At 63.5% G+C, this 114384-nt stretch carries 108 protein-coding genes and 1 riboswitch (2 of these 109 running past the window's edge); of the genes, 36 read left to right on the plus strand and 72 right to left on the minus strand.

Features of this window, described 5'->3' with window-relative positions; genetic code table 11:
- A protein-coding gene (locus PCJ21_RS15705) for a threonine aldolase family protein (protein WP_269932540.1) crosses the window boundary here: on the minus strand, window positions 1–671 show its 5' portion. It extends 382 nt beyond the left edge of the window; only the first 671 of its 1053 coding nucleotides appear in the window; the start codon lies at window positions 669–671; the stop codon falls past the left edge of the window.
- A 510-nt stretch (window positions 672–1181) separates the two neighbouring features.
- Here PCJ21_RS15705 and gltB point away from each other — a divergent pair.
- Both gltB and PCJ21_RS15715 read left to right on the plus strand, forming a co-directional pair.
- The gene (gene gltB / locus PCJ21_RS15710) at window positions 1182–5912 is read left to right on the plus strand and encodes a glutamate synthase large subunit (protein ID WP_269932356.1); all 4731 of its coding nucleotides are present in this window, start codon (window positions 1182–1184) and stop codon (window positions 5910–5912) included.
- Window positions 5913–6031: 119 nt separating this feature from the next.
- Window positions 6032–7486, plus strand: a complete 1455-nt coding sequence (locus PCJ21_RS15715; RefSeq protein WP_269932357.1) for a glutamate synthase subunit beta — start codon at window positions 6032–6034, stop codon at window positions 7484–7486.
- A 428-nt stretch (window positions 7487–7914) separates the two neighbouring features.
- Here PCJ21_RS15715 and PCJ21_RS15720 read toward each other — a convergent pair whose 3' ends face one another.
- Window positions 7915–9159, minus strand: a complete 1245-nt coding sequence (locus PCJ21_RS15720; protein ID WP_442866026.1) for an SGNH/GDSL hydrolase family protein — start codon at window positions 9157–9159, stop codon at window positions 7915–7917.
- A 16-nt stretch (window positions 9160–9175) separates the two neighbouring features.
- On the minus strand, window positions 9176–10402 hold the full coding sequence (locus tag PCJ21_RS15725; protein ID WP_269932358.1) for a lytic murein transglycosylase: 1227 nt from the start codon (window positions 10400–10402) through the stop codon (window positions 9176–9178).
- A gap of 246 nt (window positions 10403–10648) precedes the next feature.
- Between PCJ21_RS15725 and galU the strand changes: the two genes are divergently transcribed.
- Window positions 10649–11536 (plus strand): UTP--glucose-1-phosphate uridylyltransferase GalU, encoded by an 888-nt coding sequence (gene galU, locus PCJ21_RS15730; protein WP_269932359.1) that lies wholly within the window; start codon window positions 10649–10651, stop codon window positions 11534–11536.
- A gap of 58 nt (window positions 11537–11594) precedes the next feature.
- Window positions 11595–11774, plus strand: a riboswitch (cobalamin riboswitch).
- A gap of 48 nt (window positions 11775–11822) precedes the next feature.
- Window positions 11823–12545 carry a 5,6-dimethylbenzimidazole synthase gene (gene bluB / locus PCJ21_RS15735; protein ID WP_269932360.1) on the plus strand — a complete coding sequence of 241 codons (723 nt, stop codon included), beginning with the start codon at window positions 11823–11825 and terminating at the stop codon, window positions 12543–12545.
- On the opposite strand, the gene PCJ21_RS15740 is transcribed toward bluB, so the two are convergent.
- The gene (locus PCJ21_RS15740) at window positions 12542–14245 is read right to left on the minus strand and encodes an outer membrane beta-barrel protein (protein ID WP_333474402.1); all 1704 of its coding nucleotides are present in this window, start codon (window positions 14243–14245) and stop codon (window positions 12542–12544) included. The genes bluB and PCJ21_RS15740 overlap by 4 nt on opposite strands.
- A gap of 147 nt (window positions 14246–14392) precedes the next feature.
- Here PCJ21_RS15740 and PCJ21_RS15745 point away from each other — a divergent pair, with 147 nt between their 5' ends.
- Window positions 14393–15391: a KpsF/GutQ family sugar-phosphate isomerase gene (locus tag PCJ21_RS15745; protein WP_269932361.1), complete on the plus strand. Its 999-nt coding sequence runs from the start codon at window positions 14393–14395 to the stop codon at window positions 15389–15391.
- A 34-nt stretch (window positions 15392–15425) separates the two neighbouring features.
- Here PCJ21_RS15745 and PCJ21_RS15750 read toward each other — a convergent pair whose 3' ends face one another.
- The 12 genes from PCJ21_RS15750 to PCJ21_RS15805 form a co-directional block, all read right to left on the minus strand.
- Entirely contained in the window at window positions 15426–15890 is a 465-nt protein-coding gene (locus PCJ21_RS15750; RefSeq protein WP_269932362.1) for an NfeD family protein, read from the minus strand.
- A 23-nt stretch (window positions 15891–15913) separates the two neighbouring features.
- Window positions 15914–16864: an SPFH domain-containing protein gene (locus PCJ21_RS15755; RefSeq protein ID WP_269932363.1), complete on the minus strand. Its 951-nt coding sequence runs from the start codon at window positions 16862–16864 to the stop codon at window positions 15914–15916.
- 241 nt (window positions 16865–17105) lie between these two features.
- Window positions 17106–18170 (minus strand): ferrochelatase, encoded by a 1065-nt coding sequence (hemH, locus tag PCJ21_RS15760; protein WP_269932364.1) that lies wholly within the window; start codon window positions 18168–18170, stop codon window positions 17106–17108.
- A gap of 127 nt (window positions 18171–18297) precedes the next feature.
- Entirely contained in the window at window positions 18298–20169 is a 1872-nt protein-coding gene (locus PCJ21_RS15765) for a 5'-nucleotidase C-terminal domain-containing protein (RefSeq protein ID WP_269932365.1), read from the minus strand.
- A gap of 231 nt (window positions 20170–20400) precedes the next feature.
- A complete protein-coding gene (locus PCJ21_RS15770; RefSeq protein ID WP_269932366.1) occupies window positions 20401–20787 on the minus strand; it encodes a hypothetical protein in 387 nt (128 codons plus the stop codon).
- A 164-nt stretch (window positions 20788–20951) separates the two neighbouring features.
- Complete coding sequence (locus tag PCJ21_RS15775) at window positions 20952–22397, minus strand: homospermidine synthase (protein ID WP_269932367.1); 1446 nt, start codon at window positions 22395–22397, stop codon at window positions 20952–20954.
- Between the two features lie 140 nt (window positions 22398–22537).
- Complete coding sequence (locus tag PCJ21_RS15780) at window positions 22538–23455, minus strand: heme-dependent oxidative N-demethylase family protein (protein ID WP_269932368.1); 918 nt, start codon at window positions 23453–23455, stop codon at window positions 22538–22540.
- Window positions 23452–23748, minus strand: coding sequence for a type II toxin-antitoxin system RelE/ParE family toxin (locus tag PCJ21_RS15785; protein WP_269932369.1), 297 nt, complete (start codon window positions 23746–23748; stop codon window positions 23452–23454). The genes PCJ21_RS15780 and PCJ21_RS15785 overlap by 4 nt, the downstream gene beginning before the upstream one ends.
- The gene (locus PCJ21_RS15790; protein ID WP_269932543.1) at window positions 23745–24035 is read right to left on the minus strand and encodes a CopG family ribbon-helix-helix protein; all 291 of its coding nucleotides are present in this window, start codon (window positions 24033–24035) and stop codon (window positions 23745–23747) included. The genes PCJ21_RS15785 and PCJ21_RS15790 overlap by 4 nt, the downstream gene beginning before the upstream one ends.
- 65 nt (window positions 24036–24100) lie before the next feature.
- Complete coding sequence (locus PCJ21_RS15795; RefSeq protein ID WP_269932370.1) at window positions 24101–24772, minus strand: aminotransferase class IV family protein; 672 nt, start codon at window positions 24770–24772, stop codon at window positions 24101–24103.
- A complete protein-coding gene (locus tag PCJ21_RS15800; RefSeq protein WP_269932371.1) occupies window positions 24721–25875 on the minus strand; it encodes an aminodeoxychorismate synthase component I in 1155 nt (384 codons plus the stop codon). Before PCJ21_RS15800 ends, PCJ21_RS15795 begins: the two co-directional genes overlap by 52 nt.
- 26 nt (window positions 25876–25901) lie before the next feature.
- Window positions 25902–27710, minus strand: coding sequence for a M3 family oligoendopeptidase (locus PCJ21_RS15805; RefSeq protein WP_442866027.1), 1809 nt, complete (start codon window positions 27708–27710; stop codon window positions 25902–25904).
- 166 nt (window positions 27711–27876) lie between these two features.
- Between PCJ21_RS15805 and PCJ21_RS15810 the strand changes: the two genes are divergently transcribed.
- Both PCJ21_RS15810 and PCJ21_RS15815 read left to right on the plus strand, forming a co-directional pair.
- Window positions 27877–29385, plus strand: coding sequence for a sigma-54-dependent transcriptional regulator (locus PCJ21_RS15810; RefSeq protein ID WP_269932373.1), 1509 nt, complete (start codon window positions 27877–27879; stop codon window positions 29383–29385).
- Between the two features lie 356 nt (window positions 29386–29741).
- Window positions 29742–31451 carry a DUF882 domain-containing protein gene (locus tag PCJ21_RS15815; protein ID WP_269932544.1) on the plus strand — a complete coding sequence of 570 codons (1710 nt, stop codon included), beginning with the start codon at window positions 29742–29744 and terminating at the stop codon, window positions 31449–31451.
- A gap of 95 nt (window positions 31452–31546) precedes the next feature.
- Here the strand turns inward: PCJ21_RS15815 and PCJ21_RS15820 are convergent, their stop codons facing one another.
- Together PCJ21_RS15820 and PCJ21_RS15825 are read right to left on the minus strand one after the other, a co-directional pair.
- Complete coding sequence (locus tag PCJ21_RS15820) at window positions 31547–32188, minus strand: 2-dehydro-3-deoxy-phosphogluconate aldolase (RefSeq protein WP_269932374.1); 642 nt, start codon at window positions 32186–32188, stop codon at window positions 31547–31549.
- A gap of 97 nt (window positions 32189–32285) precedes the next feature.
- The gene (locus PCJ21_RS15825; RefSeq protein ID WP_269932375.1) at window positions 32286–33152 is read right to left on the minus strand and encodes an N-acetylmuramidase domain-containing protein; all 867 of its coding nucleotides are present in this window, start codon (window positions 33150–33152) and stop codon (window positions 32286–32288) included.
- Window positions 33153–33346: 194 nt separating this feature from the next.
- Between PCJ21_RS15825 and trhO the strand changes: the two genes are divergently transcribed.
- From trhO to PCJ21_RS15840, 3 genes are all read left to right on the plus strand, one after another.
- A complete protein-coding gene (trhO, locus tag PCJ21_RS15830; protein WP_269932376.1) occupies window positions 33347–34270 on the plus strand; it encodes an oxygen-dependent tRNA uridine(34) hydroxylase TrhO in 924 nt (307 codons plus the stop codon).
- Between the two features lie 98 nt (window positions 34271–34368).
- Window positions 34369–35133 carry a tellurite resistance TerB family protein gene (locus PCJ21_RS15835; RefSeq protein ID WP_269932377.1) on the plus strand — a complete coding sequence of 255 codons (765 nt, stop codon included), beginning with the start codon at window positions 34369–34371 and terminating at the stop codon, window positions 35131–35133.
- Between the two features lie 298 nt (window positions 35134–35431).
- Window positions 35432–36187: an SDR family oxidoreductase gene (locus PCJ21_RS15840; protein ID WP_269932378.1), complete on the plus strand. Its 756-nt coding sequence runs from the start codon at window positions 35432–35434 to the stop codon at window positions 36185–36187.
- A gap of 6 nt (window positions 36188–36193) precedes the next feature.
- Here PCJ21_RS15840 and PCJ21_RS15845 read toward each other — a convergent pair whose 3' ends face one another.
- Window positions 36194–37378, minus strand: a complete 1185-nt coding sequence (locus PCJ21_RS15845; RefSeq protein WP_269932379.1) for a pyridoxal phosphate-dependent aminotransferase — start codon at window positions 37376–37378, stop codon at window positions 36194–36196.
- Between the two features lie 83 nt (window positions 37379–37461).
- Here PCJ21_RS15845 and PCJ21_RS15850 point away from each other — a divergent pair, with 83 nt between their 5' ends.
- The gene (locus PCJ21_RS15850; protein WP_269932380.1) at window positions 37462–38145 is read left to right on the plus strand and encodes a GNAT family N-acetyltransferase; all 684 of its coding nucleotides are present in this window, start codon (window positions 37462–37464) and stop codon (window positions 38143–38145) included.
- 112 nt (window positions 38146–38257) lie between these two features.
- Window positions 38258–38464, plus strand: a complete 207-nt coding sequence (locus PCJ21_RS15855) for a hypothetical protein (protein ID WP_269932381.1) — start codon at window positions 38258–38260, stop codon at window positions 38462–38464.
- A gap of 27 nt (window positions 38465–38491) precedes the next feature.
- On the opposite strand, the gene PCJ21_RS15860 is transcribed toward PCJ21_RS15855, so the two are convergent.
- The 6 genes from PCJ21_RS15860 to PCJ21_RS15885 all read right to left on the minus strand — a co-directional run bounded on the left by PCJ21_RS15860 (window position 38492) and on the right by PCJ21_RS15885 (window position 44675).
- Complete coding sequence (locus PCJ21_RS15860) at window positions 38492–39553, minus strand: nickel/cobalt transporter (protein ID WP_269932382.1); 1062 nt, start codon at window positions 39551–39553, stop codon at window positions 38492–38494.
- A gap of 4 nt (window positions 39554–39557) precedes the next feature.
- Window positions 39558–40223 (minus strand): DUF1007 family protein, encoded by a 666-nt coding sequence (locus PCJ21_RS15865; protein ID WP_269932383.1) that lies wholly within the window; start codon window positions 40221–40223, stop codon window positions 39558–39560.
- Window positions 40224–40297: 74 nt separating this feature from the next.
- Window positions 40298–41206, minus strand: coding sequence for a LysR family transcriptional regulator (locus PCJ21_RS15870; protein WP_269932384.1), 909 nt, complete (start codon window positions 41204–41206; stop codon window positions 40298–40300).
- A gap of 246 nt (window positions 41207–41452) precedes the next feature.
- Entirely contained in the window at window positions 41453–42394 is a 942-nt protein-coding gene (locus PCJ21_RS15875; protein WP_269932385.1) for a class I SAM-dependent methyltransferase, read from the minus strand.
- 206 nt (window positions 42395–42600) lie between these two features.
- On the minus strand, window positions 42601–43326 hold the full coding sequence (locus PCJ21_RS15880; RefSeq protein ID WP_269932386.1) for a class I SAM-dependent methyltransferase: 726 nt from the start codon (window positions 43324–43326) through the stop codon (window positions 42601–42603).
- Window positions 43327–43481: 155 nt separating this feature from the next.
- Window positions 43482–44675 (minus strand): amidase, encoded by a 1194-nt coding sequence (locus PCJ21_RS15885; RefSeq protein ID WP_269932387.1) that lies wholly within the window; start codon window positions 44673–44675, stop codon window positions 43482–43484.
- Between the two features lie 547 nt (window positions 44676–45222).
- Here PCJ21_RS15885 and odc2 point away from each other — a divergent pair.
- Entirely contained in the window at window positions 45223–46356 is a 1134-nt protein-coding gene (odc2, locus tag PCJ21_RS15890) for an ornithine/lysine decarboxylase (RefSeq protein ID WP_269932388.1), read from the plus strand.
- 115 nt (window positions 46357–46471) lie between these two features.
- Window positions 46472–47038 (plus strand): GNAT family N-acetyltransferase, encoded by a 567-nt coding sequence (locus PCJ21_RS15895; RefSeq protein WP_269932389.1) that lies wholly within the window; start codon window positions 46472–46474, stop codon window positions 47036–47038.
- A 327-nt stretch (window positions 47039–47365) separates the two neighbouring features.
- Here the strand turns inward: PCJ21_RS15895 and PCJ21_RS15900 are convergent, their stop codons facing one another.
- From PCJ21_RS15900 to PCJ21_RS16100, 41 genes are all read right to left on the minus strand, one after another.
- The gene (locus PCJ21_RS15900; RefSeq protein ID WP_442866028.1) at window positions 47366–47650 is read right to left on the minus strand and encodes an SCP2 sterol-binding domain-containing protein; all 285 of its coding nucleotides are present in this window, start codon (window positions 47648–47650) and stop codon (window positions 47366–47368) included.
- Window positions 47651–47859: 209 nt separating this feature from the next.
- Window positions 47860–48399, minus strand: coding sequence for a hypothetical protein (locus PCJ21_RS15905; protein ID WP_269932390.1), 540 nt, complete (start codon window positions 48397–48399; stop codon window positions 47860–47862).
- On the minus strand, window positions 48396–48815 hold the full coding sequence (locus tag PCJ21_RS15910) for a hypothetical protein (protein ID WP_269932391.1): 420 nt from the start codon (window positions 48813–48815) through the stop codon (window positions 48396–48398). Before PCJ21_RS15910 ends, PCJ21_RS15905 begins: the two co-directional genes overlap by 4 nt.
- An 83-nt stretch (window positions 48816–48898) precedes the next feature.
- Complete coding sequence (locus PCJ21_RS15915) at window positions 48899–49381, minus strand: rod-binding protein (RefSeq protein WP_269932392.1); 483 nt, start codon at window positions 49379–49381, stop codon at window positions 48899–48901.
- A 61-nt stretch (window positions 49382–49442) separates the two neighbouring features.
- Entirely contained in the window at window positions 49443–49829 is a 387-nt protein-coding gene (locus tag PCJ21_RS15920) for a hypothetical protein (protein WP_269932393.1), read from the minus strand.
- Window positions 49830–49831: 2 nt separating this feature from the next.
- Window positions 49832–50584, minus strand: a complete 753-nt coding sequence (fliR, locus tag PCJ21_RS15925; protein WP_269932394.1) for a flagellar biosynthetic protein FliR — start codon at window positions 50582–50584, stop codon at window positions 49832–49834.
- Window positions 50581–52671, minus strand: a complete 2091-nt coding sequence (flhA, locus tag PCJ21_RS15930) for a flagellar biosynthesis protein FlhA (protein WP_269932395.1) — start codon at window positions 52669–52671, stop codon at window positions 50581–50583. The genes fliR and flhA overlap by 4 nt, the downstream gene beginning before the upstream one ends.
- 224 nt (window positions 52672–52895) lie before the next feature.
- Window positions 52896–54539: an MFS transporter gene (locus PCJ21_RS15935; protein WP_269932396.1), complete on the minus strand. Its 1644-nt coding sequence runs from the start codon at window positions 54537–54539 to the stop codon at window positions 52896–52898.
- Between the two features lie 150 nt (window positions 54540–54689).
- Entirely contained in the window at window positions 54690–54956 is a 267-nt protein-coding gene (gene fliQ / locus PCJ21_RS15940) for a flagellar biosynthesis protein FliQ (protein WP_269932397.1), read from the minus strand.
- Window positions 54953–55375: a flagellar hook assembly protein FlgD gene (gene flgD / locus PCJ21_RS15945; protein WP_269932398.1), complete on the minus strand. Its 423-nt coding sequence runs from the start codon at window positions 55373–55375 to the stop codon at window positions 54953–54955. The genes fliQ and flgD overlap by 4 nt, the downstream gene beginning before the upstream one ends.
- Window positions 55375–55815: a flagellar biosynthesis repressor FlbT gene (flbT, locus tag PCJ21_RS15950; protein WP_269932399.1), complete on the minus strand. Its 441-nt coding sequence runs from the start codon at window positions 55813–55815 to the stop codon at window positions 55375–55377. The genes flgD and flbT overlap by 1 nt, the downstream gene beginning before the upstream one ends.
- The gene (gene flaF / locus PCJ21_RS15955; RefSeq protein WP_269932400.1) at window positions 55812–56159 is read right to left on the minus strand and encodes a flagellar biosynthesis regulator FlaF; all 348 of its coding nucleotides are present in this window, start codon (window positions 56157–56159) and stop codon (window positions 55812–55814) included. Before flaF ends, flbT begins: the two co-directional genes overlap by 4 nt.
- 22 nt (window positions 56160–56181) lie before the next feature.
- Window positions 56182–57237: a flagellar hook-associated family protein gene (locus PCJ21_RS15960; RefSeq protein ID WP_269932401.1), complete on the minus strand. Its 1056-nt coding sequence runs from the start codon at window positions 57235–57237 to the stop codon at window positions 56182–56184.
- Window positions 57238–57241: 4 nt separating this feature from the next.
- Complete coding sequence (flgK, locus tag PCJ21_RS15965) at window positions 57242–58696, minus strand: flagellar hook-associated protein FlgK (protein ID WP_269932402.1); 1455 nt, start codon at window positions 58694–58696, stop codon at window positions 57242–57244.
- A 34-nt stretch (window positions 58697–58730) separates the two neighbouring features.
- On the minus strand, window positions 58731–59987 hold the full coding sequence (locus PCJ21_RS15970; RefSeq protein WP_269932403.1) for a flagellar hook protein FlgE: 1257 nt from the start codon (window positions 59985–59987) through the stop codon (window positions 58731–58733).
- 72 nt (window positions 59988–60059) lie between these two features.
- Complete coding sequence (locus PCJ21_RS15975) at window positions 60060–60728, minus strand: response regulator transcription factor (RefSeq protein WP_269932546.1); 669 nt, start codon at window positions 60726–60728, stop codon at window positions 60060–60062.
- Between the two features lie 214 nt (window positions 60729–60942).
- Window positions 60943–61494, minus strand: a complete 552-nt coding sequence (locus PCJ21_RS15980) for a transglycosylase SLT domain-containing protein (RefSeq protein WP_269932547.1) — start codon at window positions 61492–61494, stop codon at window positions 60943–60945.
- On the minus strand, window positions 61463–62749 hold the full coding sequence (locus PCJ21_RS15985; protein WP_269932404.1) for a flagellar hook-length control protein FliK: 1287 nt from the start codon (window positions 62747–62749) through the stop codon (window positions 61463–61465). Before PCJ21_RS15985 ends, PCJ21_RS15980 begins: the two co-directional genes overlap by 32 nt.
- Entirely contained in the window at window positions 62746–64116 is a 1371-nt protein-coding gene (locus tag PCJ21_RS15990; protein WP_269932405.1) for a chemotaxis protein MotC, read from the minus strand. The genes PCJ21_RS15985 and PCJ21_RS15990 overlap by 4 nt, the downstream gene beginning before the upstream one ends.
- Window positions 64113–65447: a MotB family protein gene (locus PCJ21_RS15995; RefSeq protein WP_269932406.1), complete on the minus strand. Its 1335-nt coding sequence runs from the start codon at window positions 65445–65447 to the stop codon at window positions 64113–64115. Before PCJ21_RS15995 ends, PCJ21_RS15990 begins: the two co-directional genes overlap by 4 nt.
- The gene (locus PCJ21_RS16000; protein ID WP_269932407.1) at window positions 65444–66070 is read right to left on the minus strand and encodes a hypothetical protein; all 627 of its coding nucleotides are present in this window, start codon (window positions 66068–66070) and stop codon (window positions 65444–65446) included. The genes PCJ21_RS15995 and PCJ21_RS16000 overlap by 4 nt, the downstream gene beginning before the upstream one ends.
- Window positions 66070–67704, minus strand: coding sequence for a flagellar basal-body MS-ring/collar protein FliF (gene fliF, locus PCJ21_RS16005; protein WP_269932408.1), 1635 nt, complete (start codon window positions 67702–67704; stop codon window positions 66070–66072). The genes PCJ21_RS16000 and fliF overlap by 1 nt, the downstream gene beginning before the upstream one ends.
- A gap of 122 nt (window positions 67705–67826) precedes the next feature.
- The gene (locus PCJ21_RS16010; protein WP_269932409.1) at window positions 67827–68855 is read right to left on the minus strand and encodes a flagellin N-terminal helical domain-containing protein; all 1029 of its coding nucleotides are present in this window, start codon (window positions 68853–68855) and stop codon (window positions 67827–67829) included.
- A 421-nt stretch (window positions 68856–69276) separates the two neighbouring features.
- Complete coding sequence (locus PCJ21_RS16015; RefSeq protein WP_269932410.1) at window positions 69277–70374, minus strand: flagellin N-terminal helical domain-containing protein; 1098 nt, start codon at window positions 70372–70374, stop codon at window positions 69277–69279.
- Between the two features lie 304 nt (window positions 70375–70678).
- Complete coding sequence (locus PCJ21_RS16020) at window positions 70679–71599, minus strand: flagellin N-terminal helical domain-containing protein (protein WP_269932411.1); 921 nt, start codon at window positions 71597–71599, stop codon at window positions 70679–70681.
- Window positions 71600–71898: 299 nt separating this feature from the next.
- Window positions 71899–72903: a flagellin N-terminal helical domain-containing protein gene (locus PCJ21_RS16025; RefSeq protein WP_269932412.1), complete on the minus strand. Its 1005-nt coding sequence runs from the start codon at window positions 72901–72903 to the stop codon at window positions 71899–71901.
- A gap of 280 nt (window positions 72904–73183) precedes the next feature.
- Window positions 73184–74170 carry a flagellin N-terminal helical domain-containing protein gene (locus tag PCJ21_RS16030; RefSeq protein WP_269932413.1) on the minus strand — a complete coding sequence of 329 codons (987 nt, stop codon included), beginning with the start codon at window positions 74168–74170 and terminating at the stop codon, window positions 73184–73186.
- Between the two features lie 299 nt (window positions 74171–74469).
- A complete protein-coding gene (fliP, locus tag PCJ21_RS16035) occupies window positions 74470–75201 on the minus strand; it encodes a flagellar type III secretion system pore protein FliP (protein ID WP_269932414.1) in 732 nt (243 codons plus the stop codon).
- The gene (locus PCJ21_RS16040) at window positions 75198–75701 is read right to left on the minus strand and encodes a flagellar basal body-associated FliL family protein (protein WP_269932415.1); all 504 of its coding nucleotides are present in this window, start codon (window positions 75699–75701) and stop codon (window positions 75198–75200) included. The genes fliP and PCJ21_RS16040 overlap by 4 nt, the downstream gene beginning before the upstream one ends.
- 10 nt (window positions 75702–75711) lie before the next feature.
- Window positions 75712–76416 (minus strand): flagellar basal body L-ring protein FlgH, encoded by a 705-nt coding sequence (gene flgH, locus PCJ21_RS16045; protein WP_269932416.1) that lies wholly within the window; start codon window positions 76414–76416, stop codon window positions 75712–75714.
- Window positions 76413–76994: a MotE family protein gene (locus PCJ21_RS16050; protein WP_269932417.1), complete on the minus strand. Its 582-nt coding sequence runs from the start codon at window positions 76992–76994 to the stop codon at window positions 76413–76415. The genes flgH and PCJ21_RS16050 overlap by 4 nt, the downstream gene beginning before the upstream one ends.
- Window positions 76995–77003: 9 nt before the next feature.
- Window positions 77004–78251 carry a flagellar basal body P-ring protein FlgI gene (locus PCJ21_RS16055; protein WP_269932418.1) on the minus strand — a complete coding sequence of 416 codons (1248 nt, stop codon included), beginning with the start codon at window positions 78249–78251 and terminating at the stop codon, window positions 77004–77006.
- Window positions 78248–78724 carry a flagellar basal body P-ring formation chaperone FlgA gene (flgA, locus tag PCJ21_RS16060; RefSeq protein ID WP_442866029.1) on the minus strand — a complete coding sequence of 159 codons (477 nt, stop codon included), beginning with the start codon at window positions 78722–78724 and terminating at the stop codon, window positions 78248–78250. Before flgA ends, PCJ21_RS16055 begins: the two co-directional genes overlap by 4 nt.
- 6 nt (window positions 78725–78730) lie before the next feature.
- Complete coding sequence (gene flgG / locus PCJ21_RS16065; protein WP_269932419.1) at window positions 78731–79519, minus strand: flagellar basal-body rod protein FlgG; 789 nt, start codon at window positions 79517–79519, stop codon at window positions 78731–78733.
- 9 nt (window positions 79520–79528) lie between these two features.
- On the minus strand, window positions 79529–79840 hold the full coding sequence (locus tag PCJ21_RS16070) for a flagellar hook-basal body complex protein FliE (RefSeq protein WP_269932420.1): 312 nt from the start codon (window positions 79838–79840) through the stop codon (window positions 79529–79531).
- Complete coding sequence (gene flgC, locus PCJ21_RS16075) at window positions 79840–80256, minus strand: flagellar basal body rod protein FlgC (protein ID WP_269932421.1); 417 nt, start codon at window positions 80254–80256, stop codon at window positions 79840–79842. The genes PCJ21_RS16070 and flgC overlap by 1 nt, the downstream gene beginning before the upstream one ends.
- Window positions 80257–80261: 5 nt before the next feature.
- Window positions 80262–80642 (minus strand): flagellar basal body rod protein FlgB, encoded by a 381-nt coding sequence (gene flgB / locus PCJ21_RS16080; protein ID WP_269932422.1) that lies wholly within the window; start codon window positions 80640–80642, stop codon window positions 80262–80264.
- Window positions 80643–80801: 159 nt separating this feature from the next.
- Entirely contained in the window at window positions 80802–81431 is a 630-nt protein-coding gene (locus PCJ21_RS16085) for a hypothetical protein (RefSeq protein ID WP_269932423.1), read from the minus strand.
- Entirely contained in the window at window positions 81415–82815 is a 1401-nt protein-coding gene (fliI, locus tag PCJ21_RS16090; protein WP_269932424.1) for a flagellar protein export ATPase FliI, read from the minus strand. Before fliI ends, PCJ21_RS16085 begins: the two co-directional genes overlap by 17 nt.
- 8 nt (window positions 82816–82823) lie before the next feature.
- Entirely contained in the window at window positions 82824–83546 is a 723-nt protein-coding gene (flgF, locus tag PCJ21_RS16095) for a flagellar basal-body rod protein FlgF (RefSeq protein WP_269932425.1), read from the minus strand.
- 6 nt (window positions 83547–83552) lie between these two features.
- Window positions 83553–84674, minus strand: coding sequence for a DUF1217 domain-containing protein (locus PCJ21_RS16100; protein WP_269932426.1), 1122 nt, complete (start codon window positions 84672–84674; stop codon window positions 83553–83555).
- Between the two features lie 154 nt (window positions 84675–84828).
- On the opposite strand from PCJ21_RS16100, the gene motA reads away from it, so the two are divergent.
- From motA to PCJ21_RS16130, 6 genes are read left to right on the plus strand one after another with little or no spacing between them, the layout of a single operon-like run.
- Entirely contained in the window at window positions 84829–85704 is an 876-nt protein-coding gene (gene motA, locus PCJ21_RS16105; protein WP_269932427.1) for a flagellar motor stator protein MotA, read from the plus strand.
- 36 nt (window positions 85705–85740) lie between these two features.
- On the plus strand, window positions 85741–86676 hold the full coding sequence (locus PCJ21_RS16110) for a FliM/FliN family flagellar motor switch protein (RefSeq protein ID WP_269932428.1): 936 nt from the start codon (window positions 85741–85743) through the stop codon (window positions 86674–86676).
- A gap of 48 nt (window positions 86677–86724) precedes the next feature.
- Window positions 86725–87123, plus strand: coding sequence for a flagellar motor switch protein FliN (fliN, locus tag PCJ21_RS16115; protein WP_269932429.1), 399 nt, complete (start codon window positions 86725–86727; stop codon window positions 87121–87123).
- Between the two features lie 42 nt (window positions 87124–87165).
- Window positions 87166–88182, plus strand: a complete 1017-nt coding sequence (locus PCJ21_RS16120; RefSeq protein ID WP_269932430.1) for a flagellar motor switch protein FliG — start codon at window positions 87166–87168, stop codon at window positions 88180–88182.
- 21 nt (window positions 88183–88203) lie between these two features.
- Window positions 88204–89277 (plus strand): flagellar biosynthesis protein FlhB, encoded by a 1074-nt coding sequence (gene flhB, locus PCJ21_RS16125; protein WP_269932431.1) that lies wholly within the window; start codon window positions 88204–88206, stop codon window positions 89275–89277.
- Complete coding sequence (locus PCJ21_RS16130; protein WP_269932432.1) at window positions 89274–89717, plus strand: hypothetical protein; 444 nt, start codon at window positions 89274–89276, stop codon at window positions 89715–89717. Before flhB ends, PCJ21_RS16130 begins: the two co-directional genes overlap by 4 nt.
- Here PCJ21_RS16130 and PCJ21_RS16135 read toward each other — a convergent pair whose 3' ends face one another.
- Window positions 89718–90452 (minus strand): helix-turn-helix transcriptional regulator, encoded by a 735-nt coding sequence (locus tag PCJ21_RS16135; RefSeq protein WP_269932433.1) that lies wholly within the window; start codon window positions 90450–90452, stop codon window positions 89718–89720.
- Window positions 90449–91150 carry a helix-turn-helix transcriptional regulator gene (locus PCJ21_RS16140; protein ID WP_269932434.1) on the minus strand — a complete coding sequence of 234 codons (702 nt, stop codon included), beginning with the start codon at window positions 91148–91150 and terminating at the stop codon, window positions 90449–90451. Before PCJ21_RS16140 ends, PCJ21_RS16135 begins: the two co-directional genes overlap by 4 nt.
- 409 nt (window positions 91151–91559) lie before the next feature.
- On the opposite strand from PCJ21_RS16140, the gene PCJ21_RS16145 reads away from it, so the two are divergent.
- A complete protein-coding gene (locus PCJ21_RS16145) occupies window positions 91560–92744 on the plus strand; it encodes a TMEM43 family protein (RefSeq protein ID WP_269932435.1) in 1185 nt (394 codons plus the stop codon).
- 4 nt (window positions 92745–92748) lie between these two features.
- Here the strand turns inward: PCJ21_RS16145 and PCJ21_RS16150 are convergent, their stop codons facing one another.
- A complete protein-coding gene (locus PCJ21_RS16150; protein ID WP_269932436.1) occupies window positions 92749–93780 on the minus strand; it encodes a histone deacetylase family protein in 1032 nt (343 codons plus the stop codon).
- Window positions 93777–94451 (minus strand): TetR/AcrR family transcriptional regulator, encoded by a 675-nt coding sequence (locus tag PCJ21_RS16155; protein WP_269932437.1) that lies wholly within the window; start codon window positions 94449–94451, stop codon window positions 93777–93779. Before PCJ21_RS16155 ends, PCJ21_RS16150 begins: the two co-directional genes overlap by 4 nt.
- Before the next feature lie 260 nt (window positions 94452–94711).
- On the opposite strand from PCJ21_RS16155, the gene PCJ21_RS16160 reads away from it, so the two are divergent.
- The 6 genes from PCJ21_RS16160 (at window position 94712) to PCJ21_RS16185 (ending at window position 101800) form a co-directional block, all read left to right on the plus strand.
- Entirely contained in the window at window positions 94712–96391 is a 1680-nt protein-coding gene (locus PCJ21_RS16160) for an amidohydrolase (RefSeq protein ID WP_269932438.1), read from the plus strand.
- 125 nt (window positions 96392–96516) lie between these two features.
- Complete coding sequence (locus PCJ21_RS16165; protein ID WP_269932439.1) at window positions 96517–97611, plus strand: ABC transporter ATP-binding protein; 1095 nt, start codon at window positions 96517–96519, stop codon at window positions 97609–97611.
- Window positions 97612–97614: 3 nt separating this feature from the next.
- On the plus strand, window positions 97615–98535 hold the full coding sequence (locus PCJ21_RS16170) for an ABC transporter permease (RefSeq protein ID WP_269932440.1): 921 nt from the start codon (window positions 97615–97617) through the stop codon (window positions 98533–98535).
- The gene (locus tag PCJ21_RS16175; protein ID WP_269932441.1) at window positions 98528–99328 is read left to right on the plus strand and encodes an ABC transporter permease; all 801 of its coding nucleotides are present in this window, start codon (window positions 98528–98530) and stop codon (window positions 99326–99328) included. Before PCJ21_RS16170 ends, PCJ21_RS16175 begins: the two co-directional genes overlap by 8 nt.
- 17 nt (window positions 99329–99345) lie before the next feature.
- Entirely contained in the window at window positions 99346–100380 is a 1035-nt protein-coding gene (locus PCJ21_RS16180; protein ID WP_269932442.1) for an ABC transporter substrate-binding protein, read from the plus strand.
- A gap of 241 nt (window positions 100381–100621) precedes the next feature.
- Window positions 100622–101800 carry a serine hydrolase domain-containing protein gene (locus PCJ21_RS16185; RefSeq protein ID WP_269932443.1) on the plus strand — a complete coding sequence of 393 codons (1179 nt, stop codon included), beginning with the start codon at window positions 100622–100624 and terminating at the stop codon, window positions 101798–101800.
- A 40-nt stretch (window positions 101801–101840) separates the two neighbouring features.
- Here PCJ21_RS16185 and PCJ21_RS16190 read toward each other — a convergent pair whose 3' ends face one another.
- Window positions 101841–102827 carry a LysR family transcriptional regulator gene (locus PCJ21_RS16190; RefSeq protein WP_269932444.1) on the minus strand — a complete coding sequence of 329 codons (987 nt, stop codon included), beginning with the start codon at window positions 102825–102827 and terminating at the stop codon, window positions 101841–101843.
- Between the two features lie 287 nt (window positions 102828–103114).
- Here PCJ21_RS16190 and chvE point away from each other — a divergent pair, with 287 nt between their 5' ends.
- From chvE to PCJ21_RS16215, 5 genes are all read left to right on the plus strand, one after another.
- Window positions 103115–104182, plus strand: coding sequence for a multiple monosaccharide ABC transporter substrate-binding protein (gene chvE / locus PCJ21_RS16195; protein ID WP_269932445.1), 1068 nt, complete (start codon window positions 103115–103117; stop codon window positions 104180–104182).
- A gap of 180 nt (window positions 104183–104362) precedes the next feature.
- Window positions 104363–105904: a multiple monosaccharide ABC transporter ATP-binding protein gene (mmsA, locus tag PCJ21_RS16200; protein WP_269932446.1), complete on the plus strand. Its 1542-nt coding sequence runs from the start codon at window positions 104363–104365 to the stop codon at window positions 105902–105904.
- A complete protein-coding gene (gene mmsB, locus PCJ21_RS16205) occupies window positions 105901–107157 on the plus strand; it encodes a multiple monosaccharide ABC transporter permease (protein ID WP_269932447.1) in 1257 nt (418 codons plus the stop codon). Before mmsA ends, mmsB begins: the two co-directional genes overlap by 4 nt.
- Before the next feature lie 159 nt (window positions 107158–107316).
- Complete coding sequence (gene araD1, locus PCJ21_RS16210; RefSeq protein WP_269932448.1) at window positions 107317–108312, plus strand: AraD1 family protein; 996 nt, start codon at window positions 107317–107319, stop codon at window positions 108310–108312.
- Window positions 108313–108321: 9 nt separating this feature from the next.
- Window positions 108322–109086: an SDR family NAD(P)-dependent oxidoreductase gene (locus PCJ21_RS16215; protein WP_269932449.1), complete on the plus strand. Its 765-nt coding sequence runs from the start codon at window positions 108322–108324 to the stop codon at window positions 109084–109086.
- 3 nt (window positions 109087–109089) lie between these two features.
- Here the strand turns inward: PCJ21_RS16215 and PCJ21_RS16220 are convergent, their stop codons facing one another.
- Window positions 109090–110109, minus strand: a complete 1020-nt coding sequence (locus PCJ21_RS16220; RefSeq protein ID WP_269932450.1) for an aldose epimerase family protein — start codon at window positions 110107–110109, stop codon at window positions 109090–109092.
- Between the two features lie 369 nt (window positions 110110–110478).
- On the opposite strand from PCJ21_RS16220, the gene PCJ21_RS16225 reads away from it, so the two are divergent.
- From PCJ21_RS16225 to PCJ21_RS16240, 4 genes are all read left to right on the plus strand, one after another.
- Entirely contained in the window at window positions 110479–111294 is an 816-nt protein-coding gene (locus PCJ21_RS16225) for a TIM barrel protein (protein ID WP_269932451.1), read from the plus strand.
- A 319-nt stretch (window positions 111295–111613) separates the two neighbouring features.
- A complete protein-coding gene (locus PCJ21_RS16230) occupies window positions 111614–112552 on the plus strand; it encodes a substrate-binding domain-containing protein (RefSeq protein WP_269932452.1) in 939 nt (312 codons plus the stop codon).
- A 95-nt stretch (window positions 112553–112647) separates the two neighbouring features.
- A complete protein-coding gene (locus tag PCJ21_RS16235) occupies window positions 112648–114186 on the plus strand; it encodes a sugar ABC transporter ATP-binding protein (protein WP_269932453.1) in 1539 nt (512 codons plus the stop codon).
- 28 nt (window positions 114187–114214) lie between these two features.
- Window positions 114215–114384, plus strand: the 5' end (the start) of a protein-coding gene (locus PCJ21_RS16240) for an ABC transporter permease (RefSeq protein WP_269932454.1). 874 nt of this gene lie beyond the right edge of the window; 170 of the gene's 1044 nt are visible here — the first part of the coding sequence; it begins with the start codon at window positions 114215–114217; the stop codon falls past the right edge of the window.

Raw genomic sequence — 114384 nt, forward strand, 5'->3', positions numbered from 1 at the left:
ATTTCCCTGGCGCGGTCGAGATCGAACATGACGATCGCTTCGGCACACCAGCAGCCGTTCTTGGTGCCGCCGAAGGAGACGATGTCGACGCCGCGCTTCCAGGTCATTTCGGCCGGCGTCGTGTCGAGCGACACCAGCGCATTGGCAAAGCGCGCGCCGTCCATGTGCAGTGGCAACGAATACTGGCTGGCGACGCCTGAAATCGCCTTGATCTCGTCCAGGCTGTAGACGGTGCCGACTTCCGTCGACTGGGTCAGCGAGATTGCCGAAGGCCGGCCGGCATGGACATTCTCCGATGCGAAGCGGTCCACGGTGCGTTCCAGGGCCTTCAGGTCCATGCGGCCGAGCGGTCCGTCGACCGGACATAGCCGCGACCCTTGCGAGAAATATTCCGGTGCGCCGCACTCGTCCTCGATGATGTGCGCCTCGCGATGGCCGAACGATATGCCGCCAGGTTTGCCGTAGGCCGCGAGCGCCAGTGAGTTGGCCGCGGTGCCCGTTGCGACGAAGAAAACGGCCACTTCGCGCTCGAATATCTCGCCGAAACGCTCGTAAGCCGCACGATCGAGGGCGCCATCTCCATAGCCGCGGCTGAAGCCAGCGGCGTTGGCCGAGAGACGCGCGGCGATCTTCGGGTGCGCGCCGGCCCAATTGTCAGATGCGAAGATCATGGTCATCAGTCCGTCTTGGGGCCATGGGCCGTCTTGGGGCTAAGGGAAGCTGCTGGGAGATAGAGCGGATTTGGTCCTGGCCAGCAAGTCCGGTGTCTGGAAATCGGTTGAGGCAGCGAAAAACCGGCTTTTGACCGCTTGTTCAAAAATTACGCCGCGCAGGCGGTTGTTGTAATTTTCTGTCCCGGATGATGCGGAAAGTTCGTGAATCGGTCTTGTGCGATTTCGAGAATTCTGTCATACGAAATTTAGGACAGCAGTGCTGTCTTATTTATCTGCCCAAAGCGGACCGGATTTGGCGTATGATAGCGTCACGTCCGTCTGCCGCCGCGAGCCAGGGTCAGATGTCGCGCCGGGTCATGCCCGGCCTTGTCTGCCCCGACTGGCGGTTCGGTGCCGGCCAACGGCACCGCGCCGCAAGCATATCGAAGCATATCTGAAGGTGCGCGGATCGGCATGTTGCCGTCCCAAATTGAACTGCCCAAAACGGGCCGGAATGGAGAAGAGACGATGACGGAGTTGACGCCATCTGTGACGACGGGTTTTGTGCCGGCCGCGCAGACGAAAGCGGCCAACAAGAAAACCGATCATCTCCGAACCACCACCGGCTATGCAGCGCATGGCCTTTATGATCCTCGCAACGAGCACGATGCCTGCGGTGTCGGCTTCATCGCCCAGATGAAGGGCGTCAAGTCGCACCAGATCGTCAAGGACGGGCTTTTCATGCTCGAGAACCTGACGCATCGCGGTGCGGTGGGTGCTGACCCGCTGGTCGGCGACGGCGCCGGCGTGCTGGTGCAGATTCCCGACACGTTGTTCCGCGAGGAATTGGCCAAGCAGGACATCGAACTGCCGGCACCCGGCCAGTATGGCGTCGGCCACTGGTTCATGCCGCAGGACGCGGCGATGCGCGACCACATCGACGAGATCATCCGCGAATCGGCGCAATCCGAGGGATTGCCGCTGATCGGCTTCCGTGACGTTCCGGTCGACAACGCGTCGCTGTCGAAGGCGCCGGAAATCGTCGCGGCCGAGCCCTACCACCGCCAGGTGTTCATCGGCCGTACCCCCGACATCGAGGATGACGAGGAGTACGAGGCCCGCCTCTATTTGCTGCGCAAGGTGATCTCCGGCCGCATCTATGCCGAGAACAACAACAAGGACATCGGCGCGTACTGCGTGTCGCTGTCGGCGCGCACCGTCGTCTACAAGGGCATGTTCCTGGCCAACCAGGTCGGCGCCTATTACAAGGACCTTTCCGATCCGCGCTTCGAAAGCGCGCTGATCCTCGTCCACCAGCGCTTCTCGACCAACACCTTCCCATCGTGGAAGCTCGCGCATCCATATCGTATGGTCGCCCACAACGGCGAGATCAACACGGTGCGCGGCAACAACAACTGGATGGCGGCGCGCCAGGCGTCGGTCGACAGCGAGCTGTTCGGCAACAACATCTCCAAGCTCTGGCCGATCTCCTATGAGGGGCAGTCGGACACGGCGTGCTTCGACAACGCGCTCGAGTTCCTGTTCCAGGGCGGCTACAAGCTGGCGCATGCCATGATGATGCTGATCCCGGAAGCGTGGGCCGGCAACAAGTCGATGGATGCCGACCGCAAGGCCTTCTACGAGTACCACGCAGCGCTGATGGAGCCTTGGGACGGCCCTGCCGCCGTGTGCTTCACCGACGGCCGCCAGATTGGTGCTACGCTCGACCGCAACGGCCTGCGTCCGGCCCGCTACATCGTCACCGACGACGATCGCGTGATCCTGGCCTCCGAAGCCGGCGTGCTGCCGGTCGACGAGAAGAGCATCGTCAAGAAGTGGCGCCTGCAGCCCGGCAAGATGCTGCTGATCGACCTGGTCAAGGGCCGCATCATCTCGGATGAGGAGATCAAGTCCGAGATCGCCACCAAGCACCCCTACAAGAAGTGGCTGGCCAACACCCAGCTCATCCTCGAGGAACTGAAGCCGGTCGAGCCGCGCGAACTGCGCAAGGACGTGTCCCTGCTCGATCGCCAGCAGGCCTTCGGCTACACGCAGGAAGACACCAAGCTGTTGATGTCGCCGATGGCCACGACCGGCCAGGAGGCGGTGGGTTCGATGGGCACCGACACGCCGATCTCGGCGATGTCGGACAAGACCAAGCTGCTCTACACCTATTTCAAGCAGAACTTTGCCCAGGTCACCAACCCGCCGATCGATCCGATCCGCGAGGAGCTGGTGATGAGCCTGGTGTCGTTCATCGGCCCGCGCCCGAACATCTTCGATCTCGTCGGGTCCTCGCGCCGCAAGCGGCTCGAGGTGCGCCAGCCGATCCTGACCAACGGCGACCTGGAGAAGATCCGTTCGATCGGCCATACCGAGGACCGGTTCGACACCAAGACGATCGACATCACCTACTCCGCGGCTGAAGGGGCTGCCGGCATGGCCGGCGCCATCGAGCGGCTGTGCGAGCGTGCGGAGGCCGCGGTCGCGGGCGGCTACAACATCATCATCCTGTCCGATCGCCAGATCGGGCCCGATCGCATCGACATCCCGACGCTGCTGGCGACGGCTGCCGTCCACCACCACCTCATCCGCAAGGGCCTGCGCACCTCGGTCGGCCTCGTGGTGGAATCGGGCGAGCCGCGCGAAGTGCACCACTTCTGCTGCCTGGCCGGATATGGCGCCGAGGCGATCAACCCGTATCTGGCCTTCGACACGCTGACCGACATGCACAAGCGGGGCGAGTTCCCGCCTGAAGTGGACGGTTCCGAAATCGTCGGCCGCTATATCAAGTCGATCGGCAAGGGCATCCTCAAGGTCATGTCCAAGATGGGCATCTCGACCTACCAGTCCTATTGCGGCGCGCAGATCTTCGACGCCATCGGCCTGAAGAGCGACTTCGTCGAGAAGTACTTCACCGGCACCGCGACCAACATCGAAGGCGTCGGCCTTGATGAGATCGCGGCTGAAACGGTGGAGCGCCATGCCTCCGCCTTCGGCGAGGACCCGGTGCTGCGCAACGCGCTCGACGTCGGCGGCGAGTACATGTACCGCATCCGGGGCGAAGCTCACATGTGGACGCCGGACGCGGTTGCCTCGCTGCAGCATGCCGTGCGCCAGGGATCGTGGTCGACCTTCAAGGAGTTCTCGGCCCAGATCGACAGCGAGACGGCGCGCGCCCAGCAGATCCGCGGCATGTTCCACATCAAGTCGGCGCAGGAGAGCGGCCGAAAGCCGGTCGCCCTCGACGACGTGATGCCGGCGGCCGAGATCGTCAAGCGCTTCTCGACCGGTGCGATGTCTTTCGGCTCGATCAGTCGCGAGGCGCACACCACGCTTGCGATTGCCATGAACAAGATCGGCGGCAAGTCGAACACGGGTGAGGGCGGCGAGGAGCCGGATCGCTATCTGCCGCTGCCCGATGGCTCGGTGAACCCCGAGCGTTCGGCGATCAAGCAGATCGCCTCTGGCCGTTTCGGCGTGACGACGGAGTATCTCGTCAACTCCGACATGATGCAGATCAAGGTGGCGCAGGGCGCAAAGCCCGGCGAGGGCGGCCAGCTGCCCGGCCACAAGGTCGATGCGACGATCGCCAAGACCCGTCATTCGACGCAAGGGGTGGGGCTGATCTCGCCGCCGCCGCACCATGACATCTACTCGATCGAGGATCTGGCGCAGCTGATCTACGACCTGAAGAACGTCAATCCGGCCGCCGACGTGTCGGTCAAGCTGGTGTCGGAAGTCGGTGTCGGCACAGTTGCGGCGGGCGTCGCCAAGGCGCGCGCCGACCACATCACGATCTCCGGCTACGACGGTGGCACCGGCGCTTCGCCGCTGACCTCGCTGAAGCATGCCGGCAGCCCGTGGGAGATGGGCCTCGCCGAGACGCACCAGACGCTGGTGCTGAACGGCCTGCGCTCGCGCGTTGCGCTGCAGGTCGACGGCGGCCTGCGCACCGGCCGCGACGTCGTCATCGGCGCGCTTTTGGGCGCCGACGAGTTCGGCTTCTCGACCGCGCCGCTGATCGCGGCGGGCTGCATCATGATGCGCAAATGCCATCTCAACACCTGCCCGGTGGGCGTCGCCACACAGGATCCGGTGCTGCGCAAGCGCTTCAAGGGCACGCCCGAGAACGTCATCAATTACTTCTTCTACGTGGCCGAAGAGGTGCGCGAGCTTTTGGCCAAGATGGGCTACACCCATATCGACCAGGTCATCGGCAACAGCGACCTGCTGGAGAAGCGCGAGCTGATCAACCACTGGAAGTCGCGCGGCCTGGACTTCTCCAAGGTGTTCTACAGACCGGATGCGCCCGCTTCGGCGACGCACTGGACCGAACGCCAGAAGCACCCGATCGACGACGTGCTCGACCGCAAGCTGATTGCGGAAGCCAAGCCCGCTCTCGAAGCGCGCCAGCCGGTGAAGATCGAGGCAACCATCCGCAACGTCGACCGCTCCGCCGGCGCGATGCTGTCGGGCGAAGTCGCCAAGCGCTTCAAGCACAAGGGCCTGCGCGAGGACACGATTTCGGTGAAGCTGACCGGCACGGCCGGGCAGTCCTTCGGCGCGTTCCTGGCGCGCGGCGTGTCGTTCGAGCTGGTCGGCGACGGCAACGACTATGTCGGCAAGGGCCTTTCGGGTGGCCGCATCGTCATCCGTCCGCCTGAGGATGCCAAGATCGTCGCTGAGGAGTCGATCATCGTCGGCAATACCGTGCTCTACGGTGCGACCGAAGGCGAATGCTACTTCCGCGGCGTGGCCGGCGAACGTTTCGCCGTCCGCAACTCGGGCGCGGTCACCGTCGTCGAAGGCGTGGGCGACCACGGCTGCGAGTACATGACGGGCGGCGTGGTGGTGGTCATCGGCAAGACGGGCCGCAACTTCGCGGCGGGCATGTCTGGTGGCGTCGCCTACGTGCTCGACGAGGAAGGCGATTTTGCCGAACGCTGTAACATGGCGATGGTCGAACTCGAGCCGGTCCCCGAAGAGGACGACATGCTGGAGAAGCTCCACCACCACGGTGGCGACATCGCCCACAAGGGCCGCGTCGACGTGTCGGGCGACATGACCCGCCACGACGAGGAGCGCCTGGTGCAGCTGATTTCGAACCACATGCACTACACCGGTTCGACCCGCGCCAAGCAGATCCTCGACGACTGGGCGAGCTACCGACCCAAATTCCGCAAGGTCATGCCGGTGGAGTACCGCCGCGCGCTGATCGAGATGGAGCGCATGCGGATGAACGTCGCGGCGGAATAGCCGCGGCCATCCGGCCGGCGCGGCGCCTGCAAGCGGGCGCCCGCCATCGCATGCTTCATTTGAAGTGGTGGAATTCTACGCCCGCGCCGAGCCGCCGGGCATGATTGACGAGAGTTACGATGGGCAAGGTTACAGGTTTTCTCGAAATCGACCGGCAGGTGCACAAGTACCAGCCGGCCTCCGATCGCATCCGGCATTTCCGCGAGTTCACGCTGCCGATGTCGGACAAGGAAGTGGAAAAGCAGGCCGCGCGCTGCATGGATTGCGGCATTCCGTTCTGCCATGGCCCGACCGGCTGCCCGGTCCACAACCAGATCCCCGACTGGAACGATCTGGTCTACAATGGCGACTGGGACAACGCGATCCGCAACCTGCACTCGACCAACAACTTTCCCGAGTTCACAGGCCGCATCTGCCCCGCGCCTTGCGAGGAAGCCTGCACGCTGAACCTCGAGGACATTCCGGTCGCGATCAAGACCGTCGAGCAGGCGATTGCCGAAAAGGCCTATGAGACCGGCTACGTCAGGCCCTATCCGCCGGAAACAAAGACCGGCAAGAAGGTTGCCATCATCGGCTCCGGCCCCGCCGGCATGGCGGCGGCGCAGCAACTCGGCCGCGCCGGGCATGACGTCCATGTCTATGAGCGCGAGAGCCGTCCGGGCGGCCTGCTGCGCTTCGGCATCCCTGATTTCAAGATGGAGAAGCACTATATCGACCGCCGCGTCGAACAGATGGCGGGCGAGGGCGTGAGCTTCCATTGCGGCGTCAATGTCGGCGTCGACAAGAAGGTCGAGGACCTGCTCGCCGAATATGACGCCGTGCTTTATTGCGGTGGCTCCGAGACGCCGCGCCCGGCCGGCATTCCCGGCAGCGACCTCCAGGGCGTCCACGACGCGATGCCCTATCTGGTCCAGCAGAACAAGCGCGTCGGCGGCGAAGACATCCAGTCGGTCGCCTGGCCATCCGAGGCGATCGTCGCAGGCGGACAGCACGTGGTCGTCGTCGGCGGTGGCGACACCGCTTCCGACTGTGTTGGCACCGCGTTCCGCCAGGGCGCCGTGCGGGTGACCCAGCTCGACATCCGCCCGCAGCCGCCGGAGAAGGAAAACAAGCTCGCGGTGTGGCCCTATTGGGCGACCAAGATGCGCACATCCTCGTCGCAGGCCGAGGGCGCGCAGCGGGAGTTCCAGGTGGCGACGCTCGAGTTCATCGGCGAAGAGGGCCAGCTGACCGGCGTGAAGTGCTGCGAAGTGGACGACAAGCGCAAGCCGATCCCGGGCACGGACTTCGTCATCCGCGCCGATCTCGCCTTCATCGCCATCGGCTTTGCCGGCCCGATCTCGGGCGGCGTGGTCAAGGAGCTGGAAGGCAAGCTCGACATCGCCACCGACAGCCGCCGCTCGAGCAATGTCACGGCCAACGATCTCGACTACAAGACCAACATCGACAGGCTCTACGTCGCCGGCGACATTCGCCGCGGCCAGTCGCTGGTCGTCTGGGCGATCCGCGAAGGTCGCCAGGCCGCTCGCGCCATCGACGAGGTGCTGATGGGATCGAGCGTCCTGCCACGCTGACGGTAAAGCGGGTGCATCCTTCGAGGCTCGCCCGCTGACGTCCTGCATGGCCCGGCAGATTTTGGGGGCTCGCACCTCAGGATAAGGACCGTTTGCGCAAACGGCCCTTATCCTGAGGTGCGGGTCCTTCGTCTTTCATCCATGTAAGTGCGTCCTTCGAGGCTCGCCCATCGACCTCCTCCATGGCTCGGCTTGATTGTGCAGGCTCGCACCTCAGGATGAGGACCCGTGGCGCAAGCGACTCCCATTTTGAGGTGTGAGCCTTTCATTTTGAAAGCGCGCCGCTTCATCTTAAAGAAGAAGCACCGCAGACATTGAGAGGGGGCCGCAAGCGCAAACAGTCCTCATCCTGAGGTGCGAGCCCCCATTGCGGTCCCGGACCTGGACCGAACCTCTGCGGGCGAGCCTCGAAGGACGCACAACCGATGTCAGCGCTTGATGGCGGTCGTGGTCTCGGAGGCTGCAGACGGAGGCAGCTTCTTGGGCGGCCACGAAAAATCGTCGATGCGACCGGCCGGAGCCTTGGGCGCGATGCCTTCGACCACCAGCTTCTCGCCTGGTGAATTGGGCTCGGTCTTCGCGGTCGTCGTCTGGGCGCCCATCAGCTCGGTGCCGCCGTCGAGTTCGGGATCCGACAGCGAGACCGGAACGGTGCGGTCGATGTTGACGGGCACGTTGAGCTCGCCGGGGGTCGCCTGCGGCAGGCTTGCGGGCACGACTGTCTCGGTGCCTTGCGGCCCGATGCCAAGCAGCTTGTTCAGCGGTTTTTCGGCATAGAAGGCAAGCTTGCGCTTTCCGGCCTTGGTGACGTTGATACCGTCGTCGGAGCGAAGCCGGACCGGCTGGCCGTTGATGTCGGGGCCGCTGGTGACGAAGGCGCCGCTCTCGTCGACGAAGCCGTCCCAGACATCGACGAATTCGCTGCCGGCAGTCTCCGTCGCGGCGCGATAGATGTCGTTGAAGGCTAGCATGTCGGTCGTCATCTTCGATGACTTGAAGGCGGGCATGCCGACCCAGAGGAACGGCACCTTGGCGTCGGCGATCGTCTTGGCCAGCTTTTCGGTGCGCGCGGTGTATTCCCTGGTCCAGGCCGGGCTCATCGACGGCTCGCGATTGTCGCCGACGCGCATCTGCTGGCGGTCGTTGGAGCCCATCATGATGATGACGGCGGCAGGCTTCTCCTGCTCGATCAGGATCTTGGCCTGCTCGGGCCAGTTGAAATAGTCTTCGCGGACAAAGCCCGAGGAGCCGCTGGTCTTGTCGACGATGCGCACCTTGGCGTTTTCTGCGAACACCGTGGTCAGGCCTTCCGCAATGCCGGCGCCGAGGAAGTCGCCAATGACCAGCACGACGCGCGCGTCCGGCAGCTTCTCGACCACAGGTATGGCAGGTTCGGCAGGCCTGGCGACATTGCCGATGGCGGCATTGGGCTTGCGCGGCTTCTTGCGCAGCTTGCGCGGCTTGGCCCTTGGCTCATCGAGAATGTAGGGATCGACGCGCGGTTCGCGGCGCGGCATGAACAGGTCGCGCAGCGACCAGCGCCGCAAGATGCCCTCCTGGGCCATTGCCGGGGAGGGCATGGTGCTCGCAATGGCGGTCAATGCGACCGCCGCCGCGACAAGCGGCATCATCAGGCGCAGTGCGACTTTGTTCGAACGACGCGACGATGCCAACCGCAACCTCCGATTGCTAATTACGCCTCAGCCATTTGAGCACTTCCATGCTCGGATGGCCGTCCTGCGTCAAGCCCAACTGGGCCTGGAATGTCTTGATTGCCGAGCGCGAACCCTCGCCAATCTTGCCATCGGCCTTGCCGTCGTAATAGCCATGCGCCGACAGCCGCTTCTGCAACTCCTGCTTTTCTTCGAAGCTGAGCTTGGTGAAGGGCCGCTTCCAGTCCTGCACCAGCCCGCCATATCCGGCGATCTCGTCGGCGAGCAGGCCGACGGCGAGGGCGTATTTGTCAGCGTTGTTGTAGCGCTTGATGACCTGGAAGTTCTTGGTCATCAGGAAGGCGGGGCCGCCACGGCCGTCTGGCACCTTTAGCGTGGCGACATCCGATCCGCGCTTGAACGACTTGCCATTGGCGCGTTCGACACCGAGCGAAGCCCACTTGTCGAGCGTGAGCGAGCCCGACGGGAATTTGCGGCCTTCCGGCAGCACGACCTCGTAGCCCCAGGTCTTGCCAGCCTGCCAACCATTCTTCCTGAGCAGGTTGGCAGCGGTTGCCAGCGCATCCGGCACCGAGTTCCAGATGTCGCGGCGGCCATTGCCATCCGCGTCTACGGCATAGGCCTGGTAGCTGGTCGGGATGAACTGGGTGTGACCCATCGCGCCGGCCCACGAACCCACGAGGTGGCTTTCGTCGATGTCGCCACGCTGCAGGATCTTGAGCGCGGCGATCAGCTGGGTCCGGGCAAACTTGGCGCGGCGCTGGTCGCCATAGGCGAGGGTTGCCAGCGAACGCACGACATTGCGCATCACCTTGTCGTTCTTGAGAATTTCGCCGTAGTTCGATTCCATCGACCAGATGGCGAGCAGGACATAGCGATCGACGCCGTAGCTGGCCTCGATGCGGTCGAGCCACGGCTTCCACTTGCGCGCCATCTCACGGCCGACCGCAATCGACTGGTCGTGCACGCGGTTGTCGAAATAATCCCAGACAGGGGCGGTAAATTCCGGCTGGAAGCGTGCCTTTTCAAGCACTTCCGGATCGGCTGAGGTTACGCCGCGAAAGGCGCGGTCGTAGGTCGAGCCGGAGATTCCGTTGTCGGCGGCAACCGAGCGGAAACTTGCGACCCAGCGCTGGAAACCGGCTTCGGCGGCCGCAGGGCCGGCCGGAAGCATAAGGGCGAGCGACAGGCCTGCGATTGCGGCTACGCTTGCCAGGCTTTGGGCGGTCTTGCGAAGGGGCATTCTTTCCTCCTTGGAGAGATCAGAAAGTCGATTCATCGCCGATGCCGGTTATCAATCAGTTTACCATAGACCCCCAGGGGAGTGAAAAGCGGTGTCTGGATTGTTCCCCGACTGGCCGAGACAATCAAGATCGCGTGATCACCGGTCTTGCCGCTGGACGCTAAATATGTGAACGCATTCCGTAATCATCAATTCGGGCATGACATTGTCGGCGCCCGATAGCCAGAATCATCGGACGACCGCGCAATGAAGAGAGTTCGCAAGGCAGTGTTTCCCGTCGCAGGCCTGGGCACCCGCTTTCTGCCGGCCACGAAGTCGATTCCCAAGGAAATGCTGACCGTGGTCGACCGCCCGGTCATCCAGTATGTCGTCGACGAGGCGCGCGAGGCAGGCATCGAGCATTTCATCTTCGTCACCGGTCGCAACAAGGCGGTGATCGAGGACCATTTCGACGTCCAGTTCGAGCTTTACGATACGCTCGCCCAGCGCGGCAAAGGCGAGCAGCTCGAGCGGCTGCAGAAGCTGCAGCCGGCACCGGGACAGACATCGTTCACGCGCCAGCAGGTGCCGCTCGGCCTTGGCCACGCGGTCTGGTGCGCGCGCGAACTGGTCGGCGACGAGCCGTTCGCCTTGCTGTTGCCGGACATGATCATGCAGTCCGAGAAGAGTTGCATGCGCGAGATGGTCGAACTCTACGCCGAGACGGGCAACAACATCATCGCCGTGCAGGAGTGCGATCCGGCGGAAGCGCACAAGTATGGCATAGTCGGCCAGGGCAAGTCGGTCCATACCGGCTTCGAAATCGAAGGCATGATCGAGAAGCCCAAGCAAGGCACTGCGCCGTCGAACCTCTACATCAATGGCCGCTACATCCTGCAGCCGGAAATCTTCGATATCCTGGCCAAGCAGGAGCGCGGCGCGGGTGACGAGATCCAGCTTACCGACGCGATGCTGAAGCTCGAGAAGAAGCAGTCCTTCTACGGCTACCACTATCGTGGCCGTACGTTCGATTGCGGTTCGCCGGAGGGCTTTGTCGAGGCCAATGTGGCGTTCGCCCTGTCGCGCTCGGACATCAACGAACGCATGGCCGATGTCATCGAAGGCCTGCTGCGGGAGATGAAGCCCGCCCGCTGATGTCGCCGGCGCGCCAGTTCGCGGCGCGCCGTGCTGTAGCCTTGAAGGCCGGCACGCTGTAGAAAGACGTCTGCCAGGTGCCCGCAGCGATGCGGGAGAATCGGGAACACGGTGCAAATCCGTGGCGTGCCCAACGCTGTATGAGGGACCGTATCGGCATAAGCCACTGCGATGAGCGGGAAGGCGCCGGTGCGGGTTGAACTCAAGCCAGAAGACCGGCCCGGCAGAAATGGTCCACCGCATGGTCAGGCGGAGGGACGCCGTTTCGATCGCAAGGGGACACGCGATGCCGGCTGCCAATGACACATGCACGCATGATTTTGCGCCTGAAGCCCAAGACGCGGTTTACCGCGCCATCTTCACGCGCCGCGACGTGCGCAGCCATTTTTTGCCTGACCCGATCGACGATGCCGTGTTGGCGCGGCTATTGATGGCGGCGCATCACGCGCCCTCGGTCGGTTTCATGCAACCGTGGAACTTCATCGTCATTCGCGATGGCGAACGGCGCGCGCAGGTGCGCAAGCTGTTCCTCGCCGCCCGCGAAATCGAACTGCCGCAAATTGCCGGGGAGCGGCAGGCGCTGTATCGCAAGCTCAAGCTCGAGGGCATCTGCGAAAGCCCGCTCAACCTCGTCGTCACCTGCGATCGCAGCCGCACGCAGACCTCCCCGCTGGGGCGCTGGCACAATCCCGAGATGGACTTGTTCAGCACTGTTTGCGCGGTTCAGAATTTCTGGCTGGCGGCGCGCGCCGAGGGGATCGGCGTCGGCTGGGTCAGCATTCTCGACAGGGAAGCGTTGAAACAATTGCTGGCCATTCCCGCGCATGTCGTCCCGGTGGCCTATCTTTGCGTCGGCCATGTCAGTGAATTCGCGCCCAAACCCGACCTCGAAAAGCATGGCTGGGGCCACCGCCTGCCATTGGGCGACCTGATCATGAGCGAAGTCTATGCGGGTTCGGGGGAGGAGGCCCTGAAGCGGCTTGCCACGGCCAACCCGGCTGCAGGCTAGCGCTGCACCTTCAGTCCCAGGAAAACGCTGTTGGTCTTGCTGTCGCGGTCGGGCAAGGTGCTGTCGAACGTCTCGTGGCGCAGCCTGCCGGTCAGGCCGGCGTAGCGGTTGAGCCACCAGGTCAGGCCTGCTTCGGCGCTGAGCCGCAACTCGTGATCGCTTGAGCTGGCATAGTCGCGCCAGCCGGCGCCTGCCGCGACGAAGCCGGTGAGATTGGCGCGTAGCTGGCGCTCGACGCTGAGGCGCCCGGTGTAGAGCACGGAGCCGCTGTCGCCGGGCGTGGTCGAACCTTCGACATAGGTTTCGCCGGTGAGGCCAATGATCGTGCCGCGCATCGGCGACCACTTGAGGTCGGCTGCGATGGTCGCGGCGGAAACCGGAGCGAGGCGGTCGTCGTCGAATTTCTCCGAGATCCAGCCGGCGGAGAGTTCGCCGCCGAATTTCTCGCCCATGTCGATCTCGACGCCGGCGCGCGCGCCGACGCGGTTTGACGAGCGTTCGAAACCGGCAGTGTCGAGCCGCAGTTCATAAATCCTGCGGCCGAACTCGACCTCGCCGAACGGGGTCAGCGCCGGCGATACTTCGTAGCCGGCGCGGAAGCGGCCGGTATAGAGCGTCGAGTTGCGGTCCTTCTGGGACAGCGTGCCGCCATCCGACAGGTCGGCATCGCCGTAGCTTTCCCTGACCGCCTCGCCGACGACGCCGAAGCGGAACTTGCCGACATCCTTTTCCAGCCCGAGTTCGCCTTCGACGGTCTGCAGGGTGGGGCGTTCGGCAGTGCCGGTGATGACCACCGGCGAACTGGCCGATTCCGGGCGCACATTGTAGCCGAGCCGGGCAATCGCGCGCAGGCTTTCGGCGAGATCGAGCTCAAGCCGCCCGTCAATGCCGCCGGTGACGTCCTGGATGTCCTGTCCTGAGACGGATTTGCGGAAGTTTCCGTAGGCGTCGATGGTCGCCGAATGGCTTTCCCAGTCGGACGCGGCGTTCAGGCGCAGCGAGGTTTCCGACAGAACCGCCGACTTGCCGTCACTGCTCGAATCGGCGTTCGAGGTGGCTTCCACGCCTTGCTCGAGCGTCGGTTTGAGGGTGAACGTACCAAAGCGAATGCCGGTCGGGGCGAAGGGGTTTTCTTCGGGCAAAGGCTGGCGGCCCTCGATGGCACGCTGGCGTGCGGCATCCGGACCATTTTCCGGCAGCGTCGCTGAATCCACAGTCCCCTGGCGAACGGTGCCGGTCGTCATGTCGTCGGCAGGCGTTTCCGCGCCTGGGCGGATGGCCGTCGCTGACGCGCGTGGCCGGGCCTGCGCCTTCCGCCTTTCCTCGGCGCGCTGGCGGGCGGTGGTAGGCGCAGTGGCGCGCATCGGCGCGGCGTCGCCAAAAGCGTCGTCCGCGTTCGGCGGTTCGCTGAAAAGGTCCGCGGTCGCAGCATCTTGGGCGGGCACTGCGCCCGGGCTGGCCGGTTCGTAGGTGGACTGGTCCCGTGCGGCAGCCTCCGCCGGCTGAGCTGCGGCCTGGCCCCTGCGCTTCAGCACAGATGTGCTCGCGTCGGTCTCGGCAACGGCGCCGCGAAGGCCCGCCTGCTGCGCATGCACGGGCAATGCGAACAACAGCGCCGCCGCGCTCGCCGTCGCCAGCAAGACGCAGATACGCGCACCCTCAAGGTGCCTTGTTCGCTCTCCCGAGATGCGCGCCATCATCACCACTGCTTCGCCGACGCAAGGCGCGTCGTGCTTAGCAACTGGTAAATGGCCATGGTTAATGGAGTGTTTAGCTGGGCGGCGGACAGGTCGCGGAACGGGGGATATTGATGGACAGGCGGCCTGCGAAGCGCTAACGCATGCGCCATGCACGCTGGATCTCTGAAAAAAGAGCCGGACGGGCAGGCGTCCATCGCCTCGGCCCTCCGCACCGTCACAACCGAGCAGGCCGGCATCGTGGCGCTGGTGGCAGCGCTCGAAGGCAGCCTTGCCGCACCGTTCGCCAAGGCTGTTTCGGTTCTGGGCCAGCTCAATGGCCGCGCCATCATCACAGGTGTCGGCAAGAGCGGGCATATCGGCAAGAAAATCGCCGCGACGTTCGCCTCGACCGGCACGCCCGCCTATTTCGTCCACCCCGCCGAAGCCATCCACGGCGACCTCGGCATGATCACCAAGGACGACGCAATCGTTGCGATTTCCTGGTCCGGCGAGACGGCCGAACTCAAGGGCATTGTCGGCTATTCGCGCCGCTTCTCGATCCCGCTGATCGCCATCACCGCAGGCGAGACGTCGGCGCTGGCGCGCCAGGCTGACGTGCTGCTGTCGCTGCCGCGCGCGCCGGAAGCCTGCCCGCACGGCCTGGCCCCGACGACATCGACCTTGCTGCAACTGGTCATCGGCGATGCGCTGGCCGTCGCGCTGCTTGAGGCGCGCGGCTTTACCGCCGACCACTTCCGCACCTTCCACCCCGGCGGCCAGCTCGGCGCGAGCTTGACGCCGGTCGGCGACCTCATGCACACGGGCGACGAGATGCCTGTCGTGCCGGTCGGCACCAAGATGCCGGAAGCGGTCCGGACGCTGTCCAAGAAACGCTTCGGCTGCGTCTGCGTCACGGATGCCGATGGCAAGCTTGCCGGCATCATCACCGACGGCGATCTTTCGCGCAATCTCGACCGCAATCTTGCCGAGACGCGCGTCGAAGAGATCATGACCGTGCGTCCCAAGACCGTCCCGCGCCACATGCTGGCCGGAGCGGCAATCGCCATGCTCAATGAAAACAACATCGGCGCGCTGATCGTCGTCGAAGGCGATCGCCCGGTCGGCCTCATCCACTTCCACGACCTGCTGAGGATCGGCGCCGCCTGAACGGCACCCTCGGGACCACAGGCTCAACGCCGGCTCAGACCGGCTCCACCCGCAGTTCCAGATCGGTGTCTCCGGCGGCGGTGACGCGGACCTGCGCGCCTGCCGGGAGGTCGGGGCCTGAAACGCGCCACATGGTGTCGCCGAGCTTGATGCGTCCTCGGCCTTCCTTGATCGGTTCGGTGAGCGTCGCCGTCCGGCCGATCATCTGGGCGCCGCGCTGGTTGAGCAGCGGCTGGTCGGACAGGCCTTCGCGGTCGCGCACGATCTTCTTTCCGACATAGGCGGAGACTAGCGCCAGCACCAGGAAGACCAGCACCTGGACCTGCCAGCTCCACAGCGCCACGTCCCACAACAGCAGCGATGCCGAGCCGACGATCAGCGCGGCAATGCCGATCCACAGCAGGAAAACGCCCGGCGCGAAGATCTCCAGCGTCAGCAGGACGAAGCCGAGCAGCATCCAGTTCCACGGGCCGAGTTCGGCGACGATGCTTGCGATCATTCGGGCGCTCCCATCAATGGCGCTCAGTTCTGTTCAGGCGGAATCCGCGGCGTGCGCGAGGCCTGGCGCTGCGCACCGCTGGTGCCTTCGGCGCGAAACACCTCCTTGGCGATCTCGCCGATGCCGCCCAAGGTGCCGATCAGCGACGACGCCTCCATCGGCATCAGCACGACCTTGCTGTTGGGGGCCGAGCCGATCTTGGCGAGCGCTTCGGTGTATTTCTGGGCAACGAAGTAGTTGATCGCCTGGACGTCGCCCTTGGCGATGGCTTCCGACACCACCTGGGTGGCGCGCGCCTCGGCCTCGGCGGCGCGCTCGCGCGCCTCCGCGTCGCGGAACGCCGCTTCGCGCCGGCCTTCGGCTTCCAGAACCTGCGACTGCTTCATGCCTTCGGCTTCGAGGATCTGGGCGCGCTTGTTGCGTTCCGCCATCATCTGGCGGCCCATCGACTCGATGAGGTTGGCAGGTGGGTTGATGTCCTTGATCTCGACGCGGGTGATCTTGATGCCCCATGGGTGGGCCGCTTCGTCGACGACGCGCAGCAGCCTCTCATTGATGGCGTCGCGATTGGAGAGCAACTCGTCGAGATCCATCGAGCCCATGACGGTGCGGATGTTGGTCATGGTCAGGTTGAGGATGGCGTTCTGCAGCCCGGCAACCTGGTAGGCGGCCTGCGGCGCGCTGAGCACCTGGTAGAAGGCGACTCCGTCGACGGCGACCATCGCGTTGTCCTTGGTGATGATCTCTTGCGTCGGTACGTCCAGCACCTGCTCCATCATGTTCATCTTGGCGCCGATGCGGTCGATGAACGGGATGATGAGGTTGAGCCCTGGCGTCAGGGTCCTGGTGTAGCGGCCAAAGCGTTCGACCGTATAGTTGTAGCCCTGAGGGACGGTCTTGATGCCTGCGAAGAGCAGCAGGAGCACAAGGACGACAAGTACCGGAATGACGATGTCGAAACCACTGAAGTCCATTGGGCGCTCCCCGAATTGATCGCGGCGATTCAGGTGCCGCATCGTATGCCGAAGAAGACTTAAGGGCGTTTCTGCCGCGTTACAATCGGGCGGCGGTGGTTTGTGCTGCGCCTGTTCGGCCCCGGCGTCGCCGTTTTGAGGCGCCAGCGCTTGAAAGCGTACAGGCCGGCATCGCTGTCGCTGACGGCAGATATCGCGGCGTTAACGATCTCGGCGATGCGCGCCGTCCGGGCCGTGTGCGTCAGGCCCAGCCCATCAGTTCGCGACGGGTGATCGCCTCGATCACCGCCATGCCTTCCGGGCTGTCGTTGAGGCAAGGGATATGGGCGAAGTTCTTGCCGCCGGCGTGATGGAAAATCTCGGCGTTTTCGCCGGCGATCTCCTCCAGCGTCTCGATGCAGTCGGCCGAGAAACCCGGGTTGACGATGGCGATGGACTTGACGCCCTCCTTGGCCAGCCGCTCGACAGTCTTGTCGGTGTAGGGCTGCAGCCATTCCTGCGCGCCGAAGCGCGACTGGAAGGTGGTCATCAGCTTCTTTTCGTCCATGCCGAGACGCTCGCGCAACAGCCGCGTCGTCTTCACGCAATGGCAGTGGTAGGGGTCGCCGCGCTCGAAGTAGGGCTTGGGGATGCCGTGGTAGGAGGCGAGGATGACCTCCGGCTCGAAATCGAGCTTGGCCAAATGCTGCTCGATCGAGCGCGCAAGTGCTTCGATATAGACCGGCTCGTCGTAGTAGGCGGGCACGGTGCGGACGGCAGGCATGGCGCGGATTTTCATTAGCGCGCGGAACAGCTGGTCGCTGGCAGTGGCGGTCGTCGTCGCCGAGAACTGCGGATAGAGCGGGAACATGACGATGCGGTCGCAACCTTGGGCGATCAGTTTCTGGACCACGCTTTCAGTCGAGGGATTGCCGTAGCGCATGCCCCAGTCGACGATGACGTCGGGCAGGTCCTTCAGCGCCTCGGAGAGTTTTTCGCCCTGGGCGCGCGTGTAGGTACGCAGCGGGGATTCGTCGCGCTCGGTGTTCCAGATCTTCTTGTAGTTCTCGCCCGATTTCTTCGGCCGCGTGTTGAGCACGATGCCGTAGAGGATCGGGTACCAGAGCGCCTTGGGCATTTCGATGACACGCGGATCCGAAAGAAACTCGCGCAGATACCGCCACATCGACTTGGCGTCGGTGCCGTCGGGCGTGCCGAGATTGACCAGGAGAACGCCGACCTTGCCCTTCTTGACCGCCGGATGACCACCCGGAAGGGGGCCGAGCGCCTTGGCGGATTTTTCGTCGATGGTCGTGGTCAGGTTCATTCGGTGTCTCCGTTATGCGGGATACCTAATTGAAAGGCGCGGGCGTTCAATGTCGCCTCTGGCCGCACCCGGACGACAAAGCCCGCCCGGCATGCCGGGCGGGCTTTGTCTGGGCCAAAGAGGCCTATCAGTTTGCCGACGGGATCGCCAGCGTCGAGCCTACGTGCAGGGTCTTGGCATGAGCCTCGGGATTTGCCTCGGCAATCGCCTTCCATCTGGTCGGGTCGCCGAGATAGGTCTTGGCGAGATCCCAGAAGGTGTCGCCGGCAGCGATGGTGTGCGTCTTTCCGCCGCCTGCCGGCGCTGCTGCAGGCGTGGCTTCAGCCGGCTTGGCCGGGGCGGCTTCCGCGGGTTTTGCCGGTTCGGCGGTCGGGGCTGCCGCAACGGTCGCGGCGATCTCGGTGATGCGGCCGTCGAGCTTCGGCGTGAACGGTCGGTTCTTGCCGAGATAGTCGGCGACCACCTGTTCAAGGCTCGGGCCGTAATCATAGGCGTTGGTCGCGTTCTCGGCGAACAGCTTGTAGCCGTCGCCGCCCTGGCGGACGTAGTTGTTTGTCGCCACGGTGTAGACCTTGGCCTCGTCGATCGGCTTCCAGGCCCCGCCATCCATCACCTCGACCGACTTGACGCGGCCGGCATTGGGCGCGACCGACTTGTCGAAGGAGTACTTCAGGCCGGCGACCTGCGGGAACTTGCCCTTGCCTTCCTCGATCTCGCTGACGCCGGCCTCGAGCGAGCCGACGATGTCCTTGCCGGAAAGCTGGAAGGTGGCGAGCGTGTTCTGGAACGGCAGGACCGTCAGGACTTCGCCCATGGTGACGACGCCCTGGTCGATGGAGGCGCGGATGCCGCCGCCGTTCTGGAAGACGATGGTGACGCCCTGGTCCTTGACCCGGTCGAGGATCGCGTCGGAGATCAGGTTGCCCATCTCGCATTCGCGCGCACGGCAGCTTTCGCGGCTGCCGTCGATGAGTGCTGACGTTTCCGACACCTCCTTGTTCTTCAGTTCCTCGATCGGCGCGCCGAGTTCCTTGATGCGGGCGAGCACCGCCTCGTCGGGCTTGATCGAGTTGTCGAGATAGATCGGGTCGCCCTTGGCTTCCTTGACCACGCCATTGTCGTCGAAGGTGACAGTGATTTCGCCGAGATACTTCGAGTACGACGCGGCCTGGGTGACCGGGACCTTGTAGCCCTCGGGGTTGTCGACCATCGTCGGGTACGGCCCTTCGGCCTTGGCGTCGGTGTTCGACAGAAGCGAATGCGAGTGGCCGCCGACGACGACGTCGACACCGGGAATCTTGGCGATCATTTCCTTGTCGCGCGGGTAGCCGACATGGGTCAGCGCGATGATCTTGTTGACGCCCTGCGCCTTCAGCTTCTCGACCTCGGCGGTGATGTTCTTGACGTCGTCCTCGATGGCGATGTTCGGGCCGGGCGAGGCGACCTCGGGCGTGTCGTTGGTGACAGCGCCGACGATGCCGATCTTCTGGCCGCCAACCTCGAGCACGAGCGACGGCTTGATGCGGTCGCCGACCTTGGACTGGGCGTTCGGATGGACGTTGGCCGAGAGCACCGGGAACTGGATCTTTTCCAGGAACGGCACCAGCGCGTCCTCGCCATCGTCGAACTCGTGGTTGCCCACGGTCATGGCGTCGAACTTCATCTGGTTGAGGAATTCGGCTTCGGTCGCGCCCTTGTAGGTGGTGTAGAACAGCGAGCCCTGGAAATTGTCGCCGCCATTGAGCAAGAGCACGTTCTGGCCTTCGAGCTTCTTGCGCTGGTCGGCGATCGCCGTGACGAGCCGCGCGGCGCCGCCGATGCATTCGCCCTTGGTCTCTTCCTCGGCCGAGCAGGTGGATTCGAACTTGTTGTTGCTTTCGATCCGGCTGTGCCAGTCGTTGATGTGCAGGATCGTCAAAGTGTAGTCAGCGAAAGACGGTGCGGCGGAATAGCCAAAGGCCGATGCCGACAAAGCCGCGATTGCAGCCAATCTCTTCATGTTGAACTCTCCCGAATGACCCCCGCGAGGCAATTGACGCCTTCGCTTGACCGGAATGTTACCCATTCCTTGGGGGCATGTTCACATTCCGATTTTTCGGATGCAAGGGAGAATCTGGAGCCGGCAGCCGACATACTTGGCGACGTGGCGCGGATGCGCTTGTCGGCTCGGCGGGCCGAGCGTTTCGCGGCCCGGAGCGTTGTGCCCGCCGGAGCGGGCACAAATGCCGCATCAGGCCGAACGGCGGGTCAGCGTGAACTGCTGACTGGTCGAGCTGGTGCAGTTCAGCTGGTTGGCCGAGATCAGCAGGCAGTTGAAGCTGATCGGCGACTGGCGGATCAGCGAGGTGCCGTTGATCTGGACCGAGTTGGCGCCGGTCATGACGTAGGTTCCGTCCGACAGTTTCTGGCCGGTGTCGGTCGCCACCGTCTGGAACGCACCTGATGTGAAGGTCGAGAGCCCGGTGCCCTTGGCGTCCAGCCATGCGCCTTCGACGCCTGATGGTGCCGGCCTTGCGCCGCCGCCCGAGGAGCCCCCGCCGCTGGTCGAGCAGCCGGCAATCGCGGCCGCGAGCAAGGCAAGCACTCCGGCCGAAGCAATTTTGCGCGAAGTCGTCATAGGTAATCCTCTCCTCAGTCCGCCCGTCTTCATTCGCCCGATTTGGCTTTGAAGGCAAGGCTCAGAACAAAATCCCGAAAAGCCGCAAAGCGGTTTTCGGGATCGTGTTGCAATAAGAAGATAGAACGCCATTCCGTTCCACAGGATGGCGTTCGGTTATGGCGTTAGCGCACCAGCACGTTGCGGAACTGCCACGGATCGTCCTTGTCGATGTCCTCTTCGAACAGTCCGGGACGGCCTTCCAGCGGCGTCCAGTCGGTGTAGTAGCCGTTGACCGGTCCGAGGTAAGGCAGCTGGACTTCGAGGCAACGCCTGTAGTCAGTCTCATCGGCTTCGACGATGCCGGCTTCGGGGTTCTCGAAGGCCCAGACCATGCCGGCGAGCACCGCCGACGACACCTGCAAGCCGGTGGCATTCTGGTACGGGGCCAGCTTGCGCGCCTGTTCGAGCGTCAGCTGCGAGCCGAACCAGTAGGCGTTCTTGTCGTGGCCGTATAGCAGCACGCCCAGCTCGTCCTTGCCGTCGACCAGTTCGTCCTCGTCGAGGACATGGTGCACCGGCTGCGGCTTGCCGGCCGCGCCGAACATCTCGTGCATCGACAGAACCGCATCGTTGCATGGATGGTAGGCGTAGTGGCAGGTCGGGCGGTATGTCACCTTGCCCTTCTTCGAGCGAACGGTGAAGAAGTCGGCGATGGAGATCGCCTCGTTGTGGGTGACCAGGAAGCCGTATTGCGCGCCAGGCGTCGGGCACCAGGTGCGAACGCGGGTGTTGGCGCCGGGCTGCTCGAGATAGATTGCACCCTTGTTGCCGTGCTTGAACTTCTTGGCGTTCTTGGGCTTCCACTTTTCGTGCGTGCCCCAGCCGAGCTCCGCCGGCTGCAGGCCTTCCGAAATGAAGCCTTCGACCGACCAGGTGTTCCAGAACACGTTCATCGGCTTGGGGTTCTTGGTGCGCTGGGTATCGCGTTCGGCGATGTGGATGCCCTTGACGCCTGCCTTCTTCATCAGCGCGGCCCAGCCTTCGCGGTCGTGCTGCGCCGGCTCCTCGAACTCGATGCCGAGATCCCTGGACAGGTTGACCAGCGCCTGCTTGACGAACCACGAGACCATGCCCGGGTTGGCGCCGCAGGTGGAAACCGCAGTCGTGCCGCCCGGATGCTTGCGGCGTTCGGCCAGAAGGGTCTCGCGCAGCGCATAATTGGTGCGCTCGTCGTTGCCGGCGTTGTTGTCGAAATAGAAGCCGAGCCATGGCTCGATGACCGTATCGACATAGAGCACCTCGAGCTTGCGGCAGAGGTGCATCAGATCGACCGAACCGGTGTCGACCGACAGGTTGACGCAGAAACCCTGGCCGTCTCCGTTGGTCAGGAGAGGCGTCAGAAGCTCCTTGTAATTGTCCTTGGTTACCGCCTCCTGGATGAATTTGATGCCACGCTCATCCGCGAGTTTTCGGTTCTCGTCGCTGGGATCGATAATCACCATGCGCGACTTGTCGAACTTGAAATGGCGTTCGATGAGGGGAAGGGTTCCACGACCGATCGAGCCGAAGCCGATCATCACGATTGGACCAGTAATCTCACCGTATACGGACCATTTTTCATTCGCCATTTTCTGGGGCACTCCTTCCATCACAGAAACAGCCGGGCCATTTTTGACCCGGCTTCAACCGCCAAACCATACATGCTTGTCCCAATAAAGCGAATCCGGCCTCCCAGATGATGTGGGATCTGGACGTTATGCCGCTATTGTTAGCCGGCGCGGGCGATCCCGTCGAGGAATGCGACCAGCCTGCCGCGGTCGGCCGCGAGGCCCTTGTAGTCGAGCTGATCTCGCTCGAGGCTCGTCAGTTGCTCGGCGAAGGAGGCGGCCAGCCGGACGCGATCCTCATGGCGGGCGAGAACCGTCAGCGGGTCGAGATAGATGCGGATGGTGAACAGGACGTCGCCGGACACGGGCAGCTTGCGCAGCGTCTGGCGCTCGACGCGGATGAAGGCATGGCCGGCGACATCGGCGCCGGGGAAGTTCGAATCCGCCGCAGCCGAGCGGGCAAGGCGCTGGCGGTCGGAGAGCGGATGATAGAGCTCGCCGTTGGCCTGGACCGACCAATTGAAGCGCTCGACCAGAACGGCCAGCTTGTCGAACATGCGGGCGATGAGTTCGGCCATTCGCGTGCCCGGACCGAAGCCGGGGACCGGGCCATGGATGTCGTGGATCGGCAGGCCGAACTTCTCCGTCAGCTTCCAGGACGAGGGGAAGCAGAGCGAACCGGCGGCGAGGCGCCAGCCGTTTTCGCCACGGCGCATCAGGATCAAATCTTCCTGGACCAGCCGCGAGGCCGCGATAAGCGGATAGTTGCCGGGATCGGCGACGTCGACCACCCTGCCGGTGTCGGCGATGATGCAGCGTCCACCCTCGAGCCGATAGATTTCGGGGTAGCGCTCGACCAGATGCGCGACCAGCAGGTCCAGAACCTCCTGCTGGGCCGCCCGCGTTTCGGGTTCGGCGACGAAGACCTTGTCCGGCAGTGCGGCGTAGAGCCGGTCCTTTTCGGTCAGGTAGGCCTCAAGGTGATCGTCGGATTCGATCCAGTCGCGCGCGTCGGCCTGTTTCAGGCCGACGGCGAAGGGTTTCGAAGTGCCGTCGTAGGGCGTGTGAACGGGGATCAATGCGCTGGCCAGTCGGGCGGCCTGTTGCGCCGCGTGTGATAGACCCGCAGCACCTCGATATTGCCGTTCTTGATGCGGTAGGGGATGAAGTAGGGCAGGCCGGGAACCGGGCATTCGCGGGTGACGGAGCCGCCAACTGTCGGCCGGCCGATTTCCGGCTGGGTTTCGATCTGCCGCAATGCCTGGATGAAACTATGGGCGAATTTGCGTGCCGCTTCCGGGTCATCCGCCGCGAGCGACGCCCTGATATCGGACAAGTAACGAACCGCACGGGGAAGGAGGAGTAGTGTCACGGGCGTCCGTTGGGCAAGATGTCTGCTTCAGGGGTGGGGAGCTCGCCGGCCGTTCCCCAGGATTCCAGCCAAGCGATGACCGAATTTCCGGACACAAACGACGCGGTGTCAGCCTCGCATTCGGCTTCGCGCACAGTCGCCAGATAGGCATGCTGGTCGCCGACATATGCAGCAACTGCTTCCTTGATGATGAAAGAGCGCGACCTGTTCGTCAGCTTTGCGTATTCGTCGACTTCGCTGCGAAGCTCATCAGGCAGCACGACAGAGAGTTTGGATTCGCCGGGCATGGTCAAGCTCTGCAAATTCAGCTGCTGATACGTCGGGAACGAATGTAGTCGACTATTTCGCCGAGTCAAACCGGGGCGTGGACAAGTATTGTCCTGATCAGGCCGCGCAGAGAATTGCCGACCCAGATCGCCTTGGCGAATTTGAGATCGGATGCCGGAATCTCGGCCTCTACTGCCTCGCCGCGGTCGATCAAGTCGCCGCGCAACACACCCGCGAGCAGGCCGCAGGAAAGCTGCGGCGTCCTGAGCGGGCCATCGCCGAAGTCGACGAAGACGCTGGTGATCGTGCCTTCGCAGACCGCTCCGCTCTCGTTGAGCAATATGACCTCGTCTGCCTGGTTGCTGGCAAATTCGCCGCGGGCCGCGTCGTAGGCCGCACGGTTGGTTGTCTTGTGGCGGAGGAGCCGGTTCGATGAATCCAGCCTGGTCTTGCCGATGCGCAGCGACCAGATGACGTCTGGCGGCAGCGGGACAAATGGCTGGACGGTGATGTCGGCATGGCCGTCCGGCGACAGCACAAGGCGGGTCCGCAACGCTGTGTCGCCGGCGACCGAACGCGCCAGCGCCTGCTCGATCGACATCTGGTCGAAGACGAAGCCAAGCGCCTGCGCCGACGCCTTGAGGCGCGCCAGGTGGCGGCCGTGGCGCAGGAAGCCGCCTTGCGGCTCCCAGCGCATGGTCTCGATCAACTGGAAGCCGGCACCGAGCCCGTCGCGAAACGCGCTTTCAGAAGACATTCCGCATACTCCGCCTCGGCCGTCGAATCGAACACCACGCCGCCGCCGACATTGTAGACCGCCTCGCCGTCAGGGAAGAGGGTCAGGGTGCGGATCGCCACGTTGAAGCGCATGGTGCCTGCAGGGGCGATCCAGCCAATGGCGCCGCAATAGACGTCACGCGGCGCGCCTTCGAGGTCGCGCAGGATTTCCATCGCCCTGATCTTGGGCGCCCCCGTTATCGAGCCGCACGGGAAGAGCGCGGCGAAGACGCGTTCGATGCTGAGGCCGGGCAGAAGCTTCGCCCTGACGGTGCTGACCATCTGGTGGACGGTCGGGTAGCTTTCGATGCGGAACAGCTCCGGCACGTCGAGCGAGCCGACCTCGCTGATCAGCGAGATGTCGTTGCGCAGGAGGTCGACGATCATGCGGTTTTCCGCCTGGTTCTTCTCGTCGTTGCGCAGGAATTCCCGGAGGGCTGCATCCTCTTCCGGCGTCTTGCCGCGCGGGGCCGTGCCTTTCATCGGATGGGTTTCGATCCAGCCCTCGCTGTCGATCTCGAAGAACAGTTCCGGCGAGCGCGACAGCACGACCGGCCCGCCGAGGGAAACGAGTGCGCCATACTTCACCGGCTGGCGCGCGATCAGCGCGTCGAAGGCGTCGAGCTGCGCTCCGGACCACTGCGCGTGGACCGGAAAGGTCAGGTTGGCCTGGTAGCAGTCGCCCTGGCGCAGATGCTGGTGCAGGCGCCGGAAGCGGCTCTCGTAGTCTGCCTCCGACCAGGTGGCGCGGGCGTCGAAGATCGGCCCATTGGTGGCCGGTTCGGGCGAGGGCTGGCGCATGCGGTCGGATGGCTGGTCGAAGACGCCAAGGCAGATCAGTGGCGACCTCCGGCCGTCGGGCAGCAGCGGCCGAAGCTTGGGTTCAAGCAGGTAGCCGGCCTCATAAGAGAAATAGCCGGCCAGCCATTTGCCCTGTTCATGCGCTTTCTGGACAGCTTTCAGCGCGGGGAAGAAATCGTCCGCATCATTTGCGACGATCACGTCGCTCGGTGCTTCGAACAGCACCTCGCGAGCGGCGGGATCGTCCCTGAACAGGACGAAGGGGGAGGAAATATCTGTCATGATGTCTGCGATGGCGACGCGCCGGCTCAGTCCAGCGCTTCGAGTTCGTCAATCAGGCTGCCGATGACAGCGAGACCCTTCTGCCAGAAGGCGGGGTCGGCGGCGTCGAGCCCGAATGGCTTCAGCAGTTCCCGGTGATGCTTGGTGCCGCCGGCGCGCAGCATCTCGAAATACTTGTCCTGGAAGCCGCGCTCGGCATTCTGGTAGACCGCATAGAGCGAATTCACCAGGCAGTCGCCGAAGGCGTAGGCATAGACGTAGAAGGGCGAATGGATGAAGTGCGGGATGTAGGCCCAGAACACTTCATACCCGTCGCGCAGCTTGATAGCCGGTCCAAGGCTTTCGGCCTGCACCTCAAGCCAGAACTGGCCGAGCTGGTCGGAGGTCAGTTCGCCGTTCTTGCGCTCGGAATGGACCTTGCGCTCGAATTCGTAGAAGGCGATCTGGCGCACGACCGTGTTGATCATGTCCTCGACCTTCTGCGCCAGCATCGCCTTGCGCTCGCGCTTGTCGGTGGTGCGCTCCAAGAGCGAGCGGAAGGTCAGCATTTCGCCGAACACGCTTGCCGTTTCCGCCAAGGTCAATGGCGTCGAGGCCATCAGCGGGCCCTGGCCGGCGGCCAGCACCTGATGCACGCCATGGCCAAGCTCGTGCGCAAGCGTCATCACATCGCGCGGCTTGCCCATGTAGTTGAGCAGCACGTAAGGGTGTGCCGACGGCACGGTCGGGTGTGCGAAGGCGCCTGGAGCCTTGCCGGGACGCACGGGCGCGTCGATCCAACGCTTGTCAAAGAACTTGCGGGCGATGTCTGCCATCTGCGGCGAGAAGTCGCCATAGGCGGTGAGCACCGTGTCCTTCGCTTCGCCCCAGCCGATGGTCGCCTGAGGCGTCTCGGGCAGCGGCGCATTGCGGTCCCAGTGGTTCATTACGTCCATGCCGAGCCACTTGGCCTTCATCTTGTAGTAGCGGTGCGACAGACGTGGATAGGCGTCGCGCACGGCCGCTGCCAGTGCATCGACGACCTCGCGCTCGACGCGGTTGGCGAGGTGGCGTGAATCGGCGATGTCCTGGAAACCGCGCCAGCGGTCGGAAATTTCCTTGTCCTTGGCCAGCGTGTTGGTGATCAGCGTGAAGGTGCGGATGTTCTTGCGGAACGTTGCCGCCAGTGCTTCCGACGCCGCCCGGCGCACGTCGCCATCGGGATCCTGAAGGCGGTTCAGCGCCGGCTCCAGCGTCAGTTCTTCGCCGCCGATCTCGAAACGAAGGTCGGTCATCGTCTCGTCGAAAAGGCGGTTCCAGGCGCCGCGCCCGGTGATCGACTTCTCGTGGAACAATTGCTCGACGCGGTCTTCGAGCTGGTAGGGCTTGTCCATGCGCAGATCGAGCACCCAAGGCCGATAGTGGCCGAAGGCGGGATCGGTGTCGAGCGCCTTGAAGATCAGCGCATCGTCGACGAGATTGAGTTCAAGCGCGAAAAACAACAGATGCGCGCTGGCGTCTGTCATCTTTTCCTGGATGTCGCCATAGAGCTTGGCGCGCTTGGGGTCCGACGTGTCGCCGGAGTAGACCAGCCCGGCATAGGAAACGATGCGCCCGACCAGCTCTTCCAGAGCCTCATAGGCCTGCATCGCCTCGCCGAGCTTGCCTGAAGCGCCGCGCTCGGCTTCGACAGCCAGCGTGCCCTTCCAGCGGGTCTCGAAGGCCACCGCATCGGCAGAGGCCTTTGCCATGTCGCGGGCGAGTTCCGGGGCGTCCATGCTGGCGTAGAGGTCGGTGAGGTCCCATTCGGGCAACTCGCCAAGTGCCGCCGATCCCTTGGCGGCAGTGGCTTGCATGTCTTGCCCGGAATTCCAACGCATCGCGCCTTACCTTTCCATTCCCTTCAGCCGGTTGTTCCAATCCTAAGGGATTCGTTCACCGGCTTTTTTGAAACCTTATTTAGAACCCTGTGCCAGGATGATCCACATCCAATCGGAACCAGCGGGCATATTGCGGACATTCATGGCAGGTTCGATTCTCATAGTCGATGACGATCCCGTGCAACGTCGCCTCGTCGACGCCGCGGTGACGAAATTCGGCCACACTGCGCTTGTCGCCGATGGCGGCGAGGCCGGGTTGAAGCTGCTCGAAGGACCGCGTGGCGGCGAAATCGGGGTCGTCATCCTCGACCTGCAGATGCCGGGACTCGACGGCATCGGCGTGCTCAAGGCGATGCGCGAGCGCGGGATCGACATTCCTGTCATCGTGCAGACGTCGCAGGGCGGCATCGACACCGTCGTTTCCGCCATGCGCAACGGCGCGTTCGACTTCGTGGTCAAGCCCGCTTCGCCAGACAAGCTTCAGGCTGCCATTGCCAACGCGTTGAAAGTCGAGGCGGTGGAGGACACGGTCCGGCGCTCGGCGCGGCGCGGCAACGGCCTGCTCAGCTTCCGCGACCTGATCACCAGAAGCTCTTCGATGGACCGGGTCATCCGGCTTGGCCAGAAGGCCGCGGCCTCGAACATTCCCATCCTGATCGAAGGCGAATCGGGCGTTGGCAAGGAACTCGTCGCCCGCGCCATCCAGGGCTCCGGCGACCGCCGGTCGAAGGCATTTGTCACGGTCAATTGCGGAGCCATTCCCGACAGCCTGGTCGAAAGCATCCTGTTTGGCCATGAAAAGGGATCGTTCACCGGCGCAACCGACAAGCACCCGGGCAAGTTCGTCGAAGCCAACAACGGCACGCTGTTTCTCGACGAGATTGGCGATCTGCCGCTCGACGTGCAGGTCAAGCTGTTGCGCGCGGTGCAGCAGGGCGAGGTCGACCCAGTCGGCGGACGCTCGACGGTCAAGGTCGACATCAGGCTGATTTCGGCGACGCACCGCAACCTTCTGCAGCAGGTCAAGGACGGCAAGTTCCGCGAAGACCTGTATTACCGCCTCAATGTCTACCCGATCTTCGTGCCGCCGCTCCGGGATCGCCGCGACGACATTCCCTTGCTCGTCGGACATTTCATCTCCCGTGTCGCGCCGGCGAGCCCACATGGCCGCATCCCGGCGATATCGGAGAATGCGCTGGCTTTGCTTCAGGCCTATGACTGGCCGGGCAACATTCGCCAGCTTGAAAACGCCATCTTCCGCGCTTGCGTCCTGTCGGATGGGGATGTGCTGAGCGAGGACGAGTTTCCGCAGATTCGCGCGCAGGTCGAGGGTGTGGTCGATCTTGGCGGGAACGCCGAGCCGGCAGTCGAGAAGCCGCAAGCGCCCAGACCGGAGCAGTCCGCCAGCGCCTTGTCTGCCAATGCCGAGCGGCCGCGCCCTGGAATGCTGCGTGCCCTCGACGAACGCGGCAACGTCAGGCCTCTGGCGGATGTCGAGTTCGAGATGATCCGGCTCGCCATCGAACATTATGACGGCCAGATGAGCGAGGTTGCCCGCCGGCTGGGAATCGGGCGCTCGACGCTGTATCGTAAGCTCAAGGAATACGGAATCGATCCCGATACAGGCCGTTCGGAACGCTTGGCGTCGTAGCGGTTTTAGTCGGACGAGGCAAAATTAGAGCTTGCGTGTCGCTTGCGGGTCGCATTGGATTGGGCCTGCATGTTAACCTTTGCAGCGCGTTTTTCGCCCTTTAAACCAGCGGTTTACCAAGAAAACGGGCGATTCCTTTTTGACAGGATATTGCCATGGTGTTACCGCATTTCGCCTTCAATAAGCAGTGATTAACCATTAGGATCGATAGTCGGACGCGAATCCGCAAGCGTGTCCGGGCTTCAAATCCGGGGACAGATGGCAGCCTAACAGGGCCTTTTGATTTGAACAGGATCGAGAACACCGAAGGGCGTCGCTCGAAATCGAATGTCTGGCAAAAGTGGCTGACTGCCGCGATGCTGAGCGTCGGTTTCCTGGCAGCTTCCCATGCTACAGCCTCCGCCGAGACGCGGACTCTCAAGCTCTATTACACCCACACGGGTGAGCGGGCCGAGATCACGTTCAAGCGCAACGGCAGATATGACGCTGCCGGGCTCAAGAAACTCAATCAATTCCTGCGTGACTGGCGACGCAACGAGCCGACCAAGATGGATCCGCGCCTGTTCGACGTGGTCTGGGAAGCTTACCGCTCGTCGGGCGCGCGCGACTATATCCACGTCGTCTCCGCCTATCGCTCGCCGGCGACCAATTCGATGTTGCGCAGCCGTTCGAGCGGCGTGGCGGAGAAAAGCACGCACATGCTCGGCAAGGCGATGGACTTCTTCATTCCCGGCGTGCCGTTGAAGAAGCTGCGCGACTCCGGCCTGCGCATCCAGGCCGGCGGCGTTGGCTACTATCCGCGCTCCGGCTCGCCCTTCGTCCACATGGACGTCGGCAATGTGCGCCACTGGCCGCGCATGAGCCGCAAGGAGCTGGTTGCGGTCTTTCCGTCCGGCAAGACCCTTCACGTGCCTAGCGACGGCAAGCCGTTGCCCGGTTTCGAACAGGCACTCGCCTCCTATCAGTCGCGCAAGAAGAGTGGCGACCTAGTCCTGGCAAGCGCATCGACTTCGTCGTCGTCCAAGCGAGGGGGATTGTTTGCCGCCCTGTTCGGCGGTGGTGCCGACGAGGAAGAGGATGCCGCTGAAATCGCGGTGGCGGCCGCTGCGCCCAAGGCCAAGCCAGTGCCAGCGGTCGCGGCTGCTCCGGAGCCAAAGCCGCTTCCCGGCATTGCCATTGTAGCGCCTGAAAACGCCCAGCGCGCCGAACTGCCGCAGGTGGCCGACGAGGCTCCCGTCGAGGAGACGCCGGAGACGATCCTTGCAGCGCTGCCGGCACGCAGTGTGCCGCTGCCCGATATCGCGCCGCGTCCGCAGGCTGAAATTGGTTCGGCGACGCCGGAAAACGTACCGTTTGGCACGGCTTCGGCTGCGCTTGCCGAAGGCGAGGCAAGTCCGGTCGAGCAGCAGATCGCAGCCAATGTTCCGTTGCCGACCTGGCGGCCCAACTATACACCGCCTGCCGAGCTCAAGCCGGCCGAGGGCGGCGTGCTGATGGCGCTTGCTTCGACCGACGACACACCGGCGCTCGCTGGCGATGCCAATGCCCCACTGCCGTCCGCCCGCCCGCAGGACATGACCGTCGAGGCCGCTCTCGCCGCCGCCAACGACATTCCGGCCGAGGACGAAGGCGCACAGGAAGGCTTTGAGGTTGCCGCGCTGGCAGGGCAGCCGGAGCCGCGTTCGGTGTTCAACGAGCCGGTGATGACGGCAGCTCCGGCGCCTGCGGCAAAGGCTGCGGCGGCCTCCGTCGCCGACCCTGCGGGTGCCGCCGTCAAGACGACGCGCAAGGCGTCGCGGCCGGTCGCCGAGGAGGCCAAGCCCGAGCCCAAGGCCGTCGTCGTCGCCGCCGCGCCCGATGCCGCGCGTTGGGCTTTGCGCAGCGGCGAGCAGGTGACGACGGTTACGACCAACACCAAGGCTCCCGGTTTCGCCTACAACATGGTGCGCACGGCACCGAGCGAGGTCTACACGGCCGGGTTCCAGCAGGGACAGGTTGCCGACGCACAGCATTTCACCGGCAGCGCGGTCAAGTTCCTTTCGGTGGCGCGCTTCGCAACGAACTGAGCGATCGATCGTCGATCAACAAGAAAAGCCGCGTCGGGTGACCGACGCGGCTTTTTGCATTGGGTGCTTTGCTTCCAGGGGGAGGGTGGCTACCCTCAGTTCTTGCGCAGCCTGTTTGCTTCGCCGGCGAGCGCCTCGATGCCGGCCCAGTCGCCTGCCTTGACCATATCGTCGGGCGCGACCCACGAGCCGCCGACGCAAACGACATTCGGCAGGCTGAGGTAGTCCCTGGCGTTCCCGGCCGAGATGCCGCCCGTAGGGCAGAACTTGACGCCGGCGATTGGCGACGCCAGCGCCTTGAGGAAGGGCACGCCACCAGCCTGCTCGGCGGGGAAGAACTTCAGGAAGTCGATGCCGGCTTCAAGCGCGCCCATGATCTCGCCCGGCGTGATGGTGCCCGGCAGCAGCGGCACGTCGCTGTTGGCGGCATGCCTGGCCAGCTCGCGCGTCAGGCCGGGGCTGACGATGAATGTCGAGCCGGCCTCGACCGCCTGGTCGAACTGTCGTGCGTTTAGGATGGTGCCCGCGCCGACAATGCAATCCTCGACTTCCGCAGCGACCCTGCGGATTGCCTCTAGCGCCTCGTCGGTGCGGAGCGTGATTTCGATGGCCTTGAGACCGCCGCGCGCCAGGGCGCGGGCGAGCGGCACCGCATCCGCGGCGCGTTCGATCTTCAGCACCGGGATGACCGGCTGGCCGTCCAGCAAGGTGAGCAGTTTTTGGGTTTTGCTGGTCATGGCAATCGCTCCAATGTCAATTTTCAACCGATTTAACAGACAGCGCTTACCGAGTCCACGAACCCGGCGGCGCAATGTTGCAGCTCAGGGCCGGGCACTAGGACCTGCCGAAAAGCCCGGTAAACCAACCCATCAGCGCCGACCACCAGCCGCTGGCCGGTCGCAACGCCTTGCGTAGCGCCGCCTGGGTACGGGGGCCGGCAATGCCGTCTGCCGCGAGGCCATATTCGGCCTGGAACTTCTGAACCGCCCTGGCGGTGCCGGGGCCGTATATGCCATCCGCGTCGACCGGATAGCCAAGCGCCAGCAAGGCCTCCTGCAGTTCGCCGACCAGTTCGCCGCGCGCGCCCACCTGCATCACGCGGTCGGAGGAGGAGGTGCCATCGACGTGCCGCTGATAGGCCTCGGCCAGCTTGATGTGGTAGGCGTTCTTGCGGAAGCCCGGCCCGTTGTAGCCGTGGCCGACGGCCTCCCAGTCGTGTCCGTTCAGCGCGTTGGCCAAACCTGCCTTGTCGATGTAGCGCGCCATCAGCCGGGCTTGGCCGGCAGCGCCCGAGCGCGCCTCGGCCACAAGGGCATCGACATTGTCGAAGCCAAGCCACAGCCAATGCGATCCCATGACCTGCCCAAGCCCCCAGGATGTCGACTCGTAGGCTGCCTGGTGATCAATCGCGGCGGCCCGCTCGATCATCTCCCAGCGCGCCGCCTGACTGCGCGGATTTGGGATAGCGCCCGTGTCGGGGGAGGCCAGCCCGCCGGCCCGCGCCATGTCCTGCTTGTGCCCGGAAAGCCGGCGGTCGAAATAGTGGCCTTCGAAGCGGATCAGCGGCTCGTTGCGGCCGTCGACCCTGGCAAACACCTGGCCGGCGCTCTCGATCTCGGCGATCGCCAGCAGCGCCGCCGGCTCGAGCCCGAACTCGCGCGCCGCCTTTTCGATCTCGACTGTCGTGTGTATGCTGAACATGCGTCTCGCGCTCCGATTGGTCGGTGCAATTGTCGTCCAACCATGCTGGAGGTGGAAAAATCTAGCACGCCTCGACGAAAAATTTCTGGACCAGGCTCCGAAGGCATTCTCGGCCAGATGGTCAACACATTGGATTTACATTGCTTTTGGCAGCGGATTGAAAAATGGCGGGCAAGGCGCTACGGGCTCACGCCATGACTCTTTCCACACCCAGCTTTCGTGTCGCCGCCCTCTACCGCTTCAGCCGGTTCGAGCAGTTCGAAGCCCTTCGCGCGCCGCTTGCCGACTTCTGCTGCAGCCGCGGCATCAAGGGTACGCTTCTGCTGGCCCGCGAAGGCATCAACGGCACCGTCGCCGGAACCAACGAGGTGATTGCCGAGCTCATCGCCTACATCGAGGCGATTCCCGCACTCGCAGGCCTGGAGCTGAAGTACAGCGCTGCAAGCGAAATGCCCTTCCACCGCATGAAGGTGCGTCTGAAGAGCGAGATCGTCACTATGGGTGTCGAGGGCATCGATCCGTTGAAAAGCGTCGGGGCCTATGTCGAGGCCGGCGACTGGAACGCGCTGATCTCCGATCCAGACACGATCCTCATCGACACCCGCAACGACTACGAGGTCTCGATCGGCACCTTCGCCGGCGCCATCGATCCGCAGACCAAGAGCTTCCGCGAATTCCCGGGTTGGGTCGAGGCGCATCGGGGCGAGATGGAAGGCAAGAAGGTCGCGATGTTCTGCACCGGCGGTATCCGCTGCGAGAAGGCGACAGCCTACGTCAAGTCGCTCGGCATCGACGAGGTGTTCCACCTCAAGGGCGGAATCCTCAAATATCTCGAAGACGTTCCGGCCGACCAGAGCATGTGGGAGGGCGAGTGCTTCGTGTTCGACGAGCGCGTCTCGGTTTCGCATGGCCTGGTCGAAGGCGAGGCGGAACTCTGCCGTGCCTGCCGTCATCCGCTGAAGCCGGAGGAACTGGCATCGCCGAAATTCCAGGCGGGCGTGTCGTGCCCGCATTGCTCCGAGGTGCGTAGCGAAGACGACCGCGCCCGCTATGCCGAGCGCCACCGGCAGGTCGAACTCGCCGAGCAACGCGGGGTGGGACCTCACATCGGCAGTTGAGCCGCCGGCCGCCGGCTATCGCCATTTTGGCCGCCGTCATTGTAATGTCGCGTTCGTCCGCCTACCTCACGGCGACCGACATACAACCGGAGGCACTGATGTTCGACCCCAAGAAGCTGCTCGACGATCTCCTGGGCTCCAAGATCCCTGGCACGGAATCCACCGTTCGTGACAAGGCGGGGCAGGCGACGCAACTCGCCAAGGACAACCCGCTGGCCGCCGGAGCACTGGTCGCCGTGCTGCTCGGCACCGGCACCGGACGCAAGGTCACCGGCTCGGCGCTGAAGATCGGCGGATTGGCAGCCATTGGCGGTCTCGCCTACAAGGCTTATCAGAACTACAAGGCCGGCAATGCGCCGGAGGCAACCGCGACCGCTCCGGACGCCGAACCGCAGCTTTTGCCGCCACCTGCCAATGACGCCTTCCACCCGCAGCAGGCGCCGCAGGGCGAGACCGAATTCGCGCTGACCCTGATCCGCGCCATGATCGCGGCAGCCAAGGCCGATGGGCACATCGACGACGAAGAGCGCAAGAAGATCGGCGACCGGCTGAGCCTTTCGGGTATCGGCCCCGAGGCCGAGCAGTTCGTGCGCTCGGAACTCGACGCGCCGCTCGATCTCGACGCCATCGTCGCCGCGGCCCAGACCGATGCGCAGAAGGTGGAACTCTACACTGCCTCGCGCCTGGCGATCGATCCCGATACGCGCGCCGAGCGCGGTTATCTCGACCTGCTGGCCGGCCGGCTGAAGCTGCCGGACGCACTGGTCGACCATGTCGAGGCGACCGTTTCGAGCGTCAAGGTGCCGATCGAGGCATCCGCCAATCCTGCCGCCACCAACCCCCAGGTCAATCCGCGCTGGTGAGGCGGCGGCGGGAGGGCGCGCAAGGCCGCTAAAAGGCCGATATTCGCGTTAAGGATTTGTTAACCGAGCAAGCGCATCATTTTCCTACTCGGATCGGCTCTCCTCCTCCCAAGCACGGTTCGATGAAAAACTGGGCGGTCGCCAATGACCGCCCTTTTTCTGTGTCTCTCCCGCACATCAACCGAACAGCTCTTCAAGCAAAAACCAATCTGGTCTTGCCTGGAGCGAGGTTCTAGACTGCAGGCGCTACCAAAGATCTGCCACCGGCGATCGGTTTTGCGCAGGGAGGAGCTTAATCATGTCGAGCAACAGGGTCGCAGTGGTTACCGGCGCCGGCAAGGGCATCGGCAAGGCGGTGGCGACAGCCTTGCTGCAGGATGGCTGGAACACTGTGTTTTGCGGGCGCAGCCGGGCCGCGCTGGACGGGGCAATTGCGGACGCGGGCAAGACCGACGCCAGGGCGTTGGCCGTGGTCTGCGACGTCACCAGGCCCGATCAGGTCGACGACATGTTCGAGACCATCACCGAAGCCTTCGGCCGGGTCGACCTGCTCTTCAACAATGCCGGCATGGGCTACAAGGCCTCGACCATCGATGAGATACCCGTCGAGGCGTGGAACGATGTCCTGGCGGTCAACCTGACCGGCACCTTCCTGTGCTCGCGCGCCGCGTTCGCCGCGATGCGCCGGCAAGAGCCGATGGGCGGCCGCATCATCAACAACGGCTCGGTTTCGGCGCACGCGCCGCGGCCGGGGTCGGTTCCCTACACGGCGACCAAGCACGCGATCACCGGCCTGACCAAGACGTTGGCGCTGGACGGCCGGCCGTTCGACATCGCCTGCGGCCAGATCGACATCGGCAATGCGCTGACCGAGATGGCCGTCCCGATGACGATCGGCGTCCAACAGGCGAACGGGGCGATTGCGCCCGAGGCGACCATGGACGTCGCACGCGTCGCCGAGGCGGTGGTCTACATGGCCGGCCTGCCGCTCGACGCCAATGTGCTGTTCATGACCGTCATGGCGACGAAGATGCCCTATGTCGGGCGCGGCTGAGCCGGACTATTTCGCCAGGAACGCCTCGATCCGTTCCAGTGCGCGCAGGATGTTCTCCTCGGAGTTGGCGTAGGAGAGCCTGATGTAGCCTTCGCCGAGCACGCCGAAGTCCGGTCCGCCGATGAGGGCGACGCCGGCCTCTTCCAGTAACGCCGAAGCAAGCTTCTTGGCCTTCCAGCCGGTGTCGGCGATGTTGGGGAAGGCGTAGAACGCGCCTTTGGGCGTGACGCAGGAAATGCCCGGGATGGCGTTCAGCCCCTCGACGACGGTCCTGCGGCGCCTGTCGAAGGCGCGCATCATCGTGTCGACATCGTCCTGGGGGCCGTCGATCGCGGCAATGCCGGCGAACTGGCTCGGCGCGTTGACGCATGACCAGCAATTGACGGCGAGCTTGCGCACCTTGTCGTAGAGGTGGCCGCCCTGTGGGCCGTTCGGCCAGATCGACCAACCCATGCGCCAGCCGGTCATGGCCCAGGTCTTGGACCAGCCGTTGAGCACGATCAGCCGGTCGCGGATATCGGGGAACTGCAACAGCGAGCTGTGGCGTTCACCGTCATAGGTCATGACGTCGTAGATTTCGTCGGACAGGATCGCAACGCCGGGATGCGCTTCCAGGCCCTTGACCAGCTTGGCGATCTCGATGCGCGGGGTGACGCCGCCGGTCGGGTTGGCTGGCGAATTGAGGATCAGAAGTCGCGTCTTTGGCGTGATCAGCGACAGGGTTTCCTCGGCCGAGAAGGCAAATCCATTGGCCTCGCGCACCGGCACAGGCACGGGAACGGCGCCGGTGAACTCGATCATCGAGCGATAGATCGGAAATCCGGGATCGGGATAGAGGATTTCAGCGCCCGGTTCGCCGAACATCAGGATGGCGGCGAACATCGTCGGCTTGCCGCCGGGCATGATCATGATGCTCTCAGGCGAAACCTCGACGCCGGTGGTCGTCAAGGTCCGCCGCACCACGGCCTCGCGGGTCGCCAGCAGTCCGTTGGCCGGGGTGTAGCCGTGGTGGCCGTCGCGCATCGCCTTGATCGCCGCCTCGACGATGTGATCGGGGGTGCGGAAGTCCGGCTGGCCAATGCCGAGATTGACGATGTCACGTCCCGCGTGGAGCAGGGCTGTCGCGCGGGCCAGCACGGCGAAGGCGTTTTCCTCGCCGAGGCGGTCGAAGGCGGCAATCGTTTGGAGCATTGCGGTCACCCGTCTGGTTCTGTCGCGCGTTTGTGATTTTTGCGAGACTGGTGCCAATCATGTCAAACGAATTGGAGACATCCTTGTCGGAGAACCTTCAGGACTGGAAGCCGCGACCGCGGCCCGAGCGCACAGCGATCGAAGGCCGTTACGTCAGGCTCGAGCCGCTCGATGCGGCAAAGCATGGCAGCGCCCTGTTCGAGATGGCGACGGCGCAGGATGCCGAAGGCCGCTTCCGCTGGCTGTTCGACACCAAGCCGGCGACGCGTGCCGACTTCCAGCCCTGGCTCGACAAGTCCGCAGCCAGCGAGGATCCGCTGTTCTTCGTGGTCATCGACAAGGCGAGCGGCAAGATAGCCGGACGCCAGACGCTGATGCGCATCGATCCGACCTATGGCGTCATCGAGATCGGCAACATCTACTGGAGCGGCATCGTCGCGCGCAAACCAGCGGCAACCGAGGCGCAGTTCCTGTTTGCACGCTACGCCTTCGACCTCGGCTACCGCCGCTACGAATGGAAGTGCAACAACCGCAATGAGCCGTCGAAACGCGCCGCCGAGCGCTTCGGCTTCAAGTTCGAAGGCATCTTCCGCCAGCACATGGTGGTGAAGGGCGAGAACCGGGATACCGCCTGGTACGCGATCATCGACAAGGAATGGCCCGCGCTCAAGCAGGCCTACGATGCATGGCTCGATCCTGCGAACTTCGACGCCAAGGGCCAGCAGAAGCGCCGGCTCGAGGATTTCCGGGCCGAATTCGGCGCCTGAGACGATTTGGCCGGATAGCTCCGGCGGACATTCACTGGAGCGCATCCGCTAAAAGTGCTAGCCGGTCGCAGCCTGGCACTTTGCTGCCGATGATCGAACGGAAGATTTGCCGATGGATACCAAAAGCCGAAATTCAGCAGTCGCCGCTGCCGTCATCCTGGCATGCTTCGGCATCGTCGGCTACTTCCTGCCCAAGATCATGGTGGCGGTCGGCAACTATTCGACGGTTGCCGCCGGCGTGATTGCCGCGGCATTCGTTCTGGCCTTTTTCGCGGTCTTCTGGCTGCGGGGCCGCAGCCAGCGCAAGAAAGGCGTCTGATCGGCTGTCGGATACCGGCCGTCAGCCTCAGGCGCTGAGGCTTGCCGCCAAAAGCGTCAGACCCAGCAGCAGCACCAGCGCTGCACCACCGATCTCGATCGCGTTGTGGACGCGGTTTCCGGCGCGCCCGTCGCCGGCGACGGCGACTGCCCAGTTCTTGGCGGTGACAGCCATAATGGCGAGGGCCGATACGGTGATCGCGGTGCCGAGCGCCATGGCGAACACCGACAGGATGCCGCCGGCCCACAGGCCGTTGAGGAAGGCGAACGACAGCACGATCAGCGCACCGGAGCAGGGCCGGATGCCGACGGCAGCGACCGCCGACCAGGCTGTGCGCCAGTCGAAGTGCCTGCCTTCGAGCCTCTTCGGGTCAGGCGCGTGCGCGTGGCCGCAGGTCGAGCAGACCTCGGCGTGATGATGATGCCCATGGTCGTGATGCGCGTGGTGATCGTGTGAATGGTCGTGGTCGTGATGCGCGTGATCGTGGCCGGCATGCGCTGCCGACAGGCTGTGCGCCGGCGTCGAACCAGCAAGGCCGAAGGCCATCGGCCGCAGCTTCTTCCACAACAGCCAGGCGCCAAACGCTGCGATCAGGGCGTAGCTGACCGTCTCGAGGAACCAGGTGGCATTGGTCATCGACACGGACGTTCCACGCAGCACCAGAAACACCAGCGCCATCAGGACCACCGCCGTCAGGCCCTGAAGGAAGGCCGAAACGAACGACAGCACGACGCCGCGCCGCAAGGCCACTTCGTTGGCCAGCATGTAGGACGAGATGACCGCCTTGCCGTGACCGGGGCCGGCGGCATGGAAGATGCCATAGGCAAACGACAGGCCAACCAGCAGCCATGTGCCGCCGCTCTCGCCATCGCGCATCGCCTTCAGCGAGCCGGTCAGCGAACGGTAGAACTGCTGCTGATGCACGTTGATCCAGTTCAGCAATCCGGAAAACAGGCCGGTCGAAGGCACCACCGCCTCGTTGGTGCCGATGCCGAGCGAGCTTTGGGCATGGGCGTGGCCGGCGAAATGGCTGAGCACGTAGCTGAGCGCCAAGAGGGCGAATATCACGCGAACTGTGGTCTTCTTCACCTGATTACCCCTTGGCCTGGCAGTTCAATTCCAGCTTGGTGGCAAAAATCTTGCTCATGTCGGTGCCGGACGGGTCGTTGAAGAAGGCATCGGTGAGGCTTGCCTGGTTCTGTGCGAGCGCTTCGTCGGGGTCGGGCCGGATCACTTGCTTGGTGCAGATCGACGGCAGGTCGGCGACGGAGAGGTTGCTGTCTTCGGTGAAGTCGATCGCCGTGTAGAAGGTCGGGTCGTAGACGCCGAAGTCGATCTTGCCGGCGAGTTGCAACGGCTCCTTCGGCTCGGTCTCGAACAGGATGATCAGTTGCTGATCTTCGAAATTCGCCACCAGATTGGCCGGCGGTTTCATCGCCACATCCTTGCCGCCGGCGGTGACGACCTGGAAATAGTTGAACTCGCCGATCGACTCGAACACCGTCTTCGACACTTCCGCCAGTTCGGTATCGTCCAGCTGGAGATCGGCGTTCTTGTCGAACTCCATCAGCACAGTGCTGGAAAACAGGTCGTCGAAACGCCACAGATGGCGCAGCGACTTCACCGTCTTGTCGGGATTGAGCATGACGTCGAGCCGGGCCTCGGCGAAGACGTGCGGGTGGACGCTCGCCGGCATGGTCATGGCCAGCAAGGCCACGGCCGCCGTGGCCAGAAGCGTCGTTCGTCTTTTCAGAATCATTGCGGCTGCCCGGGAATTCTTCGGCGAGGCCGAGAGTTATCAAAAACAGGGCGAAAGTGGGACGCGGCGCTCAACTAACTGGCATGATCGCAAGGATTGGTCTTGAACCATTGCACCAGGAAGTCGACGAAGACGCGGATCTTGGCGGGCAGGTAACGGCGGTGCGGGTAGACGGCAAAGATACCGCCGCCGGAGAGCCGGCGGTCGTCGAGCGCCGGGATCAGCCTGCCTGCGTCGATGTCGGGCGCCGCGATGAAATCAGGCAGGATGGCGAAGCCGAGCCCGGCAACGGCGGCGGCGCGCGCCGCGAGCGGGCTGTTGACCTCGATCGGGCCGCTGACGCCGACGGTGATGGTGTCGCCGGCGTCGCCGACGAACGGCCAGTTGGAGAGCCAGCGGCCATTGGTGTCGATGATGCAGGGGATGTTTGCGAGATCAGACGGCTTCTGCGGCATGCCGTATTTTTCGATCAGCTCGGGCGAGGCGCACAGCCGGATGCCGAACGGCGCCAGCCGCCGCGCGATCAGCGATGAATTCTCCAGCCGCGAGATGCGAATGGCCAGATCGAAGCCTTCTTCCACGAGATCGACGAAACGGTCGTCGAGGTGGATTTCGAGCACGATGTCGGGATGCTCCCTGGCGAAGTCGATCAGCGACCGGCCGATGGGCGCATCGGCGAAGGTGCGCGGCGCCGACAGCTTGATGCGGCCGCGCACGTCGCCGGAGGATTCGCGCACCGCGTCGGCCAGGCTGTCGACCTCGCGGATGATCTCGGAGGCGCGCCGATAATAGGTGTGGCCGGCCTCGGTCAGCGAGAACTGCCGCGTGGTGCGGTTGAGCAGCAGCGCGCCGAGCTCGTCCTCGAGCTCGCGGACATATTTCGACAGCAGCGCCTTGGAGCGGCCGATCTTGCGCGCCGCGGCCGAAAAGCCCTCGGCTTCAACCACGTCGATGAAGGCGCGCATGCGCGTGAGTGTGTCCATGTGCCTGCGGCCTCGTTCAAAAATCGGCTACGACAACGCTAGGATTGTTCACACCTGGGGGTCAAGCGGCTTGGTGTCCAGCCGTCGTGCCTCGCAGGCTGGGGTGCATGACGTTCAGTTGAAGGCCTGGACGTTGAGTCCGTCGAACCTGCCAGCCGCCAGGTCCTTCTTCTTGATGGTCATCAGCACCAGGCTGGCGACGTCACATCCAGCCCAACACGGGCTCATGGTGCGTCGCGGAAGTGATCATCCAGCGTCCCACACTTTGGCGCGCGTAGATAGAACTGCCCTTAATGCCGTGGCTTGCTGGTCAGTCATGTAGCCATCTATGACCACCAAACCGTCAGTGCCGGCCACGCCTTTTGCAAGTTCGCCAATGTAGGCATTCGTCAGGCCAACCTCATCAATCCCCTCATAAACTTCCGTAAGACCGTATGGGCGCGCCTTCGAGAAAATATACTTTTCCAACTCCGAATGCTGATGCTTTGCAGTCATCATTCGGCTTAGAAACATGTCGAGCGAAATGATCTTTGTCGCCGCGCGAGACATCGCGGTGGCCGCAACTGATTTTCCTTTGCCTGTAGGCCCACGCAGAAGGACTACTTCAGGCATTTTTTTCGCGCAGTGATAGATGCTGCGGGGAATGGGGTCGCTACCAACAAGCTCAGGAGTCGCAATCTGCCGAAACGCGAAGCCCGCCAGCAAGTGTTCTTCAAGGAATCGAAGGCTCGGGTACCAAAGTGCCCCGTCGTGACGTTGAATGCGGGTCATTTCTTTACTGTGGTCGTAATTTACTCCGCATTCCAGAATAAGTACGCCATTAGGAGATAAACTCGCGGCTACCTGCTGCAAAACGTGCAGTGGGTCCAGTTCGTAATGCATAGCTGATGTCCAGAGTACCAAGTCGAAAGGCCCCTGGGGAAGCTTTTGCCAACCTTGCTCTATGAACTGAACTCTGCCGTCCCCCCCATAAAGTTCCTTGGCGATAGCCAAAGCGGAGGACGACATGTCAATCCCAACAACACGGCTGGCGCCCCTGCTCGCGGCAACATTGCAAAAGAAGCCCTCATTGCAGCCCATGTCCAGGACGGCTTGACCTGTGAGATTGTCCGGTATTTTTAACCTCCCGAGTCGGTGGGAGGAATCTGTCATGCCCTTCTGGTCGGGTGAATGAGTTTGGTATCTCATGTAGTTTCTCTGCCTTTTGCGATGCGGAGCATAATGCCCCCTGTCGTTTGCTATGCCTAAGAAACCTTCCTCAGGCATACATCCGGTCAATAACGTTGCGCTGAGAATGCCATGCAGGGGAAGACAGGCCAATTTCTCATCATCTGTACTCGCAGTTCATCAGAGAAAATCGATTTTATCTTCGAGTTCATTTCCATCCAGAGTGGTCACGCTCCCTTTGTTGCCAGATAAACTTCGGTAAATTCCCCAATGATTCCGCAGTGATGATCGTGCCATCGCATCACTTCCACGTCCATCCCCGACCATTCGTGGATCATCTCGGCTAAGTCGTAGCCGTAATAGAAGGTGACTAGCGAACCGGCATCGCTGATGGGGTTGCCATGATACTCGGGTTCGGCGTAGTGCTCGACAGTGCCGTCGGGCTTGTACAGCGCCCGCCTCTCGCTGGCGACCCGGTCCTTGTAGGTCGGCACCGTGAAGAGATAGGCACCGCCCGGCCTAAGCGTCCTCGCGACTTCGCGCAGCACGTCGGCCGGTTGGTTCACATGCTCCATCACGTCTAAGGTGACGACTAGGTCGAAGCTCTCGTCGGCGAAAGTCTGGAGTTCCAAATTCTCGTTCCGGAAGCCCTCGATCTGCTTCGCGAGCGGTTTATCCGGGAAAAACTGCGAGGCCACATAGCGTGGGCATTCGCGCTTGAGCTTTGGCGAGATGCCGCGTAGGCCGGGCGAAGATTCGTGGATGGTCAGCTTGCGCCAGTCCGGGAAGCGGCGCGTCAGGACCAGCGCCAGCGCGCGCTCGCGCGGGATCGACCCGCAACCAGAACACAGCAGGTGATCGCGGTACCAGTCGTGCTGCGCGGTAAACTTCGATGGTGCCTCGCAGATGGGGCAGTAGCCGGCACGGCTGTAAACTGGAGAGTGCTGGTTCATGAGAGGGTTCCTCGGTCTGTAGCCGCGTTCGATCGGCCCGTTTCGATCCACTTGTGAGTCCGATCGAGTCCTTTGTCGAGAGGGTACTGCGGGCGCCACGCACCTTAACGGCCCACGCAGCCAAATCGTCACCGACCAGCTGTTGCACGGTTCCGTCAGCCTTGCGCGTGCAGGATCTTGCGTCCGAGCTCGATCAGGGCGAGGTCGCTTCCGGCGGGGCCGAGCAGCGAAAGGCCGAACGGCGCGCCATCCACCTTGCCGATGGGCAGGGTGATCTGCGGCAGGCCTGACAGGCCCGACAAGCACAAAAGCATCAGCGCGCGTTCGCGATAGGCCAAAAGCCCTTCAGGCGTCCCGCTGGCCAGCGGCGCCGCCCCCGGCACTGTCGGCAGAAGCAGGAAGCCATCGTCGCCGAGCATCGCGGCGAACTCGCCGCGGAAGGTGGCGCGCCTGGCTGCCTCGGCGACGTAGTCGGCCTTGGTCACGCTTGCGCCGAATGCGAAGCGGTCCTTGACCCCGGGGCCGAGGTCGCGCTCGCCCGATGATATCCAGGCGCCATGCGATTGCCATGCCTCGTAGGCCTGAGTTCTGCGGAAGCACCAGTAGAGTTCGTCCGCCGACATCGAAAACCTGCTCGGCGACAATTCGGCAACTCCGAGGGCAGCTTCGGCCTGCTTGCGCATGCGCCCGTATTCGGCGGCCTCGGCAGGCCCAAGGACCAGCGCATCCACGGTGGCAAGCGCCAGCGGCCGGGTGAGGTGGGAGCGATGCGCATCGCTGCCGATCAGCTGTCTTGCGACCATGGCGTAAGTGTCGATGTCACGCGTGAACCAGCCGAACGTGTCGAAGCTCGGGGCGAGGTCCATGGCCCCGTCGAGCGAAATCAGGCCGTGCGTCGCGCGCAGGCCGATCAGCCCGCAGAAGCTTGCGGGCGCGCGGATCGAGCCGCCTGTGTCGGAGCCGATGGCAATGTCGGCCAGGCCAGCTGCTACCGCTGCCGCCGAACCCGAAGACGAGCCGCCGGGGACGCGCTCGGGGGCTGCCGGGTTGATGGGGTGCGGGTAGTGGGCGTTCTGCCCCATCAGCGAAAAGGCAAGCTCGTCCGTTTGCGTCTTGCCGACGAATCGGGCGCCGGCATCGAGCAGCTTTTGAACCGATTGCGCGGTTTTCGTCGCTGGTTTGCCGCTGGCAGCCTTTTGCAGGTTGCCGCAACCGGTCACCAGGCCTTCAACATCGTAGATGTCCTTGACCGCCAGGCGCAGCCCCAAGAGCTCTCCAGTTTCACTATTTAGAACAGTGACTTGCGGTACATCGAGAAAAGCGTTGAATGGGTCGGACGTCACGAGCATCGTTCGAAACCTGTTTACGATGTTTCCAGCATTGTTCGACGATTGAATTTTTTCAACCCGCCATGAGATTTTAATTGATTGTGACGGCCGCGAGCCATATATCCGCGCTTGCCCAAAGTCGCACGTGCCTGTGGGTGTCCGCCGATCCCTCGAATGGCGAGGAAATCGGTAAGGTAACTGGAGCTAACCCCTCCAGTCGATTTAGCGGCCAACCGCAAAATCGAGGACACCTTGAAGCAACGACGGTGCGGGCCTTTCTGGTTCTCTTCCGGCTGTCCAAAAGCCGGGGTTACTGAAGAGGCACACCTTCATTGCCGGCAGTGCGGAACGGGTCTCCCATTTCCAAGCCAAGGCAGACAAAGCGAACCGAAGCCGGGCTGGCCTAGGTTCACCGCCGCGTGAAGCGCATTTGTGGTTCCAGGGTCTCCACAGGCTGGTTCCATCAAGCAGCGATCATGTCTTTGTCCACCGCGGGATTCTGCGGCCGGGAACGGCTGTCCCGCAGCTTGATGATCTTGCGCGGCAGGACCGCGCGATGGAGAGACCTATGGCCACTCAGCGCATCCTCGACTTCCTCGCCACCCGACGTCCGTCCGGCCCCTGCCTCGTGGTCGACCTCGACGTCGTGCGCGACAATTTCCGCGCCTTCGAAAAGGCTCTGCCTGACTCCAAGATCTACTACGCCGTGAAGGCGAATCCGGCGCCGGAGATCCTGCGCCTGCTCGCCGGCATGGGCTCGTCCTTCGACACTGCTTCGGTGACTGAAATCGAGATGGCCATGGACGCCGGCGCTCCGGCCGAGCGCATCTCGTTCGGCAACACCATCAAGAAGGAGCGCGACATCGCGCGCGCCTTCGAGCTCGGCATCCGCCTGTTCGCCGTCGATAGCGCCGAAGAGGTCGAGAAGGTGGCGCGCGCCGCTCCCGGCGCCCGCGTGTTCTGCCGCGTCCTGACCGATGGCGAAGGCGCCGAATGGCCGCTGTCGCGCAAGTTCGGCTGTGTGCCGGCGATGGCTGTCGACGTCCTGCGCCTGGCCAAGTCGCTCGGCCTCGACGCCTATGGCGTGTCGTTCCATGTCGGCTCGCAGCAGACCGACCTGACGGCATGGGACCGTGCACTGGCTGACGCCAAGATGGTGTTCGCCAAGCTTGCCGAAGAAGGCATCATGCTCGGCATGGTCAACATGGGCGGCGGCTTCCCGACGCGTTACCTCAAGGACGTGCCGGCGGCGCAGGCCTACGGCCAGGCCATATTCGACTATCTGAGCAAGCACTTCGGCAACAGCCTGCCCGAGACCATCATCGAGCCGGGTCGCGGCATGGTGGGCAACGCCGGCGTCATCAAGTCGGAAGTCGTGCTGATCTCGAAGAAGGCCGACAACGACAACGTGCGCTGGGTGTTCCTCGACATCGGTAAGTTCGGCGGCCTCGCCGAGACGATGGACGAAGCCATCCGCTATCCGATCGTCACCGATCGCGACGGCGGCGAAGTTGCGCCGTGCGTGCTTGCAGGCCCGACCTGCGATTCCGCCGACGTCATGTACGAAAAGACGCCGTATCCACTGCCCGTGTCGCTGACTATCGGCGACGAGGTGCTGATCGAGGGCACGGGCGCGTACACGACGACCTACTCGTCGGTCGCCTTCAACGGCTTCGAGCCTCTCCGATCCTACGTGATCTGACGGCTCGAAACGGCGCCTGGCGCCAGAGCCGATCAGATCACCCCGACGGGCGTGCCTTGGCGCGTCCGATCGGGTTCGCTTGTGGAACACATCTCCGCTCGTGAAGGATCGGGAAATGCATACTGAAATCGAAAAAGACACCTCCACCGACATCGTCATCGTCGCCGAAACCGTAGCCGACATCCCAGCGCGCGAGGCCCTTCTCGACCGCGCCATGGGCCCGAAGCGGCGCAAGAAGTCGTCGGAGAAACTGCGCCGCGGCCGCCGCCCCTCCGAGGGACTGGCGCTGATCGCACGCAGCGCCGAAGGCACGGTTGTCGGCACCGTACGGCTTTGGGACGTGCGGTTGGGCGAGGGCGGCCCGGCGGCGCTGCTGCTTGGCCCGCTTGCCGTCGATCAAACGATGAAGAGCGCGGGCATCGGCTCGGCGCTGATGCACTCGGCAATTGCCGAAGCGGGGCGGCTCGGGCACCGGGCCATCCTTCTGGTCGGCGATGCGCCCTACTATGCACGCTTCGGCTTCAGCGCCGAAAAGACCGGACAGCTTTCGATGCCCGGCCCCTATGAGCGCGAGCGCTTCCTGGCACTGGAACTCGTGGCGGGTTCGCTCGACGGCGCGAAGGGCGTGCTGAAAGCTGCCGGGCGCAAGCTGAAGGCCGAGCGCGCGCGCCTCGCCGCCTGAACCCAAGACGGACGGGGAGGGGCTTGGCCTCTTCCCACAAGGCAAATTCGATCCTGAACAAGTTTCGACGCAAGGCTAGAGCATCGGCCCGAAAATCGGACCCGATTTTCGGAAAGCACGATGCGCCAACTCAGTAAATTAGAGCGTCCTTTGTGCGTCCATGCGGACGCACGGCGCTCTGTGCCGCGGGCAGGGCTGCCGCGTCACTTATGCCGTTTGGGGGTAGGGAATTTGCGCCTCAAGGCGCGATGGCGGCAACACACACGGCGCGCCCAGCAGGATTATCAACCCCTCCCGGCGCTTGGCGGGAGGGGTTGAAAGAACTTGTCAGCCGAGCAATTTGCTCAGGCCCATGGCGACGGTCATGTCGCCCTCGACCTTGATCTTGCCAGTCATGAAAGCCATCGTCGGGTTCAGGTCGCCCGAGATCAGCGACTCGAGGTTGTCCAGCGACAGCTTGATGGTGCAATCGGCCGGGCCGTCGGTGGTCGAAAGGACGCCGTTGTCGATGACGATGACGCCGTCGGCGCCAGTGTCGAACTTCACCGAACGGTCGAAGCCGGAACTCTCGACCTTGGCCTTGATCTTGTCCGCGACTGCCTGAATGCTCATGGCTCTCTCCTGATCTGTACGTGAAGGCGCCCGGGCGCCCAGCCTCCCCGGACCATTTCCGGACAATGCCGGCCGCGTCGCAGGATGCCAATGCCTATAGCTGGCATCTTACGTTAACGTCAATGCTGATCTGTTCATGCGACATCGACGCCCCCTGACCGGCCAAGCTGCAGGCCAGTCTTTGCACGGCACAAAAGCGCTGTGCGGCATCAATGCGCGGAAGCGGACGCCTCTTCGGCCGGCGCGGGAGCCTTCGCAGCCTCTGCCGCAGCCGTCCGTCGCTGGCGCACGGCGTTGTCTCGAATGTCGTCCGGGGTCAGGAAGTCGATCTGTTCGACCAGAACCTCGTGCACCATCTTCTCGCCGACGCGCTCGTTGATGCTGTCGCGCACGCTGTTGCGAAAGGCGTCGAGGTCGAGCTTGTCGTACTGGGTGAAGTCGATCTGCGGATTGCCGTAGAGATACGAATAGACCTGGTCGACAATCAGCGATTCAGGCGGGACCGACATCTTGGCGACCTGCTTGGGCTCGACCGTATAGACGAGACGGGCCAGGAAGTAGCCATGGACGCGATCCCCCTTTAGCAGCGGCACGGAAATGACGTCGGTCTTGACGTAATCAAGACCGCCGAGCAGCGCCTTTTGTTCCTCTGTCGCCGGCGGCTTGTTGGCGGCCGCCTGGAACGAATAGAAGACCGCGCCGATGGTCACGGCGACAATCCAGAGCGCCGCCGCGATAAACTTGATCACCGCGCCCACCCGAATTCGCTGGCCGAGTAGGTGCCGTCAGCTTCGGAACGCTGGATGGCGTCCTTGAGCAGTCCGGCGACCTCGCCGACCGCGCTGAGATGGGCAAGGATGGCACGTTCGTTGGCGGCCAGCTTGTCGCGCAGGCGTTCGACTCCAACCTTGAGTTCGCCCGGGAAATCGCTGTCGACCAGGCCTTTCGTCGCCCGGGTCAATTCGTAGAGATAGCGGCTCTTGCGCGCGTTCGACGCCTTGATGTCGAAGCGGATGTCAGTGCGGATCGCGGCGGTCTCTTCTTCGACCGCTTCCTCGATACGGGTGAGGATCGCATCGAGGTTGCCGGGGCGCGCAGCCTGCGCGGTATCGGCTGCGTCTGCCATGGCCGGGAGGTTCGGCCGGTATTCGGTAAGGTCCGACATTGTTTTACCCTCTACTTCTTCGTGTCAGTGGCGGAGCTATCCGGGCCGCTCCCGAGCGACCTGACCATCTTCCGTTGCAATTCCTAGATAAGCGCGGTTGCCTGGCTCGTCTGCTCGTCTAGGGCAGCCCTTTCGGGACCACCCGAGACCGGTCCGACAGGCACTGCCTTTTCATTCGTGATGTAGTGATCGCGCATGACCGTTCGCGCGATGCCGATGCCGCCTGCGTCGGCGGTGGCGTCGGCAAGCTGCTGGGCCATCATTGACTTCCACATGTCGCCGGCCATGCCCTTGCCGTAAACGCTCTCGGTGTTCTTGGGCATCATGTTTTCGATGAAGGTCTGCAGCACCATGGCTTCGAAGCGCTTCATGCTTTCGTCCGGCGAGGCGACGTCGGGCTTGCGGGCCAGGCCGATGCCGGGGGCCGCGGCTTCTTCGCCGAGCGAGAACGTGCCCGACGCACCGTTCGACCGATTGACCAACGCGGCGCGCGCGGCCTGGAGGCCGGCAGGCTCGGCGGCCCTGGCGACGTCCAGAACAATATCGCTGGGTGGTGAAATGGCCAAATCGGCACGCCTTTTGTTGCTTGGTTACTGCTGATTGTGGCGGGTCAAGCTTGTGGCAACCTTACTTGTCGTCGGTGAGCTTTCTTTCGATGATTTCAAGGCGTTCGCGGTCGGCGCTGTCGCGCTCGTCCTGCCTGCGAACATCGTTGTAGGCGCGTTCGACCATGTTGGTGCGCGCGGTTGCGGCCGCGATCTGGCCGGCCTCGTGGCTGGCCAGGCCGAGGTTGATCTTCTGGCGCGCAACGGCGGCGGCGATGCGGTTGTAGTAGAGGTCGGGAAACAGCTGCGTGATGGCGCTGGTGTTTTCCATGCTCTCGGCAAGTTCGCGCGCCTCGGCCTCGGCGCTGATCGCCTGGGCAACGTAGCCGGCGTGGCGCATCTCGTGCATCGCCTTGAGCTGCTCCTGAACGACGACAAGCTTCTTCAACCTGCCCTTGCGCGTGGTCATCGCTATCTTCCGATCGTGATGTCGACGAAGCCGTCGGCGAACAGGCTGAGCATGGTGCCGATACCGAAGTAGATGAGGATCAGGCCGCCGGCGACCACGAAAGGCAGCGAGATGAAGTAGACCGGGATTTGCGGTGTCAGCTTGTTGACGAAGCCGATGGTCAGATTCATCAGGATCGCATAGGCGATGAACGGGCTGCCCAGCCGCAGCACCACCATGAAGCTCTCGGACAGCGTGTCGGTGACGTCGACAAGCGCCGCCTGGGGATTGAACATCAGATTGATCGGGGCGACCTTGTAGGAGGCGACCAGCGCGCGGATGATCTCGTGGTGGAAGTTGAAGACGAAGAGCAGGATAAGCGCCGAAAGCGAAATGATGGAGGCGAGCGGCGCCTGCGGCTCGTTTTCCTCGATCGCCATGCCGCCGACGCCACCGTAGCCGATCAGCATGGCGATGGCCGATCCCATGAACATCAGCGCCAGTATGTAAAGGCGGGCCATCAGCCCGATCAGCGCGCCGATCAGCAATTCGGAGGCGATCATGGGCATCAGGATGCCCGGACGGGCGTCGACGTAGGGGTAGATCTGGTCCCACAGATGCGCAAGAAGGCCGCCCGTCGCGGCGACCGCGACGAACAGCCTTATGTGCATCGGCACACGGACGCTCGACAGGCCCGGCATCAGCATGAAACAGCCGCCGATCCGGCAGAAGGCCAGGAACGCCGCAAGGACAAACCCCTGCGCGGCGACATTCATGAGATGGTTCCGAGCACGCGCAGTTCGACGCCCTTTGCGATCTCGACATGGCTGAGCACCGGCAGGGTCGGGAACAGCCTTTCGATGATCATGCGCACGTAAGGCCTTGCGTCGGGCGCGGTGACGAGGACGAAGCGTTCGCCGGCCTCGAGATGGGTGCGGATCGCCTTCGAGGCATCCTGGCCGAACTCTTCGAGCTGGCGCGGATCGATGTCGAACTCGCGGACCTCGCCCTTGCCGTCGCGCTTGAGGCTCTGGTGGAAGGCAAGATCCCAGCGGTTGCCGAGACGCAGCACCTTGAGGGCTCCGGCTTCGCTAAGATCGCCGCAGATCTGCTGCGCCATGCGGATACGGACATGCTCGACGATCTGTTCGGTGCGGCGGACATGCGGCGAGATTTCGGCGATCGCCTCGATAATGAGGTGCAGATTGCGGATCGAGACGCGCTCGGCGAGCAGAAGCTTCAGCACCGCCTGCAGGCCAGGATAGGTGATGTGCGACGAGCAGATTTCGTCGGCCAGCTTGCGGTATTCCGGATCCTGGCGCTCGAGCAGCGCCTTCATGTCCTTGTAGGACAACAGCTGGGGCAGGTTGTTGCGGATGACCTCGGACAGGTGCGTGAGCAACACCGACATGTTGTCGGCGAAGGTGAACTGCTCGCGCTTCAGGTCTTCGGAAAACGAGTCGAGCACGGAGAAGGCGCGCATGCCGAACGCGGGTTCGCGGACTTCCTCGCCGGGGATGTCGGGCAGCGGGCGCGAACCCAGCAGGACCATGATTTCACCGACGCGCATCTGGTATTCGGCAACGACGGTGCCGTGGATCTTGATCTGGTAGCTCTTCGGCGGGATCGAGAAGTCGTCGGTCAGGCGGACCTCGGGCACAACGAAACCGTATTGCGTGGCAAACTTCTTGCGCATCTTGGCCATGCGGAAGGCCAGTTCCTGATGGCTGGAGAGCAGGCGCGTCGACAGCTGCTTGCCGATGAGAAGCTCGATTTCGGCGGTGGCGAGCGACGCCTTGACCGAGTTCTTCTCGTCCTCGACCTTGTCATTTTCGATCTGCTGCTTCTCGGCTTCGGCCGCGGCGAGGCGCTGGTTGTGACGCAGCGGAATGACGTAGCCCAAGGTCGCCATGCAGGCGGCGAGCACGAGGAACGGCAGCATCGGCAGGCCGGGCATCAGCGACAGCAGCGTCAGCAGCGATGCCGCGACATAGAGGGCGCGCGGATAGGCGCCGAGCTGGCCGAAGACTGCCTGGTCGGCCGAGCCGCGGGTGCCGCCCTTGGAGACCAGCAGGCCGGCGGCGAGCGAGACGATGAGCGCCGGGATCTGCGTGACGAGGCCGTCGCCGACCGACAGTTTGATGAAGACGTCGGCTGCTTCGCCCATGCCCATGTCATGGCGGAAGTAGCCGATGGCGATGCCGCCGACGATGTTGATGGCGGTGATGATGAGGCCGGCGATGGCGTCGCCGCGGACGAATTTCGAGGCACCGTCCATCGAGCCGAAGAACGAGCTTTCCTCTTCCAGTTCGCGGCGGCGCAGCTGGGCGGTCTTGTCGTCGATCATGCCGGCGGACAGGTCGGCGTCGATGGACATCTGCTTGCCGGGAATGGCGTCGAGGGCAAATCGGGCGCCGACTTCGGCGATACGCGTCGCGCCCTTGGTGATGACGATGAAGTTCACCACGATCAGGATCAGGAAGACGATCAGGCCGATGACGAAATCGCCGGACATGACCAGGTTGGAGAAGCCCGAGATGACGTAGCCCGCGGCATGCGTGCCTTCATTGCCATGCGACAGGATCATGCGCGTGGTGGCGATGTTGAGCGACAGGCGCAGCATGGTGGCGATCAGCAGCACCGTCGGGAACGACGAGAAGTCGAGAGGCCGCTGGATCCACAGCGCGACCATCAGGATCAGCACCGAAATGGCGATCGAGAAGGCGAGCCCGACGTCGATCAGGAACGCCGGGATAGGCAGGAACAGGACGGCCAGGATGACGACGATGCCAAGCGCGAAGAAGACGTCGCGTCCATTCTTGTTGGTCGCGCCCGCACCCGTGATGGTGTCACTGATCGCCATGCTTCATCCGATCGAATCCCGCCGCGAGCCCATGCCACGACCGTTGCACAGTAGTGATCCAAGCTTGCGCGAAGGTGGGAGGCGGAGCGCCGAGCACCCTTCATCGGCACGGTGGTCCGCCCGGGCATGAGCGCGACTTGGCTTGCTGGCTCACTTTCCGGGACCGGAATTGCAGCGGCCATGAAGAGCCTATGCCGCCGCCGAGCGCACAAACGCCATGCTTCTCAGTGCAGTTCGATGTGGCCCTTGTGCGTGCCGAGCGCTGCCGCGAGGCTGGTCGGGCGCTCGATCATGCGGTGAACGCGTGGCGGCTGGGCGCCGCTGTGCAGCGCGCGCAGCTTGTCGCCGATCTCCGCGTCGGCAAGCGTGGCGCGCTGGTTGTGGCGGACATATTCGAGCCAGGTCGGGGTGTGGTAGGTCTCGACCCAAATCTCGGGGTTTTCGAGATCGCGGGCCAGCACCCAGTTGCGGGCGCCATCGCGTCGGCGCACCCGGCGACGTTCGCTCATGGCGTCAAGGAATGCCGGCACGTCCTCCTCGCGAATGATGAATTCGATGGAGATGACGATCGGGCCCGAGCGCGGCTGGACGTCGAGGGCCAGATGCGGCTCGCGGAAGCGGTTGAGCGGATCGAGGTTGAGGGCGGTGTGGGCGGGCAACGGCAACAGGAAGCCGATCGCCGCGCCGACGAGCATGGCGGCGCCGGCGACGATGAGTGCGGTCGAGGGGCCATGGCTTTCGGAAATGACACCCCAGATCCAGCTGCCGAGCGCCATGCCGCCGAATGTCGACATCTGATAGATCGACAAGGCGCGGCCAACGACCCAGCGCGGCGTCGACATCTGCACTGTGATGTTGAAATGCGATAGCGCCAGCACCCAGCAGGCGCCGCCGACAAGCAGGCCAGCGCTGGTCAGCCAGGCATAAGTGCTCCATGCGGCAAGCCAGCTGCACAGGGCAAAGCCGAGGAAGGCCGAGCGGACGATCGCCTCGCTCGACATGCTGCGGCGGATGCGGCCGCTGATCAGCGCGCCGCCGACAGCGCCGACGCCGAATGCGCCGAGCATGACGCCGTAGGTCAGCGGTCCGCCGGCGACGAGGTCGCGGGCGACCAGCGGCAGGAGGGCCTGGATGACGACCGCGGTGAAGCCAAAGCTGAAGCTGCGCAGCAGCACCTTGGCGATGTTGGGTGACATGGCGACATAACGCAGCCCGGCGCCCACAGCCTGTCCAAGCGTCTCGCGCGGCAGGGCGTTCTTGGGAATTTGCGGGCGCCAGCGAAACAGCACGATGATCAGCGCGAAATAGCTCAGCGTGTTGACGGCGAAGGCCGCTGCCGCACCCGCTGCCGCGACAATGATGCCGCCAATGGCCGGGCCGACGCTGCGCGTCATGTTGAAGCCCATCGAGTTGAGCGCAACTGCCGCCGGCATGACCGGTCGCGGCACCATGTCGCCGACGGAAGCTTGCCAGGACGGGTTGTTGAGGGCTGTGCCGCAACCGATCAGGAAGGTGAAGGTGAGCAGCAGCCAGGGCGTGATGAGACCGAGATAGGCAACCAGTGTCAGGAGCGCGGACACGGCGAGCATGAAACATTGCGCCGTCAGCATGACGCGGCGGCGGTCGTAGCTGTCGGCGAGCGCGCCGGATACCAGCGAAAACAGCATGATCGGCAGCGAGATCGAGGCCTGGACGAGCGCCACCATGTCGGAAGACGTGGCGATCGAGGTCATCAACCACGCGGCACCGACCGCCTGGATCAGGCCGCCAAAATTTGAGGCGAGGCTGGCAAACCAGACCGACCGGAACGTGCTGTGTTTGAATGGCTCAAGCGCCGAGCCTTGCTCGTACTTGTGGTCGTCGTCCATGCGTGAAGCCGGCCCTGCCGGATGCCCTCTGTGAATCGCTTCGGGCAACTAGACCATGTTCGTTGCACCGGGTGAACCTCTTTGTCGGCCGGGCGCGTGGACCAATGCCGGTGCTCAGCGGTCAAACCGGCGATTTGTGCCGGGCGGGCGTCAGAAGCCGGTTTCGATGCGCTCGAAGATGACGTTGGTGAACGACGATATCTGAGCGCCGATGAACGGGCCGGTGAGCGCCGACACCAGAAGGATGGCGACGATCTTCGGCACGAAGGTCAGGGTGATTTCCTGAATCTGGGTCAGGGCCTGGATGAGCGCGATGCCGACGCCGACCAGCATGGCGACGCCTACGGCAGGACCGGAGGCTGTCAGCACGGTCCAGATCGCAAACTGGACAAGGTCTAGTGCGTCGGCTTCGTTCACGCAGGGGTGGCCTTGATCGAGACGCCTGGGTTGATCACGACGGACTTGCCGTCGGTGAGGACAGCGACCACGCCATCCTTGAACAGGCGGACTTCGGCGACAACGCCCGACGTCTTGCCATCGGGAGACGTCACCGTCCGGCCGATCAGGGCGTCGGCCTGGGCGAGGGCGGAGCCCTGCAATATCTGGTCGAGGCGCGTATTCATCTGCACCGACTGCTCGACCTGCGAGAATTGGGCGAGCTGCGCGACATACTGGGTCGAATCCATCGGCTTGGTCGGATCCTGGTTCTTCATCTCCGCGACAAGGAGCTTGAGGAAGGAATTATAGTCGACCTGCGTCTTGGATGCAGCCGTCGGCGTGTTGCCGGTCTTCGTATTCGTGCCAACCGGCAAGGTGGTGGTGTAATCGATGGCCATCAGAATTTGCCTCCGGCAGCGACCGCGCGCTCCTGGGCCGGCTGATCGTTGCCGGCGATGGCGCGCTGTTCGAGTGGATAGAGCGAGCGTATCGTCTTCAGCGCCTCGTAGACGTGATCTTCGGCGACCAGGCGATCGACCTGCTTCAACGTCGCAAGGATCTCGGCATTGTTGAACGTTGCCAGCAGCAGCGGCAACGAGCGCTTGAACATGTCGCGTGCGTCGACCGCGCCGACCGGATCGACCAGCATCACCTGCAAGATGAAATAGAGCTGGCGCAGCGGAGTCGATGCCTGCTCCGGCTGCAGCACGTGGCTTTCGAGCAGGAATTGCACATCGTTGAGAAGTTCGAGCGAGACCTTGCGGTCGGCACGAACGACAGCCCCGTTGATGTAGATCTTCTCGTTGGCCTTGAGCGAGATTTTCAGCGTGTTTTTCATTGGATGCCGTCGCGGATGATCTGCGAGACCTCGATCAGGCCTTCGAAGCTTTCGCTGCGGCCCTGGCGGATGTCTTCGGCTTCGCGGAGAACCCAAAGCCCGATGGAGATCAGGTTGGCGCGCAGTTCCTTGGGCAAGGCGTTGTCCGGGTTGCCGAGATCATCCAGCAAGGTGGTCCACACCCGGTTGGTGAAGCTCAGCGCATCGATGGCCGCGGTCGACTGGGCGCCTTCTTGCGCTGCCTTGCCCAACATGTCGATGGATCGGGTGAGCAGCTGGCGTTCGCGGTCGCGCGCATCGGCGACGGAGTCGGTCTGAATGTCGGCATAGGAAAATTGATACATAAGTGTCCCGTCTATTTGCCGTTCAGCTCAGGAATTTCATGAGGCTCAGTTGTTGGATACGCGCCGTAAGCGCATAGGACTTCTCGATCTGCGAGAGCAGGTCCGTGACCATCGTCGAGGCTCTGTAGGGATCGACGCCTTCGGTATCGAGGATGTGCCTCTCGAACAGGTCCATCTGCATCTTGACGCGTTCGGTGGCGTTCTCGACGCGTTGTTCGATGATGCCTGCCTGCGATTGCAACTGACCGACCTCGCTGATCGCCGAACCGATCGTGGAAACGGCGCGATTGACAACCACTTCGCGAGCTGCCGCGCCGACATTGCTGTCGAGCAGGTCAGAGACGAAGGCCGCAGCCATTGCGATCTTGCGAATGCCTTCGTTGTTGGCGCTGACGGAGGTCTCCGTGGTTTCGTTCAATGTGATGCGGCTGGTGATGCCCTGGTCGGTGGCATTGGACCATGGCGAGCCGGCCGCCTGCCAGCCCGCCCCAAGGAACATCGGCTCAACGACATTCGTCAGGAAACTGTCCATCTGCGCTGCACTGATATTGGCTGCCGCAGGGGCATTCTGGTCGAAGCCAAAATTTGCGAGGAAGGCGGCGTCGAATGCCGCCTTGGTCGGTGAGCCGGCCTTGAATTCGTTGATCGGCTTGACGTCGGTGTTGGTGCCGGCGAACAGATATTCGCCATTGAGGCTGGTGTTGAGAACCGCCGTCATGGTGTCGAGCGTGCCGCGCGCGCTCTTCTGCGTCAATGCGTAGGCCGCATCGCCCGAGGCGCTGCTGGTCAGGCTCGACAGCAGGGTCTGGGCAGCCTTGTTGATTTCGCCGAGCGAGGTCTGTGTCGCGGCCAACCGGGACGCCACCAGTCCGTTGGAGTCGACGATGCCATCCAGTCGCGCAAGGTCGCGATTGAGCGTGATCGACTGAGCCGTGCGGGCGCCCAGCGCCAGGCCGCGATCGGCGACGAAACCGGTTCCTACCTCCTTTTGTGCCTTGGTAAGCGCCGATTGCTGACGAAGCAGGGAGTAGCGAAGGGCGTTCGAGACGGCCGAAGACGAGACGAAGGTTGTTTTCATGGCCCTACCTCACCGCCGCGAGCAGCGCGGCGAGCATGTCGTCGACTGCCTTGATGAGCCGTGACGAGGCCTGGTAGGCGTGCTCCAGATCAAGCAGCAGCGACATCTCGATGTCGACGTTGACGCCGGTTTCATTGGACAGCGCCTCGGCAGTGCGCACAGCGAGAGCTTCCTTGCTTTCGGTGGCGGAGTAGGCTTGCTGACGCATGCCTTCGAACCAGCCGATCGCATTGGTGGTGAACGTGCTGAGGCTTGAATTCAGGGTCACGCCCGCTGCCGGGTCGAAAACCATCGTCTGGTCGATGCGCTCGCCATAGGAGATCAGCAGGTCGGCGTAAGAGGCGTTGCCGGACGGGTTCTTGATGTAGGCCGCGCCGTTGATGCCGCCGTCGCGCAGAAGCTTGGGGTTGCCGCCGGCAATGGGGTCGACCGCCGGATTGAGCCTGATCGAACTGGCAAGGCCGTTGACCAGAGTTCCGGCCGGCGGAACGCCGGGGCCGCCCGACCAGGTGAACAGGCCGGCCTGGTTGGCCAGCGCCGGAGCGGTTTCGGCGAAAGCGGTAATCAGGCCGCGGGCCATTTCGTCGAGCTGAGCCTGCATGGTGTTGGCCACGCTGTCGCGCAGCTGGACCAGACCGGCAAGCTTGCCTGCGGCGTCGGTGTTGGCGCCAGTGCCAGGCTGGAGAGGTACGCCGTCGATGTAGATCTTGTTGCCCGCGGTGCCGGCGACATAGCCGGAAGAGGGCGAGAAGCTGACGACGCGCGGCACCGTCTCGAACAGCGTGGCGCCGTCCGCCGTGGTGATGACCATGTCGTTGTCGCCGCGCTTGAAGGTCGAGACCGGAACGATCTCGGAAATCTTCTTCAGGATGGCGTCGCGCTGGTCGAGCGAGTCGTTGACGTCCTTGCCGACACGCGTCCCGGCGATGATCGCCTTGTTGGCGATCTCGAAGTCGGCAAGAAGCTTGTTGAGCTGGTCGACGGTGGTGGAAATCTCGCTGTCGGTCTCCGTGCGGAAACGCTGGATGGCCGCGCTGCCGTCATTGAGCGTGCGCACCACCTGGCGGGCAGCGTCCACGGCTGCGACGCCGAGGTTCTGGTTCGAGGGGGCGGCCGAATAGATCTGCAAGGCTTCCTGGAGCCTGCCAAGCGCGGATGCGGCCGAACCCGAGTTGTCGTCGCCATTGACGTCGAGGGCCAGTTTCTGGAGGCCGTCATAAAGCGTGCCCTGGCCGGAATAGGACGCCAGCGCCGACAGGTTCTGGCGGAACAGGAGGTCGTTGGTCGTGCGCTGTATTTCGACGACGCGCGCCCCGGGGCCGGTGCTGCCGAGCACGGCGCTGCGGCGCGCGTAGTCTGGATTTTGCGCTTCCGAGACGTTGCGGGAAAGAGTGCTGGTCTGGCGCGACGTATTCTGAAGCGCAGATTGGGCGATGCTTAGGGCTGACGTCAGGGACATGCGCAGTCTTTCGCGGGCTGGTGCCCGTCAGGGGTTATCGCTTCAGGTTGACGAGGATATCCATAAGGTCCGCGCCGGTTTGGAAGACCTTGGAATTGGCGGTGTAGTTGCGCTGGGACTCGATCATTGCGGTGAGTTCTTCCGCGATGTCGACATTCGAACCTTCAAGCGCTCCCGAAACGACCTTGCCAAGCTTGCCTTCGGTCGGCCAGCCGGTCTCGATCGGGCCGGAATCCTTGCTCTGGGCAAAGACGTTGCCGGAAATGTTGGTCAGGCGATCGGGGCTCGTGACCGAGGCGAGCGGGATCATGAACAGCGCTTTCATCGAGCCGTCGGCGTACTGTGCGTAGACAGTGCCGTCGGTGTCGATCTCGACGCGCTCGATGGCGCTCGGCGGGCTGCCGTCGACGATCGCCTTGGTCGGCGTATAGTCGGCTGCCAGCTGCGTCATCGCCGACATGTCGAGGGTCAGTGATCCACCGCCCGGCACAGTCAGGGTGATGTCCTTGGCGCTGGCAGCGGTCAGCTTGCCGGTCGTCGCATCGAAGTCCAGCGTTTCGGTTGCCAGCGGGCCGGCCGAATAGGGGAACGACGTGCCCGGCGTTGCGTTGGACTGGTCGAAGACGGTGACCTCCCAGGTGTTGGCCGCAGTCTTGGTGACGTAGACGTCGAGGAAGATCTTCTCGCCGAGATTGCCGTAGACGACCAGCGACGACTTGCCGGCCGAAGTTGCCGTTGCCGCATTTGCCGATGGCAGGTTGGCGGCAGCCGTCACGCCGGCGCTGCTCGGCAGGTTGGCGGCAAACTGGCCGTTGGCGCTGGGAACCGGGTTCAGGCCATCTTCCTCGATGCGGATGGGAACCAGATTGTCCATCGCTACAGGAGTGGGCGGGGTACCGTTCTTCAGATCCCAGCCCTTGAGTATGTAGCCGCCGGAATTGACCAGATAGCCTTCGCCATCCGGCACGAATGCGCCGGCGCGGGTCAGGTAGTCGGTGCCGCTGGGATCCTGGACGACGAAGAAGCCGTTGCCGTCAATGGCAAGGTCGGTGACGGAGGTCGTGTACTGGAGGGGCCCCTGCTTGCTGACCGAGTTCAGCACCGTGGTGGTCACGCCACCGGAATTGTAGGAACCTGTCGTACCTGGCAAGACGAGGGAAGAGAATTCGGTGTAAGCGCGCTTGTAGCCGTTCGTGCTAGAATTCGCGATATTGTCGGCTACTGTGGACAGGCGGTTGGCCTGGGCGTTCATGCCCGACACACCGGTCCGCATCATTCCATAGAGGCTCATCGATGGTCTCCCCAAATCTCATGCCACGAAGCTCAAACTACGTGGCATGACTTGCGCGAGGCTGACGCGGAATCAGACGATCAGCCGGTATCCGAGGAAACGCTTGGAATCGATCGGGTCGTGGCCAAGGCGTTCGCGCAGCTTCTTGCGAAGCTTGGAGATGTGACTTTCGACGACGTTTTCTTCGACTTCTTCGTCGAAAACACCATAGATCGCGTTGAATACCTGGGTCTTGGTGACGCGGCGTCCGCTGTTGCTTGCCAGATATTCGAGAATCCGGCGTTCGCGGCGCGGCAATGGCATTGGCTGGCCGTCGACCTCCGGGTCGCGTCCGTCCATGAAGATGCGCATGGCGCCGATTTCGGTGAAGCCGGTGTCCTCCTGGGCGCGACGGCGGATTGCCGAAATGCGCGCGAGAATCTCGCGGATATGAACCGGCTTGCGGATGACATCGTCAACGCCGGACTCAAAGAGCTTGAGCGTGTTTTCGAGGTTGTTCTGTTCGCTGAGCGCGATGACCGGTGCCTTGGTGCGGTCGCGCAACTGACGAGGGGAGATCGAACCCTCGTTGCAGTCGCCGATGAGGAAGGCGCGCACAGAGCGCAGATCTTCATCGGGGGCGCTGGTGACCCACTCGCCGAACTCACTCGAGCGGAAGCCCGCGCAAGCCACACCTTCCCTGTCGAAAAGTGAATTATAACCCCTGGTGACGAGCTCTCGCTCGTCGACAACAACAATCATCGGCCCCGCCTCCGAATCAAAAATGAACGCCCCGTTAACCATTCGGTAATGGGTCGAGACCAAGGCGACCAATCGTGGATTCTTGCCGCTATTTTTTGGGGAGTCGGGAATCGCGCAGGTTGAACCGGCTGCACGACATGCGTGCATTCGTTTCGATGGATGATGCTGGCGATCAGGTCTCGGCAGGACGCCGGAGCGAGGCGGTCAAAAACGCCTATGGGTTGCAGAACGACCTGGCGTTTGAGGTCCATTGGCCGAAGCCGGTGGCGACCATGTTGGAGATGACGCGACAGACATATCGCTTCTGGGCCGGGTCGTTGTCGGGGCCGGCGTGGTAACGCGCAACAGCCATCGACCACGACTCGTGGCGGCTATGGAGGCTGACCAAAAACCGCGCGGCGTAGTCGACATTGCGCCTGGGATCGAGCATGTCGGCGACACTGCGGAATTCGGCCGCGTGATAGCGGTGATTGATCTGCATGCAGCCAAGATCGATCAAGGTCTTGCCTTCGCCGCGCGCGGTGGCGAATGCGGCCAGCGCCTCGCTACGGTTTTTTGGAAATACTGCTTTTCCTTCTATATTCAATGCGTTGGGTTGGAGAGTTCCCTTCTTGCCGGTTTCGGTAAGACCGACGGCATAGAGAATTCCCACCGGTACGCCATAGCGTTCCGCCGCGCGCACGATCTCCGGTTCACAAGGGTTGGTCGCCGCCGAGGCAATGCCCGTCGCTGCGCTAGATGTAGAGGCTGCCGCCAGAAGATGCAGGGCCAGACGACGAGATGTTGCGTGTGCCGCCTTCTTCACCTGCCGCTCCTCTCGATGTCTGTCTGTTGCCTGAATTCGCACCGTCACTGCCAGTTCCACCGGATTGGAACGCTTGTTGGTCGCGTCCTCCGGAACCCGTCTGCGGGGGGCTTGCATCCGTTCTCGCGCTGGCAGCGTTGTTGGTCGGCGGGGCCTGGATGGTGATGCGATCGACATCGAACCCGAGGCCTTTGAGTGCGCTGGTGATCGCTTCGCGATCGGCTGAAAGACGATGATAGGCTTCCGCGTTCTCAACTTCTATTTCAACTGTCAGTTGTGATCCGGCGAGATGCAGATTGGCGTTCACGGTGCCCAGTTCGACCGGGCGCAGCTGTATCTTGAGGGTGTGTGCCGAGGGTGCATTTGTGGCGGTTGTTTGCAATTGCTGAACGGCGGTCGCGGCAGCGGCGTGGCGCGGCGCGGCCGAGGCGATGTCCAGCGCCAGGGACGTCGCCGTCGTGCTTCCAGCGCCGGCTGCCGGCGCAGGCATTGCCTGCTCGGAAATGATGCTGACGCGGCTTTGCTGCCCGGCGCTGTCCGCCTGTCGGGCAGGGACCTGGCGGGCTGGCTTGTCCGTCTCGGCGGCGCGGCCTTCGGCCGGGGCTCCGGAGGCCGGATCGGCGTTGGCAATGAGTTCCTCGCCTGATGTGGCGGCCATGCCATCGGGAAGCCGCATGCCGGCCTGGGCGTTGTGTTGTGCGGTCTGGTCCGATGTCGAGACGGTCGTCGGGGTTGCTGTCCCGGCGGTTCGAGACGCTGCCTGTCCCGGCAGTTCGCCGTTCTCTTCGGCTGGTGCGTTGGTGCTTGCCGGTTGGCTTGCGACCTTGCGCAGTTCGCTGAGCGCCAACACCAGCGGCAGCGCTGTTTCCGCAGGCTGTTCGGCCTTTGCAGTGTCCTTGGCCGGCTGATCCGGCAATGGCGGCTCGAGGGTCGAGGGCTCCCCATCGGCGAGCGGCACGTCCTGGTCGGCGGGCGTCTCGGTGTCCGGTTCGGAGGCGCCTTGCGTTGCCAGCCGCTCGACGAGCTTGAGCCAGCGCTTGTCGCGCGGCGCTTCGTTGTCGAGGCGCTTGTCCTGTGGCTTGTCCTCGGCCTTGGCTCGGCCAAGCAAAGCCTGGTCGAAACCATCCTGTTCGCCGTCATTGGCGGCTGCCGTACGATTGCCGTTGGCGGACTGGGCGGCGGGCGAGCCCACCAGAGCCGAGCGGATGTCGGTCATTGGGGGGAGGCTCCTAGAAGTTCGTCGATGGCCTCGAGCGTGCGGCGGGTCTGGACGATCTTGGGGTCGTCCGGTTCGCTCGGCGTTTCGGGCTGTCGCGCTGTGTCGGTTGAAGCTGCCGGAGCGCCAAGCGGAATCTGCCTGACCTTGGCTGCCGGCGCCGGCGTTGAAGACGGCTGCGCCGCGGGCTCGGCCTTGGCGGGTTCGGCGTCGATGGCGTCGGGGATCATCGGATCGCGGTGGTCGGAAGGAATGTCGATGGCCGCTGGCGGCAGCTCGGCGATGTCGGCGGGCTTGCTTGCCGCCGCGGGCGGCGTTGCTGCCGGTACTGCCGACGTCACTTCGGAGGCCACCGCTTCAGCTGCGTCGAGCAAGGCGCGGTCGCCCTTGGAAAGCTTGCTGTGGTCAATGCCGCCCAGCTTGCCGAGCATGTCCTCGACGCTTCCCGATGTCACGGCGGAGATGCCCGAATAGAGCTGGGACCGCGGATCGTCGCCGGACGTCTTGCCGTCACGGCCTTGCTCGGCCTTGCGCGAGGCAAAGGACGAAAGCTCGGTCAGGCCGTCTATGGCGGCGCGGCGCGCTATGCGCAGATAGACGACCCTTTCCTGCTCGGCGTCCATCATCGCGGTGATTTCGCCAAGCGTGTCAAAATCGATGGAGCTGTGCAAGTCGACCACGCCGGCGACGAAGGCATCGGCAAACTGGCTGGCGTAGGGCGAGCGCAGATAGCTGCGGACATACTGGACCGAGTTGCGCAGAAAGCGCGAGCCGTCGCCGAGCTTCGGCGTCAGGGCCACCGAGCGGCGGAGCGCTGCTTCCTCAACCAGGGTGCCCGGGCTCATCACCCGTGCTTGGTCGAAGAGCTTGAGAGCGGCTTCGGGATCCTGGTTGATGCTCACCGAACCTTTGACCAGGGCCAGGAACGCGCCGAGCTCCGAGACCTGGGCGAGCGGATCGACGGTGGCAAGCGCGTCCACCGTGCCCTTGGGCTTGCCGCGCAGGTAGTCAATGACGCCTTGCGCCAGGGTGCGGTCGGCGTCTTCGAGCGTGAGGCGCGAAATGACCTGTTCGATGGTCAGCGGGTTGCCACCGCTCATCGCGTAGATCAGCAGTGCGCGAAAATTCTTTGGTTCCTTGAAGGAAGCCGGATCGGCGGTGCGCATGCGCTCGTCGGTCATTTCCAGCAGCCGTCGCTGCATCGGCAGCGATGCCTGGTCGCCCGTGGCGATGCGATCCTGCACCAGCTGCAGGCACCGTACCATCTGGTACGGTTCGAGCGCGGGGGCCTCGCTGGCATGGGCGCGCCCGCTCGCGACCATGATCGCGACAAGGGCTACGCCGGAAAGGGCCGCAGCGAGCCTCATTCGGCCGTCTCCAGCAGGATCTCTATGCGACGGTTGGTGGCCGAGAACGGTTCCGCGGCATCCTTCAGCTTGCGGTCGGCGAAGCCGGCGACTTCGACGATACGCTTTTCGTCGAGACCGGCGCGGACGAGCATGTAGTAGGCCGAGTGAGCGCGCGCCGTCGACAGCCGCCAGTTGTCGTAGCCGCCGCCACGGAACGGGCGGGCGTCGGTATGGCCGTTGATCGAGACGTTGCCGGGGTGGTCGGCGATGGTCCTGGCGATCTTCTCCATTGCCAGGATCAGCTGCTTGCGCGGCACGGCTGAGCCGATCTCGAACATGCCGAAGTCGAATTGCTCGGTGACCGAGATGACCACGCCCTTGCCCGTGGCGACGACGGACAATCCTTCGGGCAGGGCTTTGCCCGACTGGATCGCCTGCGACAGCTCGCGGCGGATGGCATCCGCTTCGCTCAAAGTCTCGCTCGACGGGGTCTCGTCGCGAGGCTTCGGTTGCTTGGCGACTGCTTCGGTTTCCGCAGCATCCGGTTTCGGGGCGTCGCCCGGCTTGGCCGCCTGTGCGCCGTTGCTGCGCTCGATCGGCGCCGGTGGGGTGGGGGCCGTGGCCGCGGCGCCTTCGCCGGCCGGCGTTAGCGCCTCGGTCGCCTTGACAGGTTGCGATTTGGCCGAACGTTCGACCTTGTCGCCTGGCTTGGCCGGCTCACCCTCGAGGGCCGCGCGCTCGGCACTGGCCTCGGCTGCGGGCGTTGCGACCTGCTCGGTCCAGAAATCGGGCGCAAACGGATCGCGATAAGCTTCGCCGCTGGCCGCGCCGCTTGCCGAGCCGGCCTCCAGCGCGCCGCCATCGCCCTTGTCGGAGAGGTTGGCCTTGGTGCCGCTCTCCTGCGCGATTTCGGCAAGAACGGCATAGGGGTCCGCAAACAGGTGTTCGTCGGAGCGGGCCGTCGTGTCGGACGATGCGGCCGAGTTCTGTTCCGTCGAGGGACCTGCGTTACCGCGTCCGTCGACGCCTGCCTTGCCGCTCACTTCCTGCGGATTTTCGGCGGTCAGGCCGGCGGAATTGGGCCCGTCGCCCATTTCTTCGAGGCCCTTGCGGCTGGCCTGGCGGTCGACGAGCTTGACCGGATTGAAATAGCTGGCGACCGCAGCCTTGGTCTGTTCGTTGGCGGCGCTGATCAGCCACATGACAAGAAAAAAGCACATCATCGCCGTCATGAAATCGGCGAAGGCAATCTTCCACACGCCGCCATGGTGTGCCTCGTCGTGGTCCGAGTGGGCGCGGCGGACGATGACGATCTCGTGACGCGGCTCGCTGCCGTCGGCGACGCTCATGGCAAGGTCTCGGAGAGCGCCGCCGACCATTCGCCGAGCCGGGTCTCAAACAGGTTGTCGTCAATCGCGACGCTTAGGTCGAAGCTGGTGGTCTCGGTGTAGTCGAGGCTGTCGGCCCGCTCGCCGAGCGCCTTGGCCAGGGCTTCGAACATCAATTGCGGCCCGCTGACCTTGATGCGCACCGCTTCGCGGTCGACAAGCGTCGATGCGATGGCTGCGGCAAGGGCGGCGACCGAACGGTCGCGGATGTCGTCGCTGACCAGGCCGGCGATGACGCGCGCGGCTGCATCGGTGGTGAGTTGCACCAGACGCGTCTCGGCACTGCCGAAGCCCGCGACGATTGCAGCGCCGGTTTCGGCGCCAAGGCGCGTTCCCAGCGCCTCGAGCTCATCAGCATGCTGCCGCCGCTCCGCCTCGAGCGTCGCGTTGAATTCTTCCTGCAATCGGCCCGCGAGGTCCGTCTCCGCCTGGGCTACGGCCGCGGCGATCATGGCCGGTATGTCCGGGTCGGGGACGGCTTGGGGGTAGGTGGGCGGAGCGACATGAGCCCCCTCGGCCTCGTCGCTGCGCGCGGCATGCGGCGCGAAGTCGGTGAGCCTTTCGAACAGCGCTGCAATGGACATCAGGCGGCAACCTCCTGGGCGGCCCATTTGCGCAGGATGAGCGCGGTACGTTCCTCATTGAGGTCGACCATGCGGGCAAGGCGGTCCTGCGGCGCGGGGCGCAGCTTGTTGCGCAGATCATCGAGGGCGGCCGGCCGGTTGGAGCCTGGAAGCAGGGGGGTGGGAGCCTCGGCGCTGTCGTCGGGCGTCGGCAGCGAGCGCTGCACTTCATCGAAGCTCGGGCCGGCGAGTGCCGCAGCCTGCGGCCTGGCCAGCGCCGCAGCCATCGGGCGAAGGCCGAAGAAGGCGAGCAGGAACACCACCAGCACGAAGGCGCCGGCATTGATCATGGTGCCGGCGTGCTGGCCAACGGAGGCAAGCATGCCGGGCCCCGCGATTTCCTCGCCGTCGAGACCCTCGATGAACTCGACCGCCGAGACGTTGATCACGTCGCCGCGCTTTTCGTCGAAACCGGTGGCCGAAGCCACCATCTTCTGGATGTCGGCGACGCGGGCGGCGATCAGCTCCGGGGTGGCGTTCTGGCCAAGGATGGCGGCGAGGCGCTGCTGGTTGACCACGACCGCAATCGACATCTTGGTCACGGAGTAGCCATTCGAGACCGTGGCGATGCGCTTGGAGTTCATCTCGTAATTGGTGATCTCTTCCTTGCGGTCGCTGGCCGAGCTCGACTGCGGACCGTCGGTCGCTGTTGCTTCGGCTTCCGGCAGGTTCTGCTCGACGCTGGCCGGCGTCGACGACTGCTTCTGGTTCGAATTCTCGTTGGCGCGAACGACCTGGACCGAGCGCTCGACGCGCGATTCCGGATCGAAGATCGTCTCTTCGGTCTGTCGCGAGTCGGTGTTGACGTCGGCCTTGACGCTGGCGCGGAAGTTGTCCGGGCCGAGATAGGCGGCAAGCGCGCGCCGGATGTTGTCTTCGATCTGGGTCTCCACGGTGCGCTCGACGCCGATGGAGCGGGCGGCGCTGGAGTTGTTGGGATCATCGCCGGCGGCAAGCAGATTGCCGCTTGAATCGAGAACCGTCACGCGCTCGGCGTCGAGGCCGGGCACGGCCGCCGCGACCAGGTGGCGGATGGACATAGCGCTCTTGTCCGCGTCGACGCTGGAGGCACGGATGACGACCGATGCGGAGGGCTGCTGCTCGTCGCGGCGGAAATTGGCGCGCTCGGACATTACGATGTGGACGCGAGCGGCCTTGATGCCCTGGATCGATTGGATGGTGCGGGCAATCTCGCCCTCAAGCGCGCGGACGCGGGTGACCTGCTGCATGAAGGAGGTGAGGCCGAGCGATCCGACATTGTCGAACAGTTCGTAGCCGGCATTGGCGCTGGAGGGCAGGCCCTTTTCGGCGAGCAGCATGCGCGCCTGCGCAGTGCTGCCGGCGGGCACAAGAACCGTGGTTCCGTCGGAGGCGACGTCGAAGCCGATGCCGGCTTCGCCAAGCACCATGCCGATCTGGTTGACGTCCGAGCGCTCGAGCCCGACATACAGCGTCTCGTAGGCAGGGCGGTTGAGATACACCGACGCCACCGCCACGACGGCGACGACGAGTGCTGCGATGGCACCAAGGATCGCAAGCCTGCGCGGACCGAAACTCCGCAAATTGGCGACGACGCTCTGTAGTTGTTCGGGCACGTGCGTAAGCTCCCCGCAATATCTTCCGCCGCGACCCTAGACCTCGAAGCTTGTGCGAAAATGAAATGGCCGCGCACGAGGCGCGGCCATTCTGGAAGACTTCCGGACCGGTCGGGTGTCGATCAGCCCTTGAAGAGCGAAAGAATGTTCTGCGAGTTGGAGTTGGCGATGGACAGCGCCTGGATACCCAGTTGCTGCTGCACCTGGAGTGCCTGCAGGCGGGTCGACTCGCGATCCATGTCGGCATCGACCAACTGGCCAACGCCGCGATCGATGGAGTCCATCAACTTGGAAACGAAGTCCTTTTGCAGGTCGATGCGGGTCTTGGCAGCACCGAGGATCGTGGCGGCATCGGTCATTTCCGACAGTGCCTTCTCAACCACGTTCAACATCTGCTGAATCTGAATGTCGTTGGAGCCGGTTACCTTGAGGGTGGTGACAGAGTAGCCATCGGTTGCAGCCACGGTGCCGGCGGTGGCGGCGGTGGCGGCGTTGTCGCGCTTGCCGCTGGTGCCAAGCCGGAGACCATCGAGAATGCCCATGTCGACGGCGTCAAACTCTTCGCCGGCATCAAGCACGCCATCGTTGTTTGCATCGGCGAAGCCAGTGTCGAACAGCTTGATCGGCTGAACGTCGATGGTGATCTTGCCGAGGGTGACAGTGCCGTTCGATGCGCGATCAAACGACGACACGATGCTCGCGCCATCGTGCTTGCCAGGTGTTGCGTGATCTTTCGTGTCGACAGCCAGCCAATTGGCACCCGAGAATGTCGCGCCGCCGGCAATGCTCTTCAGCTGTTCCTGGCGCGCCTTGATTTCGGTATCGATCTTGGCCTTGTCTGCCTCGCTGGCGCCGACCGCCGCGACGAGCTTGAGCTTGATCTCCTCGACCACCGTGAGTGCCTTGTTCATGGCGGTATACGCGGTGTCGACCTTGCCGGCGCCGAGACCAAGAGCGTCCTGGACCGTGGAGAGCGCCTTGTTGTCGGAGCGCATGGTCGTCGCGATCGACCAGTAGGCAGCGTTGTCGGAGGCCTCGGCCACGCGGTAGCCGGTGGAGATGCGGCCTTGAGTGGTGTTGAGAGCCTTGTTGGTGGCGCTCAGGCTCTGCAGGGCCGTCATCGCCGAAGCGTTAGTCATTATGCTGGACATCTATTGGACCCCCTCTGTCAAATCTCGCGCCTTGCGCGAACCGGTTGCGGCTGCTGTTCGTTCCGCCAACGCGGCAACCGAACCGTCTTATGCAATGGTTAACCATACCTACGAGAGTATGGTTAACGGCTGATTAAGAGCGCACTTTGGCCCGCAATAGCTGACGTGCCTGACGACGCAGCGGAATCTATGCTGAGGGGAGCTTGCGCGAGGCTATCCAGCGGGCCGCGCGATCACGCAAGTTCAATCATTTAGCTTGATTTGCGCGCCTGGATGGAGGGGGTGTGGGCGGAGACATCCATCGCTTGCATTAGCTGAAACGCAATCGGGCCGCACCATGCGGTGCGGCCCGATGCCTGAAATCGGAATGCCTGAGACGGCTCCGATCAATGTCGAAAGCCATGCGCTTCCGGAGCGTTCCTTAGCCGCGGAACAGCGACAGGATCGACTGCGAATTGCCGTTGGCGATCGACAGGGCCTGGATTCCGAGCTGCTGCTGGACCTGAAGGGCCTGCAGGCGGGTCGATTCCTTGTTCATGTCGGCGTCGACGAGCTGACCGACGCCACGGTCGATCGAGTCCATCAGCGAGGAAGTGAACGACTTCTGCAGCTCGATGCGGCTCTTGGCGGCGCCGAGGTTGGTTGCTGCGGTGGTCATTCCCTTGAGCGCGCCTTCGACTTTCGCCAGCATCGAACCAAGGAAGGCATCGGTCACGCCTGCAGCGGTGATGTCGAGGTTGGCGACCGAAATGCTTGCGATCGTCGTCGCAGTCGCGTCGGCGGCCGTAGCTGCACCCGTACCAGCCGTAGCAGCCGCGGCATCGGTGCCGCCGCCGGCGACGGAAGCGGCATAAGCCGTGTCGTAGGCGGTCTGTGCAGCGGACGAACTATAGATTGTCGTCTGACGGTCGAGGATGCCGGCGTTCTTGATGTTGGCCGGGGTGCCCGCGCCGGAATCGTAGAGCTTCAGGCCCTCGACCTTGATGTCGATGGTCGAGATCGAAGCGGTGCCCGATGCGTTGCGGTTGAACGCCGACACGATCTTTGCATCGGCCTGTACGCCGGTATTGGCTGCAGCAGCAGCGCCTGCCGCGTCCTTGTTGGAGGAAACCGACAGGTAGTTTGCGCCCGAGAAGGTGGCGCCGTCGGCGTAGGCCTTGAGCTGGTTCTGCAGCGCCTTGATTTCGGTCTGGATCTTGGCCTTGTCGGCCGCCGAAGCGCCGTTTGCGGCAACGAGCTTGACCTTGATCTCGTTGAGGGTGTCGATGGCCTTGTTCATGCCGGTGTAGGCGGTGTCGACCTTCGATGCGCCGAGGCCGAGCGCGTCCTGAACCGTCGAAAGCGCCTTGTTGTCGGAACGCATGGTGGTTGCGATCGACCAGTAGGCGGCGTTGTCGGACGCTTCGGCGACGCGGAAGCCGGTCGAGATGCGGCCCTGGGTGGTGTTGAGAGACTTGTTGGTTGCAGCAAGGCTCTGCAGTGCGGTCATTGCTGACGCGTTGGTATTGATGCTGGACATGGGAATTACGCCCCTAGGAGAATGCGAAATGCAGGGACATACCGGATCGACCGGTATGGCGGAGCGGCATCATGCCAATGACCTCCATGGGTCACCCGCCATATGGAACAGTATTGCCGATAGTTGCTACCAAACGTCTAAGCGTTATGGTTAAGCTGCCTTAACAATTTCAATTTGCTGGAGTCTGTTCGGACAAAGCAAAGCTGGCCACATCGTTCGATGCGGCCAGCCGTTTGAGCAGGAATGTCTGGCGTTCCTGACTTTGATGCCAGCCGAAAGCGTAGACCAGCTTTCAGCGCAGGTCTTAGCCGCGGAACAGCGACAGGATCGACTGCGAGTTGCCGTTGGCGATCGACAGGGCCTGGATACCGAGCTGCTGCTGGACCTGGAGGGCCTGCAGGCGGGTCGATTCCTTGTTCATGTCGGCGTCGACGAGCTGTCCGATACCACGATCGATGGAGTCCATCAGGCTCGAGGTGAAGGTCTTCTGCAGGTCGATACGGCTCTTGGCAGCGCCGAGGTCGGTTGCAGCGGTCGTCATTTCCTTGAGAGCAGCTTCAACGCGCTGCAGGTGCTCGCCAACAACCGCGTCGGTGGTCGCAGCGGTCAGGGCAATTGCGGACACCGCAGAGCCAGCGCCTGCAGCGCCGGTGGCATCGCGCGTCTTGTCGAGGATACCCTTGTTTGCGCCGACTTCGAACAGCTTGATGTTCTCAACCTTGACGTCGATCGTCGAGATCTTTGCCGTTCCCGATGCATCGCGGGTGAAGGCAGACACGATCTTGATGTCGGCGGCTGTACCGGCGCCCGAGCTGGTCGAGAGCATGTTGGCGCCCGAGAAGGTCGCGCCATCGGCATAGGCCTTCAACTGGCTCTGCAGCGCCTGGATTTCGGTGTTGATCTTCTCTTTGTCGGCGCCCGATGCGCCGTTGGCGGCAACGAGCTTGACCTTGATCTCGTTGAGGGTGTCGATGGCCTTGTTCATGCCGGTGTAGGCGGTGTCGACCTTCGAAGCGCCGAGACCGAGCGCGTCCTGGACCGTCGAAAGCGCCTTGTTGTCGGAACGCATGGTGGTTGCGATCGACCAGTAGGCGGCATTGTCGGAAGCTTCGGCGACGCGGAAACCGGTCGAGATGCGGCCTTGGGTGGTGTTGAGGGCCTTGTTCGTCGCAGACAGGGTCTGCAGCGCGGTCATGGCCGATGCGTTGGTGTTGATGCTGGACATGGGAAAAACGCCCCTAGGAAATGCTTAAATACAGGGACATACCGGGCCGGCCGGTATGACGGAGCGGCATCATGCCAATGATCTCTGGGATCACCCGTCATGGCCCAGATTGTATTCAATCGCTTACTAATAAATTTCTAAATATTATGGTTAATCGAAGTTAATCATTTGATTTTTATGATTTTTCCGGAGCGGAGTTCAGCAGCTACCAGCCTTGGCAGGGGTAGGGTTGGGTCCACAAATGCAGTTGGGCCGCACCTTGCGATGCGGCCCAACCATCTTTCTTGCCCGAACGGGAATTACCGGAACAGCGACAGGATCGACTGCGAGTTGCCGTTGGCGATCGACAGAGCCTGGATACCGAGCTGCTGCTGGACCTGGAGGGCCTGCAGGCGGGTCGATTCCTTGTTCATGTCGGCGTCGACGAGCTGACCAACGCCACGATCGATGGAGTCCATCAGGCTCGAGGTGAAGGTCTTCTGCAGGTCGATGCGGCTCTTGGCTGCACCGAGGTTGGTGGCAGCCGTGGTCATGTCCTTCAACGCAGCTTCGACCACACCGAGCATATCGCCGATCTGGGTGTCGCTTGCCGCGGTTGCGCCGCTCGTCAGTGCGAGGGTGGCAACGCTGTAGGTGTCACCAACCGCGGCAGCCGCGCCAAGCGTCGGCGCCTGGATGTCGGCATCGGCAACACGCACGCCATCGTTTGTCCGCTGCGCATCGAGCAGACCGGCGTGGGCGTTGTCGGCGGCGCCAGCAACATCGTAGAGCTTGATGTTGTTGACGGCGACATCAATCGTCGAGATCGATGCCGTACCTGCGCCGTTGCGGTTGAACGCCGAGACGATCTTCACCGGATCGGCGGTGCCGACCGTTGCCGCGGCCGACGAGTCGACGGAGAGCATGTTGCTGCCCGAGAAGGTGGCGCCGTCGGCATAGGCCTTGAGCTGGTTCTGCAAGGCCTTGATCTCGGTGTCGATCTTGCCCTTGTCGGCCGCCGAAGCGCCGTTTGCGGCAACGAGCTTGACCTTGATCTCGTTGAGGGTGTCGATGGCCTTGTTCATGCCGGTGTAGGCGGTGTCGACCTTCGAGGCGCCGAGACCGAGAGCGTCCTGGACTGTCGAAAGCGCCTTGTTGTCGGATCGCATGGTGGTTGCGATCGACCAGTAGGCGGCATTGTCGGAAGCTTCGGCGACGCGGAAGCCTGTCGAAATGCGGCCCTGGGTGGTGTTGAGAGACTTGCTGGTTGCGGCAAGGCTCTGCAGCGCGGTCATTGCTGACGCGTTGGTATTTATGCTGGACATGGGAATTACGCCCCTAGGAAAATGCGAAATGCAGGGACATACCGGATCGACCGGTATGGCGGAGCGGCATCATGCCAATGACCCCTCCGGGTCACCCGCCATGCCTGCAACTTCACGCAAAGTTCCTGCCAAACATCTAAGCAAAATGGTTAATCCAATCAGGTGGTTGGCTGGCTCGACGGATTTCCACAAGCGATATCGCCAAAACGGAAAGGGCCGCACCTTGCGGCGCGGCCCCAGTCCGATCAACTGCCTGAGACGGCAACTGATGATGCTTATATTAGCCGCGGAACAGCGACAGGATCGACTGCGAGTTGCCGTTGGCGATAGACAGGGCCTGGATGCCGAGCTGCTGCTGGACCTGAAGGGCCTGCAGGCGGGTCGATTCCTTGTTCATGTCGGCGTCGACGAGCTGTCCGATACCACGATCGATGGAGTCCATCAGGCTCGAGGTGAAGGTCTTCTGCAGGTCGATGCGGCTCTTGGCGGCGCCGAGATTGGTCGCAGCCGTCGTCATGTCCTTCAGCGCGCTTTCGACAACGCCGAGCATCTGGCCAAGCTGCTGGTCGGTTGCAAACAATGTGCCGTCCGTCAGCTTCATTGTTGCGACCTGGAAAGTATCGGCAGCATCATACGTGCCGAGGGTGACTGCATTCGCAGCGCCTTCGACGCCAGCAGCGGTCCGCTCGGAGTCGAGAATGCCCTTGTTTACGCCAGCTGCAGTGCCGGCTTCGTACAACTTGATGTTTTCGACAGTGATGTCGATGGTCGAGATCGAAGCAGCGCCCGATGCGTTGCGGTTGAACGCCGAAACGACCTTGACGTCAGCCGCGGTGGTTGCCGTGGTGCCGCTGTTGACCGAGAGCATGTTCGAGCCGGAGAAGGTGGCGCCGTCGGCATAGGCCTTGAGCTGGTCCTGGAGTGCCTTCACTTCGGTCTGGATCTTGGCCTTGTCGGCATCCGAAGCGCCGTTGGCGGCAACGAGCTTGACCTTGATCTCGTTGAGGGTGTCGATGGCCTTGTTCATGCCGGTGTAGGCGGTGTCGACCTTCGAGGCGCCGAGACCGAGAGCGTCCTGGACCGTCGAGAGCGCCTTGTTGTCGGAACGCATCGTCGTTGCGATCGACCAGTAGGCGGCGTTGTCGGAGGCTTCAGCGACGCGGAAACCCGTCGAGATGCGGCCCTGGGTGGTGTTGAGAGACTTGTTGGTTGCAGCAAGGCTCTGCAGCGCGGTCATTGCTGACGCGTTGGTATTGATGCTGGACATGGGAATTACGCCCCTAGGAAAATGCGAAGATACAGGGACATACCGGATCGACCGGTATGGCGGAGCGGCATCATGCCAATGACCTCCATGGGTCACCCGCCATGCCTGCAATCTCGCACAAACATCCTGCCAAACACCTAATCGGTATGGTTAAGTGCCGTTAAGGTATTTGGTCACGGGGTCTTGAGGGACATCCTGATCCAGAAACGAGAACAGCCCCATCTCGATTGACGCGAGATGGGGCTGTCTTCGGAACCGTCTGGATATCCCCGAAATGTCGGCCGTGGCGTTGTGCTTCGCTACGTAAACGATCGCACCAGGCTGCCGACGAGCAGGTTCCAGCCGTCGATGAGGACGAAGAACAGTATCTTGAACGGCAACGACACCACGGTAGGCGGCAGCATCATCATGCCCATGGCCATGGTGATGGTGGCGACGATGAGGTCGATGACGAGGAACGGCAGGACGATCAGGAAGCCGATCTCGAAGCCGCGCCGGATCTCGGAGATCATGAAGGCGGGCACCAGGATGCGCAGATCGACCTTGTCTTCCGACACGGTCTGGCCGCGTTCGCGGGCGAGGTCGGCGAACAGGTTGAAATCCTTGTCGCGGACGTTGCGCATCATGAAGGTGCGGAACGGATCCGAAATCCGCTCGACGGCCTCGGTCTGGGTAATCTGGTTGTCCATCAGCGGCTTGACCCCGTTGTTCCAGGCCTGGTCGAAGGTCGGCGCCATGACATAGAAGGTCATGAACAGCGACAGGCTGATGAGGATCAGGTTGGCGGGCGTCGACTGCAGGCCGATGCCGGTGCGCAGGATCGAGAAGGCAATGACGAAGCGGGTGAAGCTCGTCACCATGATCAGAAGTCCGGGCGCCACCGAAAGCACGGTGAGCAGGCCGAACATCTGGATGATGTAGCCGACAGTCGCACCGTTGGCATTGCCAAGAGCGCCGAGGTCAAGTTGTTGCGCGCCGGCGGGCAGCACGGTGCCGGCCAGAAGGGCAAGAGCGATCAGGTATTTTTTCATTCGAACAGCAACGTTCTGATCAGCACTTCCTTGACGTGTCCTTCGCTGCGGATGGCGGCGCGTTCGTCGAGGTCGGTCTTGAGGTGGCGGAAGGCGCTGGCGCCCTGGACCTGATGGATCCGGAGCGTGCGCACGAATGCGAGAAGGTCCTGATGGACACGATCGGCGACCTCCTGCGGCTGGGGTTCGTCCAGCACCAGCGACAGTTCGAGCCGTATCCACATATCGTCCGGCGCGGCGAGATTGGCGGTGATCGGCGCCAGCTGGACCAGCGTGCCGGCGGCAGCCGGATCGGCGCCGTGTTCGCCGCCACCCTTGGGCGCGTGCGGCTTGGCGGCCACCTCGGCTTGCTCGGCCGGCTTGGATTCGCCGTAGAGATAGCCTCCCGACATCCAGCCGCCGCCAATGGCGGCGCCGGTCAGGAGCAGCAGGATGCCGATCTGGACGGCCAGCGATGGAGCTGGTTTCTGGGCGACTGGCTGTTGTTCGATCGCTGACATGTGGCCGGACCTAGAAGGGGAGGACCTGGTCGAGGAACTGCGTGCCGTAAGGCGGCTGCTGGACCTCGGAGATGCGGCCTCGGCCGCCATAGGAAATGCGGGCTTCGGCGATGCGTTCGTACGGGATGGTGTTTTCCGGCCCGATGTCGGACGGCCGCACGATGCCGGCGATGGTCAGCACGCGAAGCTCGGCGTTGACGCGGACTTCCTGCGAGCCGCGGATCATCATGTTGCCGTTGGGCAGCACCTCGGTGACGACGGCGGCGACCAGCAGGTTGAGCTTTTCGGACCGCGCGGTCGCACCATCGCCGCTGAACTTGGAGTTGGAGTCGATCGTGGCGTCGGCCGCGCCGCCGGTGCCCGCGCCGTCCCATTCGAGATTGGCGCTCAGGCCAAGGCCGCGCCCGGTGGTGCGATTGCGTTCGGATTCGTTCTTGAAGCGGGCGCGGTCGTCGATCTCGATCTTGACAGTCAGGATGTCGCCCGACTGGAAGGCACGAGGGTCAGTGAACATACGGCTTTGCTTGTCCTGCCACAGCGAAAAGCGCTTGGTCGGAGCCGCTGGCGCTTCGGGGTAGCGGTACATGGTCGAACTGCCGTCCTCGATGCCGGACCCGACGGCCGACATCGCTGGCTCCTTGCCGATATCCTTGACGTTGGAGGCGCAGCCGGCCAGGCTGGCGAGCAGGGCCGCAAGTAGGGCTTTTCTGGTCATGAAGGATCTTCCCGGCGGGACGCGCTCGCCATGATGCGGGTCAGCTCGGCAGCCGACTTGCTTTCCATTTCATTGAGGATGACGCTGGACTTGCGGGCGTCGAGCTTCATCAGGATGGCGGAAGCGAGATCCACGTTCATCACCGCAAGGCGTTCGGCGGCGGCGTCCGGCTTCATGCGTGAGTAGATCTGGACGACGCCTTCCTCGGCGCGGGCCAGAAACACCTCACGGCGCTTGAGCCAGGTTTCGTACTCGGTCTTACGCTCTTCGAGAAGGGCGATGCGCTTGTCGACCTCGGCCTGGAGTTTCTTCAGCTCTTCAGCCTGCAGCGCGTAGCGCCGGTCGCGCGCGGCGTCGGCGATGTTCGAGCAGAAACGCTCCACCTCGCTGGGCTCGGCTGCGGCGACTGCCGGCACCTCGCGCTCGATGATCTGCGCCGGCGAGGCCTGGATGGGCGCCGCTTGCGGTTCGAGCGATGCGCTTTCGGTGCGCGCCGGCCCCGCGCCGATCAGCACGATGGCGAGCGCCGTTGCCGCGAGCGCATTGCGCTGGATCGTGGGGTTGAGCTTGTTTCCCATGTTCCCGACCTACTGAACGACCAGTTCGGCCTGCAGAGCGCCTGCCGACTTGATGCCCTGGAGGATTGCGATGATGCCGTCCGGCTTGACGCCAAGCCGGTTCAGGCCGGCGACCAACGTCTGAAGGTCGGGGCCGTCGAGCATGGCGAGCTTGGAGCCGGGCTGCTCGGCTTCGATGACAGTGAAGTCCTCGATTGCCGTCTGGCCGCGGGAGAACGGCTCCGGCTGAACGACGCGTGGCTGCTCGGTGATGCGGACAGTCAGCGTGCCGTGGCTGATGGCGACGCGCGAGATCTTGACCTCGTTACCGATGACGATCGTGCCGGTGCGCTCATCGACGACGACCTTGGCGGGCGTGTCGGACATGACGACCAGGTTTTCGAGCTCGGCGTAGAAGCGGGCTGTTGAAATGCCTTCGGGCTTGCGGATGACAACAGTGCGCGAATCCTGCTCGCCTGCCACGCGCTTGCCGAATCTATGGCGCGAATAATCGTTGATGGCGTCGGCGATGCGGACGGATGTCGAGAAGTCGGCGTTGTAGAGTTGCAGCGTGAGCACGTTCTCTTCGGCGAAACGAGCCTTGACCTCGCGCTCGACGATTGCGCCGTTGGGCACGCGGCCGGCGGTGGGAGTGCCCTGCGTGACGCTTTCCGCAGCGCCCTGCGCATTGAAGCCGCCGACCAGGAGAGAACCTTGGGCGACAGCGTAGATTTCGCCGTCCGCGGCCTTCATCGGGGTCATGACCAGGGTGCCGCCGGCCAGCGACGTCGCATCGCCGAGCGAGGCGACATTGACGTCCATGCGCGCGCCGGCCTGCACGAATGCCGGCAGGTTGGCTGTCACGATGACCGCGGCGACATTCTTGGTGCGGGCGCGGCCGTCTTCCGAACCGATGCCGAGATTGTCAAGCATGGCGCGAATCGACTGTTCGGTGAACGGCGAATTGCGCAGGCTGTCGCCGGAGCCGTTGAGGCCGATGACGAGGCCGTAGCCGACGAGCTGGTTGTCGCGTGCTTCCTGCAGCGAAGCGACGTCCTTGATGCGGACGTTGATCAGGTTGGCGCCGTTGAGCGAGGTCAGCCGCGAGCTGTCGGCATAGCCGCCACCGGCAAAGTCGCCCGCGCTGCCACCGGCACCGCCGCCGGCCTTGCCGCCTTTGGCCGCCAGCTCGGATGCCGGAACACCGTCGGGGCCGTCTGCATAGGCGGTCTGGAGGCCGAGGACGGCGACTGCCGCGAGCACCAGTCTGCGGATCATGTCGCACCCACGTGGATGGAGCCGTCGGCCATGACGACGCCAGAGAAAATCTTGCCGCTGTCGAGGTTGCGCACCTTGACGACATCGCCGGCCGCGCCGGGTTCCAGGCTGACGGCCGAAGCGGTGATCATCAGGGGGCCTGCCTCGAACACCACCTGTACGGCAGCGCCACGGTCGACCAGCCATGCTTCGCGCAGCGCACCGGCCGGGACGTAGCGGCCGGGCAGCAGCGTGCGCTTGGCAACCTTGCCGTCGAGCTCGTTGGGCAGGGTCGCGACCGAGTCGGGGCGAACCTTGCCCGGCTTGAGCGTGACTTCCTTGAGCGCCGACAGCGAGATGGCCTCGCCGGGATAGATGATGCGGTTGGGAACGAGCACAACCTCTTGCGCCGCCGCCGGGGCAACGGCGCAGAACATGGCAAGCGCAAGCGCTGCCGTGCGAATGGGGGTGGTGAGTGCGTTCCGTGAGCGCATCGCTTGTTACCGAATGTTCTTGGAGACGACGGCCGCCATTTCGTCGGCCGCCTGGATGACCTTGGAGTTCATCTCGTAAGCGCGCTGCGCCGAGATCAGCTCGGTGATTTCCTTGACCGGATCGACGTTCGACGCTTCGAGATAGCCTTGCTTGATGGTGGCATAGCCTGGATCGCCTGGCACGCCGACATTTGCGGCGCCCGAGGCTTCTGTCTCGGCGAAGAGATTGTCGCCAAGCGGCGCCAGCCCCGCCTCGTTGGCGAAGTTGGCCAACTGAAGCTGGCCTGCCAGCTCGAGTTCGGTTTGACCGGCAAGGCGCGCAAACACTTGGCCGGAGGCATTGACTGTCACCTCGATTGCATCAGGATTGATGGTAATGCCCGGAGTGACGGCGAATCCTTCGACCGTGACGAGCTGGCCGGTGGCGTTGGTGTTGAACGAGCCGGCGCGGGTGTAGAGCGTCTGGCCGTCGGCGCCTTCGATCTGGAACCAGCCACGGCCGCTCAAGGCGAGATCGTACTGGTTGCCGGTGCTGGTCAGGCCACCCTGGACGTGCACGTTGCGGACCGCCGCCGTCTTGACGCCGAGGCCGATGCTGACGCCTTCGGGCACGATTGCCGCGTTGCCGCGGTTGGGGACGCCCTGCATGCGGTCGACCTGGTAGAGAAGGTCGGAAAACTCGGCCCGCGCGCGCTTGTAGCCGGTCGTGTTGATGTTCGCGATGTTGTTTGCGATCACTTCAAGATTGGTCTGCTGGGCATTCATGCCCGTGGCGGCGATGGCGAGCGCTTTCATCGGTTTTCCTCAGATGCCCATGCGGCTGACTTCGAGATACGCCGTGACGATCTTGTCGCGGATGGCGATGGCCGCCTGGAGTGCCTGCTCGGCGCTCATCACGGCGTCGACGACTTCGCGGGTGTCGGCTTTGCCCTGGAGGCCTTCGACAGAAAGCTGTTCGCCCTTGCGCAGGGCGGCGACGGTCTGCGCCGCGGCATCGGAAAGGGCGGCGGCAAAAGATGAGCCGACGTCGCCGGTGGCGGCGGGACCTGCCGATGGCAGGATGCTGGTCGGCTTGGTCAGAGCCTGCTGGCTAAGTGGGCTGATGTTGCCGATCATCACTGGCTCCTCATAAGATCTATGGTCATTGAAATAAGATCGCGCGCCTGCTTAACGACTTGCAGGTTGGCTTCGTAGGAACGGTTGGCCTCGGTCATGTCGGCCATTTCGATCAGCACGTTGACGTTGGGCATCTTGACGTAGCCATTGGCGTCGGCAGCTTCGTTGCCAGGCTGGAATTCCAGCGGGAATGCCGACTCGTCGCGCCCGATGGCCGCGACCTCGACGGTCGAGCCGCCCGTTGCCCGGTCGAGCTCGGCGGCGAAGCTGATGGTCTTGCGACGGTACGGATCGGCGCCCGGCGTGCTGCCGGTCGACTGGGCGTTGGCCAAGTTTTCCGAGACAATGCGAAGGCGTTCAGACTGCGCGCCGAGACCGGAACCGGCGACCTTGAGGGCTGCGACAAGCGGATCCATCTCGTTCAGCCCTTGCTGCTCTGCATGATCATGCGGTGAAACGCCTTGATGATTGCGGTGTTGAGCTCGAACGAGCGGCGGACGTCGCCGGCTTTCATCAGCTCGTCTTCGATCGCGACGGTGTTGTCGGAGGGCAGCACCGAGTGCTTGGGCTCTTCCGGCTTGACGGCGAAGCCCGCGGCGGTGGCGCCGCCGGTCAGATGGCCCGTCTGCGTCGCCGACATGGCCACCCGCGAGCGATCGAGCACACGCTCGAACGGTTCGATATCATTGGCGCGATAGCCTGGCGTGTTGGCGTTGGCGACGTTGCCGGCGATGGCCGTCTGGCGGACGGAAAGCCAGCGTGCCTGCTGTGCGGCCAGATCGAACAGGTTGACGGGGTCCATGGAAATCTCCGAGCAGATTTCCGAAGACTAGTTGGCCAGTCTTGCGCGGGCCTTGCCGAGGAGGAGAGGCGGAGATGCCGTTCCGACGGACCTTGCTGCCACCAACGCGGCGCGCCACGGCGGCGCGTGCGCTGCGCATTGCGATCCGTCCGGACAGGTCTAGCGCGCGACCTGCAGCACTTCTTCACGAGAGGTGACAATCACCCATTTGCCGTTGCGCTGCTCGATCGAGGCGACCTTGCTGGAATCGGGAAGGGTCGAACCGCGCTGGACGATCCATACGCCGGCATCGTCCTGGATCATGGCGCGGCCGTTTGCGACATGCAGCAGGCTGAAGTTGATCTTGGGTCCCGGGAACGGTTGCTCGGCGACGGCGCCGACGCCGGCCTGGTCGTCCTTGTCGGGGCGCAGCGATCCTGTGGCGAACAGGTCCAGCTTCATCGGGGGAATGTCTTGTGGAGACATCGGCGCGCCGACGCGGTCGATCTGCTGGCCCATCGCCAGCGGAATCGGCTGTTCGTTCTGGCCGCCGCCGGAGAACTTCATCGCCCTGATGCCGAATTTGTCCTGGTTGAAGAAAATGTACCAGGGAAACAGCGCGCAAGTGAGGCCGAGCGCGATGCCCAGGGTGGCGACGACGAGGTCGCCGCGCCGGTCGCGGGTCTCGCGCCGCGGCGTGATGGTCAACGGCTTGCGCTTCAAGCCGACACGCTGCAGAAGCGTGCGCGGCTTGTCCTGCGTTCCGATCATGTCGAGGAACTCGGCTGCCGGGTCATTCCGCCTGAACATGTGGTCTTTCCTTGGCTCTCAGATGGCTGGCGAGGTCGGAGAACGGGTCGAAGGACGGACCATCCGCCGGCGATTGCGCCAACGCCTCGTAGATCGTCGGCACCTGGCGTACCGCCAGATCGAGTTCGGGATCCGCGCCGGGCTGGTAGGCGCCGAGCAGGCGGATGTCGCGCGTGTCCTCGAAGCGCGAGATCATCGCCTTCAGCTTGCTGACCAGCAGGCGCTGGTCAGGGCTCCAGGCCTTGCCTGCCAGACGCGAGATGGACGACAGCGGATTGACGGGCGGATAGCGGCCCTGCTCGGCAATCGAGCGGTCGAGTACGACGTGGCCGTCGAGGATGCCGCGCACGGAATCCGCGACGGGATCGTTGTGATCGTCGCCGTCGACGAGGACCGAAATGATGGCGGTGATCGAACCTGTGCCCTCCATGCCGGGACCGGCGCGCTCGAGCAGCTTGGGCAGTTCAGTGAAGACCGAGGCCGGATAGCCGCGCGCTACGGGCGGCTCGCCCGCGCCGATCGCCACTTCGCGCAGGGCATGGGCGAAGCGGGTGATCGAATCCAGAACCAGCAGCACGCGATGGCCCTGGTCGCGGAAGTGCTCGGCGACGCGCATGGCGGTGTCGGGAGCACGCCGGCGCATCATGGCGCTTTCGTCCGACGTGGCCACCACCGCCACTGTCTTGGCCATCGCGGCTGCGCCGATGGTGTCTTCGAGAAATTCGCGGACTTCGCGGCCGCGCTCGCCAATCAGGGCGACGACGACCGTGTCGAAAGCGTCCGCGCCTGCCAACATGGCGAGCAGGGTAGACTTGCCGACGCCGGAGCCGGCGAAGATGCCCATGCGCTGGCCGAAGCACAGCGGCGTGAAGATGTCGATGACGCGCACGCCGGTCATGAAGCCGGTGTCGACACGCTGCCGCGACAGTGCCGCGGGCGGCGTGGAGTCCGCGACCTCATGCCTGGCACTGCGGATTAGCGCCGGGCCGTTGTCGATCGGTCGGGCCAGAGCATCGATGGCCCGGCCGCGCCAGCTTGTATGCGGCGTTATGGTTATGGGCCCGCGCGTGAAGATGGCATCGCCGACGCCTACCTCCTCGCTGCTTTCATAGGGCGCGACCAGCACCTCTTCGCGGCTGATCTGGACGATTTCGCCGCGTCGGCTGCGGCCATGGCCAAGATGCTCGACGATGTCGCCGAGACGGGCATGCGAGGACAGACCCCTGACCTTGAAGTGGGTCGGGGCGATTTCGGTTATCCGGCCGCCGCGCCGGACCAGTGACTTGTCGTCGGCAAAGCGCTGCTGGATACGCTCCAGTGCGTCCAGCCTGTTGTCGAACGCAGGCAAGTTCTCGTTGCGAATGGCGGGAAGGGGTGCGCTCACTTATTGGCCTACTTCGAGCCGAGCGTCTTGATTGCGTCGGAGAACGAGGCTTCAGTCTGCCGCATCAGGGCCGCGGTGTTTTCGAAGGCGCGCTGCACCATGATGAGCTTGGTCATCTCCTTGACCGGGTTGACGTTCGATTCCTCGATGAAGCCTTGCGCGACGCCGACTTCGATGCGGTCGACGACGGGCAGCGGCGCCGTTGGCGGTACCACGCCCGAGTTGCCGTAGCGCACGAAGTTGGAACCGGGGTTGAACTCATAGAGACCAAGCGAGGCGACCAGGCGGCCGTCTTGCCGCAAGGTGCCGTCGGGACTTGCCTCGGGCGGTCCGTTGCGCGGGTCGAGCTGGATCGGCGCGCCGCCGGCGTCGAGCACCGGGTGTCCCTCCAGCGTGACCATCTGGCCTTCCGGGGTCAAGGTGAAGCGGCCGTCGCGGGTCATGACGATGCCGGCGGGCGTGTCGATGCCGAACCAGGCGTCGCCGCGAATGGCGAAGTCGAAAGGGTTGCCGGTTTGCGTCATGCCGCCGTGCTGGGTCGACAGGAATGTGTCGCCTGAAGAGGTGAACGACACCGACTTCTGGCCGAGACCGGAAACGACGTCCTCGAATTTCACGCCTGTGGCGCGGTAGCCCACGGTGGATGAATTGGCGACATTGTCGGCGATGGTGTTGAGCCGCTTTTCAAGCGCAACCTGCGCCGAAAGGGCGACGTAGAGACCGTTCTGCATGATGTCTCAGAACCTCAGTTTTTGCATCGCAAACATCAGGTCGGTCGATACCCCGTAGGATGTCGGCATGCCGAACAAGATGCCGGCCGATTGTAGCGCCGGAGATGTGGGATTGTTGATCTCCCAAAGGCTGGTGAAGCGCTTGAGGAATTCGCCGAGCTTCTTTGGGTCGGAGAGGTCGGAAACTTTCAGCTTCTGTTCGAACAGCTTGACCTGCTTGTCGACGTCAGCCTGTGCAAAGGCTTCCGGGAGCATCAATGCGGTGCGCACGACCTTGGCCAGGGCCGGGTCGGCAAGCACCTGGTAGAAATTGGAAATGCTCGAAGCCTTGCGTTCGAAATAGAGCGCAAGGCGGACCCCTTCATTTTCCTTGCCGGCATTTTCCTCGAGGGTCTGCCGAAAGAATTTTTCCGTCGATGGCTTCTGTGCTGCGTTGATGGTGGTGGCGTCGGCGCCGTAGGCTTCGAAATTGAACGCGGTGGCAAATGCAGCAAAGCGCGTATCGGCCATCTGGTTGGCATAGCTTTTCGGGTCGCGAACACCACCCGCCAAAACCTTCGCCATCATCTCCTTGTTCTCGACAGAACCACCGAGACCGTAGGCGTTCATTGCAAAGACGTAGAGCCGGTCGTTGGCAAGAAGCTCTTTGGCGGACTTAATCTTTACGATGTTTTCCTGATAGTATTTGACTTCTTTCTTCACCGCTTCGGAATTCGGGTCGCCGCCGGCCAGGTTGACAGCCACCAGATACTTGGTCGTGGTCCCCTGTTGGGCTTTGTTGAAGACGGTGGCCTGGTCCCCGAGCTCCGCGAAGTTGAAGGTTTTGACAAATTCGGCATAGCGCTTGTCAGTCAGCTTGTTGGCGAAGCTGTCGGGATTGGCAATGCCCTCCTTGAGGGCCTTTTTCATGAACGCCTTGGCGTAGGCCATGTCCTCTAGGCCGTGCGACTTCATCGCGTACTTGAAAAGCCGATCGTTCTTGATGAACTCGTCGATGCTTTTCACTTTCGTGATGTTCTTCAGGTAGTACTCGGTTTCGCGCTCGACGATCGGCTGGGCTTCGACCCGGTCAAGGGCCTTGCCAAGGTCCTTCGCGATCATCTGATAGCTAGTATACGTGTTGAGCACGAACAAAGTCCTCCCGCCGCAGGATAGTCGGAGAAGGCTACGCTCGAATCCTTGCGCGAGGCTGAATCGATTTTCGACAGTCCTTCAAGCCTCACACAAGGCACGGCGTCTATCTGTGCATGCATATTGCTTTTGAATGCGGAAGGACCTGCTCGTGGGCATTCTGATCGGACTCGTCGTTACGCTGGGGTGTGTGCTCGGCGGCTTCATGGCGATGGGCGGCCATCTGGACGTGCTCATGCAGCCGTGGGAGCTGGTCATCATCGGCGGCGCGGCGCTGGGCACATTCCTTGTCGCCAATCCGATGTCGACGGTGAAGGACACCGGCCGCGCCATCATGGAAGGCTTCAAGCAGAAGGTCCCGAAAGAGCAGAACTACCTGGAGACGCTCGGCGTTCTGCATTCGCTGATGCGGGAGCTGCGCACCAAGACGCGCTCGGAAGTCGAGGCTCATATCGACAATCCCGAGGAATCGTCGATCTTCCAGTCCTTCCCGACCGTTCTCGCCAATCACGACCTGACGCACTTCATCTGCGACTATTGCCGCATCATCATCATCGGCAACGCCCGCTCGCATGAGATCGAGGCGCTGATGGACGAAGAGATCCAGACCATCCGCGCCGACAAGCTGAAGCCCTATCATGCGCTGACCGCGGTCGGCGACGGCCTGCCGGCTCTCGGCATCGTCGCCGCCGTTCTCGGCGTGGTGAAGGCGATGGGCGCACTCGACCAGTCGCCGGAAATCCTGGGCGGGCTGATCGGCGCAGCGCTGGTCGGTACCTTCCTCGGCATCTTCCTGTCCTATGCGGTGGTCGGGCCGATCGCCACCAAGGTCAAGACGGTGCGCGAGAAGAACAACCGGCTCTACATCATCGTCAAGCAGACGCTGCTGGCCTACATGAACGGCTCGCTGCCGCAGGTGGCGATCGAATTCGGCCGCAAGACGATTTCCTCCTACGACCGGCCATCCATCGACGCGGTCGAACAAAGCACGCTGAACATCGGCAATATCGAGAAGAAGGCGGCCTGAACCGATGCAGGACGCTGAACAAGGGCATCGCAAGTCATGAATATCACCGCAAGCCCTGCGGAACCGCGCGACCTGGTCATCGAACGCCTGCTGGGCGACACCGGCGAGCCAGCCAAGGTGCATTCGGCCGCCCGCCGGCTGGCGGAGCGGTCTGCGCCGCTGATCGCCAAGTACCTGACGGAAATGCTGCCCGAGCAGGTCTTTGTCGAGGTGGCGGACGTCAAGCTTGCGCGCATGGCGGACGCCAAGGCGGGCAAGGCCAACCAGGCCATGACCGTCGCCATAACCATGGCCTCGCCCGACGGGCTGGTGATGACGCTCGACCCGCAGGCAATCGCAATCCTCGTGCATCTGATGTTCGGCGGCGACGCCAACCGCGACGTGGCGCCGCTCGACCGCGACCTTTCGTCGATCGAGATGGGCGTATCTACGCTTGTGCTGCAGGAAGTCGCGCGCGCCATGAACGCCCAGGGCCCGGATGGCGGCCTCGGCGTCAAGCTGCCGGTCGGCGAAGCGACGACCGGTACGGTGATGAAGAAGCATGTGTTCCGCGACGGTCCTTCGGCGCGCATCACGCTGACGATCGCCACCGCCGTTTCGCGCGGCATGCTGACACTGACGCTGCCGCAGCGCATCCTGATCGAGGACCGGCGCGTCAAGGCCGAAGAAGAGGCAAACGCCGTGCCGACGACTGAATGGCGTTCGCGCTTTTCGGACGAGGTGATGCGTTCAACGGTTCGCCTCGAGGCATCCATGCCGCTCGGAAGAATGACGCTTGGCGACCTTACGGGCCTCGCTCTCGGCCAGGTGATCGAGCTTGCGGAAAACGCACAGACCAATGCCGTCATCGCGGCGCGTGGAAAGACGCTGTTTGCCTGCGAGTTCGGCAAGCTTGGCCAGAATTACACCGTGCGCATCCGGCGTCCGTTCGACGCCACCGAAGAAACAATTGAAGGCATCGTCGCCGGCTGAACGACACGCGTCGCCCGAGACTTCGACCGACAGAACTGGAGAGTACCGATGAGCAAGGCCCAGCCCAAAGCCGAGATCGAAAAGCCCGAAGCCGAAGTCGAGGACGATCAGCTCAACCGCGCCATCGAAGAACTTCGCGGCGTCCTGAGCGAAGAGGAGAAGCGTCCGGAGGCGATGCGCGCGGCCGCCGCCGCCGGCAACAGCGTCATCCTCGATATCCCGGTCGAGGTCCAGATCGTGCTCGGCAGCACCGAGATGCCGGTCTCCGACCTGATGACCCTGCAGAAGGGCTCGACTGTCGCGCTTGACCGCCGTATCGGTGAGCCGGTGGACGTCGTCGTCAACGGTCGCCGCATCGCGCGCGGCGAAATCACCGTGCTTGAAAACGATCCGTCGCGTTTCGGCATCCGCCTGACTGAAATCGTAGCGGCCGCCAAGAAGTCCTGAGGACCCCAACTTGCTTACCCATCGTTCTAGAAAGGCCTCCGCATGACCACGTCGCTGGCGTCGCTGACGCGGCCGCAGAAGGCCGCGGCCATTTTGGTGGCGATGGGCAAACCCTCGGCCAGCCGGCTGCTGAAGTTCTTCAAGCAGGAAGAGCTGAAGGCGCTGATCGAAGGCGCCCGATTGCTGCGGACCATTCCCCAGGCCGATCTTGAGCGCATCGTCGCGGAGTTCGAGGCCGAGTTCACCGAAGGCGCGGGCCTGCTCGATTCCGCCGACAAGATGGACACCATCCTCAACGAGTCGCTTACGCCCGAAGAAATGGACGCCCTGATGGGCAAGGGCGAGCCGGTGGTCAAGAAGGACGTCACGCCTCCGGTGTGGCCGCAACTCGAAAAACTCGACCCGGCGCAGATCGGCACGTTCCTCGTCAATGAACATCCGCAGACCGCAGCGATGATCCTGTCGAACCTGGCGCCGAACTACGCGGCAAGCGTGGTCCTGACCATGGACAAGCCGGTGCGCAGCGAGATCATCAAGCGCATGATGGAACTGTCGAAGGTTCCGGAGGCCGCAACCAGGATGGTCGAGAACCAGATCCGCGCGCATGTGCTTTCCGAAGGCGCCCAGAAAGACACATCGATCGGGCAGACGCGCGTGGCCAGCGTGCTCAACGAACTCGACAAGTCGCAGCTCGAGGAGGTGATGAGCGACCTCAGGGAGGTCGGCATGGCCGATCTTGACGCCATTCGCGCCCGGCTGTTTTCGTTCGACGACGTTCCCGCGATGTCGCAGAAGGCGCGCGTTGCGCTGTTCGACGGACTTTCGAGCGAACTCATCACGCTCGCCCTTCGCGGCACGCCGCTGCCGCTTGCCGAGGCCGTCCTCTCGTCGATTGGCGCGCGCACCCGCCGCATGATCGAATCCGAATTGAGCCAGGGGTCGGAAGGCATACTTCCGGCCGATATTCTGGGCGCGCGCAAGACCATTGCTTCGACCGCGCTCAGGATGTCCAGGGAGGGCCTGCTCGAGTTGCCATCGGCGCAGAACGCCGCAGCCTGACGTCGGGACGGTCGCTGAGCGATGTCGGAAGACAAAGACTCAAAAACAGAAGAAGCCACGGAGAAGAAGATCCGTGACACCATCGAGAAGGGCAAACTGCCGGTCTCGAAGGAAATCGCGATCTTCACCTCGTTCCTGGCCATCCTTGTCTATGCCGTCTTCTTCGCCGGCAATTCGATCGCCGAACTGGGCGTGTTCCTGTCCAATTTCCTGGAGAAACCGGAAGCTTGGCCGTTGGGCACCGAGCGTGACGTGATCGAGCTCTACCGCTCGGTGATGATCGAGATCGGCCGCGCGGTCGTCAGCCTGTTCCTGATGCTGGTCGTCGCCGGCATCGGAGCCTCCATTTTCCAGAACATGCCGCAATTTGTCGGCGAACGCATCCGCCCGCAGGCCTCTCGCATCTCGCTGATGGGGGGCTGGAAGCGCATGTTCGGGGCGCAGGGGTTCGCGGAGTTCCTGAAGTCGCTGGCCAAGCTCTGCTTCGTCGTCCTGGTGCTCGTCCTGGTGTTGTCGGACGCCCACCGCAGCCTGCTTGCCGGCATGATCACCAACCCGATCGCGTTTGGCGAGGTCATCCGCGGAGCAGCCGTCGACATCCTTGTTTCGATCGTCTTCGTCATGGCGGCGATCGCAGTCGCCGACCTTGTCTGGTCCCGGTTCCATTGGCGCCAGGAGCAGAGGATGACCAAGCAGGAGGTCAAGGACGAGCTCAAGCAGTCGGAAGGCGACCCGATCGTCAAGTCACGTCTGCGCTCGATCGCGCGCGACCGTGCGCGCCAGCGGATGATGACGGCGGTGCCGAAGGCGACGCTGGTGATCGCCAACCCGACCCATTTCGCCATCGCCCTGCGTTATGTGCGCGAGGAAAACGCAGCCCCCGTCGTGGTCGCCAAAGGCCAGGATCTGGTTGCGCTCAAGATCCGCGAAATCGCCGAGGCCAACTCGATTCCGGTGTTCGAGGACGTGGCGCTCGCCCGCTCCATGTACAAGCAAGTTTCGGTGGATAGTGTGATCCCACCTCAGTTCTATCAGGCGGTCGCCGAACTCGTACGCATCGTTTACGGAAATAAGGGTCAACGCAGGACATCATGAATCCTCAGCCACACGCCTCGTCCCGGGAAGTGATAGTAGCAACCGCCATACAGCCTGTGGTGCGGGAATTGCGTTTGGTCGACATTGCCGACTACATAGCTTTTATCCGTCTCGAGCATTTCGCCTGCCTGGCCGATCTGGTCGATTCAGCGGCCGAACTCTACTTCATGCCTGGCGCGTTGCGCCTGGGGCTGGGTGGCGAGGCGCATGTCTGCTGGACCGGAAATCCGCGGATCGTACTGGACCTGGAGCTTCGCCCGGAAGGCGCGGTGATCTATTTCCAGCTGTCATTGACCGACAGCAGCGCCTCGGTCGAGGTGCACTATGTTTCGTTCGAAAAGCCCCATGCCGAGCCGGAGAAGAACACCGAATATCTGGCAGCCGCCATCCAGCACGCGATGATCCGGCAGCCCGGAACACCCCAGGCCAAGGCCGCCTGACTAGTCGATCAAACCCATGCGCAGGGCCTTGGCCACCGCATGCATGCGGTTGACGGCATTGAGCTTCTGGGTGGTCTGGGTGAGGTACTGATTGGCGGTATGGACCGACAGCTTGAGAAGCTTGGCGATCTCTTCGCTGGTGTAGCCGCGCGAGGTCAGCTTCAGGCACTCGATTTCGCGGCGCGACATTTGCGGCAGGTTGCCGTCACCGGCCGCGCCGAGGCGGGAGACCACGTCGAAGAGCGCAAAACAACGACCGTGAAGGTCGTGCAGGGAGGCCGGATCGGGCGCCAGCTCGGCCCCGCCAAAGACAAAGATGCCGACCTGCCCGCGGTCGGTGTAGACGGGAAAGGCGATGCCGCGGCTCCCGGTTTCGGAGCTTGCCAGGCGGTTCGTCCAGGTGAGCATGGCAAAGCCGTCCTCATCGCCATCGACCCACCAGCAAGGCGCGGTCGAAAGGCGGGCATGGCGCACCAGCTGCTCACCAAGGCCACCGCTCAACAAGTGTGCTGTGGTTTGTGGGCCGCTTGGGAAATTGCTGTCGAACAGAGGGGTCAACTGATCGCCCTGGGTTGAGGCGCCGACCAGGCAAAGCGCGAAGTCGCGCGCGCCAAGATCGATGGCCATCCAGCGGCAGCGGCGGGCAGCGTCTTGAAGGCTCACCGCGATGCCGTGGGCGGCCGCTTGCGTGTCCTGCGCAATCGATCCGGATGGCTTTCGCTGGACGCTGGTCAAATGATGCCGCTCCTGATTGCGGTCGCAATCGCCATGGCGCGATTGGAGGCCGACAGTTTCTGGATCGCATGCGTGATGTAGCTGTTGACCGTGTTGGACGACACGCCGAGGATCAGGGCCACCTCGTCGGTGGTCTTGCCTTCGGACACCCAGAACAGGCATTCGCGCTCGCGATCCGACAGCGGGTCCTTGAGCGTCGCAGCGGCCAGGATGCCCTGCGCCTGCGAGAGGGCATAGCAGCACTCGAGCTGGGCACGCGGCATCACCGCCGGATCGATCTGCCCGGCTTCGGCGGCGGAAAACAGCGCGAACAGGCGCTGGCGACCGACATGCAGCCGCAAGGCGAAGATTTCAGCATGGCCGAGCACGTCGAGCAGGCGCGCTTCCTCGCCGCCGAGAAGCGCGGGTGCCTGGGAAGCGACCAGTCCCTGCGGACGCGCGCCGGGCGCGCTGGCAAACGGGCTCTGCGCCAGGCTTGCGATGAGGGCGTGACCGGCGATCTGGATCGCGTCGTAGATCCAGTTCGAGGCGATGATCTGAAGGCTGTCGCGATCCTGGTCCTGCGAGATGGCCACCAGCATGTAGCCGTCGGCGCAGATTTCGTCGGTCAGGCCCATGAAGAAAGCGGTGAGATCGCTGCGCGAAGTGAGCCTTGCTGCGACGGTGGACTGTTCGTTGCGGGCTGCCAGAGCGTTCATTGCGATGCTTGCCGGAATCCAGTTGAGGCCGGAAAAGGCTGGTGCCTCGACCGGGTCGAAAACGCTTTGACTTGGACGATAGGAACTCGACGCAGATGCCAGGGCATCCATCGGCCGAATCCGTGCTGGTCGCGCGAAGCCTGACGCGCTCTCCACCGAGAATATCCTCGGCATTTCAGAGAGTTGGTGGTTCGCCGCGCCCCCCGTGGACCGGCTGATTCGGGTTCAATCTAACCTCTCGCGAATCGCTCCGCAAACAGAATTGACAAAAAGTTAATTCAGAGTCCTTCGGCAGACTCAGGGCATGATCGGGGGCCTGCGCAAATGTGGGAAAAATGCGATGCGGGATCGCCATTGATCAGGTTGGGCAAACAGCTTAACGCTGCGGCATTTGCGCGGGAGATTTTCAATGAGCGACCAGTTTCAGGAAGTAACCTCCGTTTCGTGGTTCGGCCGGATCAAGCGGTCGGTGGGGGGCGTTCTGGTTGGGCTCATTGTGGTCGTGGCGATGGTTGTGGTGCTGTTCTGGAACGAGGGCAGGGCGGTGACAACCGCGCGCTCGCTAGCCGAGGGGGCGAGTGCGGTGGTTTCCGTGCCTGCCGATACCGTCGACCCCGCCAACGAAGGCAGGCTGATCCACGTCAGCGGCGCGGTCACCGCGTCTGTCGGGCTGGTCGATGAAGATTTCGGCGTTTCGGCGCATGGCGTGCGCCTGGTCCGCGAAGTCGAGATGTATCAATGGGTCGAAGACTCCAAATCGGAAACGACCACCAAGATGGGCGGCGGAGAGGAAACCGTCACCACCTACAGCTATTCCAAGGAATGGCGGGACCGGCCGATCAATTCGGCCGAGTTCAAGCAGCCATCCGGACATGAAAACCCGTCGATGGAGATAGACGGGCGGTCGTTTCAGATCCCCGAAGGCAAGCTCTCTGCATTCACGCTGGACCAGTCGGTGCTGGACATGATCGGCAATTCCGAGAAGTTCGCGATTACCTCCGCCCAGGCAGCCGACGTCGAGGCGGCCTATCAGGGCACCGGACGGTTGAGCGTGACCAATGGCGGGATATTCCTTGGCGCAAATCCGAGCGCTGCCGCTGTCGGCGACTACCGCATCAGCTACCTGCTCGTTCCCCTGGGAGACATCAGCATCGTCGGCAAGCAGGCCGGATCAGGCTTCACCGGCTACCAGACCGTTGCCGGCGACGAGTTGCTGATGGTTGATGCGGGCATGGTTCCGGCGGCCGAAATGTTTGCCGAGGCGGTCCGCGGCAACACCATCATCACCTGGGTCTTGCGCATCGTATGCCTGCTGCTGCTGGCGTTCGGTTTCAGCCTGTTGCTGGGGCCGTTCGGGGTGCTCGCCGATGTCATTCCATCAGTTGGATCGATCGTGCGCATGGGCACGGGGCTGGTCGCCTTCGCGCTGGCTCTGCTTGTCGGAAGCGTGACCATCGCCTTCGCCTGGTTCTGGTACCGGCCGGTTCTGGCGCTGGGAATCCTGGCTGCTGGGCTCGCGCTTTCATTCCTGCTGACCCGAATGGGCAAGCGCAAGGCGGCAGCCGCCGCACCCAGCGCGGGCGCGGCGGCCTGAAGGGTCAGCGACCCTCGAAGCCGGTGAGCACGCCGACGGCGTTGACGCCGATCTCGTCGACGGCGTAGCCGCCTTCCATGACGAACAGACTGGGCAGGCCGAGCCTGGCGATGCGAGCGCCGATCTTCGGGTAGTCGGCACTGGTCAGCTTGAAATGGCTGATCGGATCCTTCTCGAAGGTGTCGACGCCGAGCGAAACCACGACGACATCGGGTGCGTAGGCGGCGAGCTTCCGACAGGCGTCCTCGAGTGCCTCGCTCCATTTGTCGAAGGCGGTGCCGAAGGGCATCGGATAGTTGATGTTGAAGCCTTCGCCTTCTCCCGCACCGTGTTCGTCGGCGTGGCCGAGGAAAAACGGATACTCGGTCATCGGGTCGCCGTGCAGGTTGATGACCTGGACGTCGGCGCGCGAATAAAAGATCTCCTGCGTGCCGTTGCCATGATGGTAGTCGACGTCGAGGACGGCGACACGCCTGGCGCCCTGGTCGCGGAACCATTGGGCGGCGACCGCAGCGTTGTTGATGAAGCAGTAGCCGCCCATGAAGGCAGCACCGGCATGGTGGCCCGGCGGGCGGCAGAGCGCGAAGGCGGCGCGTTCGCCGGCCTTGACGATCCGGGCCGCGGTCAGCGCCACGTCATAGGACGATTTGATCGCCTCCCAGGTGCCCTTCACGAAGCTCGCGCCGCCGTCGAAGGAATAGTAGCCGAGCAGCGCCTCGATGGTCTGCGGGCGGACGTCGGAGCGCAGGCCGCGTGTCGGCCAGGCGAAGGGGATGGCCGAGCCGGTCTTGCCGGCGGCTTCCCATTGCGGCCAGACGGTCGGCAGGAAATCGATGTAGTCGGCCGTATGTACGCGCTTGGCGGCCGTGAGATCGTGGACCTCTGGCGCCAGGATATCCCCCAGCTTCTGATTTTCGATCCGTGCCTTGATGATCTCGGCACGCGAGGGTTTTTCGAAGCCGGGCACGATGGCGCCGGCGACAAGCTCCATCTGGCCACTGTGGCCGGCGTGAAGCGGCGAAAAGACTGTCTTCATGAAAATCCTTCCTGGTTCTGGTTGAGGTCGAGATAGGGATCGACGAGGGCGAGCCACATGGTCTTGGCGTCGTCCTGAATGAGATCGAAAGCCTGGCGGTCGCGCTTCAGCCCGACAAGGCGGCAGACGTGGCCGACTTCCATCATCACCACGCCGAGCCGGCTGGCGATGTCGTCCTCAAGGGCCGGGTTCACATGCTGCAGCCAGGCTGCATAGAGGGCGATGATCTGCTCGTCATATTCGTTCTGGATCGGCCGGAGGTCAGGATTTCCGGTGATCGCCTCGATGACCGGCATCAGGCTGGCGTTGTCGAGATAGAGCCTGGAGGTGTCTATGAAGAGCTTGTCTACCTCCCGCTGGAATTCGTCACGATTGGTCGGACGAGGCGCTGCGATGCGCCTTGCGATCACCTCGGGAAAGGCGCCTAGCCAGCGCCGGGCGAGGTCGAGCAGGATCGCTTCCTTGTTGGGGAAGTATTGATAGACAGAGCCGACGGACAGGCCGGCGCGCTGAGCTATGGCAAGGGTCGTCGGGGCCTTGGTTCCCTGTTCCCGCGTCAAGGTCAGGGCGGCATCGAGAATTCTCTCGACCACCTTGCTCGACCGATCCTGCCGCGGCTGCTTGCGCGGACTAAGCGCTGTCGTGGTCTTGCTGGTGAGACTGCGATTCACGGAATGAACTTCTCGCTCCCTGCTCGTCGCCAACATACACGAGAGGTGCCCTCCACAACGCCTCCGGAAAATCGCGCATATTGACAAACGCGAATAAACAGTCGCATTTTTTCTCTGCGCTGTCTTTAGGGAAACTAAGGCGAGTTCCGGAGGCGGCGGGCCGGCTTCAAGCTACCTCCCGATCATGTCCTTCCACATGGGAGGGTGACCTGCGGGAAGCGGTTCGGACGGTCTTGGTCAGTCAAAAGCGCGGAGTCGCGATGTCTGTCACGGAAATGGTTCGCAGTGCCGATCTGATCGTCATCAACGGCCGTGTGCTGACCATGGACGCGGCTCACCCCGACGCGGAAGCAGTGGCCATCAAGGACGGCCTGATTGCCGCGGTCGGCGACAACGCCACCATCGAAAGCTTGCGCGGCCCCGGAACAAAGGTGGTCGACGCACACGGAGGTTCGGTGGTTCCGGGCTTCATCGAAGCGCACATGCATCTGTTTTCCGGCGCTGCCGAGCTTGCGCACCTGCAACTCGCGGGCGTGCATGGCTTCGAGGCCCTGCGAAAGGCGGTGCAGGCCTACGCGGCGGCTCGTCCCAGCCAGCGCATGCTCGTCGCCCAGGGCGCCGATTACACAATCCTCGGCAGCGAGCGCGTAACGCGGCATCACCTCGATGCGATGCTGCCAGACCGGGCGTTCCTGATGGCTGCGCCCGACCATCACACTTACTGGGCCAACACGCGGGCGCTGGAAATGGCCGGCGTGTTGCACGGGCGCGAACTGACGCCCGGCAACGAGATCGTCATGGGCGCCGATGGCCTGGCCGAAGGCGAACTGCGCGAAAACGAGGCGTTCAACCCTGTGCTCAAGCTGGCGGGCGAGGGGCGTGTCCGGCTTGGCCTGTCGACTGGCGGCGAGCCAGACCCGATGCCCTCGGCAGAGGAACGCGCCGGCGATCGTGCCATCATGCGCCGTGGCCTCGACTGGTGCGCGCGCCACGGCATCACCTCGATCCAGAACATGGACGGCAACTACTACCAACTCGAACTCCTGTCGGAGATCGAGGCCGAGGGCGGGCTGATCTGCCGGGTGCAGGTGCCGTTCCACTACAAGAACTTCATGACAATCGACATGCTCGACAAGGCTTCAGCCATGGCCGAGCGCTACGACGGCGAGTGGTTGTCGTCCGGCCTGGTCAAGCTGTTCTACGACGGCGTGCTCGATTCCTGGACGGCCGTCATGATCGAGCCCTATGCCGACCGGCCGGACTGGGTCGGCGAGCCGCTGTTCTCGCCGGAGGAGTTCAAGCGACTGGCCGTCGAGATCGATCGGCGCGGCCTGCAGATCGCCGTGCATTCGATCGGCGACGGAGCGACGCGTGCCGTGCTTGACGGCTACGAGGCAGCGCAAGTGACCAATGGCAAACGCGACAGCCGCCACCGGGTGGAGCATGTCGAGCTGACGACCGAACGTGACATCAGGCGCTTTGTCGATCTCGGCGTGATCGCCTCGATGCAGCCGCCGCATCCGCCCGGCGCAATGAGCTTCCCGCTCGAGCCTACCGTGTCGCGCATCGGCCGCGAGCGCTGGGCCTATGCCTATCCGACGCGCAGCCTGATCGAGGCTGGCGCGCATGTCGTGTTCGCATCCGACTGGCCGGTGGCGCCGATCGACCCGATTGCGGGCATGCAGGCGGCGATGCTGCGCAAGCCCTGGGCAGACGACATGCCGGACCAGAGCGTTTCGCTGCACCAGGCGCTGTCGGGGTACACGCTTGAGGGTGCCTATGCCGAGTTCAAGGAGAACACGAAAGGCGCCATCAAGCCGGGCTATTTCGGCGATCTCGTGGTGTTGTCAGCCGATGTCGAGGCGACCGATCCGGTCGCCCTGCACGAGGTGCGGCCCGTGACAACCATTTGCGGAGGGCGGGTGACCTACCAGGCGTGAGCCGCATGGCAAGCGCCTGACGACATGACTGCGAGCCGTTGTTGCCAAGCCTGGTGGCATGTGGTGACAATCGAAACGGGGAAAAAAGTTCCACCGCAAAGGTGGACGAAACGATGGGGCGTTGCGTGCCGGAAACACCGGGTAGGAATGCGATCGAGGTTCGCGGGGTTCGCAAGGTATTCGGAACGGGAGAGGCGCAAGTCGCGGCGCTCGACACCGTCTCGGTTTCAATTAGGGAGAACGAGTTCTTCACGCTGCTCGGACCGTCCGGCTGCGGCAAGACCACGCTGCTCAGGCTGATCGCCGGTTTCGACTTCCCCTCGGAAGGCGAGATCATGCTCTACGGGCAGGACATCGCGCCGCTGCCGCCATTCAAGCGGCCGGTCAATACGGTGTTCCAGTCCTATGCGCTGTTTCCGCATATGACGGTGGCGCAGAACATCGCGTTCGGCCTGGAGATGCTGGGCAAGCCGCGCGCCGACATCGACGACCGGGTCAACGAGATGCTCAGGCTCGTGCGTATGGAAAAGCTCGCCCAGCGCCGCACCAGCCAGATTTCGGGCGGCCAGCAGCAGCGCGTGGCGCTCGCCCGCGCGCTGGCGCCGCAGCCCAAGGTGCTGCTGCTCGATGAGCCGCTGTCGGCGCTCGACTACAAGCTGCGCAAGGAAATGCAGATCGAGCTCAAGCGCCTGCAGCATGAGACAGGCATCACCTTCATCTTCGTCACCCACGACCAGGAAGAAGCGCTGACCATGTCCGATCGCATCGCGGTGATGTCGTCGGGCAAGATCCTGCAGGTCGGAACGCCGCGCGACATCTATGATCGGCCAGCCGAGCGTTTTGTCGCCGATTTCATCGGCGAGACCAATTTCCTCGACGCCAGGATCGACAGCCTGGACGGCGGCAAGGCGACGGTGACGCTCAAGTCAGGCGCAACGATCGCCGCGACGGTCGCCGAAGGCTTCAAGCCCGACGGCGAGGCCACAGTCGTGATCCGGCCGGAGCATGCCAAGGCCGTCAAAGGCTCCGGCGACATATCCGGCATCGTCGAGAACGTCGTCTATTTCGGCACCGACACGCATGTTCACATCCGGCTCGACGACAATGAGCTGTTCACCGTGCGCCAGCAGAACACGCGCGGCGGCGGCTTGAGTTTCGAACGCGGCGAGCGCGTCGGTGTCGTCATCGGCGACAACGCGGCCCAGATACTCAAGGATTGAGCCATGGCGACCGCAGCCGAAATCGAACGGCAGGCCGAAGCGCGCGACGTCCGAAACCGCTGGTTCCTGTCTGCTCCGGCACTGATCATCATCTTCCTGGCCGCATCCGGCCCGTTGCTGATCGTGCTGGTCTATTCGTTCCTGACGCCGGGTCCTTACGGAGACGTGGTCTGGAAGTTCTCGACCGAAGGCTGGGTCTCGGTCTTCCTGGAGCGGGACATCTTCGATGACACGCTGTCTTTCGCCAGCGCCCACCTGACCATCTTCTGGCGCTCGCTGAAGCTCGCCATCATGGCCACCGTGCTGACGCTGATCTTCGGTTTTCCGACGGCCTATTTCATCGCCACGCGGTCCGAGCGGACGCGCGACATCTGGCTGTTCTTGATCACCATTCCGTTCTGGACGAACCTGCTCATCCGCACTTTTGCGGTGCTGCAGGTGATCCGCAACGAAGGCATCCTCAACACCGGCCTGATCAGGCTTGGCATCATCGATCAGCCGATCCAGATGCTCTACACCGACTTCGCCATCATGGTCGGCATGACCTATGTCTACCTGCCGCTGATGGTTCTGCCGCTCTATGCCAGCATGGAAAAGCTCGACTTCCGGCTCGTCGAGGCCGGCTACGACCTCTACGCCTCGCGCTGGCAGGTGCTGCGCCGGATCATCTTCCCGCTGGTCCGGCCCGGCGTCATCGCCGGCTCGATCCTGGTGTTCATTCCGGCCATCGGCGCCTATGTCACGCCAAGCGTGCTGGGCGGTGGCAAGAACCTGATGTTCGCCAACCTGATCGAGCTGCAGTTCGGGCAAGGCCGCAACTGGCCGCTCGGTGCCGCACTTTCGATCACGGTGATGGCGATCGTCATGGTGGCGCTGCTGGTCTATGTCCGCAACACCTCCAGCTCGGAGGTGCGTCATGGCTAAGCGGTTCTCGATCCGGCAGCAGACCGGTTTCACCACGATCGCCGCGGCTTGCTTCGTGCTGCTCTACGTGCCGATTGCGGTGCTGGTGGCCTACGCTTTCAACGAGTCGACCTCGGTCTCGGAATGGGGCGGCTTTTCACTGCGCTGGTTTGCGGCCGCCTGGAACAACGACCAGGTGATCGAAGCGTCGCTGCGGTCGCTAAGGATCGCTTCGTCGGCGGCGATCATCGCGACCGGGGCCGCGACGATGGCCGCGCTGGCGACGACGAGGACGCGGCCGTTCCGCGGCCTGACGTTCCAGTACGCCTTCATCAACCAGCCGCTGATGGTGCCGGAGATCGTCACCGGCGTGGCGCTGCTGATCTTCTTCGCGCAGATCAAGATCGCCACCGGCTATTCCGGTCTCGGCTACCTGATTGCGGCGCACACGGCGTTCTGCATCCCCTTCGCCTATCTGCCGATCCGGGCGCGGCTCGAAAACATGGACCTGACGCTGGAGCGGGCGGCGGCCGATCTCTACGCCACGCCGTGGAAGGCGTTCCGGCGGGTCACGCTGCCGCTGTTGTGGCCGGGCATCATCGCCGGCCTGATGCTGGCCTTCGTCATCTCGCTCGACGACGTGGTCATCACCGAATTCGTCAAGTCGGGCGGACAGGACACCTTGCCGACCTACATGCTGGGCCAGATCCGCCGCGGCATCACGCCGGAGGTCAACGCGATATCGACCGTATTCCTGCTCTTGTCGGTCGTCATCGTCACGCTGTTCTTCTTCATGAGCAGGAAACGGGATTAATCAACGGGAGTGCAATGATGAACCTGAAATCCATGTCGACGGCCGTTGGCCTGGCGTTGCTGGCCTCGACCAGCCTCGCCTCGGCGGAAGGCGCGCTGAACATCTACAACTGGGGCAACTACATCAGCCCCGACATGATCAAGAAGTTCGAGAAGCAGTTTGACGTCAAGGTGACGGTCACCGACTACGACTCGAACGACACCGCGCTCGCCAAGGTGCGCCAGGGCGGCCACGGCTTCGACGTAGCCATGCCGTCGCAGACCTACATTCCGATCTGGATCCAGGAAGGCCTTCTGCTCGAAACCCGTCCCGACCAGATGGAGAACTTCAAGAACGTCATGCCGGAATGGAAGGACCCTGCGTTCGACCAGGGTCGCCACTACAGCGTGCCATGGGCGCTGGGTACGGTTGGCGTCGGCGTCAACACCGACGTCTACAAGGGCGACATCAACACCTGGAAGATCGTCTTCGACACGCCGGAAGAGCTGAAGGGCAAGGTCAACGTCGTTCCGGAAATGAACGACGTCATGCATGCGGCGCTGAAATATGTCGGCGCGCCGCAATGCTCGGGCGACAAGGAAGTGCTGAAGAAGGTTCGCGACGTGCTCGTCGCTGCCAAGCCGAACTGGATCGCCATGGAATACAACACCATCGAAAAGATGGGCGCCGGCGACTTCAAGGCGACCAGCGACTGGAACGGCTCGGTGCTGCGCCAGCGCCTGGCTAATCCGGCGATCCACTACGGCTATCCGGTTGAAGGCTTCCAGTTCTGGAGCGACAATGTGGTCGTGCTCAAGGACGCGAAAAACGTCGAGAACGCCAAGCTGTTCCAGAACTTCATGATGGACCCGGAAAACGCGGCCATGAACTCGGCTTTCCACCGCTACGCCAACGGCATTTCCGGTTCGGAGAAGTTCATGCCGGCCGACATGACGTCGGCGCCTGAAGTGGTCGTGCCGGAAGAGTTCAAGAAGAACGGCGAGATCCTGGAGACCTGCGCGCCGGAAGTGCAGCAGCTCTACACCAAGATCTGGACCGAACTCCAGAAGTAAGCTCCTGCGGGGCCGGCGCCTGGCGGCGGCCCCGCTTCCACCGCCATGTCTTCATACCGCAACAGCGATGCACTGCCGCCGATCATGCAGGGGTGCCGCCCGGGCTGCGAATGGTGACCGTGAAACTGTCGACCTGGCCGGACTTCATCTCGGTTCCCTATTCGGCGGCGACCCTGAAAGCCATCCACGCGATCGCGGCGGCGTTAGCCTGAAACTCCCAAATCAACAGCAAGGACAGGTCATGACTTCACCCACTGCCTTCGAGGGCACCTTCGGCTTTGCCCGAAAGGATGTGGCGCTTGGCAACTGGCGCGAGCGGCCGTTCAACAGCTGGTCCTTCCAGAACGTGTCGGAGCTGGTGCCGAGCGCACGGATCGCGGCGCGCGAAGGCAACCTCGAGGCAGCAGCCGTCGACATGGGCGGGCTGCTTGGCGAGACGGTCGCCATCAACGGGACCGGCGAAACGGTAGCTGGCTTCCTGCAGCGCTCGTCGACGGATGCGATTTCGGTGATGAAGGGCGGCCGGTTCATCGGCGACTGGTTTGCGCCGACGATGAAGTCCGATGCGCGTCACATCGTCTTTTCCATTTCGAAGTCGCTGACGGCAATCCTCGCAGGGGCGCTGGAAGGCGAGGGCAAGCTTGATCCCAATGCGCCGGTGACGGACTACGTGCCCGAGGCGGCCGGTTCGGTCTATGGCAACGCCAGGGTGCGGCATGTGCTCGACATGACTGTCAGCCTCGACTTCGAGGAGGCTTACCTCGATCCCGAAAGCGCCTTTGCCCGCTACCGTCGGGCGACGCTGTGGAATCCCGGCGGCGGGTCGGAATCGCTTGCCGAATTCATTGTCTCGCTGGGGCAGCTGGGCGAGCCGCACGGGCAGACCTTCCGCTATCGTTCGCCCAACTCCGACCTGCTCGGCATCATCGTCGAGCGCGCCGCCGGCCAGCGCTACGCTCAGTTGATGTCGGAAAAGCTGTGGCGTCCGCTCGGCGCCAAGGGCGACGGCTTCGTCACCGTCGACAGGCAAGGCACGGCGCGGGCTGCCGGCGGCGTGTCGGTTGCGGTGCGCGATCTCGCCCGCGTCGGCGAGATGATGCGGCAGGGCGGCACCGCCGATGGCGACCGCATCGTGCCGCAGGCGTGGGTCGACGATACCGTCAATGGCGGCGATGCCGCGGCCTGGCAGCGCGGCACGATGACCAATCTGTTCGCGCAGGGGCGCTATCGCAACAAGTGGTACCAGAGCGCCAACAAGAGCGGCGCCTACTGCGGCATAGGCATCCACGGCCAGTGGATCTATGTCGATCCGAAAGCCGAGGTCGTGATCGCCAAGATGTCGTCGCAGCGCTTGCCGGTGGACGACCCGCTCGACCTCGACAACGTCGCCTTCTTCGAAGCGCTCTGCGAGAGGGTGTAGCGCCCGCAAGCGCTCGTAGGGAGGTTGCGCCGAAGCGCCTTCAGGCGATCTCCCTCAGCATATGGTCGTGCAGCAGCTGTGCCGTCGGAGATAGCGTGCGGCCGCGCGCGGTGATCAGGCTGTAGGGCTGGACGTTGATCTCGAAGGCGATCGGCAGGATCTCGATCGCGCCGGCCAAGCCGTTCTCGCTGTTGACGAAATTGGCGACGTCAGTGGCGATGGGCGCGATCGCGTCCGACTGCGCCACCATGACGAGTGTCAGCAACAGAGACGTCGTGTTGAGAATACGGTCGGGCATGCGCACGTTGCGGCTCACGAAGATGCCTTGCACGGTCTGGCGCAGCAACGAACCGCCGGGCTGGAACACCCAGTCGAACTCCGCCAGCTGTTCGAGATCGACGGTCCCGCTGCCGGCCAGGGGGTGGCCACGCCGCACGATCAGGCAGGCCTTCTCGATGCCGATGATGCGGCTGTCGAACAGGCGTGGATCGAGGTCGTCGGGCACGCGGGCAATGATGAAGTCGTGGCGCGAGGCCAGCAGCTCGCGCGCCAGCACCGCGCTGGTCTCCACCTGTACGCTGATCTCGACGCGGGGATAGCGCTCGCGGATCTTGCGGATCGCCGGCACCGCCAGTTCGATGGCCGGCGCGGTCACGGCACCCATCGTCACCGAACCTCCCTTGCCGGACTTGAGGTCCGATATCTCGCGGTCGACCTGCTGCATCTCCAGCAGGATGGAACGGCCGCGGCGGGCAAGGGCCGCACCATAGGTCGTCAGCTTGATGCCGCGCGGCAGGCGTTCGCAAAGCTGCACCCCAAGGATGCCCTCGATCTCGGAGATCATGCGCGAGGCTGCCGGCTGCGACATGTTCATGACCTGGGCGGCGGCGCTGATCTGGCCATGATCCTCGAGCGCCACGACCATGCGCATGTGCCGGAGCTTGAGGCCGCCGCGCAGCAGCGTTTCACTTTCGCTCAGCCGGACATGCGTGCCTGTCGCCCTGACGTCGATTGGTATGTCGACCATGGACCTACGCCTCCCAAGCCTGTCCTGCCGCGCCATAAGTGACATATCGGAAATGATATGAGAACTGCCGAAAATTGCATTTGACTGTTATGGCTTCCTCCGCGAGGTTGTTGGCGTCGCGGGTTCGATGCAAGCCAGAAAGGTTTGTCCATCGAGCGGAGGAAACGCAGGGCTCGCGGCCTTTTTGGGAGGAAGTCACGCAATTCTGGCTTTGCCGCGCCGTTCATGGCGGGGCCACGCGCGAGCGAATGCCTTTGCGCGCCGGCACTTCACAAGGGAGAGAGAAGGTGAAGATCATCAAGACGTTCGTCGCCGCACTTGCGGTGAGCCTTGCAGCCATGTCCTACCAGGCGCATGCCCAGGACAAGGGCGCCGTCGGCATCGCCATGCCAACCAAGTCCTCGCTGCGCTGGATCAGCGACGGCAATGAGCTGAAGGCGGCTCTGGAAGCCAAGGGCTACACTGTCGACCTGCAGTATGCGGAAGACGATATCCCCAACCAGCTGGCCCAGATCGAAAACATGGTCACCAAGGGCGCCAAGGCGCTGGTGGTCGCCTCGATTGACGGCACGACCCTGAGCGATGTCCTGCAGAAGGCACATGACAGCGGCGCGACCGTGATCGCCTATGACCGCCTCATCCGCCAGAGCCCGAATGTCGACTACTACACCACCTTCGACAACTTCAAGGTTGGCGTGCAGCAGGCAGACTCGCTGCTCAAGGGCCTTGGCTATCCTGAAAAGCCGGGACCGTTCAACATCGAGCTGTTCGGCGGTTCGCCCGACGACAACAATGCCTTCTTCTTCTACGACGGCGCAATGTCGGTGCTGCAGCCGCTGATCGACAAGGGCGTCCTTGTCGTGAAATCCGGCCAGATGGGCATGGAAAAGGTCGGCACGCTGCGCTGGGATGCGGCGGTGGCGCAGGCGCGCATGGACAACATCCTGTCGGCCAACTATTCCGACGGCACCCGCGTCGATGCGGTGCTCGCACCCTATGACGGCCTGTCGCGCGGCATCATCTCGTCGCTGCGCGGCGTCGGCTACGGTTCGGCCGAACAGCCATGGCCGATCATTTCGGGCCAGGACGCCGAAGTGCCCTCGGTCAAGGCGATCATCGCCGGCGAGCAGTATTCGACGGTGTTCAAGGACACCCGCGAACTGGCCAAGGTGACCGCCAACCTGGTCGACACCGCTCTCACCGGTGGCAAGCCGGAGATCAACGACGAAAAGACCTACAACAACGGCGTCAAGGTGGTTCCGTCCTACCTGCTGGAGCCGGTGTCGGTCGACAAGTCGAACTACGAGGACATCGTGGTGAAGTCCGGCTACATCAAGGCTGAAGACCTGAAGTAGGCGAAACGCCTCTCCGCTCCGACCCTTCCTCCGAACGACGCCAAGTGCGTCCAGCGCGCCGCCCGAAAGGCCGGCGCCAGGGGAAGGGGCGGGCGGGGGCGGGGCGTTTTCTTCTCTCCAGAAGTGCGGCAGACTGCTTGACGCGTCGGTTGCCCTCACCTTGCCGGATCGAGTGATCGGATGACGGATAAGACAATCCTCGAGATGCGCGACATCACCAAGACGTTTCCGGGCGTCAAGGCGCTGTCGAACGTCAACCTGAATGTCAGGGAAGGTGAGATCCATGCCATCGTCGGCGAAAACGGCGCAGGCAAGTCGACCCTGATGAAGGTGCTTTCGGGCGTCTATCCGGTCGGCACCTACGATGGCGAAATCCGCTACGACGGCAATGAGTGCCGCTTCGCCGGCATCCACGACAGCGAGCGCGTCGGCATCGTCATCATTCACCAGGAGCTGGCCCTGGTGCCGCTGCTGTCGATCGCCGAAAATATCTTCCTCGGCAACGAGCAGGCACGTTTCGGCATCATCGACTGGAACCTCGCGCGCAAGCGAGCCTCCGAACTGCTCAGGAAAGTCGGCCTGCGCGAGAACCCTGACACGCTGATCACCAATATCGGCACCGGCAAGCAGCAGCTCGTCGAAATCGCCAAGGCGCTGGCCAAGGAGGTCAAGCTCCTGATCCTCGACGAGCCGACCGCCAGCCTGTCGGAAAAGGACAGCGCGGCCCTGCTCGACCTGTTGCTCGAGTTCAAGCGCCAGGGCATGACCTCGATCCTGATTTCGCACAAGCTCAACGAGATCAAGAAGGTCGCCGATCGCGTCACCGTCATCCGCGACGGCCAGACCATCGAGACGATGGACAAGGCCGATGTCAGCGAAGACCGCATCATCACCTCGATGGTCGGCCGCACGATGGACGACCGCTATCCTTCGCGCACGCCCAGTGTCGGCGAGACCATCTTCGAGGTGAAGAACTGGTCGGTGCACCATCCGCTGCACCCCGAGCGCCAGGTCATCAAGGGCATCAACCTCAAGGTCGGCAAGGGCGAGGTTGTCGGTATCGCCGGGCTCATGGGCGCAGGCCGGACGGAATTTGCCATGAGCGTGTTCGGCAGGACCTATGGCACCAACATCAGCGGCGAGGTGTGGCTGCACGGCAAGAAGACCGATACGTCGACCGTGCGCAAGGCGGTGGCGAGCGGGCTCGCTTACGCCACCGAGGACCGCAAGGTCTACGGGCTCAACCTGATCGACCACATCAAGCACAATGTGAGCATCGCCAACCTGCCCGGCGTGTCGTCGCGGTCCGGCGTCATCGACGACATGAAGGAGCTCAATGTCGCCAATGAGTACCGCCGCAAGACCAACATCCGCTCCTCATCCGTCTATCAGGTCGCGGGCAATCTCTCCGGCGGCAACCAGCAGAAGGTCGTGCTGTCGAAGTGGCTGTTCGCCAATCCGGACGTGCTGATCCTGGACGAGCCGACCCGCGGCATCGACGTCGGCGCCAAGTACGAGATCTATACCATCATCAACCGGCTCGCGGACGAAGGCAGGGGCATCCTCGTCATCTCCTCCGAGATGCCGGAACTGCTCGGCATCTGCGACCGGATCTATGTCCTGAGCGAAGGCCGCATCGTGGGCGAGCTCGCCGGTCACGAGGCGAACCAGGAAAAGATCATGCGGGCGATCGTGCGCGGCGAAGAGAGGGGAGCATCATGAGCACCGAAACCGCCGGAACCAGCACGGACGCCGCCAAGGCATCGGCGCGCGACGCGCTGAAGGAGAACCTGCGCCAGTACGGCCTCGTGCTCACCCTCATCGCCATCATGGCGTTTTTCGGGGTGATGACCAATGGCGTGCTGTTCCTGCCGGTCAACCTGACCAACGTGGTGCTGCAGAATTCCTACATCGTGGTGATGGCGCTGGGCATGCTGCTGGTCATCGTTGCCGGCCATATCGACCTGTCGGTCGGCTCGGTCGCCGGCTTTGTCGGCGCGGTGGCCGCGGTCCTGATGGTCGATGTCGGACTCAATCCCCTGCTCGCGGCGATCTGCTGCATTGCGGTGGGAGCGGTCATCGGCGGCGCCCAGGGCTACTTCATCGCCTATATGAAGATCCCGTCCTTCATCGTCACCCTGGCTGGCATGCTGGTGTTTAAGGGCCTCTTGTTGTGGCTGCTCGGCGGCCGTTCGGTCGGTCCGTTCCCGGCCGAATTCCAGTTGCTCAGCGCTGGTTTCATCCCCGACGTCGTCGGCCGCTGGGTCATCGTCGCGCCGCAGCTCAATGCGGCAGGCGCCGCCATTCCCAACACCGGACTGTCGCTGCACACCACGACCTTGCTGATCGGCATCCTGAGCGTGGCGGCCATGCTCTATTTCGCCCTGAGAAGCCGCTGGAACCGCGAAAGCCACGGCTATGAGGCAGAGCCGTTCGCCCTGTTTGCAGTCAAGAACCTGATGATCGGCGCGATCATCCTGTTCTTGATGTTCAAGTTCGCCTCCTACAAGGGCCTGCCAAACGTGCTGATCGTGATGGGCGTCCTGGTGGCACTGTTCGTCTTCATCACCAAGCGGACGACGCTCGGCCGACGCATCTACGCGATGGGCGGCAACGAGAAGGCGGCCAAGCTTTCCGGCATCCAGACCGAGCGGCTGACCTTCCTGATCTTCGTCATCATGGGCATGCTGGCGGCGCTGGCTGGACTGATCTACGCCGCTCGGCTCAACCAGGCGACGCCCAAGGCTGGCGCCGGCATGGAGCTCGACGTCATTGCGGCGGTGTTCGTCGGCGGCGCGTCCGCGATGGGCGGCGTCGGCGAGGTGGCGGGTGCCGTGATCGGCGCCTTCATCATGGGCGTGATGAACAACGGCATGGGCTTGATGGGCATCAACATCGACTGGCAGCAGGTCATCAAGGGCCTGGTGCTGCTCGGGGCGGTGGCCTTCGATCTCTACAACAAGAAGAAGTCATAGGTCGCGGGGAGCGCGGCCGACTGCGGGCCGGGAGGACGGCGCGCATTCACCACGACGAGAAGCTGGACGTGCGGCGACATATGGGCGTCGCGCTGCGAGGAAGGTTTTCGCCGACTGGCGCTGACGTGGCGGCCGCGGCGAGACGAAAGGAGTGCCAAGATGCTGATGTCCCAGATTGTCTCTGCCGACGGCAAGGGCCGAGTTGCGGTGCGCGAGGGCGAGGTGGCGCGGCTGGTCAACGACGCCAAGTCGATCTACGCGCTGGCGCTTGAGGCGGTGCGTGCCGGGACCTCGCTTGCCACTGTCGTCGCCGACCGCGGCCTTGGCGACGCGATAGACCTTGTCGCAGCGCACAGGTCCGGACAGTTGCTTTCGCCGGTCCGCCATCCCGATCCGGCGCATCTGCACCTCACCGGCACGGGGCTTACGCATCTCGGTTCGGCCGCGACACGCGATGCCATGCACAAGAAGCTTGACGCCGAAGGCGAACAGCAACTGACCGACTCGATGAAGATGTTCCGCATGGGGCTCGAGGGCGGCAAGCCTGGGCGCGGGCAGGCGGGCGTGCAGCCGGAATGGTTCTACAAGGGCAACGGCAACATGGTCGTCGATCCCGGCAAGCCGCTGGTGTCGCCGCATTTCGCGCTCGACGCCGGCGAGGAGCCGGAGATTGCAGGCGTCTATCTCGTCGGTGACGACGGCACGCCCTACCGCATCGGCTTTGCGCTGGCGAACGAGTTTTCCGACCACGTGACAGAACGCATCAACTATCTCTATCTCGCCCATTCGAAGCTGCGCAACGCCTCATTCGGCCCGGAAATCCTTGTCGGCGAACTGCCTGCCGATGTCAGGGGAACCTCGCGCATCACCCGTGCCGGCAAGACGGTCTGGGAAAAGCCGTTCCTGTCGGGCGAGGCCAACATGTCCCATACCATCGCCAATCTCGAACACCACCATTTCAAGTATGGCGTGTTCCGGCAGCCCGGCGACGTCCATGTGCACATGTTCGGCACGGCAACACTATCATTCGGCGACGGTGTGAAGGCCGAGCCGGGCGACGTGTTCGAGATCGAAGCGGCAAATTTCGGCCTGCCTCTGCGGAACCCGCTCAAGCTGGCGCGGGCCACCGCGCCTGTCGCGGTCAGGGCACTGTAGGAGGGACACATGACTGGATTGGGCATCTATCCGAGCCTGGCCGGCATGCCGGTCCTCGTCTCCGGCGGCGCCAGCGGCATCGGCGAAGCACTGGTCAGGGCCTTCGCAGGGCAGGGCGCGAAAGTCGGTTTCGTCGACCTCGCCCAGGCCGAAGGCGATGCGCTCGCCGGCGAGCTTGCGGCTGCCGGGCATGCGGTTGCGTTCCGGGCCTGCGACATCACCGATATCGAAGCGTACCGCAGGGCCATTGCAGAGATCGAAACAGCGCATGGGGCGACGCTGGCGCTCGTCAACAATGCCGCCAACGACATGCGCCACGATTGGCGCGATGTCACGCCGGAGTATTTCGACAGCCGCGTGGCGGTGAACTTGCGCCACAGCTTCTTCGCCACCCAGGCAGTGGGTCCGGGCATGATCGCGGCAGGCCGGGGCTCGATCGTCAATCTCGGCTCGATCGGCTGGATGAAGGCCTCGGGCGGCTATCCTGTCTATGCGTCGTCGAAAGCTGCGGTCCACGGCATGACGCGATCATTCGCCCGCGACCTTGGCAAGTACGGCATCCGCGTCAACACGCTGGTGCCCGGCTGGGTGATGACGAAGCGCCAGCTCGACCTCTGGGTCGACGATGCCGCGAACGCCGCGATCGACAAGGCGCAATGCCTGTCCGAACGGATCATGCCCGACGACATCGCGCGCATGGCGCTGTTTCTCGCCGCCGACGATTCCAGGATGTGCACGGCGCAGAATTTCGTCGTCGACGGCGGCTGGGTGTAGCGCCTACTCGACCATCGAGAAGCGATATTCGGTGACCTGCGAGTAGATCTCGTCGGGCCGCAGAACTGCGCCCGGAAAATGCGGGTGGTGGATGGCGTCGGGGAAGCGCTGAGGCTCGAGGCAAAGCGCGCCATGGCGCGCGGGTGCGATGCCGCCGCGCAAGGGCGGGGCAACCGGCAGGAAGGCACCGTCATAGAATTGCAGTCCGGGCTCGGTCGTCCAGAGGTCGAGCCGGATGCCGGACAGCGGGCCCTCGAGCCGCGCGGCATGCCATGGCTCCGGTGCCGGCTGCATGGCGAGCACCCAGTTGTGGTCATAGGGGCTGTGCGCATCATCCGCCGCGTTGCGGACCGGGCGAAGCTCGCGAAAATCGAACGGCGTGCCGTCGACGGCAGGCACCTTGCCGGTCGGGATGTTGTGCTCGTCGACCGGCGTGTAGGCCTCGGCGGCGATCTTGAGACGGTGGTCGAGGATGGAACCGCCGCCGTCGAGGTTGAAATAGGCATGGGCGGCGAGGTTGACCAGTGTCGGGGCATCGGCGCGGGCGCCGAGCGCGATGCGGAGGCGGCCTTGGTCGAGAGCATAGCGGCAGGTGGCAATGACCTTGCCGGGGTAACCCTGGTCGCCGTCCTGCGAGATCAGTGCCAGCAGGACCGAACTGTCGCCGGCGTCGACGACGAGCCAGTTGCGGCGGAAGAACCCGTCGCTGCCGCCATGGAGATGCGTGCGGCCGGCTTCGTTGAGGTCGAGCTGGAATGTCTGCCCGTCGAGCTCGAAGCTGCCGCCGGCGATGCGGTTGGCGCAGCGCCCGGCGATGGCGCCGAAATAGCCGCCATGGCTGAGATAGCCGTCGAGATCGTCGAAGCCGAGGATGACCGAGCGCGGGCCGTCAGGCGTGGCGACGACGAGATCGGCAAGTGTCGCGCCGAAGGTGAGGACCCTGGCCTCGATGCCCTCGGCGGCGATGTCGATCGCCTGCACCACCGTGCCGTCGGGCATTCGACCGAATTCGCTGATCGGCATTGTCGTTCGCTCCGCGCGGCCCTCTCGCCCCGCGCAGAGTCCCGCAAACCGCCACGATTCTCAAGCGGCTTTTGCCAAGCCCCTTTGCGCACCGGAATGGAACCGCAGCGCGGCCAGGTGTCAGGCGGCGAGCCAGGCTCTCGAGCTTGACCGAGGGGGTGGCCAGCGCTCCGTGTTCATGGGCGCTGCGCCAGGCCTCCAGGCGGGCGCAATCGCCGGCGGCGATCATGTCAGGATCGGCGGTGCGAAGACACGCAGGTGCCATTGCTGAGCACCAGGGAATGACAGATTCCAGATTGACTATTCCGGGCTGCGAGTGGATTGGAACGGAAATATCGATGCTAGTCGCCCGCGGAGGAGAAATTCGGCATGACCAGCAAGCTCACATTCGCGCTGAACCATATGGTGGCTCCCGGGCTGAAGCCTGCGGCGTTCTTTGCGCTCTGCCGGCAGCTCGGTCTGAGCGATGTTGAAATCCGCAACGATCTCGCCGGCAACGCCATCATCGACGGTACGCCGGCCGCCGCCATCAAGGCGCAGGCTGCGGAAAATGGAATATCCATTGCAAGCATCAACGCGTTGCAGCGCTTCAACGCATGGAACGCCGTGCGCGAGGCTGAGGCGATCGAGCTTGCCAATTATGCCCGCGACGTGGGTGCGAAGGCCCTGGTGCTGGTGCCGGTCAATGACGGCACCGGGCAGGCCGATGCTGAGCGCCAGCGCAATCTCAGGACGGCGCTGACGGCGCTCAGGGCAATCCTCGGCGACTGCGGCGTGCGCGGCCTGGTCGAGCCGCTCGGCTTCGAGATCTGCTCGCTGCGCTCCAAGCGCGAGGCGGCCGAGGCCATCGAAGATATCGGCGGCGCGGCCACGTTCCGCCTGGTGCACGACACGTTCCACCACCATCTCGCTGGCGAACCTGACATCTTCCCCGGCATGACCGGGCTGGTGCATATTTCGGGCGTCGACGATCCCACTGTTGCGGTACCCGACATGCGCGACCCGCACCGCGTGCTGGTCGACGCGGCCGACTGCCTCGACAATGTCGGCCAGATCCGGGCGCTGGTCGCGGGCGGCTACCAGGGGCTGCTGTCGTTCGAGCCGTTCTCGCCTGTCGTCCAGAAGCTGACCGACCCGCGCAAGTCGCTTGTAGAGAGCATCGCGTTCGTCCGCGACCGTGTCTGAGGCGGCAGGCGCCCTGCCGTCGTGCCAAGCCGCTCCACGCCGTCCGGCCGCAACCAGGCGGCGCGTTGATATCCACCCAAAGATTGATCCATGGCGATGGAATGTCTCTTGACGTTCGCCCGAAATATGGAATAAACATTTCATAAATAAAAGGCACGGCCCGAACATTCTGAATTTGGACCGGCATCGGGAAACGGGTGGCGTATCTTGCATCGCGGAGGAGCGATGGCGTCCCTCGTAGAGACGGGCCCGCGGCGCGACCGGCGGGCTTCCGGCACATCGGGGTGCAGCCGGGCACCATTGTTGGAGGAGAGTGAACATGAGGAAATTCCTGCTCGGCGTTGCCATGACCGCGCTGATGTCCGGCACTGCGTTTGCCGGCGACATCGGCGTCAGCATGGCCAATTCGGACACCTTCCTGACCGTCCTGCGCAAGGGTATCGAGAAGTCGGCGGCCGACGCCAGCCAGCCGGTTGTCATCGAAATCGCCGATGACGACGTCAACAAGCAGCTCAGCCAGGTCCAGAACTTCATCGCCGCCAAGGTCGACGCCATTATCGTCAACCCTGTCGATACCTCGGCCACCGCGCCGATGACCAAGCTCGCCACCGATGCCGGTATTCCGATCGTCTACGTCAACCGCGAACCGATCGACGTTGGTGCGCTGGGCGCCAAGGGTGCCTTCGTCGGCTCGAACGAAGTCGATTCCGGCACGCTGGAGACCAAGGAAGTCTGCCGCATCCTCAAGGAAGCCGGCAAGACCGAAGCCGGCATCCTGATCATGGTCGGCGACCTTGCCAACCAGGCCGCCGTGATGCGCACCAAGGACATTCATGACGTCAACGCCGGCAGCGAATGCGGCGTCAAGCTGAATGTCATCGATGAACAGACCGCCGGCTGGGATCCGGTCAAGGCCCAGGACCTGATGACCAACTGGATCGCTGCTGGCCACAAGCCGGACGCCGTCATCTCCAACAACGACAACATGGCCATCGGCGCCATCAACGCCATGAAGGCGGCCGGTTGGGACATGAAGGACGTGATCGTCGCCGGTGTTGACGCCACCCAGGAGGCGCTCGCCTACATGAAGGCCGGGGACCTCGACGTGACCGTGTTCCAGAACGCTGCGGCACAGGGCGGCGGTGCAGTCGACACGGCCATGAAGCTCGCCAAGGGCGAAGCCGTGACGTCGCCTGTGTGGGTGCCGTTCGAGCTGGTGACCCCGGCGAACATGGACCAGTACACGACCAAGAACTGATATGATCTGACCAATGCGCCGTCGGCCAACGGCGGCGCATTTCCCCACAAGGACCATGCCCGCACGACATCCGGGTCGGCCTGGGAGGACCAATCATGCAAAACACCGGCACGATGGAAGCGGCGCCTGCGGGAGGTGCCGCGGTGGACGGCGGCTATCTTCTCGAAGTCGAAAACGTCCGCAAGGAATTTCCTGGTGTCGTCGCCCTCGACAACGTCCAGCTGCGCCTGAGGCGCGGCAGCGTGCACGCGCTGATGGGCGAGAACGGTGCTGGCAAGTCGACGCTGATGAAAATCGTCGCCGGCATCTACACGCCCGACACCGGCACCTTCAAGCTGCGCGGCGAGGACATCCGCCTCAAGGGGCCGCTCGATGCGCTTGAGCACGGCATCGCCATGATCCACCAGGAACTCAACCTGATGGCGCCGATGACGGTGGCCGAGAACATCTGGATCCGCCGCGAACCGCTGACCCGTCTCGGCTTTGTCGACCATGGCGAAATGCGACGCAGGACGGCCGAGCTTTTCAAGCGTCTCAACATCGACATCGATCCGGACGTCGAGGTGGGCACGCTTTCGGTCGCCAGCCGCCAGATGGTCGAGATCGCCAAGGCGGTGTCTTATGAATCCGACGTTCTGATCATGGACGAGCCGACATCGGCGCTGACCGAGCGCGAGGTCGACCACCTGTTCACCATCATCCGGGCGCTGCGCGCCCAGGGCAAAGGCATCATCTACATCACCCACAAGATGAACGAGTTGTTCGAGATCGCCGACGAGTGTTCGGTGTTCCGGGACGGCAAGTACATCGCCACCAAGGCCTCTACCGAGGTGACCCGCGACGACATCATCCGCATGATGGTGGGCCGCGAGATCACCCAGATGTTCCCCAAGCAAGAGGTGCCGATCGGCGACGTCGTGCTGTCGGTGAAGGGGCTGACGCTGAAGGGCGTGTTCTCGGACGTCTCTTTCGATGTGCGTTCTGGCGAAATCCTTGGCATCGCCGGCCTCGTCGGCTCGGGCCGTTCGAACATCGCCGAGACCGTGTTCGGGGTGACGCCGGCCGACGCCGGCACGATCGATCTGTTCGGCAAGCGCGTGCGCATAGACAGCCCGTCGACGGCCATGAAATATGGCATGGCGTTCCTGACCGAAGACCGCAAGGAAACCGGCTGCTTCCTGTTGCTCGACATCCAGGAGAACACCCAGATGGCGGTGCTGCAGTCGGGCTACGTCAAGAACGGCTTCGTGCAACAGAAGCAGCTTGGCAAGGATTCGGTCGAGATCAGCCAGGCACTGAGGGTGAAGACCCCCGACATGGCCGAGCCGATCATCAACCTGTCCGGCGGCAACCAGCAGAAGGTGCTGATCGCGCGCTGGCTTCTGACCAAGCCGAAAATCCTCATCCTTGACGAGCCGACGCGCGGCATCGACGTCGGCGCCAAGGCAGAAATCCATCGCCTGATCTCGAAGCTCGCAGGCCAGGGCGTGGCGGTCATCATGATCTCGTCGGAAATGCCCGAGGTTCTGGGCATGAGCGACCGCATCATGGTGGTGCACGAGGGCCGCGTCACCGGCTTCCTCGACCGCGCCGAGGCCAGCCAGGTCAAGATCATGGAACTCGCGTCGCACTGACGCCAATCAGCTCAAGGGTGGAAGAACCATGTCGACGAACGAGATTGCGGGAGCCGCAAACCCCATCGGAAGCAAGAAGCGCCTGCCGCCAGAGGTTTCGATCCTGGGCGTGCTGATCGGCATCGCCATCGTCTTCGAGATTCTCGGCTGGATATTCGTCGGCGACAGCTTCCTCGCCAACAAGCAGCGCCTGTCGAT

It is taken from the genome of Aminobacter sp. HY435 (genome assembly GCF_027568395.1).
Lineage (GTDB): Bacteria > Pseudomonadota > Alphaproteobacteria > Rhizobiales > Rhizobiaceae > Aminobacter.

Bases quoted from the DNA above. Each gene is read 5' to 3' on its own strand.
- PCJ21_RS15985 (WP_269932404.1), bottom strand. From the start codon at position 62,749: ATGACCGACATCCGCTCGGCTCTGGTGGGCTCGCCCGCCGCCCAGTCC.
- PCJ21_RS16170 (WP_269932440.1), top strand. From the start codon at position 97,615: ATGGCGACCGCAGCCGAAATCGAACGGCAGGCCGAAGCGCGCGACGTC.
- PCJ21_RS15870 (WP_269932384.1), bottom strand. From the start codon at position 41,206: ATGGACACACTCACGCGCATGCGCGCCTTCATCGACGTGGTTGAAGCC.
- PCJ21_RS16040 (WP_269932415.1), bottom strand. From the start codon at position 75,701: ATGTCAGCGATCGAACAACAGCCAGTCGCCCAGAAACCAGCTCCATCG.
- PCJ21_RS15750 (WP_269932362.1), bottom strand. From the start codon at position 15,890: ATGATCGCAAGCATCGTCGCCGAACTCGGCCCGTGGAACTGGATGCTG.
- PCJ21_RS15960 (WP_269932401.1), bottom strand. From the start codon at position 57,237: ATGAAAACAACCTTCGTCTCGTCTTCGGCCGTCTCGAACGCCCTTCGC.
- flgF (WP_269932425.1), bottom strand. From the start codon at position 83,546: ATGCAGAACGGTCTCTACGTCGCCCTTTCGGCGCAGGTTGCGCTTGAA.
- flgK (WP_269932402.1), bottom strand. From the start codon at position 58,696: ATGTCCCTGACGTCAGCCCTAAGCATCGCCCAATCTGCGCTTCAGAAT.
- PCJ21_RS16055 (WP_269932418.1), bottom strand. From the start codon at position 78,251: ATGATCCGCAGACTGGTGCTCGCGGCAGTCGCCGTCCTCGGCCTCCAG.
- PCJ21_RS15920 (WP_269932393.1), bottom strand. From the start codon at position 49,829: ATGACCACGCGCAAGGGCAGGTTGAAGAAGCTTGTCGTCGTTCAGGAG.
- PCJ21_RS15880 (WP_269932386.1), bottom strand. From the start codon at position 43,326: ATGAACCAGCACTCTCCAGTTTACAGCCGTGCCGGCTACTGCCCCATC.
- PCJ21_RS16020 (WP_269932411.1), bottom strand. From the start codon at position 71,599: ATGTCCAGCATCAACACCAACGCATCGGCCATGACCGCGCTGCAGACC.
- PCJ21_RS16225 (WP_269932451.1), top strand. From the start codon at position 110,479: ATGACCAGCAAGCTCACATTCGCGCTGAACCATATGGTGGCTCCCGGG.
- fliR (WP_269932394.1), bottom strand. From the start codon at position 50,584: ATGAATGTCGCCGCGCAGGGGTTTGTCCTTGCGGCGTTCCTGGCCTTC.
- PCJ21_RS16070 (WP_269932420.1), bottom strand. From the start codon at position 79,840: ATGATCGGCAACATCAGCCCACTTAGCCAGCAGGCTCTGACCAAGCCG.
- PCJ21_RS15805 (WP_442866027.1), bottom strand. From the start codon at position 27,710: ATGCAAGCCACTGCCGCCAAGGGATCGGCGGCACTTGGCGAGTTGCCC.
- odc2 (WP_269932388.1), top strand. From the start codon at position 45,223: ATGGCCACTCAGCGCATCCTCGACTTCCTCGCCACCCGACGTCCGTCC.
- gltB (WP_269932356.1), top strand. From the start codon at position 1,182: ATGACGGAGTTGACGCCATCTGTGACGACGGGTTTTGTGCCGGCCGCG.
- PCJ21_RS16050 (WP_269932417.1), bottom strand. From the start codon at position 76,994: ATGGGAAACAAGCTCAACCCCACGATCCAGCGCAATGCGCTCGCGGCA.
- fliN (WP_269932429.1), top strand. From the start codon at position 86,725: ATGAGCAAGGCCCAGCCCAAAGCCGAGATCGAAAAGCCCGAAGCCGAA.
- hemH (WP_269932364.1), bottom strand. From the start codon at position 18,170: ATGAACCTGACCACGACCATCGACGAAAAATCCGCCAAGGCGCTCGGC.
- flgD (WP_269932398.1), bottom strand. From the start codon at position 55,375: ATGGCCATCGATTACACCACCACCTTGCCGGTTGGCACGAATACGAAG.
- PCJ21_RS15895 (WP_269932389.1), top strand. From the start codon at position 46,472: ATGCATACTGAAATCGAAAAAGACACCTCCACCGACATCGTCATCGTC.
- flgB (WP_269932422.1), bottom strand. From the start codon at position 80,642: ATGGACCCCGTCAACCTGTTCGATCTGGCCGCACAGCAGGCACGCTGG.
- PCJ21_RS15865 (WP_269932383.1), bottom strand. From the start codon at position 40,223: ATGATTCTGAAAAGACGAACGACGCTTCTGGCCACGGCGGCCGTGGCC.
- PCJ21_RS16160 (WP_269932438.1), top strand. From the start codon at position 94,712: ATGTCTGTCACGGAAATGGTTCGCAGTGCCGATCTGATCGTCATCAAC.
- PCJ21_RS16015 (WP_269932410.1), bottom strand. From the start codon at position 70,374: ATGTCCAGCATCAATACCAACGCGTCAGCAATGACCGCACTGCAGAGC.
- PCJ21_RS16140 (WP_269932434.1), bottom strand. From the start codon at position 91,150: ATGAACGCTCTGGCAGCCCGCAACGAACAGTCCACCGTCGCAGCAAGG.
- PCJ21_RS16110 (WP_269932428.1), top strand. From the start codon at position 85,741: ATGAATATCACCGCAAGCCCTGCGGAACCGCGCGACCTGGTCATCGAA.
- PCJ21_RS16120 (WP_269932430.1), top strand. From the start codon at position 87,166: ATGACCACGTCGCTGGCGTCGCTGACGCGGCCGCAGAAGGCCGCGGCC.
- PCJ21_RS16180 (WP_269932442.1), top strand. From the start codon at position 99,346: ATGAACCTGAAATCCATGTCGACGGCCGTTGGCCTGGCGTTGCTGGCC.
- PCJ21_RS15765 (WP_269932365.1), bottom strand. From the start codon at position 20,169: ATGAAGAGATTGGCTGCAATCGCGGCTTTGTCGGCATCGGCCTTTGGC.
- PCJ21_RS15885 (WP_269932387.1), bottom strand. From the start codon at position 44,675: ATGCTCGTGACGTCCGACCCATTCAACGCTTTTCTCGATGTACCGCAA.
- galU (WP_269932359.1), top strand. From the start codon at position 10,649: ATGAAGAGAGTTCGCAAGGCAGTGTTTCCCGTCGCAGGCCTGGGCACC.
- PCJ21_RS16190 (WP_269932444.1), bottom strand. From the start codon at position 102,827: ATGGTCGACATACCAATCGACGTCAGGGCGACAGGCACGCATGTCCGG.
- PCJ21_RS15900 (WP_442866028.1), bottom strand. From the start codon at position 47,650: ATGAGCATTCAGGCAGTCGCGGACAAGATCAAGGCCAAGGTCGAGAGT.
- flgA (WP_442866029.1), bottom strand. From the start codon at position 78,724: ATGCGCTCACGGAACGCACTCACCACCCCCATTCGCACGGCAGCGCTT.
- PCJ21_RS15775 (WP_269932367.1), bottom strand. From the start codon at position 22,397: ATGGCGAATGAAAAATGGTCCGTATACGGTGAGATTACTGGTCCAATC.
- PCJ21_RS16175 (WP_269932441.1), top strand. From the start codon at position 98,528: ATGGCTAAGCGGTTCTCGATCCGGCAGCAGACCGGTTTCACCACGATC.
- PCJ21_RS16230 (WP_269932452.1), top strand. From the start codon at position 111,614: ATGAGGAAATTCCTGCTCGGCGTTGCCATGACCGCGCTGATGTCCGGC.
- PCJ21_RS15745 (WP_269932361.1), top strand. From the start codon at position 14,393: ATGCACGCTGGATCTCTGAAAAAAGAGCCGGACGGGCAGGCGTCCATC.
- PCJ21_RS16185 (WP_269932443.1), top strand. From the start codon at position 100,622: ATGACTTCACCCACTGCCTTCGAGGGCACCTTCGGCTTTGCCCGAAAG.
- PCJ21_RS15970 (WP_269932403.1), bottom strand. From the start codon at position 59,987: ATGAGCCTCTATGGAATGATGCGGACCGGTGTGTCGGGCATGAACGCC.
- PCJ21_RS16145 (WP_269932435.1), top strand. From the start codon at position 91,560: ATGAGCGACCAGTTTCAGGAAGTAACCTCCGTTTCGTGGTTCGGCCGG.
- PCJ21_RS16085 (WP_269932423.1), bottom strand. From the start codon at position 81,431: ATGTTCAGGCGGAATGACCCGGCAGCCGAGTTCCTCGACATGATCGGA.
- PCJ21_RS15910 (WP_269932391.1), bottom strand. From the start codon at position 48,815: ATGTCGGACCTTACCGAATACCGGCCGAACCTCCCGGCCATGGCAGAC.
- PCJ21_RS16235 (WP_269932453.1), top strand. From the start codon at position 112,648: ATGCAAAACACCGGCACGATGGAAGCGGCGCCTGCGGGAGGTGCCGCG.
- PCJ21_RS15795 (WP_269932370.1), bottom strand. From the start codon at position 24,772: ATGTCTTCTGAAAGCGCGTTTCGCGACGGGCTCGGTGCCGGCTTCCAG.
- PCJ21_RS15715 (WP_269932357.1), top strand. From the start codon at position 6,032: ATGGGCAAGGTTACAGGTTTTCTCGAAATCGACCGGCAGGTGCACAAG.
- PCJ21_RS15820 (WP_269932374.1), bottom strand. From the start codon at position 32,188: ATGACCAGCAAAACCCAAAAACTGCTCACCTTGCTGGACGGCCAGCCG.
- PCJ21_RS15790 (WP_269932543.1), bottom strand. From the start codon at position 24,035: ATGCCCGGCGAATCCAAACTCTCTGTCGTGCTGCCTGATGAGCTTCGC.
- PCJ21_RS16000 (WP_269932407.1), bottom strand. From the start codon at position 66,070: ATGTCCATTGCAGCGCTGTTCGAAAGGCTCACCGACTTCGCGCCGCAT.
- flgH (WP_269932416.1), bottom strand. From the start codon at position 76,416: ATGACCAGAAAAGCCCTACTTGCGGCCCTGCTCGCCAGCCTGGCCGGC.
- flgG (WP_269932419.1), bottom strand. From the start codon at position 79,519: ATGAAAGCGCTCGCCATCGCCGCCACGGGCATGAATGCCCAGCAGACC.
- flhA (WP_269932395.1), bottom strand. From the start codon at position 52,671: ATGGCGATCAGTGACACCATCACGGGTGCGGGCGCGACCAACAAGAAT.
- PCJ21_RS16215 (WP_269932449.1), top strand. From the start codon at position 108,322: ATGACTGGATTGGGCATCTATCCGAGCCTGGCCGGCATGCCGGTCCTC.
- PCJ21_RS16010 (WP_269932409.1), bottom strand. From the start codon at position 68,855: ATGTCCAGCATAATGACTAACGCTTCGGCGATGACGGCCCTGCAGAGC.
- fliP (WP_269932414.1), bottom strand. From the start codon at position 75,201: ATGAAAAAATACCTGATCGCTCTTGCCCTTCTGGCCGGCACCGTGCTG.
- PCJ21_RS15975 (WP_269932546.1), bottom strand. From the start codon at position 60,728: ATGATTGTTGTTGTCGACGAGCGAGAGCTCGTCACCAGGGGTTATAAT.
- PCJ21_RS16220 (WP_269932450.1), bottom strand. From the start codon at position 110,109: ATGCCGATCAGCGAATTCGGTCGAATGCCCGACGGCACGGTGGTGCAG.
- PCJ21_RS16150 (WP_269932436.1), bottom strand. From the start codon at position 93,780: ATGAAGACAGTCTTTTCGCCGCTTCACGCCGGCCACAGTGGCCAGATG.
- PCJ21_RS16030 (WP_269932413.1), bottom strand. From the start codon at position 74,170: ATGTCCAGCATCAATACCAACGCGTCAGCAATGACCGCGCTGCAGAGC.
- PCJ21_RS15935 (WP_269932396.1), bottom strand. From the start codon at position 54,539: ATGGACGACGACCACAAGTACGAGCAAGGCTCGGCGCTTGAGCCATTC.
- PCJ21_RS15755 (WP_269932363.1), bottom strand. From the start codon at position 16,864: ATGGACTTCAGTGGTTTCGACATCGTCATTCCGGTACTTGTCGTCCTT.
- PCJ21_RS15995 (WP_269932406.1), bottom strand. From the start codon at position 65,447: ATGAGCGTCGCCGACGGCAGCGAGCCGCGTCACGAGATCGTCATCGTC.
- PCJ21_RS15815 (WP_269932544.1), top strand. From the start codon at position 29,742: ATGCTGAGCGTCGGTTTCCTGGCAGCTTCCCATGCTACAGCCTCCGCC.
- PCJ21_RS15840 (WP_269932378.1), top strand. From the start codon at position 35,432: ATGTCGAGCAACAGGGTCGCAGTGGTTACCGGCGCCGGCAAGGGCATC.
- PCJ21_RS15770 (WP_269932366.1), bottom strand. From the start codon at position 20,787: ATGACGACTTCGCGCAAAATTGCTTCGGCCGGAGTGCTTGCCTTGCTC.
- PCJ21_RS15825 (WP_269932375.1), bottom strand. From the start codon at position 33,152: ATGTTCAGCATACACACGACAGTCGAGATCGAAAAGGCGGCGCGCGAG.
- PCJ21_RS15845 (WP_269932379.1), bottom strand. From the start codon at position 37,378: ATGCTCCAAACGATTGCCGCCTTCGACCGCCTCGGCGAGGAAAACGCC.
- PCJ21_RS15800 (WP_269932371.1), bottom strand. From the start codon at position 25,875: ATGACAGATATTTCCTCCCCCTTCGTCCTGTTCAGGGACGATCCCGCC.
- trhO (WP_269932376.1), top strand. From the start codon at position 33,347: ATGACTCTTTCCACACCCAGCTTTCGTGTCGCCGCCCTCTACCGCTTC.
- PCJ21_RS15990 (WP_269932405.1), bottom strand. From the start codon at position 64,116: ATGAGGCTCGCTGCGGCCCTTTCCGGCGTAGCCCTTGTCGCGATCATG.
- flhB (WP_269932431.1), top strand. From the start codon at position 88,204: ATGTCGGAAGACAAAGACTCAAAAACAGAAGAAGCCACGGAGAAGAAG.
- mmsB (WP_269932447.1), top strand. From the start codon at position 105,901: ATGAGCACCGAAACCGCCGGAACCAGCACGGACGCCGCCAAGGCATCG.
- PCJ21_RS15875 (WP_269932385.1), bottom strand. From the start codon at position 42,394: ATGAGATACCAAACTCATTCACCCGACCAGAAGGGCATGACAGATTCC.
- flbT (WP_269932399.1), bottom strand. From the start codon at position 55,815: ATGAAAAACACGCTGAAAATCTCGCTCAAGGCCAACGAGAAGATCTAC.
- bluB (WP_269932360.1), top strand. From the start codon at position 11,823: ATGCCGGCTGCCAATGACACATGCACGCATGATTTTGCGCCTGAAGCC.
- PCJ21_RS15855 (WP_269932381.1), top strand. From the start codon at position 38,258: ATGGATACCAAAAGCCGAAATTCAGCAGTCGCCGCTGCCGTCATCCTG.
- PCJ21_RS15810 (WP_269932373.1), top strand. From the start codon at position 27,877: ATGGCAGGTTCGATTCTCATAGTCGATGACGATCCCGTGCAACGTCGC.
- flaF (WP_269932400.1), bottom strand. From the start codon at position 56,159: ATGTATCAATTTTCCTATGCCGACATTCAGACCGACTCCGTCGCCGAT.
- flgC (WP_269932421.1), bottom strand. From the start codon at position 80,256: ATGGATCCGCTTGTCGCAGCCCTCAAGGTCGCCGGTTCCGGTCTCGGC.
- PCJ21_RS16130 (WP_269932432.1), top strand. From the start codon at position 89,274: ATGAATCCTCAGCCACACGCCTCGTCCCGGGAAGTGATAGTAGCAACC.
- PCJ21_RS15740 (WP_333474402.1), bottom strand. From the start codon at position 14,245: ATGATGGCGCGCATCTCGGGAGAGCGAACAAGGCACCTTGAGGGTGCG.
- araD1 (WP_269932448.1), top strand. From the start codon at position 107,317: ATGCTGATGTCCCAGATTGTCTCTGCCGACGGCAAGGGCCGAGTTGCG.
- PCJ21_RS15835 (WP_269932377.1), top strand. From the start codon at position 34,369: ATGTTCGACCCCAAGAAGCTGCTCGACGATCTCCTGGGCTCCAAGATC.
- PCJ21_RS15725 (WP_269932358.1), bottom strand. From the start codon at position 10,402: ATGCCCCTTCGCAAGACCGCCCAAAGCCTGGCAAGCGTAGCCGCAATC.
- mmsA (WP_269932446.1), top strand. From the start codon at position 104,363: ATGACGGATAAGACAATCCTCGAGATGCGCGACATCACCAAGACGTTT.
- PCJ21_RS16025 (WP_269932412.1), bottom strand. From the start codon at position 72,903: ATGTCCAGCATAAATACCAACGCGTCAGCAATGACCGCGCTGCAGAGC.